The organism is uncultured Sphingomonas sp. (assembly GCF_964243315.1).
Classification (GTDB): Bacteria; Pseudomonadota; Alphaproteobacteria; order Sphingomonadales; family Sphingomonadaceae; genus Sphingomonas.
The window spans coordinates 1-84,266 of the sequence record NZ_CAXTEM010000008.1 but is presented as its reverse complement, the minus strand read 5'-3'; the positions used below and the strand labels follow the sequence as shown (position 1 = coordinate 84,266).

Here is an 84,266-nt window from a genome sequence, read left to right as displayed (position 1 = left end):
TCGAGCCACTTGACCCCGAACTTGCCGAGCACGCGGCCGATCAGCGTCTCGGTCGCGGCATAGAGCGGGCCCGAATGGACGATGGTGTCGCCGGGTTTGACCATCGCCAGGAACAGGGTCGCAATCGCGGACATGCCGCTGGAAAACGCGAGCGCATCCTCCGCCTCTTCCCATACGCCGAGCCGATCCTCGAGGATCTCCTGGTTCGGGCCGTTGAAGCGCGAATAGACCAGCCCCTCGGCGCCGCCCGGGCGCTTCCCGGTGACGCCCTCGAAATGCCGCTTGCCCGCCGCCGCATTGGGGAAGACGAAGGTCGAGGTCAGGAAGATCGGCGGCTTCAGCGATCCTTCCGACAGCGCGGGGTCATAGCCATGCCCCATCATCAGCGTCGACGGCTTCAGCTTGCGCCCGCCGATTTCGTCGACCGCGTGCTTGGGGGAGACCCGCGCTTCCACGCCGCTCATCTCGGCTTCGCTCGGGGCAGTCGGTTCGGCCATCATGCTCTCCATTATTGGATGCCGATGATATCCCGATTTGGTCTCAATGGAAACTATTGCCTGCCGATGATCGCGATCTGCCGGCCGTACGAGGTTTCGCCGCGGTGGCTTGCACGGCGATAGCTGTAGAAGCGATCCGGGTCGGCATAGGTGTCGAGCCCGAGCGCCTCGACCCGGACGACGCCCGCGTTCGCCAGCCGGTGCGCGACATAGGCTTCGAGGTCGAATCGGTGATGATCCTCGCGGCCCTCGGCGAAGAAGCGCTCGTTCTCGGGATCGGCCGCGGCGAAGCGTCGGGCGAAGGCGGCGTCGACCTCGTAGCTGGCGCGCGCGATGCACGGGCCGATCGCGGCGACGATACGGTCGCGGCGGGCGCCGAGCGTCTCCATCGCCACGATCGCGGCGTCTGTGACTCCGCCGAGCGCACCCTTCCACCCCGCATGCGCCGCGCCGACCACGCCCGCGGCTTCGTCGGCCAGCAGAACCGGCGCACAATCCGCGGTGAGGATGCCGAGCGCGAAGCCCGGCCGGTCGGTGACCAGCGCATCGGCATGCGGTCGCAACGCGTCGTCATAGGGCGCCAGCACCGTGACCGCGTCGGCCGAATGCACCTGGTAGAGCGTGCACAGCCGCGCGCCCGGCAGGACCGCGTCGGTCGCGCGCCGGCGGTTCTCGGCGACCGCAACAGGATCGTCGTCCGATCCGAGGCCGACGTTCAGCCCCGCCATGATCCCGGTCGACACCCCGCCACGTCGCCCGAGAAACCCGTGCGCGACACCGGTCAGCGCTCGCGCGCGGATCACCTCGACGCCGCTCACAGCGTCAATCTCATCACCTCGTCGCGATCGATCTGCGTGCCCGTGTGGAACGCGTAATCGCCGACATGGACGAAGCCGTAGCGATCGTAGAAGCGCCGTGCGCGAGGATTGTGTTCGAATACGGTGAGGAACAGCGCCGGGGCGCCGCGGCCGCGTGCGGTGTCGATCGTCCAGTCCATCAGCGCCTGCGCGATGCCGTGGCCGTGGCGGTCGGCGACGACGTAGAGCTGGCTGAGTTGCAGCGCATGCGGTTGGCTCGCCGCCTCGACGACCCAGGGCCGGGACAGCTTCGCATAGCCCACGATCCGGCCATCCTCGACCGCGAGGCGGAAGTGGATCGCGGGATCATGCAGGTCGCGGAGCAGCGCGCCGTCGGGGCCATAGGCGGTGGCGACATAGGCCGCGATATCGGCGGCGGGTGCGGTGTGTTCGAAGGTTTCGATCCAGATCGCGCGCGCCATCGCGTCGAGTGCGGGACCGTCGTCGGGCCGTGCGTCGCGATAGTCGATCATGCGAATGCCGCCGGGGCCGGCCAGCTCGGCGCCGTGAGCGCCAGCGCCCGGAACAGCTCGCCCATGTCCTCCATCAGCCGCCGCCGGTCGGCGAGCAGCGCGTCGGCGCGATCGGGTGCGGTCCGCGCGAGCGCCGCGGTCCGCGCGTCGATCCCCAATTGCCCGAGCAGGTCGCGCTGCGCGATCGGCCCCCACGCGACCGCGCCCTCCGCCTGCCCCGCCGCGGCGAGCGTCGCGAAATCGACATGCGCGCTCAGATCCTGCGCGCCCGGGTCCGCGAACGGATTGGCTGCGGCATGACCGCGTACCGCCTGCAACGTCTCGCCCAATGCCGGTCCTTCATAGCCATAGTCGATTGCGAGCAACGCCCCGCCTTGCGCCGCGATCCGTCGCGCGAGCACGCGGGCGATCGCCACCGCATCCGGGCTCGCCTCGATGATCGATCCCGGCGGTGCGTCGCGAAACGGTGCGGGTACAATCTCAGCCGGGATCGGCTTGCCCGCGATCGGCAGGAACAGCGTGTCCTGGCACGCGACCAGCCGCTCGTGCCACTGGTCGCGCTTGATGAGCTGGCGGATCGGCATTGCGTCGAAGAATTCGTTGGCGACGACGATCAGCGCGACATCGGCCGGCAGCGTGTCGACCGCGTCGTGCCAGGTCGCCCCCGGCACCCGCTCCGCCTGTGCGCGGCGCAACACCGGGCTGGTCTCGACCAGATGGATCGCGGGGGTCAGCCCCGCCTTGGCCATCGCGCGCATCGCATCTGCCGCTAGAGTACCGCGTCCCGGACCGAGCTCCACCCACGCGATCTCGGGCCGCCCCGCCCGGTCCCACAGATCCGCGCACCACAGCCCGATCAACTCGCCGAACATCTGGCTGATCTCGGGCGCGGTGACGAAATCGCCCGCCGATCCCAGCGGGTCGCGAGTGCCGTAATAATGCGCGTTGGCCGCGGCCATGAACTGCGCGACCGACATCGGCCCCGCGACCGTCATCGCACTGGCGAGCCGCTCGGCGAGGGGGAGGGTGGGGGAGATCGTGGGGGAGAGAGCGTCGTTCATCTAATTCCACCACCCCGGCGAAGGCCGGGGCCCAGTTGGGAGGGTCGATGTAACGCAGTGCTGCCCCTCACCACAATCGTCTCCCACCTAGGCCCCGGCCTCCGCCGGGGTGGCGAAAGGGGAGCAGGGCTAGTCGCTGCGCTACGCCACGCTCTCCTGCCCGGCGATCGATTCCACCCGCACCCGCCGCCGCGCCGACGTCGCGATCAGGTACACACCGCCCACGATCATCGGCACGCACAGCCACTGGCCCATGTGCAACCCGGTCCGCTCCGCGAACGCGCGCAATTGCGAATCCGGTTCGCGGAAGAACTCCACCACGAACCGCGCGATGCCGTAGCCAAGCACGAACAGCCCCACCAGCTTGCCCGGATCGTACCGCGCCTTGGTCCGCCAGAACGCGAACCACAGCACCGCGAACAGCACCAGCCCCTCCAGCCCCGCCTCGTAGAGCTGGCTCGGGTGCCGCGCGGGTTCGACCATTCCGAACGGCACGGTGCGATCGAATACGATGCCCCAGGCCGCGGTGGTCGGCTTGCCCCACAGCTCGCCGTTCACGAAATTGGCGAGCCGCCCGAAGAACAGCCCGAACGGCACGCAGCACGCGATGTAATCATGCACCCGCAGCCAGTTGAGCTGGTGTTTGCGCGCGAACAGGATCAGCCCGATCGAGGTGCCGATCACCCCGCCATGGAACGACATCCCGCCGTCCCACAGCCGCAGCACCCGCAGCGGATGGAGCAGCATGTCGGGCGCATAAAACAGCACGTAACCGAACCGGCCGCCGAGGATGATCCCCAGCGTCGCGTAGAATACCAGGTCGTCGGCATGACGCCGCGCCATCGGGGCGCCGGGCTGCGCGATCAGCTTCAGCAGATACCACCAACCGAGCAAAATGCCCGCGATATAGGCGAGGCTGTACCAGCGCAGCGTGAAGAACCCGATCGAGAACACCTCCGGCCTGAGCCCGAGATCGGCGAAGCGGATGGGGTCGCCGGATGCGGCGGCGAGTATCGACAGGATCAAGGCTTCCCCCTTAGCTTTGCGGCCTGCATAAAGCTGCAAAGGCACAAGACCAAGCGGAGAGAGCGATGCGGACCGAACTCGACCGGCGCATGGATGCGACGATGGCGGCGCTCACGGGCGAGGGCGGCATGCTCGCGCTCGGATCGGCGGAGCGGTTCGGTGTCTCGCTGCCGACGATCGCCGCCGCACCGCCGTCGCTCCCCGCCTATTTCGCCCATTACTGCGCACAGCATGCCGAGGCGACCTTTCTGGTCGCCGGCGAGGAGCGGCTGACCTTTGCCGAGGTCTTCGCAGCGGCACAGCAGGTCGCCCGCGCGCTGGTCGGCACCCACGGCATCGCGATCGGCGACCGCGTCGGCATCGCGATGCGCAACTCGCCGTCTTGGATCGCGCTCTACATGGGCATCCTGATGGCGGGCGGGATCGCGACGCTGCTCAACGGCTGGTGGCAGTCGGAAGAACTCGCGACCGCGATCGGCGAGGTCGATTGCACGCTGGTGTTCGCCGATCCGCCCCGCGCCCGGCGGCTGGGGGAGATCGAGTCGCTGAAGGCCGCCGTGGTGGTGATCGACAACGCGCAGTCGCTCGCCGCCGCGCTCGCGCCGCTGGTCGCCGGCGATCTCAACGCGATCGAGCTGCCCTCGGTCGGCCCGCTCGATCGTGCGACGATCCTGTTCACCTCGGGCTCGACGGGTCAATCGAAGGGGGCGCTCGCCGATCATCGCGGAATCGTCCAGGCGATCTTCAACTATCTCGCGCAGGCGATGATGATGGTCGGGCTGGCGACGCAGGACGGCAACCTGCCGGAGGGGCAGCCCTCGACCCTGCTGACCGTGCCGCTGTTTCACGTCACCGCCGAGGTGCCGGTGTTCCTGCAAAGCTTCGCGATGGGCCGCAAGCTGGTGCTGATGCCGAAATGGGATGCCGAGGAAGCGATGCGCCTGATCGAGGCGGAGGGCATCACCTATTTCGTCGGCGTGCCGCTGATGAGCTTCGAGATCCTCACTCATCCCCACCGCGCCAAGTACGATCTGTCGACGGTCACCGACTTCGCTGCGGGCGGCGCGCCGCGTCCGGAGGAGCATGTCCGCCGCATCGAATCCGAACTCGGCACGCCGGAGGGCAAGGGCGCGCCGCTGATCGGCTACGGCCTGACCGAGACCAACGGCGTCGGCACCGGCAATTGGCGGAGCAACTACCTCGCCAAGCCCAATTCCGCGGGACGGCCGTCGGCGCCGCTGGTCGACCTCGCGATCCTAGACGACGACGGCCGCCCGGTGCCGACCGGCGAGCGCGGCGAGGTCTGCCTGCGGACGATCTGCAACTTCGTCGAATACTGGAACCGGCCCGACGCCACCGCCGCCGCCTACACCGCCGACGGCTATTTCCGCACCGGCGACATCGGCTATCTCGACGACGACGGCTATATGTTCATCGTCGATCGCAAGAAGGACATCATCATCCGCGGCGGCGAGAATATCAGCTGCCTGGAGGTCGAAGCCGCGCTGTACGAACATCCCGCGGTCGCCGAGGCGGCGGTGTTCGGGCTCGCCGACGAGCGTTTCGGCGAGGTGCCCGGCGCGGTGGTCCACCTGCGCGATGGCGAGGCGATCGACGAGGACGCACTCTGCGCGTTCCTCGAAGCGCATATCGCGGCGTTCAAGGTGCCGCGCCGGATCTGGATCTCGGCAGTGCCGCTGCCGCGTCTCGGCACCGAGAAGATCGACAAGGTCAGCCTCAAGAACACCTACCGCGCCTTGGCGGCACGGGCCGCCGCTTAATTGGCGCCGGCCTGCGCGGCGGCCTGATCGATCGCGATCGGATAGATCCAGCGCGCCAGCGCGACCGCCAGCCCGAGCACCAGATAGGTGGCGATCACCACGCCCGGGTTCCACAACACCGCGACGCCCAACAGGACGCGCAGGAAGTTGGCGTTGAAGCCGAGATCCTGGCCTAGACCTTCGCATACACCGAAGAAGGTGTCGGGGCGGTCAAACAACGGTGATGGCGATGCGGGCATGGTCTGGTCCTCAAGTGCGCCGAGCGTCGGCGCTGATGATCCAGGGATCGCAAGCTATGTGCCAGTTCTAAAAAACCTAACAGTGCAACGGCTTACGTGCGTCGCGCCGCGAGGCATCGGCGCAATGCCACAGATCGCTCGCCACAATCTGGCGATTCTCGCCACCGATTCGCTTCCGCCGAGAAGTCGTGACCACCGTCCCGCGTCGGCACAGGAAACTACAACCTACGTATCATACCGGAGTAGTTTATCCTATATTATCGGATAGTGAATCGATCACTGCTCTGACACATGGTGGGAATGGCAATGGACAGCATGACGAAACAACTGGTAGTCGACGAAGAAGCCGAGCTGGATACCGTGACCAAGCCGACGGCGCAGCCGTTCCGCTTCGGTTTCCTCGTGCACGACGTGTCACGGATGCGGCGGACGCTGTTCGACGACCGGATGAAGCCGCTGGGCGTCACCCGGTCGCAATGGTCGGTGCTCGCCTATCTGTCGCGCGAATCGAACAACGGCACGATGCAGGTCGACCTCGCGCGCGACATGGACGTCGGCAAGGTCACGATCGGCGGGCTGATCGATCGGCTCGAATCGAGCGGCCATGTCGAGCGCCGCCTCGACGCCCGCGATCGCCGCGCCCGCCGGATCTTCATCACCGAAAAGGGTTTCGAGACGATCCGCCAGATGCAGACCGTGGGCGCCGAGCTCAACGACCACGTGCTGGAAGGCGTATCGGAGCGCGACCTGAAGATCACCGAGAAGACGCTGGCACGGGTGAAGGAAAACATCCGCAGCCTTTTGCACGCGAGTAGTGCAAACGTTTGAGCGGATCTGAGGGCAAGTGGCGGGCGGTGCATTATTGTACACGCCCGCCGCTTCGTGCGAGCATTCACCCAAGACCCCGGGATTGAGGGTCATGGGAGAGAGCGATGTGCGAATCCGGCTGGTGGACTATGGGCGCACTCGCGCTGGTCGCGGCCTGCGGCACGGCGGATCGCGGTCCGATCGGCGCCGCGTCGACGGTTACTACAAGGACTGCCATCGCCGCCGTCGACGCGAAGGCGCTGACCGGTCTGGGCGACGGCCGCGACTGGGCCGCGGTCGGCTATAATTACGACGAGCAACGCTTCAGCCCGCTGACCCAGGTCAACGCCGCCAACGTCGCGCAACTCGGCCTCGCCTGGTCCGCCGACCTGCCCGACGCGCGCGGGCAGGAAGCCACCCCGATCGTCATCGACGGCAAGATGTTCGTCACCGGCCCCTGGTCGAAGGTGTTCGCCTATGATGCACTGACCGGCGCGAGATTGTGGGATTTCGACCCCGGCGTGAACAAGGCGAAGGGCGCGCAGGCATGCTGCGACGTCGTCAATCGCGGCGTCGCAGCGTGGAAGGGACGGCTCTATGTCGGCACGATCGACGGCCGGCTGATCGCGCTCGATGCGGCGACCGGCAAGCCCGCCTGGTCGGTCCAGACCACCGACGACAGCAAGCCCTATACGATCACCGGCGCGCCGCGGGTGGTGAAGGACATGGTGATCATCGGCAATGGCGGCGCCGAATTCGGCGTGCGCGGCTACGTCACCGCCTACGACGCGACCACCGGCACGAAGAAGTGGCGCTTCTACACCGTTCCCAACCCGACCGGTGCCGCCGATGGTGAGGCGTCCGACGCGGTGCTGAAGGCGAAGGCGGGCGCGACCTGGTCGAAGAACGGCCAGTGGAAACAATCGGGCGGCGGCGGTACGGTATGGGACGCGATCGTCTACGACGCCGAACTCGACCAGCTCTATCTAGGGGTCGGCAATGGCTCGCCGTGGAATCATGGGCTGCGATCGGAGGGCGAGGGCGACAATCTGTTCGTCTCGTCCGTCGTCGCGCTGAAGCCCGATACGGGCGCCTATCTATGGCATTACCAGGAGACCCCGGGCGAAACCTGGGACTTCACCGCGACCCAGCCGATCATCCTCGCGACGCTGCCGATCGGCGGCGTCCAGCGCAAGGTGCTGATGCAGGCGCCCAAGAACGGCTTCTTCTTCGTGGTCGATCGCACCGACGGCAAGCTGGTCAATGCGGGCAAGTTCGTGAAGGCGGTGAACTGGGCGGAGCGTTACGACCTCGCCACCGGCCGCCCGGTCGAGAACCCCGCAGCACGCTATTACAAGACCGGCAAGCCGTTCCTCGCGGTGCCGTCGGCGCTCGCGGCGCACAACTGGCAACCGATGAGCTTCTCGCCGCGCACCGGGCTGGTCTACATCCCCGCGCAGGAACAGGTCGGCATGGCCTACATCCCGCCATCTACAGATGCGGAAAAGGCGCCCAGCCCGATCGGCTTCAACGTCGGTCTCGACACCGGCAATTCGATGTACCCGCGCGACGTCGCCACGGTGAAGACGATCACCACCGGCGCCTCGGGCGCGCTGGTCGCGTGGGACCCGGTCGCGAACCGCGAGCGCTGGCGGGTGGCGTACCCGACGCCGTGGAACGGCGGCACGATGGCTACCGCGGGCAATCTCGTGTTCCAGGGCACCGCGCTCGGGGAATTCCGCGCCTATGCCGCCGACAGCGGCAAGCAGCTCTTCGCCTATCCGGTCGGCTCGGGGATCATGGCGGGCGCGAGCACCTACATGATCGGCGACACCCAATATGTCGCGGTCTTGACCGGGCGCGGTGGCGCGCTGCCGCTCGCGATCGGCTATGCGATCGGGCAGGCGCGCGATGTCCCCAACGTCCCGCGGCTGCTGGTCTTCAAGCTCGGCGGGCGCGCCCGGCTTCCAACGCCGTCCGCACCCGATCGTACCGCCTTCGTGCCACCCGCTGCCATCGGCACGCCGGCGCAGGTCGCGCAGGGGCAGGCGCTGTTCGGCCGTTATTGCCAGGTCTGCCACGGCGCCAGCGCGGGCACCGGCGGCGTACTGCCCAATCTCCAGCGCTCGGCGACGCTCGCGGACAAGGAAGCGTGGAAGTCCATCCTGATCGACGGCGTCCTCGCCGACAACGGCATGATCGGGTTCGCCAAGGTGATGACGCCCGCTCAAGCCGAGCTGGTGCGCTACTACGTCGTCGACGAGGCACGCTGGGCAGGCAAGAATTTGTCGGCCGATCGGGGGCAATGATTGGGGGCGGTCGGTGGGGACCCGGTCTTTGACCTCACCCCTTTTCACCACCCCGGCGAAGGCCGGGGCCCAGTTGGGAGCAGCTCGTAACTTAGGATGGGCGTCGTCACGTTCCGTCTCCACCTGGGCCCCGGCCTTCGCCGGGGTGGTGAACTCTAGCGCGCGATGACAGGATGATCGTCGCCCAGAGACGCGGAGAACGCCGAGAAGCTGCGGCTGCCGCGCCAGCGGTCCTCCGCCTGATCGGCAGTGACAAGAGGCACCTAGGGTGGAGTCGTGTAGCTGCCGCGAGCGCACCACCTCGGCGTCCTCCGCGTCCCTGCGCGCATCTAGCTCTTACTCGGCGACACCCGCGCTATCCTCCTGGAAGAGGCGGCCCCGGTAAGGTGAAGACCCGGCGGCGGTCCCTCCGCACCACGGAATAACCCACTGGCGATCCCCCGCGCCCGGGTCTAGGCGGCTCCGGCATGCGTTCGGCGTCCTCCCTGCCAGTGCCGGACTTCCGACAGGCGTCGGTCAGGCGGCGTGCCGCATCGATGGCGCTGACGGTGGCGGCGCATCTGCTGATCGTGTGGCTGCTGCTCCGGCTCGCGCCACCCCCGCCCGCCCCGCGCGTGATCGAGAAGCGCCCGACCGAATTCACGCTGCTTCCCGATCGCGCGGATACGCCGACGCCCTTGCCGCGCGACCGCACCGTCGCCAAGGTCAAGACGCCGAGCGGCGGCGCCGCGCCCCGGGCGCGCAAGGATCCGTCGCCTCCCGCCGCGACCACGCCGCCCTCCTCGCCAGCCCCGCCGCCGGTGTTGATGGCAGGCGGCATGGAGCTGTTCGACGCCGCCGATATCTCGAAGATCCCCGCCCGCCCCGGTGACGCCGACGATGCGGGCGGCGACGGCGAGGGTGCGGGCGCGGGCAAGAACAGCGGCTCGGCCTATGGCCCGGGCGAGGGACCCGGCGGTGCGCGGCTCTACAACGCGGAATGGTATACCGAGCCGACCTCGTCGCAGCTCGATTTCTACCTGCCACCGTCGCGACCGCCGGGCAGCTGGGCGCTGATCGCCTGCCAGACGATCGCCGACTATCATGTCGACAATTGTCGCTCGCTTGGCGAATCGCCGCCGGGATCGGGGCTGGCACGCGGGCTTCGGCAAGCTGCGTGGCAATTTCGCGTGCTGCCGCCGCGGATCGGCGGCAAGAAGATGGTCGGTGCCTGGGTCCGGATCCGCTTCGATTTCATCCGCGGCGAGATGAAGGTGAAGTGACCGCCCGTGCGACAGGAGAGACGTGAATGGCCGGCCGATATTACGACCAATGGACCGTCGGCGACCGGATCGTCCACGAGATCCGCCGTACCGTGACCGAGACCGACAATCTTCTGTTCTCGACGATGACCCACAATCCGCAGCCGCTGCATCTCGATGCAGAGGCGGCGAAGGCGAGCGAGTTCGGCCGCATCCTCGTCAACGGCACCTTCACCTTCGCGCTGATGGTCGGGCTTTCGGTCGGCGACACCACTCTCGGCACGCTGGTCGCCAATCTTGGCTACGACAGACTGGTGATGCCGCATCCGGTCTTCATCGGCGACACGATGCGCGCCGAGACCGAGGTCGTCGAGCTGCGCGACAGCAAGTCGCGGCCGACCGCCGGCCTGGTGACCTTCCGCCACGTGCTGACCAACCAGCGCGACGAGATCGTCTGCCAATGCCTGCGCACCGCGCTGCTGTCGCGGTCCCCGGCATGAGGCTCCGCTCGCTCCTGTTCGTCCCCGCCGACCGCCCCGAACGCTTCGCCAAGGCTGCAGCGAGCGGGGCCGACGCGATCATCCTCGACCTGGAGGATTCGGTGTCGGCGGCACGCAAACCGCTCGCGCGCGAGGCGGTGGCGGCCGCGCTGGCGACTTCCGAACCCGGCGTGCTGCGGCTGGTGCGGATCAACCCGATTGATGCCGGGATGCTCGCCGACGATGTCGCTGCCGCACGCGGCGCCGACGCACTGATGCTGCCGAAAGCCGAAAGCATCATTGCAATCACCGCGGTGCAGGAAGCCTGGGGCGCGGCATGCCCGCCGATCCTGCCGATCGCGACCGAAACGCCCGCGGCGATCTTCACGCTCGGCGACTATGGCCAGGTCGCGGGCGATCTCTGCGGGCTGACCTGGGGCGCGGAGGACCTGCCCGCCGCGATCGGTGCGGCGACCAGTCGCGAGGCGGACGGCAGCTACACCGCGCCCTACCAGATGGTGCGATCGCTCGCGCTCTTCGCCGCGCATGCCGCGGGCGTCGCGGCGATCGAGACGGTCTATCCCGCGCTCGACGATCTCGACGGCCTCGCCGCCTATGCCGGCCGCGGCGCTCGTGACGGGTTCACCGGCATGATGGCGATCCACCCCCGCCAGATCGCGACGATCAACGCCGCCTTCACGCCCGATGCAACGGCGATCGACGCCGCACGAAAGATCGTCGACGCCTTCGCAGCGCAGCCCGATCGCGGCGCTTTCCAGCTCGACGGCCGCATGATCGACGCGCCTCACCTGAAGCAGGCGCGTGCGATCCTGGCCCGCGCCGGGGCAGGGGGCGGGGCAGGCTGAACGACCGCGAAGCCGGAATCACCTTGCCGTTCGGCATCGAAGCGCCCATCTGGGCCGATCATGCCATTCTCGACTCTGCCCCCGCTTCTCGCCGAAGCGCTTTCCGCGCGCGGCTACACCACCATGACGCCCGTCCAGGCCTCGGTCATCGAGGAGGGCGCGCGCGGTCGCGACCTGCTGGTGTCCGCGCAGACCGGATCGGGCAAGACCGTCGCTTTCGGCCTCGCCATGGCCGACGAGCTGATGAGCGAAGGCGCGATGCCGCCGCCCGGCCTGCCGCTGGCGTTGATCGTCGCGCCGACCCGCGAACTCGCACTCCAGGTCAGTCGCGAGCTGATGTGGCTGTTCGGCAAGGCTGGCGCGCGGATCAGCACCTGCGTCGGCGGCATGGACGCATCGAAGGAACGCCGCTCGCTAGGCCACGGCACGCACATCGTCGTCGGCACGCCGGGCCGGTTGCGCGACCACCTCGAACGCGGCGCGCTCGATCTGTCGGCCACGCGGGTCGCGGTGCTCGACGAGGCCGACGAGATGCTCGACATGGGCTTCCGCGACGAACTCGAGGCATTGCTCGACGCCACGCCGAAGGAACGCCGGACCCTCTTGTTCTCGGCGACCATCCCGCGCCCGATCGCGGCCCTAGCCAAGGCATACCAGCGCGACGCGCTCCGCATCTCGACCGTCGGCGAAGACCGCGGCCATGGCGACATCACCTATCAGGCGATCGCGGTGTCCCCCTCGGATATCGAGAATGCGGTGATCAACCTGCTCCGCTTCCACGAGGCGGAGACCGCGATGCTGTTCTGCGCAACCCGCGACAATGTCCGCCACCTCCACGCCTCACTGGTCGAGCGCGGGTTCGGCGCTGTGGCGTTGTCGGGCGAGCATTCGCAGACCGAGCGCAATCAGGCGCTGCAAGCCCTGCGCGACCGCCGCGCCCGCGTCTGCGTCGCGACCGATGTCGCGGCGCGCGGGATCGACCTGCCGACGCTCAGCCTCGTCGTCCATGTCGAGCTCCCGCGTGATGCCGAGACGCTCCAGCATCGTTCGGGCCGCACCGGTCGCGCGGGCAAGAAGGGCACCGCGATCCTGATCGTGCCCTATCCGCGCCGCCGCCGTGTCGAAGGCATGCTGCGCGGCGCGCGGATCGCGTTCGAATGGGTGCCGGTGCCGAGCGCCGACGACATCCGCGCACAGGACAGCGAGCGCCTGCTCGAGACCCTGCTCGCGCCGATCGAGGCGGACGACGCCGATCGCGCGCTGGCACAGCGCCTGCTCGCCGAAAAGACGCCCGAGGAACTCGCGATCGCGCTGGTCCACCAGGCGCGCGGCGCGCTGCCCGAGCCCGAGGAGATGATCGACCGCGATACGCCGCACGCGGCCGCGGAGACCCGTACCGAAGGTCCGCGCCGCGGGTTCGAGGACACCGTGTGGTTCCGCCTCAACATCGGCCGCAGCCAGAACGCCGACCCGCGCTGGATCCTGCCGCTGATCTGCCGCCGCGGTCACATCACCAAGAACGAGGTCGGCGCGATCCGCATCGGCCCGAACGAGACCCAGTTCGAGATCCCGCGCGGCACCGCCAGCCGCTTCATGTCCGCCTTCGTGCGATCGGCGGACGAGGACGACGGCGTCGCGATCGAGCCGATCGCCGGCAACGGCCCCCCCGCGACCCCGCGCGGCGCACCGCGTGGCGGCCCGCGCCCGGGCGGCCCCGGCGGCCCGCGCCCGCATCGTCCGTCGAACGCGCAGGCCGGCCGGCGGCGGTAGAAACGAACGCCACCCCCTCCTCCCGTTCGTTTCGAGCGAAGTCGAGAAACCGGTTCCGCGCGCTCGGCACGAGTTTCTCGACTTCGCTCGAAACGAACGGAAGATTAGGTGATCGCCGCCACGATCTCCGCGGCAATCTCCGCCGGCGGGCGCATCGCACCCCCGCGGCCCGTAACCACGCGCTGCCACCGCCCCAGCAGATCGCCGTCGACGAGCGCGGCATAAGCCGCCCGCACCCCGCGCTGGAGCGCATCGTCCGCCTCATGCGCGTCATAGGTCTGGTCGGTGTATGACCGCTGGCGCTTCCGCGCGATCTGCGCCCGCGCAACGTCGAGCGGCGTGTCCAGATAGATCGACAGGTCCGGCGCCGGCATCGCGAACTGCCCGGTCTCCAGCGCGACGATCCAGCGCATCAGGTTCGGCGCTTCCTCGGCCGACACCTTCGCCGCCTGGTACGCCATGTTCGACGCGATGTAGCGGTCGAACACCACCACGTCGCACCGCGCCGCCGTCGCCAACACCAGATCCCGCGACTCGAATCGATCGAGCGCGTACAAGGTCGCGAGCGCCCGCGGCGACATCGCGTGCGGCAGCCGCCCCGCTAGAAAGTCGCCCAGCACATGCCCGCCGACGGTATCGGTATAGCGCGGAAACGAGATCACCTCCGCAGTCCGCCCCGCCCCGCGCAATGCGTCGACCACCGCCGCCGCCGCAGTCGCCTTGCCCGCGCCGTCCGCGCCCTCGATCGCGACCAGCACCGCCATGTCAGCCGCGCAGCTGCTGATGGTGGCGGATCACCTCGTCGATGATGAAGCGCAGGAACTTCTCGCTGAATTCGGGGTCCAGCTCGGCTTCCGCGGCCAGATTGCGCAGCCGCTGGATCTGGCGCTCCTCGCGCCCCGGATCGGCGGGCGGCAGGCCCGAGGTCGCCTTGTAGCGCCCCACCGCCTGGGTCACCTTGAACCGTTCGGCGAGCAGATGGACCAGCGCGGCATCGATATTGTCGATGCTCTTGCGATAACCCTGCAACACGTCGTCGACCATCAGCGTACACCCCCGCGGCCGCAGCCAAGCAATTCTCCCTAGGCGGCATTGCCGGGCGCGGGCAAGGCTTGCCTTTGCCGGCCCCAGGCGTCACAGCGGCGGCGCGATGAGCGCCACGATCCACCGTTTCGACAGCGCTTCGGGGCGCGAGCCTTCGCTGGAGCCGATGCTCCAACTCGTCGCGGGCGATCTCAACAGCGTCAACGCGGTGATCCTCGATCGCATGCAGTCGCAGATCCCGCTTATCCCCGAACTCGCGGGTCACCTGATCGCGGGCGGCGGCAAGCGAATGCGGCCGATGCTGACGCTCGCGAGCGCGCGGCTGATCGGCTATACCGGCGCCCGCCATCACCGCCTCGCCGCCGCGGTCGAATTCATCCATACCGCGACGCTGCTCCACGACGATGTCGTCGACGGATCGGACCTGCGCCGCGGCAAGCGCACCGCCAACATCATCTGGGGCAACCCCGCCAGCGTCCTGGTCGGCGACTTCCTGTTCAGCCGCAGCTTCGAACTGATGGTCGAGGACGGCAGCCTGAAGGTGCTGAAGATCCTGTCCAACGCCAGCGCGGTGATCGCGGAAGGCGAGGTCAACCAGCTCACCGCCGCGCGCCGCATCGATCTCGGCGAGGATCGCTATCTCGACATCATCAACGCCAAGACCGCCGCGTTGTTCGCCGCCGCGTGCCGGATCGCCGCGGTGGTCGCGGAACGACCCGAGGGCGAGGAGGCGGCGCTCGACGCCTATGGCCGCAACCTCGGCATCGCGTTCCAGCTGGTCGACGACGCGATCGACTATGTCTCGGACGCGGGGACGATGGGCAAGGACGCGGGCGACGATTTCCGCGAGGGCAAGATGACCCTGCCGGTGATCCTCGCCTATGCGCGTGGCGACGCCGACGATCGCAAGTTCTGGAAGGACGCGATCGAGGGCCGGCGCGACACGGACGACGACTTCGCGCACGCCATCGATCTGGTCCGCCGCAGCCGCGCCGTCGACGACACCCTCGCCCGCGCCCGCCACTACGGCCAGCGCGCGATCGACGCGATCGGCGGCTTCGCGAACAGCACCGCCAAGGACGCGATGGTCGAAGCCGTCGAATTCGCGGTGGCGCGGGCTTATTGAGGCGCGACGTAGGGCAGCCACTTCTTAAGACCGTCATCCCCGCGCAGGCGGGGATCCATACTGGCTAGCCTCTCACTTCAATCCGTAATGTTCGCCAGTCTGGATTCCCGCCCACGCGGGAATGACGGAAGAAGGTGTGCGCGATCGCCACGATATTAGGCCAGCTACTCACACCCGTCGCAAGCCGCCCCCGTCTCCACCTGCAAGGTCGCATGCCCGATCCCGAAGCGGCGGTGCAGCATTTCCCGCGCCTCCGCCAGGAATGCATCGCCCGGATGCCCCGCCGGGATCACCAGATGCGCGGTCAGAACGGGCTCGGTGGTCGACATCGGCCAGATATGCAGGTCGTGGCAGCGCTCGACCCCAGGCAGCGTTCGCAGCGCCATGGTCACCGCATCGAAATCGATCCCGCGCGGCACTGCGGCCAGCGACATCTCGACGGTCTCGCGCAACAGCGACCAGGTCTGCATGAACACGATCCCCGCGATCGCGAGACTGACGAGCGGATCGATCCAGCCGAACCCGGTCCACCAGATCAGGATACCCGCGATCACCACCCCCGCCGACACTGCAGCGTCGGACGCCATGTGCAGGTACGCGCCACGAATGTTGATGTCGCCGTGGCGTCCGCGCGCGAACAGCATCGCGGTGGCGCCGTTGATCAGGATGCCGATCGCCGCGACCGTCGCCACGGTCAGCCCCGCGACCGGCGGCGGTTCCGCGAACCGCTTGCCCGCCTCCAGCACGATCGCGCCGAGCGCGACCAGCAGCAGCAGCGCATTGGTCAGCGCGGCGAGGATCGTCGATCCCTTCAGCCCATAGGTGAAGCGTTTCGACGGTGGCGTCCGCGCGAGCGCCGCGCCGCCCCACGCGACCGCGAGCCCCAGCACGTCCGACAGATTATGCCCCGCATCCGCGAGCAGTGCGACCGATCCGGTCCACAGCCCGGCCCCCGCCTCAGCCGCGACATAGGCGATGTTGAGCCCGATCCCGATCGCGAAGGCGCGGTCGAAATTGGCGGGCGCATGATGATGCCCGTGCCCGCCATGTGCGTGCCCACCGTGGCCATGGCCGGCATGATCATGATCGCCGTCATGCGAATGGTTGTGATGATCGGCCAAGTCGGTCTCCGTGGACGCCAAGCATAGCCGAGGACCGGGCGACATCCACCCCCTCAGCCTCCGTCACCCCGGACTCGATCCGGGGTGACGAACGTGTTGGCGAACCCCGAAACTTTCGCAGAGTCCCGCCTTCGCGGGAGCACAAGCAGCGGCGAGGTGGCGAGCAGTAGAGGTCGCGCCCCTGTCCTACACGGCCCCGATCGTGCGATAGCCCCGGCATGCCCGCGTCAGCACCCGGTCCCGACGACATTACCGCGCTGTCCGCCCCCGGACACCCGGATCGCGTCATCAGTGACCCTCAACTTTGTCAACATTCGCCGTCCGCGCTGCCGGTCATGGCGGTCCTGCCGGCGCTGCTCGCGCACCTGCGCGACTCGCCCAATGCGGTGCTGGTCGCGCCGCCGGGCGCGGGCAAGACCACCGCGGTCGGGCCGGCGCTGCTCGACGAACCCTGGTGCACCGGGGAGATCCTGATCCTGTCGCCGCGCCGCCTCGCCGCGCGGGCCGCGGCGGAACGGATGGCGGCGAATGCGGGCGAGCCGGTCGGGCGGACCTTCGGCTATGCCACTCGGATGGACACGCGGCGATCCGCGGAGACCCGCGTTACCGTGATCACCGAGGGCATCTTCGTTGCCCGGATCCAAGCCGATCCCGAACTCGGCGGGGTATCCGCGGTGCTGTTAGACGAGGTGCACGAACGCAGCCTCGACGGCGATTTCGGGCTCGCGCTCGCGCTCGATGCGCAGGCGGGGTTCCGGCCCGATCTGCGGCTGATCGCGATGTCCGCGACGCTCGACGGCGCGCGGTTCGCCGCGGTGATGCACGACGCGCCGGTGATCGAGAGCGAAGGTCGCGCGTACCCGTTGACGCTGCATCATATCGGCCGCCGCGCAGAGGCGCGGATCGAGGACGAGGTCGCCAGCGCGGTGCGCCGCGCGCTCCGCGACGAGGTGGGTGGCGTGCTGGTGTTCCTGCCCGGTGTTGCGGAGATCGAGCGGGTCGCGGATCGGCTCGCGGGCCTGCCCGACGACATTGCGCTCCACCTGCTCCACGGCAGCATCGATCCGCCGCTGCAGCGCGCCGCGATCCAGGTCGAGCCCGGCGGCCGCCGCAAGCTCGTCCTCGCCACTTCGATCGCGGAAACCAGTCTGACGATCCCCGGGGTCCGCGTCGTCGTCGACTCGGGGCTCGCGCGCCGGCCGCGCTACGATCGCCAGGCGGGCATGACCCGGCTGGTGACCGAACGCGCCAGCCAGGCGGCGGTGGTGCAGCGTGCCGGCCGTGCGGCGCGGCAGGGGCCGGGGCCGGGGGTGGCCTACCGGCTATGGGAGGAGGCGGCGACCGCGGGGTTGCCGCGGTTCGATCCGCCCGAGATCCTCGAAGCCGATCTGTCGGGGTTGGTGCTGGCCGGCGCGATCTGGGGGGTCGGCGACCTGCGCGACCTGCGCTGGATCGATCCGCCGCCCGCCGCCGCAATCGCCGAGGCACGGCAGCGGCTGGAGGGGATCGGCGCGATCGACGCGGATGCGCGCCCGACCGATCATGGTCGTGCGATCGCGGCGCTGCCGATGCCGCCAAGGCTGGCGCACATGCTGCTGCGCGCGGCGTCGCTCGGGCTCGGCGGTGTTGCGGCTGAGGTTGCGGTGCTGTTGTCGGAGCGCGGGCTGGGGGGCAACGATGCCGACATCGAAGCGCGGTTGCGCCGGTGGCGCGGAGAACGCGGCAGCAAGGCGCAAGCCGCGCGGGGGCTGGCGACCCGCTGGGCGGCGAGCGTCGGCGGCGACGATCGGCGTGAGGATCATGGCGATCTCGCCGCGGGCATCCCGATCGCGCTCGGCTTTCCCGACCGGGTGTCGCGGCGCCGGGATGCGTCGGGTGAGGCGTGGGCGTCCGCGGGTGGCCGCGGCTTCCGCCTCGATCAGGCCGCCGGGCTGGCGCGACACGAATGGCTGGCGGTGGCGGATACCCAGGGCGCGGCGTCGGGCGCGCGCATCCTCGCCGCCGCGCCGCTCGACCTCGCGACGATCGAGGCGCTGTTCGCGGACACGATCGAGCATCGCCGCACCGTCGCCTTCGATCCCGCGACCGGCGGCGTCGTCACCTTGCGCGAGCGCCGGCTCGGCGCTCTGCGGCTATCGTCGGGACCCGATTCGGGCGCCGACCCCGATGCGATCGCGCGCGCGCTGCTCGATGGCGTGCGCGAACACGGCCTCGCGCTGCTGCCGTGGAGTGCCTCGGCGGAGACGCTGCGCGCACGGGCAGCCTATGCCGGGCTGCCGCTCGATGACGCGACGCTGATCGAGCGGCTCGACGAATGGCTGCCCGCCCTGTTGGCCGGGCGCCGCCGGCTCGACGCGATTCCTTCGGCTATGCTGACCGACGCGGTGCGAACGCTGATCGGATGGGAAGGCCTGCGCCAGATTGATCGGCTCGCGCCGCCCGACTTCACGAGCCCCGCCGGCAGCACGCACGCGATCGACTATGCCGCGGAGGGTGGTCCTAGGGTCGAGTTGCGGCCCCAATCGCTGTTCGGGCTGGCCGAGCATCCCGTAATCGGCGAGGCGCGGGTGCCGCTGGTGCTCAGCCTGACCTCGCCCGCGGGCCGGCCGATCCAGACCACGCGCGATCTGCCGGGCTTCTGGGCGGGCAGCTGGGCCGCGGTCGCGCGCGAGATGCGCGGGCGCTACCCCCGGCATCCCTGGCCCGACGATCCCGCCGCGGCCACCGCGACGCTGCGGACGAAAAATGCGGATGCACGCCGGCAGCAGAAAGGATAGAGGACGCGCATGCCCCACGCCCGTATCTTCCAGCGCCCCAAGAACGCGATGCAATCCGGCAACCACCGGACTGCCGCCTGGCAACTCGAATTCGAACCCGCCGAAGCCAAGCACGCCGATCCGCTGACCGGCTGGGCAGGCAGCGGCGACACCCGCGACCAGCTTCGCCTCGGCTTCGCCAGCGAGGCGGAGGCGATCGCCTACTGCACGCGCGAAGGATTCGACTATACGGTGGTGCCGACCCCGGTGAAGTCGCTGAAGCTGCAGGCGTATGCGGACAATTTCCGGTAGGACGCGGCTACAGCCCGGCGAGGATTCCCGCGCCGAGCACCAGCAGCATCTTCGCATCGACCGCCAGTCCCTCGCGGCGCTTCTGCGCGACGAACGTGCCCACCTCGGCGAGCGGCACCCGGTGGACGGTGATGTTCTCCCCCTCCTCGCCGCCGCCCTCGCCGACCCGGTCGAGCCCGCGGGCGACGACCAGCGAGAAGGTTTCGGAGGTCATGCCGGGGGACGAGCAGAACACGCCATGGTCCTCGATCGCGGTCGCGCGGTAGCCGGTCTCCTCCTCCAGCTCGCGCGCCGCTGCCGTCGTCACGCTCTCGCCCGCGCTGTCGTCGCCGACCAGCCCGGCGGGCAGTTCCAGGCAGTTGCGCCCGACCGGCACGCGGTACTGTTCGACCAGCAACAGACAGCCGTCGCGGTCGACCGCGACGATTACCGCGGCGGCGATGCCGTTGGCGCGCGCGGCATATTCCCACGTTCCGTCCTTGTGGACGCTGAGGAAACGGCCTTGCCACATCGTCTCGGTCATAGCTCGATCACCCGGTCGGGAAGTTCGTTGATGTCGTCGGCACGGCGCGGAAAATGCTCGGCGAGCACCACGCCGATGCGGGTCACCGCCTCGGCCATGCCGTCGCCGGCGCGGCCGTCGCGCACCGCCGCGATCAGCGCGATCATCGCATCGCCCCAGACTTCGGGCGCGACCCGCGAATGGATCGCCTGGTCGGCGACGATCTCGGCGCGATGTTCGGCGAGCGACAGGTAGAGCAGCACGCCGGTGCGCCCGCTGGTGCGCCGCTCGGCGCTCGCCCGGAACAGCGTAATCGCGCGGCGGCGGACACGCCGTGCCTTGGTCGTACGCGGGGTGAGTGCGAGCCGCAGCGGCCGCCATGCCAGCGCGACGCGGACCAGCAGGAACGCCAGCGTGACGAGCACCAACGCAGCGCCGAGCAGCGCGCTGGGAGGCATCGCCATGGTCCAGGGATCCGCGACCAGCGCATAGAGCGGGTCGACGAGGCTCGGCCAGGCGGACAGCAGCGCGAGGACGAGCAGCATCGCCAGCACCGCCCAATGCAGCGCGACGTCGTGATAGGCGTCCGATTCGGGCGCGACGATCGTGACGATCTCACCCGCGGTGCCGAGCTCGGCCGCAGCGACTGCGGCGCTGACGCTGGCGCGATCGTCGTCGAGCATCATCACCAATCCCCCGACGCGCCGCCGCCGCCGAACGACCCGCCGCCGCCGCCGGTGAAGCCACCGCCGCCCCAGCCGCCGCCCGACGAACCGCCACCGCCGCCCCAGCTGCCGCCACCGCCACCCGATCCGCGGCCGATCTCGTTGGCGATCGACCACAATACGATCGGCAGATTGCCGCCGCCGCCGCCTCGATACGCCCGCCCGCGTCCGCGGCCGCGCAGCATCGGCAGCACGACAAAGGCGAGGATGACGAACCAGAAGATCAGCGAGATCGGGAACCCGCCACCGCTGCTGGACTGGTTCTGCCGATGCGTGCGGTCGAATTCCGCGATCGCGGCGTCGGTGCGCGCCTTCGCCTCGTCCGGCGACGCACGCAGTTGAGCGATGATCGCGTCGGCGCCGGCGATCATCGCGCCCGAGACGTTCTCGGCTTTCAGTAGCGGCATCATCTTGGTGTTGATGATGACGCTGGACAGTGCGTCGGTAAGCACCGGCTCCAGGCCATAGCCGACCTCGATCCGCGGGCCGCGCTGCCCGGTGCCCTCGTTCGGTGCGATGAACAGGATCGCGCCGTTGTTGACGTCCTTCAGCCCGACCGACCATGCACGGCCGAGGCGATAGCCATAGTCGGCGATCGGGTAGCCTTGCAGGTCGGGGATCGTCGCCACGACCAGCTGGCGCTTGGTATCGCGTTGCAGCGCCGCGAGCTTGGCGGTCAGATCGGCCTCCGCTTCGGGCGTCAGGACGTTGGCGGCATCGACCACCAGCCCGGTGAAGGGCGGAAAAGTCTGTGCCGCCGCGACCGCGGGAGCCAGCATGGCGAGCAGCAACGCCAGCCAGGCGATCGACCGCACCGAAGAGATCGCGCGCATCGCCGCCTCCAGCCGCCGCCGCCCGCCGCCGCGGGTCAGCCGCCGTTCCCGAAGTTCACGGTCGGCGCGACTTCGGCATTGGCGCTCGTTGCCTGGAACGGCACCTTGGGCTTGGCGCCGTAGAAGATCTTGGCGCCGACCGCGTCGGGGAAGGTGCGGATCCGCGTGTTATATTCCTGCACCGCGGTGTTGTAGTCGCGGCGAGCGATGACGATGCGGTTCTCGGTGCCTTCCAGCTGGCTCATCAGCGTGGTGTAATTGCCCTGCGACTTCAGCTCGGGATACGCCTCCTGCATGCGCTGGAGCGACAGGCTTACATTGTTCTGTGCGCGTTCGTACTGGCGGACCTTGCTCGGATCGCTCAACTCCTCGGGCGACAGCGTCACCGCATTGGCGCCGGCACGGGCCTGGGTGACCTCGACGAGGATGCTCTTTTCCTGCGCGCCCGCGGCTTTCACGGTCGCGACGAGGTTGGGGATGAGATCGGCGCGGCGTTGATAGTCGTTCTGGACATCGGCCCAGCGCGCGTTGACCTTTTCCTCCGCGGTTGGGATCGAATTGATCCCGCACCCCGCGAGCGAAGCGGCCATGGCGGCGGCAGCGATGAAACGTAGCGTCATGAACACCCTCCTGGCTCTGTGCCATCGATATAGTACACGCTGCGGGCTTGGCGAATAGCCTATCGTGACCTAGCCTATGGGCACCATCATGATCGGGGCCTGCGCATGCTGAAAGAGTTCAAGACCTTCGTCATGCGCGGCAACGTGCTCGATCTGGCGGTGGCGGTGATCATCGGTGCCGCGTTCGGCAAGATCGTGACCTCGCTGACCGACGACGTGCTGATGCCGATCATCGGGCGGATATTCGGCGGGCTCGATTTCTCGAGCTACTTCGTGACACTCGGGCCGGTCCCGGCGGCGCTGGCCGGGTCGACCGATTATGGCGCGCTGAAGAAGGCGGGTGTGCCGTTGTTCGGCTATGGCGCGTTCATCACCGCCGCTGTCAACTTCCTGATCATCGCGTTCATCGTCTTCATGATCATCCGCGCGGTAAACCGGATGGTGCCGAAGGCGGAGGTCCCGCAGGTCGCCGAGCCTGCCGACATCACCCTGCTGCGCGAGATTCGCGACGAACTGCAGGCGCGTCCGCGGGTCTGACCGGGCCGCGGGCCGTTCAGGCCGCCGCCAGATCCTCGCTGTTCGCATCGGCGAGGCTGGTGCCGTCGAGGATACGCGCGGTTTCGTCGCGCACCCGGAGCATCGCGTGGCGGATCGCGCAGTCGGCTTCGCTACGACAATCCTTGCAGGCGCGGTAAGCGGTACGGCTGACGCAGGGGATGAGCGCCAGCGGACCTTCGATCACCCGAATGATCTCGCCCAGCGAGATCAGGTGCGACGGCCGCGACAGGCGATAGCCGCCCATCTTGCCGCGATGGCTGTGCAGGAAGCCGGCATCGCGCAAATCGGCGAGGATCAGTTCCAGGAACTTGCGCGGCACGTTCGCTTCGGCCGCGATCCGCGTCATCGGGATCGGCGGCCCACCAGGTGGCGCTTCGGCGAGGAACAGCATCGCGCGAAGGGCGTAGCGGGAACGCTGGGTCAACATGATCCGGTCGCTATGGTCCTTTATTGTGGCGAGCGAAAGGCGGGGTTTGCACGGCGCGGGGGGCGAGCCTATATCGGTCGCGTCGGCGGGCTTCGGCCAACCGACTATGGCGATAAAGGATTGCGTACAATAGGCGCAGCGGACCCGGGGGCAGTACCCGGCGACTCCACCACCGCCCTCCGGCAACGGGTGGCGATGACGGGGTCGAACCAGGATCGACGTGTGTTGAAAAGCGCTTTCTTTTGCTCGGAATGGGACCACCGTGACGGCCCATACACAAGTGCCAACGATAACGAAGCACTCGCGATTGCGGCGTAACTAAGGGCTTAACGGCCTGAAGTTACTCTAAAATAGCGCGGTTGGACCGCACCGGGCAACAGAAGCGGATTCCAGCGGTACGGGGAGCACCGGGCAACAGAAGCTCCCCACTCGGTCTGCGCGGCGGTGAGAATCGCTGTTCCTGATCCTCCTTCTCCTCGACTCTTGCCGTCACCCCGGACTTGATCCGGGGGCCCGATAAGTGCGTCACCGAGGCTCGGCTTGGATAGAGAGCGGGGCCCCGGATCAAGTCCGGGGTGACGGAGGTGGTAGACGAATGAACGGCGGCCCACTCCAAAACTCGCCCAGTTTCCACCTCCCGGTATGCTCTTCCATCTCGCGCCGTTGAGCAGGGCTCGCGAAACGGGTATGGTTGTCGGCAAACGACAATCGGAGAGAGACCCATGGCCACGCTCGCATCGATCGACTCGACCGCCGACAACCAGATGGCGCCGGGCGAGTGGGAGGCGCGGGTGGATCTCGCGGCGGCGTACCGGTTGGTGGCGCTCTACGGTTGGGACGACCTGATCTTCACGCATCTTTCGGCGCGGGTGCCGGGGCCCGAGCATCACTTCCTGATCAATCCGTACGACATGATGTTCGAGGAGATCACCGCGTCGAGCCTGGTCAAGATCGATGTCCACGGCCAGCCGGTCGGCAAGACCGATCACCCGGTCAACCCGGCGGGCTTCACCATCCATTCGGCCATCCACATGGCGCGCGACGATGCGGCGGCGGTGATGCACCTGCACACCCCGCACGGACAGGCGGTGTCGGCGATGGCGTTTGGGCTTCTGCCGCATACCCAGACGTCGATGATCGCGGGGCACGACGTCGCGTACCACGACTATGAGGGCATCGCGACCGACCTGGAGGAGCGCGAGCGGCTGGTCGCCGATATCGGCACCAAGAACGCGATGATCCTGCGCAACCACGGCACGCTCGCGGTCGGCGAGAGCGTCGGCGCCTGCTTCCTGCGGCTCTATTTCTTGGAGCGCGCGTGCGAGGCGCAGGTGCTGATGCTGTCGGCGGGGCGCGAGAACCTCAACAATCCGCCGCAGGGCGTGGACCACAAGGTCGCCAACCAGTCCAATCCCAAGGGGATGGGGATGCTGGCGGAACGACTCGCCTGGCCCGCCTTGCTGCGCAAGCTCGACCGGATCGATCCCGGCTTCAGGAACTGACGAAAGGTCTGCCGGACTGAGCTAGGGCACGCTGATCCTACCCCGGCCGTTCGTGCCGAGTAGAGATCGAGAAGCCCCGCACGGGCGTATCGAGAGCTCGTACCGAGGCACAGGTTCCAAGCGCCAACCTGTCCTTCGATATGCCATCTCGATACGCCTACCGGCTACTCGATGACTACTCGGGACGAACGGGCTGGGTCAGTCTGACGACATCATGTTCTAGGCCGCCTTCAGCTGGACCACGAACCGGTCGGTCGCCGCGAGCAGCTGCTGCGCGGTCGCGGATAGCCCGGTGGCGGCGCCAGCGACACAGTCGGACAGGCTGGCGGTCTTGCCCGCGACCTGCGCGACGCCGGTCATCTCGTCCGCGATCTTGTCCATCTGTTCGGCAGTGGTGCGCGCGATGCGTTCGATCGCGGTCGCGGTATGGTGGTGGTGACTGACCTCCGACCGGATCGTTTCCGCGGCGTTGGACAGTTGATCGATCGTGGCGGCGATATCGGCCAGCGCGCCGTTCGCGATCTGCGCGCCGGTCTCGACCGATCCCGCCAGCACGCCGATCTCGCCCGACGCCCCGCGCGTCTGTTCGGCCAGATTGCTGACCTCCGCCGCGACAATGCGAAAGCCGCGCCCGGCCTCGCCCGCGCGCACGGCCTCGATCGTCGCATTGAGCGCGAGCAGGCTGGTGTTGGCGGCGATCTCCTGGATCGAAGTGACGAAGCCATGGATCGTGGTGGTGCGCTTGGCGAGTTCGACCACCGCGGCGCTGCTCGCGCTCGATGGCCTCGCGCCGTTCGACCGCGATGCTCCGCGCCAACGCAGCCTCGAGTTCGCCCCGTGCGTCGATCGCAAGGCTGGCGAGCCGGTCGCTCTCGATGCGCGCCTTGTGCTGATGAGTCATCAGCGCCCGCAATTGCGCGGTGACGTAGCAAAGCACGACCGCCTGCAGTGTGAGCGCCAGCGCGTGGATCAGGATCTCCGCGTCCGGCCCATCGCCGCCGATCTGTCGGGCGCTGGCGGTGACGTGATGCGTGACGGTCAGAATGGTCGCGATCGCGATCGGGCGCCAGTCGCACAACACGATCAGCGAGGCGAGCGCCACGAACGAATACATGCTCGCATAGGCGCTCCACCCCTCGCCGTGCAGCAGGTACAGCGCAAGCGCGGGGTGGATCACCGCCATCGATCCGGTCAGCAGCCTGGCGACGCGGTCGTGCCGCTTGCGGAGCAGCAACAGCGTTGGCAGGACGGTGGTGGCGGCCGATAGCGCCACCACCGCGATCGTCATGACGTTGCCCGCCAGCCATCCCAGGATCGCCATCGCAGCGGTAGAGGCCCAGCCGATCAGGACCAGGATCCTCATCCCGCGATCGCGGAACAGGTCAAGCTCGTCGAGCACCATGCCATAACCGGTGCCGCGCCAGATGCGGAGCACGCGCTGGCGGGCCGCGATCAGCCACGCCGATGAGGTGGCCGTCATCGACCATGAACGCAGCATCTCCATGTCGCCACTATAGGAGATGAGCGTACCGGTTCGTGGCGGGGGCCGACATTTCGGGGGCACCGACGAAAAAGGGGCCCGGTTTCCCGAGCCCCCTTCGGATCGATCGCCGAGGCGAACCGATCAGTCGCGATCGTTGTTCAGGAACGCAGGTGCGAACTCGGGCGCGGGGGCGTCGTCGCCCGCACGCTCGGGCCGCGGGCCGCGCTCGCCGCCGCCGTCGCGACGCGGGCCACGGCCGCCGTCGCCATCGCGACGGGGGCCACGGTCGCCCCGACCTTCGCCACGGCCACCGCCGCCTTCGCCGCGCGGGCCACGACCACCGTCGCCGTCACGGCGCGGGCCGCGCGGACCACGGTCGCCGCCTTCACGCGGTTCGCGCGCCGGACGGGTGTCCTCCAGCTCGGCGCCAGTTTCCTGATCGACGACGCGCATCGACAGGCGAACCTTGCCGCGCGGATCGATCTCGAGGACCTTCACCTTCACCGGCTGCCCTTCGCTCAGCACGTCCGCGACCTTCTCGACCCGCTCGTTGCGGATCTCGGAGACGTGGACGAGACCGTCCTTGCCGCCCATGAAGTTCACGAAGGCGCCGAAATCGACCAGGTTGACGACCTTGCCGTCGTAGACCTTGCCGACTTCCGCTTCCTCGACGAGGCCCTTGATCCACTTGATCGCGGCTTCGATCTGCGACGTGTCGGACGACGACACCTTGATCACGCCCTCATCGTCGATGTCGACCTTCGCGCCGGTAGTGGCGACGATCTCACGGATCACCTTGCCGCCGGTGCCGATGACTTCACGGATCTTCGACTTGTCGATCGTGAAGGTCTCGATGCGCGGTGCGTGCGCCGACAGTTCCTCGCGGGTGTGGTCGAGCGCCTTGGCCATTTCCGCCAGGATGTGCGCGCGGCCTTCCTTCGCCTGATCGAGCGCGGCCTTCATGATCTCTTCGGTGATGCCCGCGATCTTGATGTCCATCTGCATCGTGGTGATGCCTTCGGACGTGCCCGCGACCTTGAAGTCCATGTCGCCGAGGTGATCCTCGTCGCCGAGGATGTCGCTAAGCACCGCGAAGTTCTTGCCTTCGAGGATCAGGCCCATTGCGATGCCCGACACCGGGCGCTTCAGCGGCACGCCGGCGTCCATCATCGACAGCGAACCGCCGCACACCGTCGCCATCGACGACGAGCCGTTCGACTCGGTGATGTCGGAGATGACGCGGAGCGGGTACGGGAAGTCTTGCTTCATGTGCATCACCGGGTGCAGCGCGCGCCAGGCGAGCTTGCCGTGGCCGACTTCGCGACGCCCGGGGGCGCCGAAGCGACCGACTTCGCCGACCGAATAGGGCGGGAAGTTATAGTGCAGCATGAAGTGCTGGTACGACAGGCCGTCGAGACCGTCGATCATCTGCTCGGCGTCGCGGGTGCCGAGCGTGGTGGTGCAGATCGCCTGCGTCTCGCCACGCGTGAACAGCGCCGAGCCATGCGTGCGCGGCAGGAAGTGCACCATCGACTCGATCGGACGGATCTGCGTGGTGGTGCGACCGTCGATGCGGGTGCCGTCCTTCAGGATGGCGCCGCGAACGATCTCCGCTTCCAGCTTCTTCATCAGCTTGCCGGCGGCCATCTGGTCCTGCGGCGCGGCATCGGCGAACGCCGCCTTGCCCTTCGCGCGCGCCTCGTTGAGAAGGTTCGAACGCTTGGACTTGTCGGTCACCTTGTAGGCAGCCGCGATGTCCTTGCCGACCAGCTTCTTCAGCTTGTCCTTGGCCGCGGAGAGATCGGCCTGCTCGGCCATTTCCCACGGATCCTTGGCGGCCTGCTCGGCCAGGTCGATGATCGCGTCGGCGGCCTCGCGGCAGGCGACGTGCGCGAACTGGACCGCGCCCAGCATGACCTCTTCCGAAAGCTCCTTGGCTTCGGATTCGACCATCATTACTGCATTGTGCGTGGCGGCGACGACGAGGTCAAGATCGCCTTCCTTGATCTGCTCGCTGGTCGGGTTGAGGATGTACTCGCCATCCACATAGCCGACGCGCGCTGCGCCGATCGGGCCCATGAACGGAACGCCGGAGATCGTCAGCGCCGCCGATGCCGCGACCATCGCGAGCATGTCGGGCTCGTTCTCGCCGTCATAGCTGAGAACCTGGCAGATCACGTTGATCTCGTTGTAGAAGCCTTCCGGGAACAGCGGCCGGATCGGGCGATCGATGAGACGGCTGGTCAGCGTCTCCTTCTCGGTCGCGCCGCGCTCGCGCTTGAAGAAGCCGCCGGGGATGCGACCCGAGGCCGAGAATTTTTCCTGATAGTGGACGGTGAGCGGGAAGAAATCCTGCCCTTCCTTGACCGTGCGCGCGGCGGTGACCGCACAGAGCACCACGGTCTCGCCCAACGTCGCGAGAACCGCGCCATTGGCCTGACGAGCGACGCGGCCGGTCTCGAGCGTGAGGGTCTTTCCGCCCCACTCGATGCTTACCTTCTTGGTATCGAACATGTATTTTCCTTCACTCCGCACGCCAGATGCGTGCGGGGCCTATCTGCGGGCTAAGCCGGCCCGCGGCGGTTCAGGGCCTTTCGTGGCCCCGCCAGTGTCGCCTTATTGCTAGCTGGCATGTGCCTCCGCATCGAAGCGGAGGTATCCTGGATGCAAGAACGGCGCCCGAGGGCGCCGTTCGCGGTTACTTGCGTAGGCCGAGCTTCGCGATCAGATCGAGATAGCGCTGGCCGTCGCGGTGACGGAGATAGTCGAGCAGCGTGCGCCGCTTGTTGACCATCATCAGCAGGCCACGGCGCGAATGATTGTCCTTCGCATGGCCCTTGAAATGTTCGGTCAGGTTGCGGATCCGTTCGGTCAGGATCGCGACCTGGACTTCGGGGGAACCGGTGTCGCCTTCGACGCGGCCATGTTCCTTGATGAGCGCGTCCTTGCGCTCGGCAGTGATCGTCATTCGTTTTCCTTCGACATCGCGAGATTGAAGCCGCGGACGACATGGACGTTTCCGTCACGGACCTCGACGAGCGCGACCGGAACATCGTCCATGCACGCGAAGCGGAGGCCATCATCGGCAGCGAACCCGGCCAGCACACGCCCCTGTCGGAGCGCTCCTGCCTGGTCGGGGTCGAGCGCGAGAGCCGGGATGTCGTCCAGCCCCGCCCTCAATGGCAGGAGTAATTGTTCCAGGCCGCGCGCCATACCGGCTTCCGCCAATTTGTCCAGCGATATCGCCGAGGAGAGGTCGAACGGCCCTGCCTTGATACGACGGAGCATGGTGACATGGCCGACCGTGCCGAGCGCGAGCGCGATGTCGCGCGCCAGGCTGCGGATATAGGTGCCCTTCGAGACATGCGCAGTGAGGGTGATCTCGCCCAATTCCTCCCCGGGACGGAGCGGCAGGTCGGATCGTCCCCCGGACGATCCTCGATCATGCGGGGCATGATCGACCTGCCGCTGGGGACCATCCGCAGGATGGTGGAGGGGGCGCTCCACGAGCGATCCCGCTTGTGGAGGGCCCCCTCCACCATTCGCTGGCGGGAACGGTCCCCCTCCCCGTAATGTGGAGGAATGAAGTGCGTGGACCGTTACGTCGCGGCTAGCGAGAACCACGTCTTCACCGGCTCGGGCCAGCGCGTAAGCGCGTTTGCCGTCGACCTTCAGCGCCGAATAGGACGGCGGCACCTGTGAAATCGGCCCGGTAAAGCGCGGCAGCACAGCCTCCAACGCTGCCAGCGTCGGCCTGACGTCGCTCTCCGCAACCACTGCACCCTCGAGGTCCAGCGTATCGCTCTGTACCCCGAACCTGATCGTGAAGTCGTACACCTTGTCGCTGTCGAGCATCCGCCCGGCGAGCTTGGTGGCCTCGCCGATCGCGATCGGCAGCACGCCGGTCGCGAGCGGATCGAGCGTCCCGCCATGCCCCACCTTCGCCTTGCCATAGCCGCCCTGGCGCAGCGCGCGCTTGACCGAGGACACGCCCTGGGTCGAGCCGAGCCCGAGCGGCTTGTCGAGGATCAGCCAGCCATCCACTGCGCGTTCCCGTTCAGGAGCCCCGATCAGGCGATCGCGCCGGCGAGCGACAGGAACATCCGCACCACCGCTTCGGCCGGCGGCACCACCAGCCGTGCGACCACATTCGCCTGGGGAAATGCCATCGGCAGCAACACCAGCAGGAAAATCATGATCAGGAGCCCGAACGGCACCAGCTTGGCGTATTGCGCCGCGAGCGGCCGCGGCAGCAGACCCTGCACGACATGCCCGCCATCGAAGGGCGGCAGCGGCATCAGGTTGAACAGCGCCAGGAAGACGTTGACGATCAAGAAGTTGACAAGGTTCGCGATCACGAACGCGCCCATGCTGCCGGGCTGACCGGTTCCGATCGCGTTGCCGAACAGACCCAGCAACACCGCCGCGATCGTTGCCAGCGCGAGGTTCATGCCCGGGCCGGCGAGCGCCACCGCCATCATCCCGAACCGCGGATTGCGCAGGCGTTCGGCAATTACCGGCACCGGCTTGGCCCAGCCGAACACCGGCGCATGCGCGATCGCCAGACCGAGCGGCAGGACGATGGTGCCGATCGGATCGACATGGCGCAGCGGGTTGAAGCTCAGCCGCTTGCGCTCGGCCGCGGTCGGATCGCCGAGCCACTTCGCAACCCAGCCGTGCGCGACTTCATGGAACACGATCGCGATCACCAGCGGAATGATCCAGACGGCGCTGCGGTAGACGATGTGATCGGGGCTCATGCCGAAGCATGTAGGGGGTGCAGTGGGCGGCGGCTAGTCGAGTGATGGCCGCGCTGGAACGCCGCTCCCGTGGCGTTCCGGCGCCGCCGTGAAACCACCCCGGCGAAGGCCGGGGCCCAGTTGGGAAGGCTCGAGTGATGTAGCGCCACCCTCCGTTACGATCGTCTCCCACCTGGGCCCCGGCCTTCGCCGGGGTGGTGGTTAGTCGGGAGGGGAGGCGATCAGCTCAGCAGCGCCTCGCCGAAATGCCGGCGGCACAGGGCGAGGTAGCGGTCGTTGCCGCCGATCTCGGTCTGCTTGCCCTCCGCGATCGGGTTGCCGGCTGCGTCGACCCGCAGGTTCATCGTCGCCTTGCGCCCGCAGACGCAGACCGATTTGATCTCGATCAGCGAGTCGGCGATCGCCAGCAGCCGCGCCGCGCCTTCGAACAACCGCCCTTGGAAATCGGTGCGCAGCCCATAGGCGAGCACCGGAATGCCCATCGAATCGCAGATCCGCGCGAGCTGCGCGACCTGGATGCCGGTGAGGAACTGTGCCTCGTCGACCAGCACGCAGGCGAGCGGATCGTCGGCATGCCGCGCGGCGACGCAGGCGGCCAGGTCGGTCCCGGTGTCGAACGGGGTGGCGGGCGCCTCCAGCCCGATCCGGGAGGTGATCGTGCCCGGCTTGAAGCGATCGTCGACCGCGGCGGTGAACAGCATCGTCGCCATCCCGCGTTCGCGATAGTTGAAGTCCGCCTGGAGCAGATTGGTCGATTTACCCGCGTTCATCGACGCGTAGTAGAAATAGAGCTTGGCCACGCCGTGCTCCTTCCACGCCGCGCGCTTGCGATCAATCGTCGAACAGCATCACCACCGCAGGGCGCTTGGCGACCCCGACCAGGCGTTCGCGCCTGAAGCCTGCGCGGGCATAGGCGCGGCGCGCACGGGTATTGCGGACATCGGGGTCGATCGCGACGATCGGCACCCCGCCGCGGCGGAGATGTTCGGCGAGCAGACGCAGATAGGCGGTGCCGTGGCCGCGCCCGATCAGCGCGGGGTTGCCGATGAAGGTGTCGATCGCGCGCGTGCCCCGCGGCAGATGCGCGAATTGCGGCTGCGGCCAGGCATGGACCGCATAATGCTGCGCGAAGGCGAACGGCCGCCCGTCGAGCGCGACGATCAGCATCGTCATCGCCGGCTCGTCGAAATCGGCGCGGATCAGGTCCGCCTCCCGGCGCGGATCGCCCCACCATTGGCGCGCGGCCGGCGTCGCCAGCCAGCGCCGCAGCATCGGCAGGTCGTCGTGCCGGACTCGCCGGAAATCGTAGCGCGGGCCCGTTTGGAAATCGCGCTCGGGGTCGGTGGTCGTATCTAGCATCAGGCCGGCGGGGGCATGAGCTTCAGCAGGCGCCCCTGCGAGCCGTCGTCACCGTCCTCGATCACCAGTATCGCGCCGTCCGCGGTCTGGTCGACGTCGCGGATGCGCGCACCCATCGCCCATTGGTCGCCCTTGCGCGCGCTGGTTCCGTCGAGATCGACCCGGACCAGCGCCTGCGACGACAGGCCACCGATGAACGCGTCGCCCTTCCACGCCGGGAACAGATCGCCCGAATAGATCATCAGTCCGCCCGGCGAGATCACCGGATTCCACCAGACCTTTGGCGCCTCATAGCCGTCGCCGGGTTTGTGATCAGGGATGTCGCGGCCGTCGTAGTGGCTGCCGTTCGACGCGTTGGGATAGCCGTAATTGGCCCCGGGCCGGATGAGGTTGACCTCGTCGCCGCCCTTCGGCCCCATCTCCTGCTCCCACAGATTGCCCTGCGCATCGAACGCGATGCCGAGCAGATTGCGATGGCCGTAGCTCCACACCTCGGGCGCGAAGCCTTGTGCCGCCAGCGGGTTGCCCGGCGCGGGCTTGCCGTCCAGCGTCAGGCGCAGGACCTTGCCGAGCGTCATCGACTTGTCCTGCGCGGGCGTGAACTTCTGCCGCTCGCCATTGGTGAAGAACAGATGTCGACCGTCAGGGGAGAAGGCGATCCGCCCTGAATAATGGCCATTCCCCTCGACGAAGGGCCGCGCGCTGAACAAGGTCTCGATCCCGCCCAGCCGCTCGGTGCCCGCCGCGCCTTCCAATCTGCCGCGTGCCAGCACCACGCCCTTGCCGCCCGGCCCAGCGGCAGAATAGCTGAAATAGACATGGCGGTTCTGCGCGAAGCCCGGCGCGAGTACGACGTCCATCAACCCGCCCTGGCCGGCCGAATCGACTGCGATGGTGGCGATGCTGCGGCGCTGCTTGCCATCCGCCGACAGCAGCAGCATCTGCCCCTGCTTTTCGGTCACCAGCATGCGCCCGTCGGGCAGCACCGCGATCGCCCAGGGCGCGTCGAGATTGGCGAGCACCGTCGTCCGGAACGGCAGCGCCGCAGCGGCGGCACCCGCCTGCGACTCGACGGGCGCGGCGCAAGCGGCGCTCGTGCTGAGCAAGGCGGTAGCGAACAGGGCGGATCGGATCATCACTGGCTCCTCATGGACGGGGCGGGTGCGGGACACGCCCCGCGCAACGCGGACGGGCGCACCCCGGTTGCGACGCTTGCCTAGTCCGTCGCGCCGGACTATATCGCAAGCACATTCTCTACATCGCTAGCGGTGAAGAGGCTGGAGCCACCCGGTTCCGGCGACGACGACGCATGTATTGGACCTGAGCCGCAATGGCCGACATCGCCCTGCTGACGACCCTGATCGAACCCGAGGCCAAGGCGCTCGGCTTCGATCTCGTGCGCATCAAGATGACCGGCGGCAAGTCCGACCCGACGCTCCAGATCATGGCCGAGCGCCCCGACACCCGCCAGCTCACGATCGACGATTGCGCCGAACTGTCGCGCCGGGTTTCCGATGTGCTCGACGAAAAGGACCCGATCGAGGAAGCGTACCGGCTCGAAGTGTCGTCGCCAGGCATCGACCGGCCGCTGACCCGCGCCAAGGACTATGCCGACTGGGCCGGGCACGAGGCGCGGCTGCGGCTGATCGAGGCGGTCGACGGGCGCAAGGTGCTGACCGGCGACTTGGTCGGCGTCGACGGCGACCGGGTGACGATCGACGTGCGCGGGCACCAGCCGATGACGGTCGGGCTCGACCAGATCGGCGAGGCCAAGCTGACGATCACCGATCGGCTGCTCGCCGCGACCGCGCCGCTGGTGAGCCTCGGTGCCGAAGAATTCGAAGACGATGAAGCGGCGTCCGACGACGACGCCGAGATGGAAGGACAGAATTGATGGCCAGCGTTGCCACCGCAAACCGTGCGGAGCTGATCGCGATCGCGAATTCGGTCGCGTCGGAAAAGATGATCGACAAGGGCATCGTCATCGAGGCGATGGAGGACGCGATCCAGCGCGCCGCCCGCGCGCGCTACGGCGCCGAGAACGACATCCGCGCCAAGCTCGACCCGCAGACCGGCGATCTCCGCCTGTGGCGCGTCGTCGAGGTGGTCGAGGCGGTCGACGATTACTTCAAGCAGGTCGACCTGAAGGGCGCCGAGAAGCTGCAGAAGGATGCGGTCGTCGGCGACTATATCGTCGATCCGCTGCCCCCGATCGAGTTCGGCCGGATCGCCGCGCAAGCCGCCAAGCAGGTGATCTTCCAGAAGGTCCGCGACGCCGAGCGCGAGCGTCAGTTCGAAGAGTTCAAGGATCGCCAGGGCGAGATCATCACCGGCGTCGTCAAGCGCGTCGAATTCGGCCACATCGTCGTCGATCTGGGCCGTGCCGAGGGCGTGATCCGTCGCGACGCGCAGATCCCGCGCGAGGTCGTCCGCGTCAACGACCGCATCCGCTCGCTGATCCTCAACGTCCGTCGCGAAAACCGTGGACCGCAGATCTTCCTCAGCCGCGCGCATCCCGATTTCATGAAGAAGCTGTTCGCGCAGGAAGTGCCCGAGATCTACGACGGCATCATCACGATCATGGCCGCCGCGCGCGATCCCGGTAGCCGCGCCAAGATCGGCGTGATCAGCCGCGATTCGTCGATCGACCCGGTCGGCGCCTGCGTCGGCATGAAGGGCAGCCGCGTCCAGGCCGTCGTGCAGGAGATGCAGGGCGAGAAGATCGACATCATCCCCTGGTCGCCCGACACCGCTACCTTCGTCGTCAACGCGCTGCAGCCCGCATCGGTCAGCCGCGTCGTGATCGACGAGGAAGAGGACCGGATCGAGGTGGTCGTTCCCGACGATCAGCTCAGCCTTGCGATCGGCCGCCGCGGCCAGAACGTCCGCCTCGCCAGCCAGCTGACCGGCAAGGCTATCGACATCCTGACCGAGCAGGACGCCAGCGAGAAGCGGCAGAAGGAATTCGTCGAGCGCTCGGAGATGTTCCAGAACGAACTCGACGTCGACGAGACGCTCGCGCAGCTGCTGGTCGCCGAGGGCTTCGGTGCGCTCGAAGAGGTCGCCTATGTCGATCTCGAGGAGATCGCATCGATCGAGGGCTTCGACGAGGATCTCGGCCAGGAGCTGCAGAGCCGCGCGCAGGAAGCGCTCGACCGCCGCGAGGCAGCCGCGCGTGAGGAGCGCAAGGCGCTGGGCGTCGACGACGCGCTCGCCGGCATGCCCTATATGACCGAGGCGATGCTGGTGACGCTCGGCAAGGCGGGCATCAAGACGCTCGACGATCTCGCCGATCTCGCGACCGACGAACTGGTCGAGAAGAAGCGCGTCGAACCGCGGCGCCGCAACGAGGACGCCCCCAAGCGCCCCGAGCCGAAGGGCGGCATTCTCAGCGACTATGGTCTCAGCGACGAACAGGGCAACGAGATCATCATGGCCGCCCGCGCGCACTGGTTCGACGACGAGCCGGCGGAAGCGGAAGCCGAAGACGCGCCCGGCGACGACTCGCCCGCCGAAGCGGCCGACGCCAAGGGAGCGGACGAAGCCTGATGCCGTTCGTTTCGATCCGTATCGCGGGCACCGCGGACCACGACCAGAAAGCGGGGATCGTCGCCGACGTCACCGCGTCCCTCGTCGCGCGCCTCGGTAAGAACCCGGCCGCGGTGCAGATCGTGATCGAGGAAGTCTCGACCGAGAATTACGGCGCGGGCGGTCAACTGATCGCCGACCGCGACGCGCCGCCGACAAAGGGAGACGCTCATGCGGACGTCTCCCGATGAGCAGCTAGAACGCGGCACCCGTAACGCATCCCACCATCCCGGCGAAGGCCGGGGCCGGGGTGGAGAGGCTCCCGTGATGACGGGCTGTCCATCGTCATCTGCCTTCCCCGACTGGGCTCCAGCCTCCGCCGGGGTGGTAGCGGACAAGATGGTAGTTGATGGGGAGGCGAGCGCATGACCGCCGCCGATCCGATCCGCAAATGCATCCTCTCGCAGGACCGCGACAGCCGCAATCACCTCGTGCGGCTTGCGCTCGCCCCCGATGGTACGATCCTACCCGACGTGCGCGCCAAGGCGCCGGGGCGGGGGGCATGGATCGGGGTGACCCGCGACACGCTGGAAACCGCGATCCGGAAGGGCAAGCTGAAGGGCGTGCTCGCCCGCGCGTTCAAGACCGCCGAGTTCACGATTCCCGCCGATCTGCCCGCGCTGATCGAGGCGGCGTTGCAGCGCAACGCGCTCGACCGGCTGGGGCTGGAGGCGAAGGGGGGCACCTTGCTGACCGGCAGCGACAAGATCGAAACCGCGGCGCGGCAGGGCCAGCTTCACGCGCTGTACCATGCCGCCGATGCGGGCACCGACGGCAACCGCAAGCTCGACCAGGCGTGGCGAGTCGGTTCCGATCGGGAGGGCAGCGATGTCAGGGGCTTGGCACTCCCGATGCCCCGCACCATATTGTCGTTGGCGCTAGGCCGCGAGAATGTGGTACATATCGGTCTGACCGACCGCGCTGCGGCGAAGCGGGTGAGCGATGCGCTCGCCCGCTGGCTGCATTTTATCGGACCCGAACCTTTACCCGCACCTTGCGAAACGGCCTCGCAAGGCGCAACGGCGTCCGGTTTTCCGGGCATGCTACCGGCCGTAGACAGCATCGAGGAATTTGAGTGAGCGAGACCGACAACGAAAAGCCGAAGCTCGGCATGCGCACGCCGCTGGGGCTGAAGCGCACCGTCGAGACCGGCCAGGTGAAGCAGAGCTTCAGCCACGGCCGCTCCAACACGGTGGTGGTCGAAGTGAAGCGCCGCCGGGTCCTCGGTGGTCGCCCGGGCGAGGCCGAAGCACCCGTCCAGGAGCAGGCCGCTCCCGAGCCGGCACCCGCCGCTGCGCCCGTTGCGCGCGCGCCGGAACCCGCCCGCGCGCCCGCCGCGCCGGCGAGCAACCTGTCCGCGCAGGAGCGCCAGGCCAAGCTGCTTCGCGAGGCCGAAGAACAGCGCATGAATTCGCTCGAGGACGCGCGCCGTCGCGCCGAGGCGGAGCGTGCCAAGACGGCAGAGGACGACAAGCGTCGCGCCGACGAGAAGCGCGTCGAAGCGGCTGCGCCTGCAGCGCCCGAGCCTGCTCCCGCGCCCGAGCCCGTGGCGGCCGCACCCGCGGCGGAACCCGTCGCCGCGCCTGCGCCTGTCGTTACCAAGGCACCTGAGCCCGCACCGGCGCCGGCCCCCGTCGCCGCTGCGCCTGCTCCGGCGCCCGTTCCCGCGCCTACTCCTGCACCACCGCCTGCGCCTGCCCCGACGTTGGAGCTGGGCCGCGATCCGTCGCTGCCTGCGCCGCGCCGGTTTTCGCCGGTGGCACGTCCCGAACGCCCTCCGCCGCGCCCCGTCGCCGCGCCTGCTCCCGCTGCGGAGGCCGCACCCGCGGCCCCGTCGGGTGCTGCCGCCGGTGGTGCATCGGCCCAGGGCAATCGTCCGCTCCCGAGCGGCGTCGCGACGCCGCGCAACTCGCCCGCCAGCCGGCCGCAGCAGCGCGACCGCAAGGGCGACGATCGCCGCACGTCGGGCAAGCTCACGGTCACCCGTGCGCTCGGCGACGGTGATGGCGCACGTGCCCGCAGTCTCGCAGCGCTGAAGCGCGCGCGTGAAAAGGAAAAGCGTCACTTCGGCGGCCCGCGCGAGGCGCAGGCCAAGCAGGTCCGCGACGTTCAGGTTCCCGAGGCGATCACCGTCCAGGAACTCGCCAACCGCATGGCCGAAAAGGGCGCGGATCTGGTGAAGGCGCTGTTCAAGATGGGCATGCCCGTCACCATGAACCAGACGATCGATCAGGACACTGCCGAGCTGCTCGTCACCGAATTCGGCCACAACCTGACCCGCGTGTCGGACGCCGATATCGATCTCGCGATCGACACCGTCGAGGATGCGGCGGAATCGCTGCAGCCGCGGCCGCCGGTGGTCACGATCATGGGCCATGTCGATCACGGCAAGACCTCGCTGCTCGACGCGCTGCGCGGCACCGATGTGGTGCGCGGCGAAGCGGGTGGCATCACCCAGCATATCGGCGCGTATCAGGTCACGCTGAAGGACAAGTCGAAGATCACCTTCCTCGACACGCCGGGCCATGAGGCGTTCACGCAGATGCGCGCGCGCGGTGCGGACATCACCGACATCGTCGTGCTGGTGGTCGCCGCCGACGACGGGTTGATGCCGCAGACGATCGAGGCGATCAACCACACCAAGGCGGCCGGCGTGCCGATGATTGTGGCGATCAACAAGATCGACAAGCACGAGGCCAATGCGCAGAAGGTGCGCGAGCGCCTGCTGAGCGAAGAGGTCGTGGTCGAGGAGATGGGCGGCGACGTCCAGGACGTCGAGGTGTCGGCACTGAAGAAGACCGGGCTCGACGAGCTGATCGAGAAGATCCAGCTCCAGGCCGAACTGCTCGAACTCGCCGCCAACCCGGATCGGCCGGCCGAAGGCACCGTGATCGAGGCCAAGCTCGACAAGGGCCGTGGCCCGGTCGCGACGGTGCTGGTCAATCGCGGGACGCTGAAGGTCGGCGACGTGTTCGTGATCGGTGCGGAAAGCGGCAAGGTCCGCGCGCTGGTCGACGACAAGGGTCGTCAGCTCAAGCAGGCTGGTCCGTCGATGCCGGTCGAGGTGCTCGGCCTGTCGGGCGTGCCGTCGGCGGGTGATCCGCTGCAGGTCGTCGAGAACGAGGCCCGCGCCCGCGAGGTCGCGGAGTATCGCGCGAGCGTGCTGACCCAGAAGCGGACGACGTCGACGCCCGCCAGCCTCGAGAGCATGTTCTCGGCGCTGAAGGACAAGCAGGCGATCGAATATCCGCTGGTCGTGAAGGCGGATACGCAGGGAACGGTCGAGGCGATCGTGGCGTCGATCAACAAGATCTCGACCGATCTGATCAAGGCACGCGTGCTGCATTCGGGCGTCGGCGGGATCACCGAGAGCGACGTGACGCTGGCGGGCGCATCGGGGGCGCCGATCATCGGCTTCAACGTCCGCGCCAATGCCAAGGCACGCGAGATCGCCGAGCGGCAGAAGGTGGCGTTGAAATATTACGACGTCATCTACGACCTGATCGACGAGATCCGCGCCGGCATGGCGGGCGAGCTCGGTCCCGAGGCGTTCGAGACGGTGGTCGGTCGTGCGGAGATCCGCGAGGTCTTCTCCGCGGGCAAGCATGGCCGCGCGGCGGGTCTGCTGGTCGTCGACGGCTATATCCGCAAGGCGTTGAAGGCGCGGATCACGCGCAACGACGTGATCGTCTACAACGGCCAGATCGCGTCGCTGCGCCGCTTCAAGGACGATGTCGCGGAGGTCCGTGCGGGTCTCGAATGCGGCGTCACCTTCGAAAGCCACACCGACATCAAGCCGGGTGACTTCCTCGAAACCTACGAAGTCGAAATGCGCGAGCGCACGCTCTGATCGAATGACGCCCTCTCCCGATTGTGGGAGGGGGCGTGGTTCGCGGCGGAGGGACGATGAAGCAGGATCAACCAGACAAATCGGTTCGCACGCTGCGCGTCGGCGAACAGATGCGCCACGTGCTGAGCGAGATCCTCCAGCGCGGCGACGTGCACGATCCGGTGCTCGCGAAGCATGTTGTTTCGATAACCGAGGTGCGGATGTCGCCCGACCTGCGCCACGCCACGGTGTTCGTGAAGCCGCTGCTCGGCCGTGACGAGGAGGCGGTGCTGAAGGCGCTACGCACCAACACCGCCTATCTGCAACGCGAGGTCGCCTCGCGGGTGCAGATGAAATACGCCGCCAAGCTGAAGTTCCTCGCCGACGAGAGCTTCGACGAAGGCAGCCACATCGACGCCCTCCTGCGCGCGCCGAAAGTGGCGCGGGACCTGGGCGAGGGCGGGGAGTAGGGGGAGGCAAGCCCTGCGCCCCCGTGTCTCCCGCGCAATCAAGACCTGCGGCATTGCGCGTTCGCCTACCTCAAGACCGTCTCCGGGGTGACGAATGAGTTTCAGGGAACCTAGAGCGGGATGACATTGCGTTGAACTATCCGGTCATCCCCGCGCAGACGGGGATCCATACTGGCTGATTTCATTACGTCAGCCGCAACGCTTGCCAGTCTGAATCCCGCCTGCGCGGGGATGACGAACGAGGTGGCTGGTTCTACTTGAAGTTATCTAGCTCTAGCGACGGTTGAAAAAGGGTAATGTGACCGCCTCGCCCAACCGCCCCCCCCTAGTCTCGCACGATCAGGTAGTTCATCCGCGCGCTCGCGATCGGCTTGGCGCGGTCGTCCTGCCAGGCGATCGCCTCCACATTCGCTACCCGCGTACCCAATCGCGTGACGATACCCTCGGCCCGCGTCGGCTTGTCGCGGCCGCCGCGCATGAAGTCGATCGTGACGTTGACCGGCTTGATTCGGCCGCCGCCTTCCCCCGCCAGCGCGTGCTGTAGCCCGACGATCGCTGCCATCTCGAGCAATCCGGAGATAGCGCCACCGTGGAGGAAACCCGGCCGGCCCAGCACATGATCGCCGAACGGCATCACCAGCACCGGCGCTGCATCGTCGCGCGGCTCGAGCGTCAGGCCGAGCACCGCTGCATAGGGCGGCAGCGTCATGCTGCGGCGTCCATCATCATGAAGGTGCCCGCGACATGGGCCAGCGGATCGTCGATCGCGTCGTCATAGGCGACGCCGCGGACGAACGCGATCGAGCGGGTCAGGCGCAGGCATTCGCCACGACCGATTACGGTCTTGCCGGGCGTCGCCGGGCGCAGGTAATCGACGCGGAGGTCGACCGTCGCCTGGGGCGCGAAGAAGCCGCGCTTGACCCACACCGCCAGGCTGGTCGCCATGTCCATCATCGTCACGATCGGCCCCGACGCGAGCACGCCGTTCGCGGGATCGCCGATCAGCCGCTCGTCATAAGGCAGCGCGAGCTCGACCCAGTCGGGCCCGTGCGCGTGATAGGCCAACCCAAGCGCTGCACCGTGGCCGCCGAAGCCATGCGCGACGAACCGCGCGAGATCGAAACTGCTCATGCCGCCCGTCGTACACGGAGCAACTCGTGGCGCAACGATTGCCGCGCCGCTGGCGCTCCGATAGCGTGGCGGCAACCAGGAGAGAGCCATGAACGACCGCGTTTCCACCACCGTCGAGGGCGGTGTCGCCGATGTCCGGCTGTCCCGCGCCGACAAGATGAATGCGCTGGATCCGGCGATGTTCGAGGGGATCGGCGCGGCGATCGACGCGCTCGCCACGCGGACCGACGTTCGCTGCGTCGTGCTGTCGGGCGAGGGGCGGGCGTTCTGCGCGGGGCTCGACATGGCGAGCATGCAGGCGGGCGGATCGGGCACCTCGCGCGACCGCAACGACCAGGGCTCGATCCTGCCGCAGCACGTCACCTGGGGCTGGCGCACCCTGCCGATGCCGGTGATCGCGGCGGTCCACGGCGTCGCGTTCGGCGGCGGCTTCCAGATCATGTCGGGTGCCGATATCCGCATTGCCGCGCCGACTGCGCGGTTCGCTATCCGCGAGAGCTATTGGGGGCTGGTCCCCGACATGGCCGGCTTCCCGATCTGGCGCGGGCTGGTGCGCGACGACGTGCTGCGCGAGCTGGTCTACACCGCGCGCGAGTTCGACGCGGCGGAGGCGCTGGCGCACGGCTTCGTCACCCGCATCGTCGAGGATCCGCACGCCGAGGCGATGACTCTGGCGCACACGATCGCGGCGCGCAACCCGCACGCGATCCGTGGTGCCAAGCGACTGTGCAACATGGCGCACGATGCCGATCCGCGGACGATGCTGGAGGCGGAGACCGACGAGCAGGTGAAGGTGATCGGCAAGCCCAACATGATGGAGGCGGTGGCGGCGCACATGGGCAAGCGAGAGCCGGTGTTTGTGGATTGAGGAGCGCGCGCGCCTCACCCCACGCTCTAACCACCCCGGCGGAGGCCGGGGCCCAGTCGCGAAGGTGGAGGTAAGGGAGGGAAGCACTCCGTTATCGGTGTTGCGTAACTGGGCCCCGGCCTTCGCCGAAGTGGTGTTTGGGATAGGGGCGCCGCCTAGCCCCCCGGCTTCACCATCCACTCGCCCAGGTCCGCCCGGAAATCATCCGGCAGCGCCTTCGCGCCCGTCTCGCCACTCATCACGATCGTGACGTCGCACGTGGCGAGCGGCCGGCCCTTCTGGAACGCCGCCGACAGGATCCGCCAGGATCGCGTGCCGACCTCGCCGATCCCGGTCGCGACCTCGACATCGTCCGGAAAATGCCCCTCAGCCAGATAGTTGATCTCGACGTTGGCGACCAGCCAGCGATGCCCGCGACGCCCCGCCAGCCCGATAGCGTGGTTGAACTTGACCCGGCCGGTCTCGAACAGCGCGGCCCAGGCCACGTTGTTGATGTGGCCGAGCACGTCGAGATCCTGGAACCGGGTCTGCACCGCGGCGTGATGCGGATAGCTGGCGGGATCGAGCCGCCAGGGATCGGGTCGGGCCATTCAGCGCGGTGCCATGCGGATCGCGCCGTCGAGGCGGACGTCCTCGCCGTTAAAATAGCTGTTCTCAATCATCGTCAGCGCGAGCGCCGCATATTCCGCGGGCCGGCCGAGCCGCTTGGGGAAGGGGACGCTGGCGGCGAGCGCGTCGCGTACCGGCTGCGGCGCGCCCTGCATCAGCGGCGTGTCGAAGATCCCCGGCAGGATGGTGTTGACGCGAATGCCCTCGCTCATCAGGTCGCGCGCGATCGGCAGGGTCATGCCGACGACGCCGCCCTTCGATGCCGAATAGGCGGCCTGGCCGATCTGGCCGTCCTCCGCGGCGACGCTCGCGGTCATCACGATCGCACCGCGATCGCCGTCGCTGCCGGGATCGAGCGTCAGCATCCCCGCCGCCGACTTGGCGACGCAGCGGAAGGTGCCGACGAGGTTGATCTGGATGAGCCAGTTGAACGCTTCGAGGCTGAAATGCTTGATGCTGCCGTCTTCCTTGGATCGGCTCGCGGTCTTCATCGCATTGCCGGTGCCCGCGCAGCAGACCAGCACGCTTTCCTGGCCATGCGCCGCGCGCGCCTTGACCAGCCCCGCGTCGACGCTCTCGTCGCTGGTGACGTTCACCTCGCAGAAGACGCCGCCGATATCCGCGGCGACCGCCTCGCCCTTGTCCTTCTGCAGGTCGAAGATCGCGACCTTGGCGCCCTTGGCGGCGAGCGCGCGCGCGGTGGCTTCGCCGAGCCCGGAAGCCCCGCCGGTGACGATCGCGGCGGTGTTGGAGTCGATGTTCATGGTCTCGGAATTCCTTACAGCCGCTCGATGATCGTGACGTTGGCGATGCCGCCGCCCTCGCACATGGTCTGGAGGCCATAGCGGCCGCCGCGCTTGTGCAGCGCGTGGACCAGGGTCGCCATCAGTTTGGTGCCGCTCGCGCCCAGGGGATGCCCAAGCGCGATCGCGCCACCATTGACGTTCAGCTTGGCATGATCGCCGCCGACATGCTTCAGCCACGCCATCGGCACCGGGGCGAACGCCTCGTTGACCTCGTACAGGTCGATGTCGTCGATCGACATGCCCGCGCGCTTCAACGCGCGATCGGTCGCGAACAGCGGCTCTTCGAGCATCACGATCGGGTCGCCCGCGGTGACGGTGAGGTTGTGGATGCGCGCGAGCGGTTTCAACCCATGGTCCTTCAGCGCGCGTTCGCTGACCACCAGCACCGCGCTGGCGCCGTCGCAGATCTGGCTGGCGTTGGCGGCGGAGACGATCCCGCCCTCCTTCAGCAACTTCACGGAGCCGATCGACTCCATCGTCGCGTCGTAGCGGATACCCTCGTCGCGATCGTGGCGGACCTCGCCCTCGGGCGTTTCGATCATTAGGGCGACGATCTCGTCGGCGAAATCGCCGCGCTCTGTCGCGGCGGCGGCGCGGCGATGGCTTTCGAGCGCAAAGGCATCGGCATCGTCGCGCGTGAAGCCGTATTTCTGCGCGATCATTTCCGCGCCCATGAACTGGCTGAACTGGATGCCGGGGTATTTCTCCTCCTGCCGCGGCGACTTGGCCTTGCCGAGCCCTGCCTGCGCGAACAGCATGCCGGTCGATCCCATCGGCACGCGCGTCATCGATTCGACACCCGCCGCCAACACCACGTCTTGCGTACCAGACATGACCGCCTGCGCGGCGAACTGGATCGCCTGCTGCGAGGAGCCGCATTGGCGGTCGATCGTCACCGCGGGCACGCTCTGCGGCAGCTTCGACGCGAGCACCGCGCCGCGACCAACCTGGAAGCCCTGTTCGCCGCCTTGGCTGACGCAACCCATGATCACGTCCTCTACCGCCGCTGGATCAATCCCTGACCGTCCGATCACCGCGTCGAGCGTCTCCGCCGCCATGTCCGCAGGGTGCCAGCTGGCGAGACGGCCGCCACGGCGACCACCAGCGGTCCGGACCGCCTCGACGATGTAGGCCTCGGCCATTTCCCTCTCTCCATAACAGATGTTATCCTCGTCGTTGTCGCGCAAAACCGGTGCGGCGGCAAGAGGAGCAGGCATGGAGTTGTGGCAAGCGATCGAAGCACGGCGATCGGTTCGCGGTTTCCTGGAGCGCCCCGTCGAGCGGGCGTTGCTGCGCGATCTGGCGGTAAAGGCGTCGCGTGCCGCGACCGGGGGCAATATCCAGCCCTGGCATGTCGACATCGTTCACGGCGCATCGATCGCCGAGTTGAAAGCGATCATGGCTGGCAAGCTGGAGCGCGGCGAGACCGAGACGCCGGGTTACGACATCTACCCGCGCGAGATGGCGGACCGATACAAGGGGCGGACTTTTGCGATCGGCGAGGCGATGTACGCGCATCTGGGCATCCCGCGCGAGGACAAGGCGGCGCGGCGGGCGTGGTTCGCGCGCAACTTCATGTTCTTCGGCGCGCCGGCTGCGTATTTCTGCACCGTCGACCGCCGGATGGGTCCGCCGCAATGGTCGGACCTCGGCATGTACCTGCAGAACTTGATGCTGCTGGCGGTGGACGCGGGGCTGGCGACGTGCCCGCAGGAATGCTGGGCGGTATACCCGGAAACGGTCGAGCGGTTCCTGGAGACGCCAGCGGAGCGGATGCTCTTCTGTGGCGTGGCGATCGGGTACGAGGACCCGGAGGCGGCGGCGAACCGGCTCAGAAGCGAGCGCGCGCCGGTAGAGGAATGGCTTACGGAACGAGGATAGAGTTCCTCCCCCGCGGAAGCGAGGGAGGAATAGGAGATCAGCGCGGGGCCGAGGTGCCCGTGCCGCGGCCGGGACCGCCGCGACCCTGGCCGCCACCGCTGCGGCCCTGACCGCCGCCGCCGCTGCGACCCTGGCCGCCGCCCTGGCCGCCACGGCCCTGACCGCCACCACCGCCGCCCTGACCGCCGCCGCGGCTCGCGCCGGCATAGCTGCGCCCGGTCGGGCTCGCTGCATGCGTGGCGCGCGGGCGCGGCAGTTGGCGCTGGCGCTCGACGCGAACCTCGGGATCGGCGCCGATCGCGTTGGTGCGGGTCTGCTTGATCTTGTTCGCCTGGGCGAGGAAATCCTCGGGCAGCGGGCGGACCGTGACCTTCTGGCGGGTCAGGCGCTCAATGTCGCGCAGGTAGGTCTTCTCGTCGTCGGCGCAGAACGCGACCGCGATGCCGCTGGCGCCGGCGCGCGCGGTGCGGCCGATGCGGTGGACATATTGCTCGGCGATGTTCGGCAGTTCGAAGTTGATGACGTGGCTGACGCCCGACACGTCGATACCGCGTGCCGCGATGTCGGTCGCGATCAGCACCTTCACCTTGCCCGCCTTGAACTCACCGAGCGCGCGCTCGCGCTGGCCCTGGCTCTTGTTGCCGTGGATCGCGTTCGACGCGATGCCGTTGCCCGCGAGCAGCTTCACAACGCGGTCGGCGCCGTGCTTGGTGCGGGTGAAGACCAGCGCGCGGTCGATCGAGGGATCGGCCAGCGTGATCGTCAGCAGCGCCTGCTTTTCCGACTGGTTGCAGAAGGTGACATACTGGTCGACCCGCTCGGCGGTGGTCGCCGCGGGCTTGACCGACACAGTCTTCGGCTCGTGCAGGAACTGGCCTGCGAGCTCGCGGATCGCGTTAGGCATGGTCGCCGAGAAGAACAGCGTCTGGCGCTTTTTCGGCAGCATGCGGACGATCTTGCGCAGCGCGTGGATGAAGCCGAGGTCCATCATCTGGTCGGCTTCGTCCAGGACGAGGATCTCGATCATCGACAGGTTGACGAAGCCCTGCTCGACCAGGTCGATCAAGCGGCCCGGCGTGGCGACGAGGATGTCGACGCCGCGGCTCATGTCCTGGCGGTTCTTGTTGATGCTGGTGCCGCCGAACACGGTCGTCACCGACATTTTGGAGAACTGGCCGTAACCGCGCGCACTGTCGGCGATCTGGCTGGCGAGTTCGCGGGTCGGCGCGAGCACGAGCATGCGGCAATGCGTCGGCAGGACGCGCTTCTGGTTTTCCACCAGGCGCTGGATCGACGGCAGCACGAATGCCGCGGTCTTGCCGGTGCCGGTCTGCGCGATGCCGAGCAGGTCGCCGCCTTCGAGGAGGATGGGGATCGACTGCGCCTGGATCGGCGTCGGGTCGGTATAACCCTTCGCCTGGAGCGCGCGGACGAGCGGATCGGCGAGGCCGAGATGTGCGAATGACATGAAATGTCGACTTTCAGATGTGCCGGGCTCGCGCGTCGAGGACGCGCGAGTGGCGGGGGAGATTGACACCCCGCGTGAAAAGGGAAGCCCGTTGAAAACGACCGAGGCGGAGCCTGGACCAGGATGTATCCCCTTGGCCCGATCACGCTGCATGACGCCTCGATGCGCGGCAGATGTGCGCAAAGTTGCGAAATGTCAAGATGCGCGCAGTTCGGCAAAGACCGCAGTCAACTCTATTCCGTCACCCCGGACTTGATCCGGGGTGACGCTCGATCATCAGCGGGATCCCGGATCAAGTCCGGGATGACGGGAAACTTGGCGAGGTTCGTCTCGCCTCGTGAGGGAGGGATTAGAGTGACCGCCCGATCAGCTCCTTCATGATCTCGCTGGTGCCGCCATAGATCCGGCTTACGCGCGCGGCGCGCCACATTCTCGCGATCGGATATTCGTTCATGTAACCCGCGCCGCCGTGGAGCTGGAGGCACTTGTCCATCACCTCCCATTGCAGCTCGGTGTGCCAAAGCTTGGCCGCGGCGCCTTCCTCGTTGGTCAGTTCGCCCTTCAGATGCCGCGCGATCGCCCAGTCGAGATGGGCCCATCCGACCTGCAGCTTGGTCTTCAGGTCGGCGAGCACGAAGCGGGTGTTCTGGAAATCGAACACCATGCCCGCGAACGCCTTGCGGTCCTTGGTGAACGCGACGGTGTCGTCGAACGCGCGCTGCGCCGATGCCTGCGTCCCGACCGCGATCGTCAGCCGTTCCTGCGGCAGCTGGCTCATCAGGTAGATGAAGCCCTTGCCTTCCTCGCCCAGGCAATTGGTGATCGGCACGCGGACGTCGTCGAAGAACAGCTCGCTGGTATCGGCGGCGTCCTGCCCAATCTTGTCGAGCTTGCGGCCCTTGCGAAAACCCTCGCGGTCGCTTTCGACGAGGATGATCGACATGCCGCGCCAGGCGGGCTTGGCGTCGGGATCGGTCTTGCAGACGACCAGGGTCAGGTCGGTATTCTGGCCGTTGGTGATATAGGTCTTGCTGCCGTTGACGACATAATGGTTGCCGTCCTTGCGCGCGGTGGTGCGGATCGCCTGGAGGTCGCTGCCGGTGCCGGGTTCCGTCATCGCGATCGCGGTGATCACGTCGCCCGACACCATCCGGGGCAGCCATTCGTGCTTCTGCTCCTCGGAGCCGTAATGCTCCATATAGCCCGCGACGATGTCCGACTGGAGCGAGAAGCCCGCGGGCACGCCCTGATAGCTCATCTCCTCGTCGACGATCGCGTTGTAGCCGAAGTCGAGCCCAAGCCCGCCATAAGCCTCCGGCACGGTCGGGCAGAGCATCCCGATCTCGCCCGCCTTGCGCCAGAACTCCTTCGGCACGAGCCGATCGGCCTCCCATTTGTCGACGTTCGGCACACCCTCCTTTCGGAGGAAGCTGCGCACCGTCTGGCGAAACGCCTCGTGATCCTCGGTGTACGCGAAGCGACCGGGCAGGGTGTCGAGCGACATGGCTTTCCTCTCATCCTTTGCCCGCAGCGTGCTGACGACGAGGACGCCGGTCAATAGCTAGGTAACAAAAGTTATGGTGCGTTGGGAAACCGGTGCGGCCCCCTACCCGTGGGCGCCGGGCCCCGATAGAAGGGATGCAAACAACGCTAGGAGACCGCATGAAACTCGCCAGCCTCAAGCACGGTCGCGATGGCAAGCTCGTCGTCGTGTCAGCGGATCTCGCCTGGTACGCCGATGCCGGGCACATCGCCCCCACCCTGCAAGCCGCGCTCGACGACTGGGACCGGGTCGCGCCCGATCTCGCCAACCTCGCAACCGATCTCGCGCATGAGATGATCCCGATGCGTCGGTTCCACGAACACGACGCGGCGTCGCCGCTGCCGCGCGCCTATCAATGGGCGGACGGCTCGGCCTATGTGAATCATGTCGCGTTGGTCCGGCAGGCGCGCGCGGCGGAGATGCCCGACAGCTTCTGGCACGATCCGCTGATGTACCAGGGCGGATCGGACGGCTTCCTCGGCCCGCGCGATCCGATCCCGCTCGCCGACGAGAGCTGGGGCTGCGATCTCGAGGCCGAGGTGGTCGTGGTAACCGGCGACGTGCCGCAGGGCGCTGGCCGCGACGAGGCGCTGGCGGCGGTGCGGCTGGTTGGGCTCACCAACGATGTCAGCCTGCGCAACCTGATCCCCGCGGAGATCGGCAAGGGCTTCGGCTTCTTCCAGTCCAAGCCCGCCAGCGCCTTCTCGCCGGTGTTCGTCACCCCCGACGAACTCGGCGACTGGTGGCAGGGCGGCAAGCTTCACCGCAAGCTCATGGTCGATCTCAACGGCGAACCACTCGGCCGCGCCGATGCGGGTGAGGACATGACCTTCGATTTCGGCACGCTGATCGCGCACGCAGCGAAGACGCGGAAGCTCGGCGCGGGCACGATCGTCGGATCGGGCACGGTGTCGAACCGCGACGCGGACGGTGGACCGGGCAAGCCGATCGCCGCGGGCGGGGTGGGGTATAGCTGCCTCGCCGAAGTGCGCACGGTCGAGACGATTCAAGGCGGCGAGGCGAAGACGCCGTTCCTGAAGAAGGGCGATGTCGTGCGTATCTGGGCGGAGGACGACCGCCACCATCCGATCTTCGGCGTGATCGAACAGACGGTGGAGTGACATTCCTCCCCGGCACGGGGAGGGGGACCGCTCGCTTAGCGAGTAGTGGAGGGGGAGTGCCGCGTGCGAGGGTGCCCGAGTTGCCCCCCCGGTCAGCGCTCGGCGCTGCCACCTTCCTTGGCGGGGATAGAGGAACTGATCGATCTCGCTTGAAATTTAATTACAAAGGTCCGAGAGGCGCTGGCGAGCGTTTGGCCACCTAGGCGCCGACGCCGAGTGGAGAAGAGAGTGGCTGGCGATACCCCGCGCGCCAATTTGCGGCCCTTGTCGCTGCACGTGCCCGAGCCGAAGTTCCGACCCGGCGACGAGGTCGATTTCGCGGCGGTCGAGGTGCCTCCCGCGGGCGCGCAACGCCGCCCCGATACCGCCGACGCGGCGAGCAGTTTCACCGAACTCGCCTACACGCTGGTGCGGGTGCTCGACGACGAGAACCAGGCGGTCGGCCCGTGGAATCCCCGGCTGTCGCCCGATATGCTGCGCAAGATGTTGCGCAGCATGGCGCTGCTCCGCGCATTCGACGAGCGCATGTTCCGCGCTCAGCGCCAGGGCAAGACCAGCTTCTACATGAAGTCGCTTGGCGAGGAGGCGGTGTCGGTCGCGGCGGCGCTGGCGCTCGATTATGACGACATGTGCTTCCCCAGCTACCGCCAGCAGGGGCTGTTGATCGCGCGGGGCTGGAGCCTCGTCGACATGATGAACCAGATCTATTCGAACAAGGGCGACCGGCTGCAGGGCAAGCAGCTGCCGATCATGTATTCGGTGAAGGAAGCCGGATTCTTCTCGATCTCCGGCAACCTCGCGACGCAGTATCCCCAGGCGGTCGGCTGGGCGATGGCGTCGGCGGCGCAAGGCGACACGCGGATCGCGGCGGTGTGGTGCGGCGAGGGATCGACCGCGGAAGGCGACTTCCACTCGGCCTGCACCTTCGCGAGCGTCTACCGCGCGCCCGTCATCATGAACGTCGTCAACAACCAATGGGCGATCTCCAGCTTCTCGGGATTCGCGGGCGCGGAGGCGACGACGTTCGCGGCGCGCGCGGTCGGTTACGGCATCGCTGGGCTCCGGATCGACGGCAACGACGCACTCGCGGTCTATGCCGCGACCCAGTGGGCGGCGGAGCGTGCGCGAACCAACCAGGGACCGACGCTGATCGAGCATTTCACCTACCGCGCCGAGGGTCACTCCACCTCCGACGATCCGGGGCAGTATCGGTCCGCGGGCGAGCCCAATGCGTGGCCGCTCGGCGATCCGGTTAAGCGGCTGAAGGATCACCTGATCGCGATCGGCGAATGGGACGAGGACCGTCACGCTGCGCAGGACAAGGAAGTCGCCGAACAGGTGAAAACCGCGCAGAAGGAGGCCGAGAAGAATGGCATCCTCGGCCACGGCCTGCACCAGCCGCTCGACACGCTGTTCGATGGCGTGTTCGAGGAGATGCCCTGGCACTTGAAGGAGCAGCGCCAGCAGATGCTCGACGAGGAAACCGCCTCGGGCCGTCCCTGGGACCGCAAGTCATGAGCGACGACAGCAAGGCCGCGACCGGCACCGTCCGGATGAACATGATCCAGGCGATCAATTCGGCGATGGACGTCATGCTCGATCGCGATCCGACCGTGATCGTGATGGGTGAGGATGTCGGGTATTTCGGCGGCGTGTTCCGCGCCACCGCAGGCTTGCAGGCCAAGCACGGCAAGACCCGGGTGTTCGACACTCCGATCAGCGAGATCGGCATCATGGGCGTCGCGGTTGGAATGGGCGCGTACGGTCTGCGCCCGGTGCCCGAGATCCAGTTCGCCGATTACATCTATCCCGCGCTCGATCAGCTGGTCTCGGAGGCGGCGCGGCTGCGCTACCGGTCCGCGGGCGAATTCACCTCGCCGATTACGATCCGCTCGCCGTTCGGTGGCGGCATCTTCGGCGGCCAGACCCACAGCCAGTCGCCCGAGGGCATCTTCACCCATGTCTCGGGGGTGAAGACGGTGATCCCGTCGACGCCGTACGATGCGAAGGGGCTGCTGATTGCCGCGATCGAGGACAATGATCCGGTGCTCTTCTTCGAACCCAAGCGCATCTATAACGGCCCGTTCAACGGCTATTGGGATCGCCCCGCGGAGAACTGGTCCAAACACCCCGACGGCGCGGTGCCGACCGGCTATTTCCGCGTCGAACTCGGCAAGGCGCGGGTGGTGCGCGAGGGCGAGGCGCTGACGATCCTCGCCTATGGCACGATGGTGCATGTGTGCGCCGCGGTGATCGCAGAGGCGGGCATCGATGCCGAGATCATCGACCTGCGCACGCTGGTGCCGCTCGACATCGAGACGATCGAAGCGTCGGTGAAGAAGACCGGCCGCTGCATGATCGTCCACGAAGCGACGCGGACCAGCGGCTTCGGCGCGGAACTGTCGGCGCTGGTGCAGGAACGCTGCTTCTACCACCTCGAAGCGCCGATCGAGCGCGTGACCGGATTCGACACGCCGTATCCGCACAGCCTCGAATGGGCCTATTTCCCCGGCCCGGTGCGGATCGGCGAGGCGCTCAAGAAGATCATGAAGGACTGACGATGGCACGCTTCACCTTCAAATTGCCGGACATCGGCGAAGGCATCTCGGAGGCAGAGATCGTCGCGTGGCACGTCGCGGTCGGCGATCGGGTCGAGGAAGACCAGCAGGTCGCCGACATGATGACCGACAAGGCCACCGTCGAGATGGAGTCGCCGGTGTCGGGCGTGGTCGTCGAATTGGCGGGCGAGGTCGGCGACCAGGTCGCGATCGGCGCCGCATTGGTGGTGATCGAAACCGACGCGGTGGTCGACGACGATGTGGTTGTCGCCGCCCCGGCAACGCCCGCGCAGGTCGAGACGGCCGAGCAATACGAGGCGGAGAATCCAGGCGTAGAGGAAGTCCTCCCCGGCACGGGGAGGGGGACCGCCGGCGAAGCCGGTGGTGGAGGAGGAGAGCCGCAAGCGACTCGCTCTGTAGAATCCCCACAAGCCGTTGCGCCCGCGGCGACCCCCCACCACCCCCAGCCTACGGCTGGCGGTCCCCCTCCCCATGCTGGGGAGGACCATAAGACCCTCGCATCGCCCGCCGTCCGCGATCGCGCACGCGCGCTCGGCGTCGATCTCGCGCGGGTGAAGTCCGACACCGATCGCATTCGTCACGCCGATCTCGACGCGTTCCTGCGCTACGGAACGGGTCAGGGCTATCAGGCGCCCGGCGCCAGCCGCGCACGCGACGACGAGCAGGTTCGCGTCATCGGCATGCGCCGGCGCATCGCGGAGAACATGGCCGCATCGAAGCGCGCGATCCCGCATTTCACCTATGTCGACGAGATCGACGTGACCGCGCTGGAGGCGATGCGCGCCGATCTCAACGCCAATCGCGGCGGGCGGCCGAAGCTGACCATGCTGCCGTTGATGATCGTCGCGATCTGCCGCAGCCTGCCCGATTTCCCGATGCTCAACGCGCGTTACGACGACGAGGCGGGCGTGGTGACGCGTAGCGGCCGGGTGCATCTCGGCATGGCGACGCAGACCGACGCTGGCCTGACGGTCCCGGTGATCCGCGACGCGCAGGACAGGAACGTCTGGCAGCTCGCCACCGAGATCGGGCGGCTGGCGGAGGCGGCGCGTGCCAACAAGCTCGCGCCGAACGAGATGGGCGGGGGTACGATCACCGTCACCTCGCTCGGTCCCCTCGGCGGCATCGCGACCACGCCGGTGATCAACCGGCCCGAAGTCGCGATCATCGGGCCGAACAAGATCGTCGAAAAGCCGGTGTTCCGCGGCGACGACATCGTCCGCGCCAAGTGCATGAACCTGTCGATCAGCTGTGACCACCGCGTCGTCGACGGCTGGGACGCGGCAAGCTACGTCCAGGCGCTGAAGCGGTATCTGGAAACGCCGGTGCTGCTGTTCGCGGATTGAGGCGGGGCATGTTTAGAGGAAAGGACGTGCTTCCCACCCGTTCGTGCTGAGTAGAGACCGAGTAGCTCCCGCAAGGGAGCGTATCGAGGGCTCGTATCGAAGCACCGCCACGCGCGCCAACCTGTCCTTCGATACGGGCTCTCGATACGCCCTGCGGGCTACTCGATCCCTACTCAGGACGAACGGCGGCGGATGGAGGACGCGACGACCCCGCGTGCTCAGCAATCCTACCGCTCGCTCAGATAATACCGATCCGTCGCATTCAGCGCGTCGTCCAAATCGTAGACGATCGGCTGCCCGGTCGGGATCTCCAGCCCGGTGATCTCGTCGTCGGGGATGTTCGACAGATGCTTCACCAACGCACGGAGCGAGTTGCCGTGTGCCGAGATCAGGACCCGCTGGCCCTCCCGCAATGCCGGCGCGATCCGCTCCTCCCAATAAGGCAGCACGCGCGCGATCGTGTCCTTCAGGCTCTCGGTCGCGGGGACGGTGATCCCGGCATAGCGGCGGTCGCCCGATAGATCATAGGCGCTGCCCGCCTCGATTGGCGGCGGTGGGACGTCGAAGCTGCGGCGCCAGATATGGACCTGCTCGTCGCCATGCTTGGCGGCGGTCTCGGCTTTGTTGAGCCCGGTCAGCCCGCCATAATGACGCTCGTTGAGCCGCCAGTCCTTCTCGACCGGCAGCCACAGTCGGTTCATCTCCTCGAGCGCCAGGTTCAGCGTCTTGATTGCGCGGGTTTGGAGCGAGGTGAAGGTGTTGTCGAAGTCGAGACCCCTGGCCGCCATCAGCGCGCCTGCGGCCTTGGCCTCGGCGACACCCTGGTCGGTGACCTCCACATCCCACCAGCCGGTGAAGCGGTTCTCGAGGTTCCAGGCGGACTGGCCGTGGCGGATGAGGACGAGCTTTGGCATCTATGCTCCGAGGTCGAGGGTCATGAACCGGTTGTGCGGGCTCGCCGGATAGCCGCCGAACACCGGGCCGTCCACGAAACCGGCGGCTTCGTAGAGGCGATTGGCGGCAGCGAACGCCGGCGCGGTGCCGGTTTCCAGGCTGAGCCGCGTGTAGCCGCGGGCGCGTGCCTCCGCGACGATCCGCGCGAGGAGGGCGGCGGCGACGCCGCGACGCAGGTGCGTGGCCGCGGTACGCATCGACTTCACCTCGCCGTGGTCGGGCGCAATCTGCTTCAGCGCGCCGAAGCCCGCCAATTCGTCTCCGTCCCAGGCGCTCCACAGCGTTACCGACGCCGCCAGTCCGCCCGCATCCAGCACATGGGCGTTCTCGGCGGGGGTATGCGCCCGCGCATCCGCGACATGGATTGCCAGCAGTGCGGCGAGCGCGGGCGAAGCCGGATCATCGCGGCGAACCTCGATCACAGCTCGTCGATCATGCCGGCGAGGGTCTCCAGGCAGGCGACGCCAAGGCGCTTCGATCGTTCGGGCGACCAGCCGAATTCGGCATCCGGGTTGGTGTCGTGATCCTTGAACGGCATCTCCAGCGTCATCGACACCGCGCCGTAGCGTTCGGCGACCAGGTTGGTCGACATCGACAAATTGGCGCGGCCGGGTGCCGACTTCTCATAACCCTTCTCGATCTGGAAATCGGGGGTATGCGCCGCAAGCCGGCGGCCGAATTCGTAGAACTTCTCGCCGCGTTCGGCGGTCCAGCTCGGAATGCCTTCGAACCCGGCGATGAAGTTGGCGGGGATCGCCTCGTCCCCGTGCACGTCCATCGCGTAGACGACGCCGGTCTCGTCCATCGCGTCGCGCACGCACAACACTTCCGGGCTTCGCTCCAGCGTCGGTGCGTTCCATTCACGGTTGAGGTTCACCCCTGCCGCATTGGTACGAAGGTGGCCGCGGCGGGTGCCATCGGGGTTCATGTTCGGCACCACATGCACCGTCGCCTTGGCGAGCAGGGCGGCGGCGGCGGGGCTGGTCAGCCAGTCGAGCGCGCCCTCCATCCACCATTCGCACATCGATTCGCCGGGATGCTGGCGCGCATAGAGCCACACCGGCTTCGCCCCGCTCCCGACCCGCAGATAGTCGATCGGCTGCCCATCGAGCGAGGTGCCGAGCTGGCGGTGCGTGACCCCGGGGCGCAGCGCGATTCGTGCGATGAGCGCGTCGTGCATCGCCATCGTGTAGGGCGCGAAATAGGCGAACCAGGCAAGGTCGGTATCGCTGCTGTAATCAAACTCGAGCACGCCGTCGGCATAACGCGTGTCGATCATCCGCCAGTCGACCAGATCGGTGCTGGCCCGCGTCTTGTAGCCGGGCCATCCGAACGGATAGGCGGAGCCGCCGGCATTGACGATCCGGAAGGTCAACCGGCGTCCCCGCGCACCGGCCACCCTGAACGAGAACCATTGGTAGAATTCGGACAGGTGATCCTTGACGATCTCCAGGTCGATCCGGTCTCCGTCGATCGCCACCAGCCGGATATTGCCGCCGTCGAAGGCGGCGTTGATGCTGATGGCGGTTGAGGCGGGGGCAGGGGCGTGATTGGCGTCGGTCTCGGTCATTTGACCTCGATAGTGCGCCCCGACTCGCCGGGGAACCCCGTGAACAGCGCGGCGGCGAGCTTGCCGGCCTGCTGGTCCGCGCTCTTGATGTCGCTGACACCCTGCGCGCGACCTTCCCAGATCGGCGACTGATCGACCCGGCGCTTGATCGTCACCGCAAGCTCGGCAAGCAGCACGGTGCTGCCGCGGCCGCCGCCGATCGGGATGCCGACGCCGCCGCCGAGACCGACGCCGCCGTTACGTCCACCGCTGAACGATCCGCCGCCCAGGCCGATGCTGAACGCGGAACGCCGTGGCGGGCCTTCGGCCTCGCGCCGGGTGAAACCGACGGTGGCGACGAACTGGGGGGTCGCCCCGGCGGTTGGCAGCGTGTAGCCCGCCCTCAGCAACTCACCCTCCACCGCGGCGGCATAGGTCTTGAACTCGAGACTCGCGGGGACGCCGGGAGCGGTCGCCGGCTCGACCGAGACGGTGCCGCGCGCGATCGGGGCGCCAAGATGATAGCGCACCACGTTGGTCGGCGGCAGCGGACCGGCGGTGGTGCAGCCCGCGACAGTGGCAGCAGCGAGCCCGAGGGCGAGGAGATTGCGGGTGATCATGGCGCGACTTTCCGTCTTGTTGTGCCGGTATAACGTCCGGCGCGCCCCCGCGTTGCTTGACTATCCGGGGACGCATCTCTACGCGATCGCGCTTTCCACTGACACCCAGATTAGCAAAGCGAACGTGATCATGAAGATCCGCAATTCCCTGAAGTCGCTGAAGGATCGGCACCGCGACAACCGTGTCATCCGGCGCCGCGGCCGTACCTATGTGATCAACAAGACCAACCGCCGCTTTAAGGCGCGCCAGGGCTGAGCGACGCACTGCCCACGGCCGTCATCTTCGATGTCGGCCTGGTCCTGTACGACTGGAGCCCACGGTTCCTCTACGAGCGCCTGATCGACGATGATCGGGCGCTCGACGCGTTCCTGCGCGATGTCGTGACGCATGACTGGCACTTCCAGCACGACGCCGGCCGGCCGTTCGCGGAAACCTCCGCCGAACTGATCCGACAACACCCACACCACGAGGCGCTAATTTCTGCCTGGGGGCCACGCTTCCTGGAGAGCATCGGTGCGCCGATCGCGGGGATGCCGGGGCTGGTCGACGACCTGCACGCCGCCGCCGTGCCGCTATATGCGATCACCAACTTCTCGGGCGAGTTCTGGCCGCCGTTCCGCACGCGCGAATCGGCGATGTTCGACCGATTTCGCGACATCGTCGTGTCGGGGGACGAGAAGCTGGTGAAGCCCGATGCGGCGATGTACCGATTGGCGCTCGAGCGGTTCGGGCTGAGCGCCGAACACACCGTCTTCATCGACGATAATGAGGCCAACATCGCGGGGGCTGCTGCGGTCGGATTGATCGCGCTGCACTTCACCGACGAACCGACGCTGCGGCGGCATCTGGTCGACCTGGGGCTGCTTGGCTGACGGCAGATTTTCGTGTACACGGCGTACACGATTGGAGGTCGTCATGGAATTGTCCGTTCGCGAAGCTCGTGCTCAATTCGCCACCGCGCTTGCCGCAGCGGAACGTGGCGAGCGCGTCACCATCACCAAGAACGGCAAGGCCGTCGCCGAGATCGGGCCACCCACCGTCAAGAAGGGCGGTCTCGATTTCGCGCGCATGCAGCGTGTGCGCGAACAGATGGGCCTCAGCAAGCCGGACTACCCTTTGGACGAGGCTTGGCGCAAAAAGTTCGACGATCCGGCGTGGACACGCGAGATTTTTGGGCCCGAATATTACGATGACGAGCCCGACGCCTCGAAATGAGGATCCTTCTCGACACGCATTTCCTGATCTGGCTTGCGACCGACGATCAAGTGTTAAGTAGGGCGGAGCAACGCCTGCTGAAGGCTGCCGACACGACAATACTCCTGTCGACGATCTCCATTTGGGAACTGAGGGTGAAGGAAGCGGCACAGGCGCGACGGGGCAAAACGGAGCCGGCGCTCCTGGCGGGTGATGCGATCACTTTCGCGCGGCTCAACGAGCTTCCGATCCTCGCGCCGCATGTCGACGACTACGCCGCTCCCCTCGTCCCCCCAATCACGCATACCGATCCGTTCGACGAAATGCTGCTCGTCCACGCGCAGCAGCTCGGTGCGAAGCTGCTGACGCGTGACGATCGTCTGTCGGGTCACGCGTTAGCGGCGTCGCCGGTGTAGTTCTTCAGCTCGTCGCCGACGATGCCGACGACGTGGATGACGTTGGTCGAGCCGGGGGTACGGAACGGGACGCCGGCCATGACGACGACGCGGTCGCCGGCCTTGGCGATGCCCTGGCGTAGCGCGGTACGCTTTGCCTTGGCGACCATTTCTTCGAACGACTCTACGTCGCGCGTATGCACCGCATGTGTCCCCCAGAGCAGGCCGAGGCGACGCGCGGTCTCGAGCTTGGGGGTCAGCACCAGGATCGGCACAGATGGCCGCTCGCGCGCGATGCGGCGCGCGGTCGATCCCGAGGTGGTGAAGCAGATGATCGCGACCGCCGATACCGTCCGCGCGATCTGCTTGGCGGCTTCGGACAATGCGTCGGCGGTGGTCGGATCGGGGCGGGTGACGGTGAAGTGGATGCGGTCGCCGTGCATCGGGTCGCGCTCCACGGCATCGCCGATCGCGTTCATCATCGTCACCGATTCGACCGGCCAGTCGCCGGCGGCGCTTTCGGCCGACAGCATGATCGCGTCGGCGCCGTCATAAATCGCGGTAGCGACGTCGGAGACTTCAGCGCGCGTCGGCGACGGCGACTTGATCATCGATTCGAGCATCTGCGTCGCCACCACCACCGGACGGCCGAGCCGGCGCGAGGTCTCGACGATGCGCTTCTGCAGCGGCGGCACCGATTCAGGCGGCAGTTCGACGCCGAGATCGCCACGCGCGACCATGACGCCGTCGCACATCTCGACCAGTTCCTCGAGACGTTCGATCGCGGCGGGCTTCTCGATCTTGGCGAGCAAAGCGGCCTTGCCGCCGATCAGCTTGCGAGCTTCCGCGAGGTCTTCCGGGCGCTGCACGAACGACAGCGCGATCCAGTCGACGCCCTGTTCGATCGCGAAGGCGAGATCGCTGCGATCCTTCTCGGTCAGGGCGGCCATCGGCACGACGACGTCGGGAACGTTGAGCCCCTTATTGTCGGACAGCGGCCCGCCGACCTCGACTCGGGTCTCGATCCGATCGGGGCCGTGATCGGTGACGCGCAGGACCAGCTTGCCATCGTCGAGCAGCAATCGCGCGCCGGGCTCGATCGCAGCGAAGATCTCGCGATGCGGAAGTTCGACGCGACTGGAATCGCCAGGCGTGTTGTCGCGATCGAGAACGAAGCTGCTGCCGGTGACAAGTTCGGTGCGGCCACCGGCGAACTTGCCGACCCGTAGCTTCGGCCCTTGCAGATCCGCGAGGATCGTCGTCGGCCGGCCGAACTGCTTTTCGAGGCTGCGGATCGCCTTGATCACCGCGACCTTCGATGCCTGGTCGCCATGGCTCATGTTGACGCGAAACGCGTCCGCACCCGCCTGGAACAGGGTGGCGATCATTTCGGGGGTATTGCTCGCCGGCCCAAGGGTTGCGAGCACGCGCACTTTCCGCGAGCGGGGCGCGATAGCTGTCGTCATGTGATTGCGGCTCCTGGGGCTTTGCCGCGAGCACCTCTAGCTCCTATCTCATCCCGATCAACCTTCGAGGACGACATGACCGATAAACTCGACCAGCTCGACGATGCCATCGCGGCCAAGGCGTTCCGCCGGCTGGTGCTGCACCTGCGCCATCGCACCGATGCGCAGAACATCGACCTGATGGGATTGTCGGGCTTCTGCCGCAACTGCCTGTCGGACTGGATCGAAGAGGCGGGCGGGCTCGACAAGGCACAGGCGCGCGAGACGATCTACGGCATGCCCCAGGCGGAATGGAAGGCGCGCTACCAGGCCGAGGCGACGCCCGAGCAGATCGCACGGATGGACGAGAGCATGACGAAGAACGCGGCTTGAGCCGTCCCGGCTAACCGCCTAGACGCAGCCGCCTACCGGGGCGGGTCGACCGTCCGGTATTCCATTCGACAGACAGAAGGACCGCGGGCGCATGGCCGCGGGCGGGGGATTGGCATGGCTGAAGAACGACAAGAAGGCATGGGCGGCGGACACGTCGCGGCGGACGAACTGCGGCTGCTGATCGAGCGCGCCGAGCGGCTCGAAGAAGAAAAGAAGGGCATCGCCGACGACATCAAGGACGTGATGGCCGAGGCCAAGGGTCGCGGTTACGATCCGAAGGCGATCCGCAAGATCCTGTCGATCCGCAAGAAGAAGAAGGAAGAGTATCAGGAGGAGGAGGCGATCCTCGAGGTATACATGCAGGCCTTGGGGATGATCTGAGCGTGCGCCTTGTTCCTCCCCCGCTGAAGCGAGGGAGGATCTAGGTTCAGCCCATTTCCGCCAGATCGAACGCCATTACGCGCTGGCGTTGTTCGCCCAGGCCGGTCACGCCGAGGCGCATCTCGTCACCCGGCTTCAGGAAGATCGGGTGCGGCTTCTTGCCCTCGCCAACGCCCGGCGGGGTGCCGGTGATCAGCAGGTCACCGGGATGCAGCGTGATGAAGCGGCTGACATAGGCGATGCATTCAGCAACCGGGAAGATCATCGTCCGGGTGTTGCCGGTCTGCATCCGCGTGCCGTTGACGTCGAGGAACATGTCCAGCGCCTGGACGTCGCCGACCTCGTCGGGGGTGACCAGCCACGGTCCGCACGGGCCGAACGTGTCGCACCCCTTGCCCTTGTCCCACTGGCTGCCGAGTTCCTTCTGGAAGGCGCGTTCGGACACGTCGTTGACCAGAACATAGCCCGCGACATGATCGAGTGCGTCGGCTTGCTCGACATAGCGGCAGGTGGTGCCGATCACGATCCCGAGTTCGACCTCCCAATCGGTCTTCTGCGAGTCGCGGGGAATCATCACCTCGTCGTTCGGGCCGGTCAGACAGGAGATCGCCTTGGTGAAGAAGATCGGTTCGGGCGGCACCGGTAGATTTGATTCGGCGGCGTGATCGGCATAATTGAGGCCGACGGCGATAAACTTGCCGATGCCGGCGACGGGGATGCCGTAGCGGGGGCTGCCTTCGACGAGCGGCAGCGATGCCAGGTCGATCGCCTGCAACCGCGCGATCGCCGCAGGCGTGACAGCCGCGGGCGTGAGATCCGCGAGGTGCGCCGATAGATCGCGGATGCGGCCGTTGTCATCGACGACGCCGGGTTTCTCCTGACCGCGCGGGCCGTAGCGACAGAGTTTCATGCGGGGGTCCTCGATGCGAATAGGGTGGAGCTGGTCCGTTTCACCTGTAAACACGATTTCAGCGATCGGCTACGAGCTGCGGGGCGGGTGAACACGAATGCTTGTTAGGCACGGTACGATCACCCAATCCGGCACTACGCGGTGAAAGCGGCATCGACCCTCGATTACCGTGAGCTCGCGCGGCGGCGGTTGCCGCGTTTCCTCTTCGATTATTACGACGGTGGCTCCTATGCCGAGGTGACGCTGCGCCGGAACATCGCCGATCTGGAGGCGGTGGCGCTACGCCAGCGGGTGCTGTCCGACGTCTCCACGATCGACCTGTCGACGGAGCTGTTCGGGCGGCGCCTGGCGCTGCCCGTCGCACTCGCGCCGATCGGGCTGGCCGGTTTGGGCGCACGGCGCGGCGAAGTGCAGGCGGCGCGCGCGGCGGAGGCGGCGGGCATTCCCTTCTGCCTTTCCACCGTATCGGCCTGTTCGATCGCGGAGGTGGCGCAGGGCGTCACCAAGCCGTTCTGGTTCCAGCTCTACATGATCCGCGACCGCGGTTTCATGCGCGACCTGCTGCACCAGGCCCGCGACGCGGGTTGCGACGCGCTCGTCTTCACCGTCGACATGCCGGTGCCGGGATCGCGCTACCGCGATTACCGGTCGGGGCTGGCGGGCGCGCCGGGGTTCACGGGCGCGGTACGCCGGGCGTTCCAGGCGATGCAGCGCCCGCGCTGGGCCTGGGATGTCGGCATCCATGGCCGCCCGCATCATCTCGGCAATGTCGCGCCGGTGCTGGGCAAGGACAGCGGGCTGGAGGATTTCTTCGCCTGGATGCGCGGCAATTTCGACGCGGCGGTCGGCTGGCACGATCTCGACTTCATCCGCGCGGAATGGAGCGGGCCGGTGATCGTGAAGGGCATCCTCGACGTCGACGACGCGCGTGAAGCCGTGGCGCGCGGGGTCGACGGCATCATCGTCTCCAATCATGGCGGGCGCCAGCTCGACGGCGTGCCGTCCACCGCCGCGGCGCTGCCGCCGATCGCGGACGCGGTCGGCGACCTGCTGACGGTGATGGTCGACGGCGGGGTGCGATCGGGGCTCGACGTGGTGCGGATGCTGGCACTCGGCGCAAAAACCGTGCTGCTCGGCCGCGCCTGGGCGTTCGCGCTGGCAGGCGGCGGACAGGCGGGGGTCGCACACATGCTGCGGTTGATCGAGGCCGAGATGCGGGTGGCGATGGCGCTGACGGCGCGTACCAACATTGCGGCGATCGACCGGTCCGTGTTGGTCGGGTCTTAAGCCGCCTCGCTCGACGCGGTGGTCCAGCCAAGTCGGGGGATGGTGATCGATCGCTTGCCGGACAGGTCGGTGCGGCACACGAACAGGTCGCGCGCTTCGATATAGGTGATCAGCCGGCGGACGCGGCCGAGCGAGCTGGTACCGTAGGTGGCGGCGATCGCGGCGTCGGATGGGCACGGCTCGCCCTCGCGCGCCGCCCGCGCGACGAGCAGGAAGGCGCCGAGCATGTCGTCGGGAAGCGCGCCGGCAAGGGTCAGCGCATCGCGCCATTCCTCGTCGGCGACGTCGAAAATTCCGGCGCGTGCGCAGCTCAGCCGCTTGGCGAACGCAGGCAGATCGAGCGCCGGTCGGGCGAGCCCGGCCATCCGGCACCGCACCTGGAAATCCTGGAACAGCACCGCCGCAGGGCGCATCGCCGCCTCGGGATCCTCGACGATCGCGCGCATCACCGACGTGTAGATCGCCTCGATCTCTTCCGGTGACGTTTCCGGCGGCGGCTCGACCTCCGTCGCCGGCTTTGCGAGCTCGGCGATCAGGTCGTCCGCGGGCACGCGGCGGGGCACCGGATCGGTGAACGCGAAGGTCGGCGCGAGCGGCACGGGCGCGAAGACCAGTTCCTGCAGATCGGCTGGTGCGGCGCTCGGCAGCGGCACCAGCTTGGGGCTGCCGTTGCGTGCCGAGGTCTCGACCGCGCCGATCTTGACCGTCACCGGCCGACGCGAGACCGCGGGGCCGAGCGCGAGGAAGCTGCCGCGCGGCAGGTCGCGGATCGCCTCCGCCTGGCGCCGTTCCATGCCGAGCAGGTCGGCGGCGCGCGCCATGTCGATGTCGAGGAAGGTGCGCCCCATCAGGAAGTTGGAGGCTTCGGCGGCGACGTTCTTCGCGAGCTTCGCCAGCCGCTGCGTCGCGATCACCCCGGCTAGCCCGCGCTTGCGCCCGCGGCACATCAGGTTGGTCATCGCCGACAACGACGCGCGGCGTACCTCCTCGGCGACCTCACCGCCGGTAGTGGGCGCGAAAAGCTGCGCCTCGTCGACCACGACGAGCGCCGGATACCAATGGTCGCGCGGGGCATCGAACAGCGCCGACAGGAAGGCGGCGGCGCAGCGCATCTGCCCCTCCGCCTCCAAGCCCTCGAGGCTCAGTACCACCGACGCGCGGTGTTCGCGCAACCGCCCGGCGATCCGCGCGATCTCGGGCTGCGAATAGTCGCCCGCCTCGATCACGACATGGCCGTAGCGTGGGCCGAGCGTGACGAAGTCGCCCTCGGGATCGATCACTACCTGCTGAACCTGACCGGCGCAGCGTTCGAGCAGGCGGCGCAACAGATGCGACTTGCCCGAACCCGAATTGCCCTGGACGAGCAAGCGAGTGGCGAGCAGTTCTTCGAGATCCATGGTCACGGGCGCGCCGCGCTCGTCGCTGCCCATGTCTACGCTGACGGTCATCGTCGGCGCGTTTGGCCGATCCGGGGGGCTGGGGGCAAGCGCTTTGCGCTCGGTTGCCGGCGCCGGGACCTGGGCCTAGGGCACCGTCCGACCGCCCACTCCCCGAGGATGCAATCGATGGCCAAGCTCCCGCTCGCCGACCTCGCGCAGAACCTGCTGCACAAGCCAGCCCACGCGCTCGACGACGAAGAGCGGCGCGTGCTCGACAGCATCGACACCGGCTCGATCGTCAGCCGCGATGCCGCCGACGAATCGGACGCGCGATCCAGCCTCGGTGACCGACTGGCGGACAAGGTCGCGGCGATCGGCGGATCGTGGGGCTTCATCATCGCCTTTACGGTGGTGCTGTTCGGCTGGATGCTGCTCAACACCGACGTGCTCGCGCGGTTCGGCGCGGCGTTCGATCCCTATCCCTACATCTTCCTCAACCTGATGCTGTCGACGTTGGCCGCGGTACAGGCGCCGGTGATCATGATGAGCCAGAACCGACAGGCGTCGAAGGATCGGCTCGCCGCGAGCCTCGACTACGAGACCAATCTGCGCGCGGAGCTCGACATCCTGCGGCTCCACCACAAGATCGACGTGACGGTGCTGGAACGGCTCGCGGCGATGGAGGCGAAGATCGATGCGCTCGGCGCGCGCGGAATCGACGGGCTGGCGAACCGCGCGCCCGCCGCCTAAAGCCGGCCGATCATCGGGTAGAGGCAGTCATGGCAGGCCATTCCAAGTTCAAGAACATCATGCATCGCAAGGGTGCGCAGGATAAGAAGCGCAGCTCGCTATTTTCCAAGCTGAGCCGCGAAATTACCGTGGCGGCGAAGATGGGCCTGCCCGATCCTGACATGAACCCGCGGCTGCGTGCCGCCGTGGCGGCGGCGAAGGCGGCATCGCTGCCCAAGGACAATATTCAGCGGTCGATCGACAAGGCGAGCCGCGGCGATGCCGAGCTGTACGAGGAGATCCGGTACGAGGGATTCGGCCCCGGCGGCGTGAGCCTGATCATCGAGGCGCTGACCGACAACCGCAACCGCACCGCGACCAATGTGCGTACCGCGGTCGCCAAGAACGGCGGCAATCTCGGCGCGAGCGGATCGGTCAGCCACGCCTTCGACCGGATGGGGCTGATCTCGTACCCGGCGAGCGTCGGCAACGCGGATGCGGTGTTCGAAGCGGCGCTGGATGCGGGGGCGGAGGACGTCCAGTCGAGCGAGGACGGCCACGAGATCTGGACCGCGCAGGGCGACCTCCACGGCGTCGCCAAGGCGCTGGAGGCGGTGCTCGGCGAAGCGGAGGGCGCGAAGCTAGCCTGGCGGCCGCAGACCATGGTCTCGGTCGAGGAGGGCGATGCCGCGACCTTGTTCAAGCTGATCGACACGCTCGACGACGATGACGACGTTCAGACCGTCTGGGGCAATTACGAGGTGTCGGACGAGGTGATGGAAAAGCTTGGCTGAGGGAACGAAGCTGGCTTCGCACGCAGACGCCGCGGCGCGGAATAGAAGGAACGTGCGCGCAGAGCCGCGGAGGACGCAGAGCATGTTTCTCTCCGCGCAGCGGCTTCGATCATCGCAAGCCGGCCGGATTGACCTGTTTGCTAACGCGAACGACCGCTCTTCCTCTCTGCGTCCTCTGCGCCTCAGCGCGCTAAAACTCTTCTCCGCGCCTCCGCGCCTCCGCGTGAACACCATCTTCTCATGATCATCCTCGGTCTCGACCCAGGGCTGGGCACGACCGGTTGGGGCGTGATCCATGCCGATGGCAACCGGCTCAGCCATATCGCCAACGGCCAGATCAAGACCGACCCGTCGATGCCGCTTCCGCGCCGGCTGACGAACCTCCACGCCGCGCTGATCGACGTCATCCTCGCCGAACGCCCCGACGGGGCCGCGGTCGAGGAGGTGCTCGGCAATACCAACGCGCAGTCGACGCTGAAGCTCGGCCAGGCGCGCGGCGTCGTGCTGCTCGCCGCCGCTGGTGCGGGTCTGCACATCGGCGAATATCACCCGTCGACGGTGAAGAAGGCGGTGGTCGGCACCGGCGGCGCGGAAAAGCGGCAGATCCAGGCGATGATGGCGGTGCTGCTCCCCGGCGCCAAGCTGGCGGGCCCCGACGCGGCTGATGCGCTTGCGGTAGCGATCACCCACGCCCACCATCTGGCGAGCGCGCGCGCGATGGAGCGCCGCCGCGCCGCAGGTGCCTGATTATGGTACGCCTGCTGGCGGCGCGTTCAATTAGTGGGTGGCGTGGCGCTTGTTCCGGCCTTATTTCACCGTCGATGCTGCAGTGCGAAGGAAATGAGTGATGAGCTATGTTGAGCTGATCGACGAGCGGACCGGCTTCATGGCGCCGATGGGCGGCCAGACGCTCGGCACCGAGCTGACCGAGCGTTACAACGCCGCAGCGCCCTTCCCGCATGTGGTGATCGACGACTTCCTGCCGGCGCCGCTGCTGGAAAAGGTGCTCGAGCATTGCGACAAGCTCAAGATCGACGAAGAGGCCGCGACCTTCGATCGGCCGCAGGAGCGCTTCAAGACCAGCTATCAGCCCGATACGCTGGACGACGATCTCCGCGCATTATTTTATTCGTTCAATTCGAAGCCCTTCATCAAGCTGATGGAGAACATCACCGGCATCAAGGGCCTGATCCCCGACCCGTATTTCATGGGTGCGGGCATCCATGAGATCAAACAGGGCGGGCATCTGTCGGTTCATGCCGACTTCAACCATCACAAGCCGATGAACCTGGAACGCCGGATCAATGTCCTGATCTACCTGAACAAGGACTGGAAGAAGGACTATGGTGGCTCGCTGGAGCTGTGGGACGAGCAGATGACGACCCGGCACCAGGACATCGTGCCGTTGTTCAACCGCTGCGTGATCTTCAACACCACGTCGAACAGCCAGCATGGCAACCCCGATCCGATCAACCATCCCCAGGGAATATCGCGCAAGTCGATCGCGCTCTATTACTACACCTCCACCTGGGACGGCACGAAGCGGTCGCACACCACCCAGTTCCAGGTCCGCCCCGGGTCGGGCGATAAACGCGATTGGCAGGTCAAGTTGACCGAATTGAAGAACGAACTGCTGCCGCCGATCATCGCGCGCCGCATCCGCTTCTAGTTGCGCGCGGCACCGCCTCCTTTTGCAAGGTGACGGCGCCGTGCGGTTGCCGTAACCGGCGAGCGTGATTGCGCATCTGAAGGGCAGGCTCGACGCCACGGGTATCGACTATGCCGTCATCGACGTCGGCGGCGTCGGCTACATGGTCGGCGCATCCGCGCGGACGCTCGCGGCGATCGGGCCGGTGGGCGAGGCGTGCACGCTCCATACCGAAATGTTGGTGGCGGAGGACTTCATACGGCTGGTCGGATTCGCCCGCGTCGACGAGCGTGACTGGTTCCGGTTGCTGACCGGGGTGCAGGGCGTGGGCGCTCGGGTGGCGCTCGCGATCTTGTCGGCGTTCGAGCCCGTCGATCTCAGTCGGGCGATCGCGGCGCAGGACAAGGCGATGATCGCGCGGGCGAACGGAGTTGGTCCCAAGCTCGCCGAGCGCATCGTTCGCGAATTGAAGGACAAGGTCGGCGCGCTCGGGGTGGCTGTGGGAAGCGCGAGCGTGCCCGCGGCGACCGGGGCCGGTGCAGATGCGGTGTCGGCGCTGCTCAACCTAGGCTTTCGCCCCGCCGAAGCCGCCAATGCGGTGGCGCTCGCCGAAGAGGAACTCGGCGCGGGCGCGACGCTCGACGCTCTCGTCAGGCTGGCGCTGCGCAAGGCGGCGAGATAGCAGAGGTTCTGCCTCCGGGAGAAACGCAATGCATGTCACGGCCATTCTCAGTCACGCCGAAGAAGGCGGTTACGTGGCCTTCAACCCGGAGACCGGCACGACGACGCAGGGCGACACAATCGATCAAGCGCTGATCAACCTGCGCGAAGCCGTAGAGCTGTACTTGGAAGAATTCCCGATGAAGCTAGGCGCCGCGCCACTCGTCACCACGCTTGACATAGCGGTCCATGCCTAAGCTTCCGGTTCTGTCTGGAGCCGAGATCGTCAAGTTGCTGCAACTGCTCGGCTTCGTGCAGACGCGGCAGCGTGGCAGTGACGTCGTCCTGCGACGCGGCGACACCGGGTGCGTAGTTCCGCTGCACAAGGAGGTGAAAACGGGGACGTTGGCGGGACTGCTGCGGCAAGCAAATCTCACGATCGACGATCTCAAGGCTGCTGACGAATGACTGACGACCGCCTTATCGATGCAAGTCGTCGCCCCGAGGACATCGATGCCGCGCTTCGCCCGAAGTCGCTCGACGACTTCGTCGGGCAGCGGGCGGCGCGTGAAAATCTGCGGGTGTTCATTCAGGCGGCGCGCGCGCGCGGGGATGCGCTGGACCATGTGCTGTTCTTCGGGCCGCCGGGGCTCGGCAAGACCACGCTGGCGCAGATCGTCGCGCGGGAGATGGGCGTGGGATTCCGCGCCACGTCGGGACCGGTGATCGCCAAGTCGGGCGATCTTGCGGCGCTGCTGACCAATCTCGAAGATGGCGACGTGCTGTTCATCGACGAGATCCACCGCCTGCAACCGGCGGTGGAGGAGGTGCTCTACCCGGCCATGGAGGATCGTGCGCTCGACCTGATGATCGGCGAAGGGCCGTCGGCGCGATCGGTGCGCATCGATCTGCCGCGGTTCACGCTCGTCGGCGCAACGACGCGGCAGGGATTGCTGACGACACCGTTGCGCGACCGCTTCGGGATCCCGGTGCGATTGCAATTCTACACCGTCGACGAGTTGGAGCGCGTGGTCACGCGCGCGGCTGGGCTGCTCGGGCTGGCGATCGCACCCGACGGCGCGACCGAGATCGCGCGACGGGCGCGGGGAACGCCGCGGATCGCGGGGCGGCTGCTGCGCCGGGTACGCGATTTCGCGGACGTCGGGGGGCATGCGATCGTCGATCGCGCCGCGGCGGATTCGGCGCTCAACCGGCTCGAGGTCGACGCGCTGGGTCTCGATGCGATGGACCGGCGCTACCTGACGATGATCGCCGACATCTACCGCGGTGGTCCGGTCGGGGTGGAGACGCTCGCTGCGGGGCTGAGCGAACCGCGCGACACGATCGAGGAGGTGATCGAGCCGTATCTGATCCAGCTCGGGCTGGTCGCGCGAACGGCGCGGGGGCGGTGCCTGAATGCGGGGGGGTGGAAGCACCTCGGGCTGAATCCGCCGGCGGGGAGCCAGGACGGGTTGTTCGACGGCTGAGCTGTGGGGCTTCCGCGAACGGCACGTTCACTTGATAGATCATCCACGGTGCATCTCGGATGCGAAAGGAACTACAATGTTGCGTGGCACCCTGGTTCCGCATCTGTTAGCTCACGCGCATGCCCGTTTCGGCCGCCGCTTCCGCCCGTGAGATTCTGACGCGTCTTCACGACGTGATGGCGGGGCGTAATCCTGCCCAGGCCAAGCTCAACGCTGTCGTCGGGATCATCGCCGAGGCGATGGATAGCGAGGTCTGCTCGATCTACCTGTTGCGTGAAGGCGTGCTCGAATTGTTCGCGACGCGCGGGCTGGCGCAGGAGGCGGTTCACGTCACCAAGCTCGCGCTGGGCGAAGGGCTGGTCGGCACGATCGCAGAGGATGTCGAGGTGCTCAACCTCGACGAAGCGGCCTCGCACCCAGATTTCGCGTACAAGCCCGAAACCGGCGAGGAACGCTTTCACAGCTTCGCGGGCGTGCCGATCATCCGTCGCGAACGGTCGGTCGGCGTGCTCGCGGTGCAGCATTCGGAGCAGCGCAAGTATCAAGACGTCGAGATCGAGGCGCTCCAGACCGTCGCGATGGTGCTGTCCGAGCTGATCGCGAATGCCGGGCTGATCGACGGCGCCGCGGGCGGATCGAACCGCCCGCAATCGACCGCGGCGGTGCGAATCCCGGGGCAGAAGCTGGTCGAGGGCATGGGATCGGGGTTCGCGGTGTTCCACCAGCCGCGGATCAACATCGAACACACCGTTGCCGAGGACACCGACGCCGAGCGCCACCGCGTCTATGCGGCGTTCGACAAGATGCGCGAGGGCATCGACCGGATGACCCGCGACGCGGAGTTCGGGGTCGGCGGCGAGCATGTCGAGGTGCTCGCGACCTACAAGATGTTCGCCTATGACGAGGGCTGGTCGCGGCGGATCAACGAGGCGATCGACAGCGGCCTGACCGCGGAAGCCGCGATCGAGCGCGTCCAGCAACGCACCCGCCAGCGGATGCGGCAGATCGACGATCCGCTGCTCGCCGACCGGATGCACGATCTGGAGGATCTTTCGAACCGACTGCTGCGGATCGTGTCGGGGCAGATGGGCACCGCGGCGCAGTTGGGCTTGCGGCAGGATACGATCCTGATCGCGCGGAATCTCGGGCCCGCCGAACTGCTCGAATACGACAAGCGCCGGCTGAAGGGCGTCGTGCTCGAGGAAGGATCGCTGACCGCGCACGTCACCATCGTGGCGCGCGCGATGGGCGTGCCGGTGCTCGGCCGGGTGCGCGATGTTCGGCGATTGATCGCGGAGGGCGACCTGCTGCTGCTCGATGTCGTCGAGGGCAACGTCTTCGTGCGGCCGTCCGCTGCGATGGAGGAGGCGTTCGAGGCCAAGCTGCTGATGCGGCAGAAGCGCAAGGCGGCGTTCGCGGCACTGCGCGACGTGCCTCCGGTGACCAGCGATGGGCACCGCGTGACGCTGATGGTCAACGCCGGGCTGCGCGACGATGTCGCCGCGCTCGACATCACCGGCGCCGACGGGATCGGGCTGTTCCGCACCGAATTCCAGTTCCTCGTCTCGGCGACGCTGCCGCAGCGCGAGCGGCAGCAGCGGCTCTACAAGGAAGTGCTCGACGTCGCGGGCGATCGGCCGGTGATCTTCCGCACGGTCGACATCGGTGGCGACAAGGCGTTGCCTTATCTCAACAAGGCCGATGCCGAGGAAGAGAACCCGGCGATGGGCTGGCGCGCGCTCCGCCTGGCGCTGGAACGTGACGGGCTGATGAAGGCGCAAGCGCGCGCCTTGATCGAAGCAGCGGCTGGGCGGACGCTCAACGTGATGTTCCCGATGGTGTCGGAAGCATGGGAGTTCGACGAGGCCAAGGCACTGTTCGAGGCGCAGCGCGCGTGGCTGGCGGGCCGCGGGCGCAAGCTGCCGATCGAGATCCGCTACGGTGCGATGCTTGAGGTTCCTGCGCTCGCCGAGCAACTCGACCTGTTGCTGCCCAAGCTGCACTTCCTCTCGGTCGGCACCAACGACCTGACCCAGTTCCTGTTCGCCGCGGACCGCGCCAACCCGAAGCTCGCGGAACGGTACGACTGGCTCAGCCCGTCGATCCTGCGGTTCCTGGCGCGGGTGATCGGGCCGTGCCGCGACGCGGGGGTCGCGCTGGCGGTGTGCGGCGAGATGGGTGGGCGGCCGCTCGAGGCGATGGCGCTGATCGGGCTGGGGATCGACCGTCTGTCGATCACGCCGGCGGCGGTGGGGCCGATCAAGGCGATGGTCCGATCGCTCGATCGCGAAGCGGTGACCGCGTTCATGACGACGCTGCTCGCCGCACCGCCGCGCGATATGCGCGGTGCGTTGTCGGCATGGGCGACGCAGGCCGGCGTGGAACTGGCGTGACCGGGTGGTTTTCCACCGTGGGCTGCGTTGACAGGGGGTGGGCGCTCTGGAACATGTGAGAGCGAACGATAGACCGCAGGAGACGGGAATGGACGAGGTCGCACCCGGCCAGACGACCAGCACCGCTGCGCCTGCGAGCGCGGGTGAGACGCTGCGTACGGCGCGCGAGGCGCAGGGGCTGACGCTGGCCGACATCGTCGCCCGAACCCGTATACCGACCCGCCACCTGGAAGCGATCGAGATCGGCGACTATGGCAGCCTGCCTTCGTCGACTTATGCGGTCGGGTTCGCCAAGGGCTATGCGCGCGCGGTCGGCGCCGACGAGGTCGAGATCGCGGCGCAGGTTCGCGACGATGTCGGGCGGATGAGCCGCGCCGCGCATTACGTCCCCTACGAAACCGCGGATCCGTCGCGGGTGCCGTCGCGCGGCATCGCGATCGTCGGGCTGGGGGTCGCGCTCGCGGTGGTGATCCTCGCCGCATTGTGGTTCGGTACCGGCCTGTTCCGCGGCGGATCGACCGCGAACGAGCCGCTCGTCGCCGATAGCGCCACCACCGCTCCGATCGTGCCGAAGCCCGCTGCGGCGGCCCCGGCGCCGACCGGTGGCCAGGTGATCCTCGCCGCGACCGACGAGGTATGGCTCAGGGTCTATGATGCGGACGACAAGACGCTGTACATCGGCACGATGAAGCCGGGCGAACGCTTCGACGTGCCAGCGGGCGCGCGCGACCCGATGATCAATGTCGGACGACCCGACAAGCTGCAGGTGACGCTGAACGGCGCGGCGATGCCGTCGCTCGGTGACGGATCGCGCCCGATCAAGGATGTTCGGGTCAGCGGCGAGGCGGTGTCGGCGCAGCTGGCGGCAAGTGCGCCCGCGGCGGCGGGGGCGGTTCAGGCCACCCAACCGGTGCCGGCCGCGAGCGGGGTCGCAATCGGGAACGCAGTGGTGGCGGACTGATCGTCGGGTTGCCAGGTGCGACTTACGTTGAGTTCACTTCTTCGTCGCCCCCGGACCTGATTGGGGCCTGCTCATGGCGCGATCGCCGATGTTCGCTATGAACAGCGGGACCTCGGTTCCGGTTGGGATGACGCGCTTCGGCGATAGTTTGCAACGTATCGCTGCATGTCGGCCCTAGTACATGAGCGGTCGATGCCGTTAAGGTTGCCGGGTCAGTGCCGGTTCGGGATCGAGTAACCATGCGTAGAATAATCATCTTCCTTGCAGCGACGGCAGCGTTCCCCGCGGCAGTCGCGGCGCAAAGCAATGTCGAGGGCCGTGTCGGCAAGCTCGAGAGCGAGATGCGCGCGGTGCAGCGCAAGGTGTTTCCCGGCGGCGCGGCTCTGGTCCAGCCCGATATCCAGCCCGCGACGCCGGCCGCGCAGATCCCCGGGTCGCCCTCGGCGGGCGCGCTCGACGATCTGACGCAGCGGGTCGCCTCGCTCGAACAGCAGCTCGCCTCGCTGACCGGCCAGGTCGAGCAGAATGGGTATGCCACCCGGCAGCTCCAGACCGCGTTCGACGCGTACAAGAGCGCGACGGACGCGCGGCTGAAGGGGATCGAGCCGAGCACGGGCGCGCCCGCCGTCAATGGCCCTGGCGAGATGGGATCGTCGATCGGTGGGCCGGCAACGACCGCGCCCGCTCGTCCGAGCACGCGTCCCGAAGCAGCGGCGCGCCCCTCCACCACGCCCGACCGCGCGCGGCTCGTCGACGCGGTCGAACGCCCGTCGAGCGGCGATGCGCCGGAGGACGAGTATCTGTACGGCTTCCGGCTGTGGCAGGCGAAGCTCTACCCGGAAGCGGAGGCGCAGCTGAAGAAGATGGTCGCCGCCTACCCCAAGCATCGCCGTGCCAGCTTCGCGCAGAATCTGCTCGGACGCGCCTATCTCGACGAGGGGAAGCCGAGCCTGGCGTCGATGGCGTTCTACGACAATTACAAGAAGATGCCCGACGGCGAACGTGCGCCCGACAGCCTCTATTATCTCGCCCAGGCGCTGGTGAAGCTCAACAAGCCTGCGGACGCGTGCAAGGTGTATGGCGAACTCACCGACGTCTATGGCGCCAAGATCTCCGGAAGCATGAAGGCCGATGTCGAGAAGGGCCGTACCGCCGCCAAATGCCAGTGACCCGCTCGACGGCGTCGTCGCGCGGTTCGGGGAAGACCTGACCCGCGCTTGCGGTGACGCGCCTGCGGAACCGGTCTTGCTGGCGGTCTCGGGCGGGCCCGACAGCATGGCGATGCTGGTGCTCGCCCATGCCGCGATGCCCGGGCGGATCGCCGCGGCGACGGTCGATCACGGTCTGCGCGCGGAGGCGGCGGCGGAGGCGGCGCTAGTGGCGACATGGTGCGCCGCGCACCAAGTTCCCCACGCAACCCTGACGCCGACCGCGCCGATCGCGGGTGCCAGCATCCAGGCACAGGCACGCGGCGTCCGCTACGCCTTGCTCGCCGCGCAGGCCCGCGCGATCGGCGCCGCCTGCATCGTCACCGCGCATCACACCGACGACCAGGCGGAGACGTTCCTGATGCGCGCCGCGCGCGGATCGGGGCTGGCGGGACTGGCGGGGGTGCGGATGCGAACCGTGATCGAGGAGGTGCCGGTGGTGCGGCCGCTGCTCGACTGGCGCCGTGCCGAGCTTCGCGCGGTCGTCCGGCGGCTCGAGGTGCCGTTCGTCGACGATCCCGCCAATGCCGATCTGCGCCACGACCGGACGCGCTTTCGCCGGTTGCTCGACGCCAACGAGTGGCTCGATTCGCCCAATCTCGCCCGCGCCGCCGCCGCGCTTGCCGAGGTGGACGCCGACGTCCGTGCCGCGGTGGAGTGGCTGTGGGATGCGCACGCGGTGGTCGAAGGAGCAACCGTGCGGCTTCGCCTCGACGGGTTGCCGCGCGAGCTACGTCGGCGGCTGACGCGGCGTGCCATTGCCACAGTGCGCGCCGCCGCGAGCATCGATACGCCGACGTGGAGCGATGCGGCGAATATCGAGCCGTTGCTCGATTCGCTCGCCGACGGGCGACGTGCCACGCAGGCGGGGGTTTCGGTGCAGCCGGCGGGCGGCGAATGGCGTTTCAGGAGCGCACCGCCGCGGCGTTCACACTGATCGACGAAGAAGGTTCGCGATTCGCCGCGACTTGTTCCATTGCCATTAACCTGCCTGCGCTTATCTTGGCTTAGAAAGGTCTTGTGCATGAGCGATAACGACAAGCGGCCCGGTCAGGATGACAGCGGCGGCAACGGACCCAATCCGTGGATGAAGAGCCTGTTGATCTGGGTCGGCATCCTGCTGGCGTTGGCGCTGTTCGTCACGATGTTCGACGGGCGCCCTGCGGCAGGAGCGGGCAACACGATCGCCTATTCCACCTTCCTCGACAAGGTCGACGAAGGCACGGTGAAGGACGTGAACATTTCGCGCGACATCATCTCGGGGACGCTGTCTTCGGGTGAGAAGTTCCGCGCCTATCCGATCCAGGATCCGACGCTCGTCACCAAGCTGCGCGAAAAGAACGTGATGATCGCGGCGAAGCCCGAAGAGGGCACGTCGATGTGGATGGTGCTGCTGTACCAGTCGCTGCCGTTCCTGCTGTTCCTCGGCATCGCGTTCTTCGTGCTGAAGCAGATGCAGAAGAATTCGGGTGGCGGCGCGATGGGCTTCGGCAAGAGCCGCGCGCGGATGCTGACGCAGAAGGAAGGCAAGGTCACCTTCTCCGACGTTGCCGGCATCGACGAGGCGCGCGAGGAGCTGGAGGAGATCGTCGAGTTCCTGAAGGACCCGACCAAGTTCGCCCGCCTCGGCGGCAAGATCCCCAAGGGCGCTTTGCTGGTCGGTTCGCCCGGCACCGGCAAGACGCTGCTCGCCCGCGCGATCGCGGGTGAGGCGGGCGTGCCGTTCTTCACGATCTCGGGATCGGACTTCGTCGAGATGTTCGTCGGCGTCGGCGCGAGCCGCGTTCGCGACATGTTCGAACAAGCCAAGAAGTCGGCGCCGTGCATCGTCTTCATCGACGAGATCGACGCAGTCGGACGTCATCGCGGTGCCGGGCTTGGCAACGGCAACGACGAGCGCGAACAGACGCTCAACCAGCTGCTGGTCGAGATGGACGGGTTCGAGGCGAACGAAGGCATTATCATCATCGCGGCGACCAACCGCCCCGACGTGCTCGACCCCGCGCTGCTGCGTCCGGGCCGGTTCGATCGCCAGGTCGTCGTGCCGCGCCCGGACATCGAGGGCCGCATCAAGATTCTCGAAGTCCATATGAAGAAGACCCCGCTCGCGCCGGACGTCGATTCGCGCACGATCGCGCGCGGCACGCCGGGCTTCTCGGGCGCGGATCTCGCCAACCTCGTCAACGAAGCGGCACTGACCGCGGCGCGCAAGGGCAAGCGGCTGGTCGCGATGGCCGAGTTCGAGGAAGCCAAGGACAAGGTCATGATGGGCGCCGAGCGTCGGTCGATGGTCATGACTGAGGACGAGAAGCGGATGACTGCCTATCACGAGGCCGGGCATGCGATCGTCTCGATCCACGAGCCGGCATCGGATCCGATCCACAAGGCGACGATCATCCCGCGTGGCCGGGCGCTGGGCATGGTGATGCGGCTCCCCGAGCGGGACAGCTACAGCTATCACCGCGACAAGATGTACGCGAACCTCGCGGTGTCGATGGGCGGGCGCGTCGCCGAGGAAGTCATCTTCGGCTACGACAAGGTCTCGTCGGGCGCGTCGGGCGACATTCAGTACGCGACGGGTCTTGCCCGCGACATGGTCACCAAGTGGGGCATGTCGGACAAGGTCGGACCGGTCGAATACGCCCAGCCCGAAGGCGAGAGCTTCCTTGGCTATTCGTCGTCGCAGCCGGTGCGGATGTCGAACGCGACCGCGCAGCTGATCGACGACGAAATCAAGAACATCGTTGAGGGCGGGCTCGCGCGCGCCAAGCACGTGCTGTCGGAACATATCGACCAGCTGCATCTGCTCGCGGGTGCGCTGCTCGAATATGAGACGCTGTCGGGTGACGAGATCCTCAAGCTGGTCGCCGGCGAGGAGATCGGCCGCCCCGATCCGGGCGCGAAATCCTCGGTGCCGCGGGCAGGGACCTCCATCCCCAAGACGCGCCGGCCCTCGGGTCCGTTCGGCAGCCCGACGCCACTCGGTGCCTGAACGGTTCAGCGATCTGAAATGACGCGACATCTATCGGCGGTGCTCCCCTGGAGTGCCGCCGATGTTGCGTAGACTGCCCCTGATCCTCGCCGCCACCGCGCTGATCGCCGCGCCTGCCAGCGCAGCGATGAACGTTGCCACCTTTCTCGCCCGCGCCAACGCGCTGAAGGCGGAGGGCGTCGGCGCGATCATGTCACCCGACTTCCAGGTCCTTCGCGCCGAGGCTAAAAACGCCACGACGCAATTGAAGGAGGAACGCGCCGCCCGCCAAGCAGCCGGCAAGCCGCCGATCGCGTGCATTCCCGAGGGCGAATCGGTCGGGATCATGGCGATGCTCGACGGTCTTGCCGCCCTGTCGCCCGCCGAGAAGAAGCTGCCGTTGAAGGACGGTTACGCCAAGGTGCTGGCGAAACAATATCCGTGCCGGTGAGGCGATGCTGGCGGTAATCATCAACGGTTGATTGGACCAGCGCTTCGTCAACTCGCTTAGACCAAGGGGCCTGGCTCTTGCCTCATGAGGACCGGGGGCGAAAACGCCGCTACCCTGCCCATTCGCTGAGCAGCGTGTGCGCGATCGCATAGGACGGCGGGGCGATGAACGGGCCGTCTTCGCCCGCGAGGACCGCCTGAACGATCGCGCGGGGGACCCACATCGCGTCCTCCAACTCGTTGGTGTCGAGCGTGATCGCGTCGTCCTCGGCTTCGGCGACACACGCGATCATCAGCGACGACGGGAACGGCCAGGGCTGGCTGGCGACGTAGCGGACATTGCCGACACGGACGCCCGATTCCTCCGCGATCTCGCGCGCGACGGCTTCCTCGATCGACTCGCCGGGTTCGAGGAAGCCGGCAAGGGCGGAGTAACGGCCGGGGGGCCAGCCCTTGCCGCGGCCGAGCAGCGCGCGGCCGTCATGTTCGGCGATCATGATCACCACCGGATCGACCCGTGGAAAATGCTCGGTGGCGCAATGGCCGCATTTGCGGCCCCAGCCCGCGCGGAACGCCGCGGTCGCGGTGCCGCAATTGGCGCAAAAGCCGTGACGCGCATGCCAGTCGATCACGCTGCGCGCCGCTGCATAGGTCGCGGCCTCGCCGGGCGCGAGCGAGGCGAGTGCCGCCATCAATGCGGGGTTGCGCATCGCCGGGGCGTTGCCGACCCGCATGCCCGGCTGGAAGGCGGCGAAGTGCGCGCGGCCCTCGCCCAGGCCGAGCAGGATCAGCTCGGCGTCTTCGGGCGCATCGGCGAGGCTGGTCCAGCCGAGCCGGCCTTCGTCGGTGACCTCTGGCGCCAGATCGGTGAGCTTCAACAACCGCGCGCGCCAGTCCATCATTGCGGCGAGTGCATCCGCATCGTGGCGGAGCGCATCGGCGCGGTCGAGCTGCCCGCCGGTGAACCCCGGCACGAGGCGTGGTCGGGTCAACGCACGAACCGCGCGGCATCCTTGGCGAGCGCGGCGACGCTTTCGCTGCGGGTCGGCCACCGCTCGGACGGGAAATAATTGACCATGATCGTGCCGCGGATGCGCTTCACCGGATCGACATAGGCGATCGTGCCCGCCGCGCCGCCCCAGCCATAGGTGCCTTTGGACGGAATTCCGTACGGCCCGTCGGCGAGGTAGACCGACCCGCCCGCGCCATAGCCGAGCGGCGCCGCCGCGGTGGTCCCGCCGGTGCCGCCGCCGATCCCGCCGAAGGTGACGCCCGCAGGCAGCAGGTTCGACATCATCAATTGCGCAGTCTCGCGCTTCATCACCCGGACACCGTCGAGCGTGCCGTAATCCTGGAGCATGTGCAGGAAGCGATCATAGTCGCGCGCCGAACTGACCAGCCCTGCGCCGCCATAGGGGAAGCTCGGCGGCTGGAGATAGACCGACGTCGCCGCGGGATCGATCGGGGCGCGGGTGTCGCCGGTGAAGGTGTAGTTGGTCGCCAGGCGCCGCACCTCGCCACGCGGCACCGTCCAGTAGCTCGATCGCATGCGGAGCGGATCGAAGATGCGGCGCTGGACGAACCCGTCGAAGCTCTGCCCCGATGCGACCTCGATCACCCGGCCCATCACGTCGAGCCCGATCGAATAGCTCCATTTGGTGCCGGGCTGCGCGATAAGCGGCAGCGTCGCGACGCGGTTGGCGAAATCCTCCAGCGTCTTCGGCCGGACCGCGCGCATCTGCGCCTCGACCGCCATGTTGACCTCGGCGGGAAGGATGCCGAGGCGCTCATATTCCTTCAGCAGCGGGCCCTTGGCGATGATGTTGTAGCTCAGTCCCGCGGTGTGGGTCAGCAGGTGGCGGATCGTGATCGGCCTGGTCGCGGGCACCGAATCGAGGCTGGTGTCGGGGCTGGTCAGCACACGCATCTTGGCGAAGGCCGGAATGTATTTCGACAGCGGATCGTCGAGCCCGAGCTTGCCCTCCTCGATCAGGATCATCGCCGCGGCGGCGGTGACCGGCTTGGTCATCGAATAGATCCGCCACAGCGAATCGGGGCCTGCGAGGGCGGCACCCGCATCGTCCGCGATCCGGCCCGCGGCGGGGAACAGCGTCGGCGCATCACCGAAACCGTAGGCGGCGACGATCCCGGGCATCTTGCCGTCGCGTACATAGCCGTCGAACAGCGCCTGGGTATTGGGCATCGCGCGTGCGGCGGTCGTCGTCGCAGTCCCGGCCCCAGCAGAAGCCGGCGCCGGTCGCGGCGACACGGACACCGCCTGCGCGAACAGCGTGGCGGTGGTGGCGAGCAGGATCGGGACGGCAAGGGTGGCAAGCTTCATCATGCTCTCCGTATCGCGTCGGCGGCTTTGGCGAAGACCGTCGGCAATCCCGCCGAGGCGAGGTCGTCCGCCGGCCACCATTCGGCCTGTTGCGCGGCCTGATGCGCCGCCGCGTCGGCGACCGCAAGCGCCAGCGTCAGATCGAAATGCGTGAAGCCGTGGGTGACCGTGGCGTCCAGCATCCGCCACCCCGCCGCCGCGGGCGCCTTATCGAGCCCCGGTGCCGCGTCAGCCCATGGTCCGGTCGGCAGTGCTCGCATGCCCCCGAGCAGACCCTTGTCGGGGCGGCGGACGAGTAGCACGCGCCGGTCGTGTTCGAGCCAGAAGATCGTGCCGAACCGCTGCGGCTTGGCGGCCTTGCGCGGCTTGACCGGCAGGCCGGCGGGATCGCCTTCCGCGAACGCGGTACAGGCGTCGCGCAGGGGACAGAGGAGGCAGCGTGGCGTCCGCGTCGTGCAGATTGACGAGCCGAGATCCATCATCCCCTGCGCGAAGTCGCCGGCGCGATCGTCCGGGGTGATGGTGTCGGCGGCGGCACGGATCGCCGGCCGCGCCGCGGGCAACGGCGTGCGAATCGCGAACAGCCGTGCCACGACCCGCTCGACATTGGCGTCGACCACCACCGCGCGTTCGCCGAACGCGATCGCCGCGACCGCGGCGGCGGTATAGGCACCAAGGCCGGGCAGCGTCCGCAGTGCCGCTTCGCTCCGCGGAAACACGCCGCCATGATCCGCGACCACCGCCTTCGCCGCGGCGACGAGGTTGCGCGCGCGGGCATAATAGCCGAGCCCCGCCCAGGCGCTCATCACCTCGTCGTCCGCCGCAGCGGCGAGGCTGGGGAAATCGGGCCAGCGCGCCACCCACGCCTCGAACCGCGGGCGCACCGTCGCGACCGTAGTTTGCTGGAGCATCACCTCCGACAGCCATACCCGATACGGATCGGGCGTTTCGCCGGGCAGGGCACGCCACGGCAACGCGCGGCGGTGCACGTCGTACCAGGCGAGCAACCGCGGCGGGATCGATGAGCGCTTGGCGTCCACCCGGCGGCTATGGCATGGAGGACGAGATGAGCAAGCGCGTCCGCGCCCCCGAGCCCGAAGCCCCCCGCCAGAACCGCGCCCGCGCGGTCAGCGAGCTGTTGCCCGCGATCGGCGGCGCGGCGTTCAAGCGCTTCGGCTTCGTGCAATCGTCGATCGTCAGCCGCTGGAGCGAGATCGTCGGCGAGCGCTGGGCGGGCGCGTCTATGCCCGAGTCGATCCGCTTTCCGCCGGGCAAGAAGAGCGAAGGCGTGCTGACGCTCACGGTACGCGGTGCGCACGCGCCGATGATGCAGCATATCGCGCCCGAGATCGTCGAACGGGTCAACCGCTTCTTCGGCTATGCCGCGGTCGCGCGCATCCAGATCCGACAGGGCGAGGTCGCCAAGCCCGCGACCCGTTCGCCCCCCGTCGTCCGCGAGCCGGTGTCCGCGGAGATCGGCCAGGGATTGAAGGCGATCGCCGACCCCGAGCTGCGCGCGGTACTCGAATCGCTCGCGGCGGGGGTTCACGCTACCCACGCGCTGCCCAAGATTAGGTGACCATGATCGCGTCCTCGCTCCGCCTGCTCGCGCTGTTCTTCGTTGCCCTGATCGGCGCTGCCTTCCTGACCGCCGCCGGTCCGGTGCGCGACTGGTCGACGGTGACGCGGCTGCTGCCGAGCGGCGCGCATGTCACCGGCAACCCGGCGGCACCGCTGAAGATCGTCGAATATGGCAGCTACACCTGCTCGCACTGCGCCGACTTCGCGACCGAGAGCCGCGCAGTGCTTCACGACCGGATGATCAGGTCGGGCAAGGTCAGCCTGGAATATCGCCACCTGATCCGCGATCGGCTCGATCTCGGCGCGGCGATATTGGCGCGGTGCGCGGGGCCGGCGCGGTTCGATGCGGCTTCGCATGCGATCTTCGCCGCGCAACCGGTGTGGATCAAGCGCATCGTCGAGTGGCAGGCCGCGCATCCCGAGGTCGCGCAGCAGACGCCGGTCGAACAGCTCCGGGCCTATGTCCGGGCAGCGGGGCTCGACACGATGATGAAGGCACGCGGCCTGACCCAGGCACGGATCGACACGTGCCTCGCCGATCGCGCCTCGATCGACCGCATCGTCAAGATGACCGCCGACGCGCCCGCCGAGGTGCAGTCGACCCCCTTCTTCTTTCTCAACGGCGTCGCTCAGCCCAATGTGAACTGGGCGACGCTCGAACCCATCCTGCGCGCCAAGGGCGCCAAGTAACCCCTGCGAACCGGAGTCCAGCCGTTGATCAAATCCATCTGCACGATCGCGCTTGCCGCCCTGGCGCTCACCGCCTGTTCGGGCGACAGCAGCGGCAATGCCAGCGACAGTGCGGCGCCGAAGGTCGCCGCGATCCAGCCTCCCGCGGGCAAGACCTGGCAGGAGACGGTCGTGAAGACGCCCGAGGGCGGTTTCCGGATGGGCAACCCCGATGCGCCGATCAAGCTCGTCGAATATGGCTCGCGGCTGTGCCCGACCTGCGGCGCGTTCGGCCAGACCGCGATGAAACCGCTCGAGAACACCTATGTCGCGAGCGGCAAGGTGTCGTACGAGTTCCGCGAGTTCATGGTCCACGGTGCGCCAGATTTCGCGCCGGCGCTGCTCGGCCGCTGCGGCGGCGAGGGGCCGTTCTTCCCGATCCTCGAACAGATGATGGTCGCGCAGCCGCAGATCCTGCCGAAGATGGAATCGGCCGGCGAGTTCCAGCAGTCGCTCCAGGGCCGTCCGCCCGCGCAGGTCTTCACCGCCTGGGCCGAACGGCTCGGCTATATCGACTTCGTCAAGCAGCGCGGCATTCCCGAGGCGAAGGCGCGCGCATGCCTGACCGACACCAAACAGATCGACGCGCTGGCCGCGATGACCGAGAAGGCGGGCACCGATCTGAAGGTTAGCGGCACGCCGACCTTCTTCCTCAACGATGCGATGCTCGAAGGCCAGGTCACCTGGCCGCAGGTCGAACAGGCGCTGAAGGGCGCGGGCGCCTGATCCTCGCACCGCGCCGCGCCGGGTGAGGCGCGGCGGGTGTACCGACGCCGGTGCTGGGGGGCGCCGCGGACATGCAGATCAAGCGGCTGCGGATTGCCGGGTTCAAGAGCTTCGTCGACCCCGCCGACCTGCGGATCGAACCGGGGCTGACCGGGGTCGTCGGGCCGAACGGCTGCGGTAAATCGAACCTGCTCGAAGCGCTGCGCTGGACGATGGGCGAGAACAGCGCGAAGTCGCTGCGCGGCGGCGGCATGGACGACGTGATCTTCGCCGGGACCGCGACTCGCCCGCAGCGCGACTTCGCCGAAGTGTCGATCCTTGCCGAGATCGCGGGCGACGAACGCGAGGTGGTGCGCCGGATCGAACGCGGCGCGGGGAGTGCGTACCGGATCGACGGGCGCGACGTCCGGGCCCGCGACGTCGCCCTGCTGTTCGCCGACGCCGCGACCGGCGCGCACTCGCCCGCACTCGTCAGCCAGGGCCGGATCGGCGCGGTGATTGCGGCCAAGCCGGCCGACCGGCGCGCGATGCTGGAGGAGGCGGCGGGGATCGCCGGGCTCCATGTCCGCCGCAAGGATGCCGAGGCACGGTTGCGTGCGACTGAGGCCAATCTGGTGCGGCTCGACGCGGTGATCGCGGATCAGGACAGCCGCGCCGCGGCGCTCAGGCGCCAAGCGCGCGCCGCCGAGCGATATCGCGAGATATCCGACCGGATCCGCGTCGCCGAAGCGCGGATGATCTTCTCGCGCTGGCAGACCGCGGTGGCGGCGGCGGATGCGGCCAAGCTGGAGGCGGCTGCTGCGGACACAGCGGTGACCGAAGCCACCCTCGCCGAGCGCGATGCGGCGGCGGCACGCGAACTGGCGGTCGAGGCGGTCGCGAGCGCCCGCCGTGCCGCAATCGACGCGCGCGATCGTGCGAGCGACGCCGGGCACCGATTGGCGGCGCTGCGCAACGAGCGCGCTGCCGCCGAGCGTCGGGTCGCTGATCTCGCCGATGCGCGCCGCCGGATCGTCGCGGACCGCGCGCGCGAGGGTAGTCTCGCCGGTGACGCGGCCGACGCGCTGGCGCGGGTCGCGGTCGAGAAGGAGGAACTGGACTCGCGGATCGCGGACGCCGCGACGCAGGGTCCCAAGCTGGAGGCGGTACTCGTCGTTGCCGAGCGCGAGGCGCGCGATGCGGAGGTGGCGCTGGCGCAGGCGCTAGGCCGGCAGGCGAGCAAGGCGGCGGAGGCGCGGGTCGCCACCGCGGCGGTGGCGGCGGCGCAGTCGCGGGTCGATCGTGCTGCGCGCGACGCTGCCGACGTT

89 protein-coding genes and 1 other RNA gene are annotated in these 84,266 nt (G+C 67.7%); 51 read left to right on the top strand and 39 right to left on the bottom strand.

Annotation, left to right across the window (positions count from 1 at the left end):
• The 5 genes from ACFE77_RS04655 to lgt all read right to left on the bottom strand — a co-directional run.
• A partial coding sequence (locus ACFE77_RS04655; protein WP_375420461.1) for a PLP-dependent transferase occupies positions 1-497 on the bottom strand: 497 nt, incomplete at its 3' end.
• A gap of 53 nt (positions 498-550) precedes the next feature.
• Positions 551-1,315 (bottom strand): peptidoglycan editing factor PgeF, encoded by a 765-nt coding sequence (gene pgeF / locus ACFE77_RS04650; protein WP_375420460.1) that lies wholly within the window; start codon positions 1,313-1,315, stop codon positions 551-553.
• Positions 1,312-1,827, bottom strand: coding sequence for a GNAT family N-acetyltransferase (locus ACFE77_RS04645; RefSeq protein WP_375420459.1), 516 nt, complete (start codon positions 1,825-1,827; stop codon positions 1,312-1,314). Before ACFE77_RS04645 ends, pgeF begins: the two co-directional genes overlap by 4 nt.
• On the bottom strand, positions 1,824-2,888 hold the full coding sequence (locus tag ACFE77_RS04640; protein WP_375420458.1) for a class I SAM-dependent methyltransferase: 1,065 nt from the start codon (positions 2,886-2,888) through the stop codon (positions 1,824-1,826). Before ACFE77_RS04640 ends, ACFE77_RS04645 begins: the two co-directional genes overlap by 4 nt.
• Positions 2,889-3,029: 141 nt before the next feature.
• The gene (lgt, locus tag ACFE77_RS04635; protein ID WP_375420457.1) at positions 3,030-3,914 is read right to left on the bottom strand and encodes a prolipoprotein diacylglyceryl transferase; all 885 of its coding nucleotides are present in this window, start codon (positions 3,912-3,914) and stop codon (positions 3,030-3,032) included.
• A gap of 65 nt (positions 3,915-3,979) precedes the next feature.
• Here lgt and ACFE77_RS04630 point away from each other — a divergent pair, with 65 nt between their 5' ends.
• A complete protein-coding gene (locus tag ACFE77_RS04630) occupies positions 3,980-5,695 on the top strand; it encodes a class I adenylate-forming enzyme family protein (protein WP_375420456.1) in 1,716 nt (571 codons plus the stop codon).
• Here ACFE77_RS04630 and ACFE77_RS04625 read toward each other — a convergent pair.
• The gene (locus ACFE77_RS04625; protein WP_375420455.1) at positions 5,692-5,934 is read right to left on the bottom strand and encodes a PspC domain-containing protein; all 243 of its coding nucleotides are present in this window, start codon (positions 5,932-5,934) and stop codon (positions 5,692-5,694) included. The two genes, ACFE77_RS04630 and ACFE77_RS04625, sit on opposite strands and share 4 nt — an antisense overlap.
• A 315-nt stretch (positions 5,935-6,249) precedes the next feature.
• Here ACFE77_RS04625 and ACFE77_RS04620 point away from each other — a divergent pair, with 315 nt between their 5' ends.
• From ACFE77_RS04620 to ACFE77_RS04595, 6 genes are all read left to right on the top strand, one after another.
• A complete protein-coding gene (locus ACFE77_RS04620; RefSeq protein ID WP_375420454.1) occupies positions 6,250-6,762 on the top strand; it encodes a MarR family winged helix-turn-helix transcriptional regulator in 513 nt (170 codons plus the stop codon).
• 104 nt (positions 6,763-6,866) lie between these two features.
• Positions 6,867-9,050, top strand: coding sequence for a PQQ-dependent dehydrogenase, methanol/ethanol family (locus tag ACFE77_RS04615; RefSeq protein WP_375420453.1), 2,184 nt, complete (start codon positions 6,867-6,869; stop codon positions 9,048-9,050).
• A gap of 467 nt (positions 9,051-9,517) precedes the next feature.
• On the top strand, positions 9,518-10,312 hold the full coding sequence (locus tag ACFE77_RS04610) for a hypothetical protein (protein WP_375420452.1): 795 nt from the start codon (positions 9,518-9,520) through the stop codon (positions 10,310-10,312).
• 26 nt (positions 10,313-10,338) lie between these two features.
• A complete protein-coding gene (locus tag ACFE77_RS04605) occupies positions 10,339-10,791 on the top strand; it encodes a MaoC family dehydratase (RefSeq protein ID WP_375420451.1) in 453 nt (150 codons plus the stop codon).
• Positions 10,788-11,636, top strand: a complete 849-nt coding sequence (locus ACFE77_RS04600; protein ID WP_375420450.1) for an HpcH/HpaI aldolase/citrate lyase family protein — start codon at positions 10,788-10,790, stop codon at positions 11,634-11,636. The genes ACFE77_RS04605 and ACFE77_RS04600 overlap by 4 nt, the downstream gene beginning before the upstream one ends.
• Before the next feature lie 60 nt (positions 11,637-11,696).
• Positions 11,697-13,406, top strand: a complete 1,710-nt coding sequence (locus ACFE77_RS04595) for a DEAD/DEAH box helicase (protein ID WP_375420449.1) — start codon at positions 11,697-11,699, stop codon at positions 13,404-13,406.
• A 104-nt stretch (positions 13,407-13,510) separates the two neighbouring features.
• Here ACFE77_RS04595 and ACFE77_RS04590 read toward each other — a convergent pair whose 3' ends face one another.
• Positions 13,511-14,170: a thymidylate kinase gene (locus ACFE77_RS04590; protein WP_375420448.1), complete on the bottom strand. Its 660-nt coding sequence runs from the start codon at positions 14,168-14,170 to the stop codon at positions 13,511-13,513.
• A 1-nt stretch (position 14,171) separates the two neighbouring features.
• Entirely contained in the window at positions 14,172-14,450 is a 279-nt protein-coding gene (locus tag ACFE77_RS04585) for a chorismate mutase (RefSeq protein WP_375420447.1), read from the bottom strand.
• A gap of 106 nt (positions 14,451-14,556) precedes the next feature.
• On the opposite strand from ACFE77_RS04585, the gene ACFE77_RS04580 reads away from it, so the two are divergent.
• Positions 14,557-15,576, top strand: coding sequence for a polyprenyl synthetase family protein (locus ACFE77_RS04580; RefSeq protein ID WP_375420446.1), 1,020 nt, complete (start codon positions 14,557-14,559; stop codon positions 15,574-15,576).
• A gap of 164 nt (positions 15,577-15,740) precedes the next feature.
• Here ACFE77_RS04580 and ACFE77_RS04575 read toward each other — a convergent pair whose 3' ends face one another.
• Positions 15,741-16,742, bottom strand: a complete 1,002-nt coding sequence (locus tag ACFE77_RS04575) for a cation diffusion facilitator family transporter (RefSeq protein ID WP_375420445.1) — start codon at positions 16,740-16,742, stop codon at positions 15,741-15,743.
• Between the two features lie 290 nt (positions 16,743-17,032).
• On the opposite strand from ACFE77_RS04575, the gene hrpB reads away from it, so the two are divergent.
• Positions 17,033-19,474 (top strand): ATP-dependent helicase HrpB, encoded by a 2,442-nt coding sequence (hrpB, locus tag ACFE77_RS04570; protein WP_375420444.1) that lies wholly within the window; start codon positions 17,033-17,035, stop codon positions 19,472-19,474.
• 9 nt (positions 19,475-19,483) lie between these two features.
• Positions 19,484-19,765 (top strand): ETC complex I subunit, encoded by a 282-nt coding sequence (locus ACFE77_RS04565; protein ID WP_375420443.1) that lies wholly within the window; start codon positions 19,484-19,486, stop codon positions 19,763-19,765.
• A 7-nt stretch (positions 19,766-19,772) separates the two neighbouring features.
• On the opposite strand, the gene ACFE77_RS04560 is transcribed toward ACFE77_RS04565, so the two are convergent.
• The 4 genes from ACFE77_RS04560 to ACFE77_RS04545 are packed head-to-tail and all read right to left on the bottom strand — an operon-like array spanning position 19,773 to position 22,445.
• Positions 19,773-20,288 carry an NUDIX hydrolase gene (locus ACFE77_RS04560; protein ID WP_375420442.1) on the bottom strand — a complete coding sequence of 172 codons (516 nt, stop codon included), beginning with the start codon at positions 20,286-20,288 and terminating at the stop codon, positions 19,773-19,775.
• Positions 20,285-20,953: a TPM domain-containing protein gene (locus ACFE77_RS04555; RefSeq protein ID WP_375420441.1), complete on the bottom strand. Its 669-nt coding sequence runs from the start codon at positions 20,951-20,953 to the stop codon at positions 20,285-20,287. Before ACFE77_RS04555 ends, ACFE77_RS04560 begins: the two co-directional genes overlap by 4 nt.
• Complete coding sequence (locus ACFE77_RS04550) at positions 20,953-21,825, bottom strand: TPM domain-containing protein (protein WP_375420440.1); 873 nt, start codon at positions 21,823-21,825, stop codon at positions 20,953-20,955. The genes ACFE77_RS04555 and ACFE77_RS04550 overlap by 1 nt, the downstream gene beginning before the upstream one ends.
• 35 nt (positions 21,826-21,860) lie before the next feature.
• Complete coding sequence (locus ACFE77_RS04545) at positions 21,861-22,445, bottom strand: LemA family protein (RefSeq protein ID WP_375420439.1); 585 nt, start codon at positions 22,443-22,445, stop codon at positions 21,861-21,863.
• A 105-nt stretch (positions 22,446-22,550) separates the two neighbouring features.
• Between ACFE77_RS04545 and mscL the strand changes: the two genes are divergently transcribed.
• Complete coding sequence (gene mscL, locus ACFE77_RS04540) at positions 22,551-22,982, top strand: large conductance mechanosensitive channel protein MscL (protein ID WP_375420438.1); 432 nt, start codon at positions 22,551-22,553, stop codon at positions 22,980-22,982.
• 16 nt (positions 22,983-22,998) lie between these two features.
• On the opposite strand, the gene ACFE77_RS04535 is transcribed toward mscL, so the two are convergent.
• Entirely contained in the window at positions 22,999-23,430 is a 432-nt protein-coding gene (locus ACFE77_RS04535; protein ID WP_375420437.1) for an RrF2 family transcriptional regulator, read from the bottom strand.
• Between the two features lie 42 nt (positions 23,431-23,472).
• On the opposite strand from ACFE77_RS04535, the gene ssrA reads away from it, so the two are divergent.
• Positions 23,473-23,860: a transfer-messenger RNA gene (gene ssrA, locus ACFE77_RS04530) on the top strand.
• A gap of 292 nt (positions 23,861-24,152) precedes the next feature.
• Positions 24,153-24,932, top strand: a complete 780-nt coding sequence (locus ACFE77_RS04525) for a class II aldolase/adducin family protein (RefSeq protein ID WP_375420436.1) — start codon at positions 24,153-24,155, stop codon at positions 24,930-24,932.
• A 219-nt stretch (positions 24,933-25,151) separates the two neighbouring features.
• On the opposite strand, the gene ACFE77_RS04520 is transcribed toward ACFE77_RS04525, so the two are convergent.
• Positions 25,152-25,691 carry a methyl-accepting chemotaxis protein gene (locus tag ACFE77_RS04520; protein ID WP_375420435.1) on the bottom strand — a complete coding sequence of 180 codons (540 nt, stop codon included), beginning with the start codon at positions 25,689-25,691 and terminating at the stop codon, positions 25,152-25,154.
• On the opposite strand from ACFE77_RS04520, the gene ACFE77_RS04515 reads away from it, so the two are divergent.
• The gene (locus ACFE77_RS04515; RefSeq protein WP_375420434.1) at positions 25,675-26,199 is read left to right on the top strand and encodes a hypothetical protein; all 525 of its coding nucleotides are present in this window, start codon (positions 25,675-25,677) and stop codon (positions 26,197-26,199) included. The two genes, ACFE77_RS04520 and ACFE77_RS04515, sit on opposite strands and share 17 nt — an antisense overlap.
• 357 nt (positions 26,200-26,556) lie before the next feature.
• Here the strand turns inward: ACFE77_RS04515 and pnp are convergent, their stop codons facing one another.
• From pnp to ACFE77_RS04480, 7 genes are all read right to left on the bottom strand, one after another.
• Positions 26,557-28,929 carry a polyribonucleotide nucleotidyltransferase gene (pnp, locus tag ACFE77_RS04510; protein WP_375420433.1) on the bottom strand — a complete coding sequence of 791 codons (2,373 nt, stop codon included), beginning with the start codon at positions 28,927-28,929 and terminating at the stop codon, positions 26,557-26,559.
• Between the two features lie 184 nt (positions 28,930-29,113).
• A complete protein-coding gene (gene rpsO, locus ACFE77_RS04505) occupies positions 29,114-29,383 on the bottom strand; it encodes a 30S ribosomal protein S15 (RefSeq protein ID WP_375420432.1) in 270 nt (89 codons plus the stop codon).
• Positions 29,380-30,459: a tRNA pseudouridine(55) synthase TruB gene (gene truB / locus ACFE77_RS04500; RefSeq protein WP_375420431.1), complete on the bottom strand. Its 1,080-nt coding sequence runs from the start codon at positions 30,457-30,459 to the stop codon at positions 29,380-29,382. Before truB ends, rpsO begins: the two co-directional genes overlap by 4 nt.
• Positions 30,460-30,485: 26 nt before the next feature.
• Positions 30,486-31,175 carry a site-2 protease family protein gene (locus ACFE77_RS04495; protein WP_375420430.1) on the bottom strand — a complete coding sequence of 230 codons (690 nt, stop codon included), beginning with the start codon at positions 31,173-31,175 and terminating at the stop codon, positions 30,486-30,488.
• Positions 31,176-31,396: 221 nt separating this feature from the next.
• Positions 31,397-31,975, bottom strand: coding sequence for a thymidine kinase (locus ACFE77_RS04490; protein WP_375420429.1), 579 nt, complete (start codon positions 31,973-31,975; stop codon positions 31,397-31,399).
• 31 nt (positions 31,976-32,006) lie between these two features.
• Positions 32,007-32,534 (bottom strand): GNAT family N-acetyltransferase, encoded by a 528-nt coding sequence (locus tag ACFE77_RS04485; protein ID WP_375420428.1) that lies wholly within the window; start codon positions 32,532-32,534, stop codon positions 32,007-32,009.
• On the bottom strand, positions 32,534-33,670 hold the full coding sequence (locus ACFE77_RS04480; protein WP_375420427.1) for a PQQ-dependent sugar dehydrogenase: 1,137 nt from the start codon (positions 33,668-33,670) through the stop codon (positions 32,534-32,536). Before ACFE77_RS04480 ends, ACFE77_RS04485 begins: the two co-directional genes overlap by 1 nt.
• 194 nt (positions 33,671-33,864) lie before the next feature.
• Between ACFE77_RS04480 and rimP the strand changes: the two genes are divergently transcribed.
• The 6 genes from rimP (at position 33,865) to rbfA (ending at position 40,421) form a co-directional block, all read left to right on the top strand.
• Positions 33,865-34,428 carry a ribosome maturation protein RimP gene (gene rimP / locus ACFE77_RS04475; protein WP_375420426.1) on the top strand — a complete coding sequence of 188 codons (564 nt, stop codon included), beginning with the start codon at positions 33,865-33,867 and terminating at the stop codon, positions 34,426-34,428.
• Complete coding sequence (gene nusA, locus ACFE77_RS04470) at positions 34,428-36,083, top strand: transcription termination factor NusA (protein WP_375420425.1); 1,656 nt, start codon at positions 34,428-34,430, stop codon at positions 36,081-36,083. Before rimP ends, nusA begins: the two co-directional genes overlap by 1 nt.
• The gene (locus tag ACFE77_RS04465) at positions 36,083-36,313 is read left to right on the top strand and encodes a 4-oxalocrotonate tautomerase family protein (RefSeq protein WP_375420424.1); all 231 of its coding nucleotides are present in this window, start codon (positions 36,083-36,085) and stop codon (positions 36,311-36,313) included. The genes nusA and ACFE77_RS04465 overlap by 1 nt, the downstream gene beginning before the upstream one ends.
• A gap of 174 nt (positions 36,314-36,487) precedes the next feature.
• Entirely contained in the window at positions 36,488-37,201 is a 714-nt protein-coding gene (locus ACFE77_RS04460) for a DUF448 domain-containing protein (protein WP_375420423.1), read from the top strand.
• Positions 37,198-39,972 (top strand): translation initiation factor IF-2, encoded by a 2,775-nt coding sequence (gene infB, locus ACFE77_RS04455; RefSeq protein ID WP_375420422.1) that lies wholly within the window; start codon positions 37,198-37,200, stop codon positions 39,970-39,972. The genes ACFE77_RS04460 and infB overlap by 4 nt, the downstream gene beginning before the upstream one ends.
• Before the next feature lie 56 nt (positions 39,973-40,028).
• The gene (gene rbfA / locus ACFE77_RS04450) at positions 40,029-40,421 is read left to right on the top strand and encodes a 30S ribosome-binding factor RbfA (RefSeq protein ID WP_375420421.1); all 393 of its coding nucleotides are present in this window, start codon (positions 40,029-40,031) and stop codon (positions 40,419-40,421) included.
• Between the two features lie 325 nt (positions 40,422-40,746).
• Here the strand turns inward: rbfA and ACFE77_RS04445 are convergent, their stop codons facing one another.
• The gene (locus ACFE77_RS04445) at positions 40,747-41,130 is read right to left on the bottom strand and encodes a PaaI family thioesterase (protein ID WP_375420420.1); all 384 of its coding nucleotides are present in this window, start codon (positions 41,128-41,130) and stop codon (positions 40,747-40,749) included.
• Complete coding sequence (locus ACFE77_RS04440; RefSeq protein WP_375420419.1) at positions 41,127-41,552, bottom strand: PaaI family thioesterase; 426 nt, start codon at positions 41,550-41,552, stop codon at positions 41,127-41,129. Before ACFE77_RS04440 ends, ACFE77_RS04445 begins: the two co-directional genes overlap by 4 nt.
• Positions 41,553-41,640: 88 nt before the next feature.
• Between ACFE77_RS04440 and ACFE77_RS04435 the strand changes: the two genes are divergently transcribed.
• Positions 41,641-42,420 (top strand): crotonase/enoyl-CoA hydratase family protein, encoded by a 780-nt coding sequence (locus tag ACFE77_RS04435; protein WP_375420418.1) that lies wholly within the window; start codon positions 41,641-41,643, stop codon positions 42,418-42,420.
• 155 nt (positions 42,421-42,575) lie between these two features.
• On the opposite strand, the gene ACFE77_RS04430 is transcribed toward ACFE77_RS04435, so the two are convergent.
• From ACFE77_RS04430 to ACFE77_RS04420, 3 genes are read right to left on the bottom strand one after another with little or no spacing between them, the layout of a single operon-like run.
• Positions 42,576-43,010, bottom strand: coding sequence for an acyl-CoA thioesterase (locus ACFE77_RS04430; protein WP_375420417.1), 435 nt, complete (start codon positions 43,008-43,010; stop codon positions 42,576-42,578).
• A complete protein-coding gene (locus ACFE77_RS04425; protein ID WP_375420416.1) occupies positions 43,011-43,793 on the bottom strand; it encodes an SDR family NAD(P)-dependent oxidoreductase in 783 nt (260 codons plus the stop codon). It lies immediately after the preceding gene.
• A 14-nt stretch (positions 43,794-43,807) separates the two neighbouring features.
• Entirely contained in the window at positions 43,808-44,977 is a 1,170-nt protein-coding gene (locus ACFE77_RS04420; protein ID WP_375420415.1) for an acetyl-CoA C-acetyltransferase, read from the bottom strand.
• 73 nt (positions 44,978-45,050) lie between these two features.
• Between ACFE77_RS04420 and ACFE77_RS04415 the strand changes: the two genes are divergently transcribed.
• On the top strand, positions 45,051-45,716 hold the full coding sequence (locus ACFE77_RS04415; protein ID WP_375420414.1) for a nitroreductase: 666 nt from the start codon (positions 45,051-45,053) through the stop codon (positions 45,714-45,716).
• A gap of 37 nt (positions 45,717-45,753) precedes the next feature.
• Here the strand turns inward: ACFE77_RS04415 and ACFE77_RS04410 are convergent, their stop codons facing one another.
• Both ACFE77_RS04410 and ACFE77_RS04405 read right to left on the bottom strand, forming a co-directional pair.
• Positions 45,754-47,184, bottom strand: coding sequence for a DEAD/DEAH box helicase (locus tag ACFE77_RS04410; protein WP_375420413.1), 1,431 nt, complete (start codon positions 47,182-47,184; stop codon positions 45,754-45,756).
• A 349-nt stretch (positions 47,185-47,533) separates the two neighbouring features.
• A complete protein-coding gene (locus ACFE77_RS04405; RefSeq protein WP_375420412.1) occupies positions 47,534-48,688 on the bottom strand; it encodes an acyl-CoA dehydrogenase family protein in 1,155 nt (384 codons plus the stop codon).
• A 158-nt stretch (positions 48,689-48,846) separates the two neighbouring features.
• Here ACFE77_RS04405 and ACFE77_RS04400 point away from each other — a divergent pair, with 158 nt between their 5' ends.
• The 4 genes from ACFE77_RS04400 (at position 48,847) to ACFE77_RS04385 (ending at position 53,773) form a co-directional block, all read left to right on the top strand.
• Positions 48,847-49,848, top strand: coding sequence for a fumarylacetoacetate hydrolase family protein (locus ACFE77_RS04400; protein ID WP_375420411.1), 1,002 nt, complete (start codon positions 48,847-48,849; stop codon positions 49,846-49,848).
• A gap of 228 nt (positions 49,849-50,076) precedes the next feature.
• Entirely contained in the window at positions 50,077-51,366 is a 1,290-nt protein-coding gene (locus tag ACFE77_RS04395; RefSeq protein WP_375420410.1) for a 3-methyl-2-oxobutanoate dehydrogenase (2-methylpropanoyl-transferring) subunit alpha, read from the top strand.
• Between the two features lie 35 nt (positions 51,367-51,401).
• Positions 51,402-52,406 carry an alpha-ketoacid dehydrogenase subunit beta gene (locus ACFE77_RS04390; RefSeq protein ID WP_375420464.1) on the top strand — a complete coding sequence of 335 codons (1,005 nt, stop codon included), beginning with the start codon at positions 51,402-51,404 and terminating at the stop codon, positions 52,404-52,406.
• A 2-nt stretch (positions 52,407-52,408) separates the two neighbouring features.
• Complete coding sequence (locus ACFE77_RS04385) at positions 52,409-53,773, top strand: dihydrolipoamide acetyltransferase family protein (protein ID WP_375420409.1); 1,365 nt, start codon at positions 52,409-52,411, stop codon at positions 53,771-53,773.
• Positions 53,774-54,000: 227 nt separating this feature from the next.
• On the opposite strand, the gene gpmA is transcribed toward ACFE77_RS04385, so the two are convergent.
• Genes gpmA through ACFE77_RS04365 form a run of 4 tightly spaced genes read right to left on the bottom strand, consistent with a single transcriptional unit; the run spans position 54,001 to position 56,896 of the window.
• On the bottom strand, positions 54,001-54,687 hold the full coding sequence (gene gpmA / locus ACFE77_RS04380; protein ID WP_375420408.1) for a 2,3-diphosphoglycerate-dependent phosphoglycerate mutase: 687 nt from the start codon (positions 54,685-54,687) through the stop codon (positions 54,001-54,003).
• Positions 54,688-55,149, bottom strand: coding sequence for a GNAT family N-acetyltransferase (locus ACFE77_RS04375; RefSeq protein WP_375420407.1), 462 nt, complete (start codon positions 55,147-55,149; stop codon positions 54,688-54,690).
• Entirely contained in the window at positions 55,146-56,297 is a 1,152-nt protein-coding gene (locus ACFE77_RS04370; protein WP_375420406.1) for a M14-type cytosolic carboxypeptidase, read from the bottom strand. The genes ACFE77_RS04375 and ACFE77_RS04370 overlap by 4 nt, the downstream gene beginning before the upstream one ends.
• Complete coding sequence (locus tag ACFE77_RS04365; protein ID WP_375420405.1) at positions 56,294-56,896, bottom strand: DUF4136 domain-containing protein; 603 nt, start codon at positions 56,894-56,896, stop codon at positions 56,294-56,296. Before ACFE77_RS04365 ends, ACFE77_RS04370 begins: the two co-directional genes overlap by 4 nt.
• 130 nt (positions 56,897-57,026) lie before the next feature.
• Here ACFE77_RS04365 and ykgO point away from each other — a divergent pair, with 130 nt between their 5' ends.
• Genes ykgO through ACFE77_RS04345 form a run of 4 tightly spaced genes read left to right on the top strand, consistent with a single transcriptional unit; the run spans position 57,027 to position 58,507 of the window.
• Positions 57,027-57,152 carry a type B 50S ribosomal protein L36 gene (gene ykgO / locus ACFE77_RS04360; RefSeq protein ID WP_003046794.1) on the top strand — a complete coding sequence of 42 codons (126 nt, stop codon included), beginning with the start codon at positions 57,027-57,029 and terminating at the stop codon, positions 57,150-57,152.
• An 8-nt stretch (positions 57,153-57,160) separates the two neighbouring features.
• Entirely contained in the window at positions 57,161-57,769 is a 609-nt protein-coding gene (locus ACFE77_RS04355) for an HAD family hydrolase (RefSeq protein ID WP_375420463.1), read from the top strand.
• Positions 57,770-57,800: 31 nt separating this feature from the next.
• A complete protein-coding gene (locus ACFE77_RS04350) occupies positions 57,801-58,112 on the top strand; it encodes a type II toxin-antitoxin system Phd/YefM family antitoxin (protein ID WP_375420404.1) in 312 nt (103 codons plus the stop codon).
• On the top strand, positions 58,109-58,507 hold the full coding sequence (locus ACFE77_RS04345) for a type II toxin-antitoxin system VapC family toxin (protein ID WP_375420403.1): 399 nt from the start codon (positions 58,109-58,111) through the stop codon (positions 58,505-58,507). Before ACFE77_RS04350 ends, ACFE77_RS04345 begins: the two co-directional genes overlap by 4 nt.
• Here ACFE77_RS04345 and pyk read toward each other — a convergent pair.
• A complete protein-coding gene (gene pyk / locus ACFE77_RS04340) occupies positions 58,480-59,952 on the bottom strand; it encodes a pyruvate kinase (protein WP_375420402.1) in 1,473 nt (490 codons plus the stop codon). The two genes, ACFE77_RS04345 and pyk, sit on opposite strands and share 28 nt — an antisense overlap.
• Before the next feature lie 75 nt (positions 59,953-60,027).
• Here pyk and ACFE77_RS04335 point away from each other — a divergent pair, with 75 nt between their 5' ends.
• Complete coding sequence (locus tag ACFE77_RS04335; protein WP_375420401.1) at positions 60,028-60,324, top strand: DUF1244 domain-containing protein; 297 nt, start codon at positions 60,028-60,030, stop codon at positions 60,322-60,324.
• A 114-nt stretch (positions 60,325-60,438) separates the two neighbouring features.
• Positions 60,439-60,705, top strand: coding sequence for a DUF2312 domain-containing protein (locus tag ACFE77_RS04330; protein ID WP_375420400.1), 267 nt, complete (start codon positions 60,439-60,441; stop codon positions 60,703-60,705).
• Positions 60,706-60,751: 46 nt separating this feature from the next.
• Here ACFE77_RS04330 and ACFE77_RS04325 read toward each other — a convergent pair whose 3' ends face one another.
• Positions 60,752-61,615 (bottom strand): fumarylacetoacetate hydrolase family protein, encoded by an 864-nt coding sequence (locus ACFE77_RS04325; RefSeq protein ID WP_375420399.1) that lies wholly within the window; start codon positions 61,613-61,615, stop codon positions 60,752-60,754.
• Positions 61,616-61,756: 141 nt separating this feature from the next.
• Between ACFE77_RS04325 and lldD the strand changes: the two genes are divergently transcribed.
• A complete protein-coding gene (gene lldD, locus ACFE77_RS04320) occupies positions 61,757-62,902 on the top strand; it encodes an FMN-dependent L-lactate dehydrogenase LldD (protein ID WP_375420398.1) in 1,146 nt (381 codons plus the stop codon).
• Here the strand turns inward: lldD and ACFE77_RS04315 are convergent.
• Positions 62,899-64,350 (bottom strand): ATP-binding protein, encoded by a 1,452-nt coding sequence (locus ACFE77_RS04315; RefSeq protein ID WP_375420397.1) that lies wholly within the window; start codon positions 64,348-64,350, stop codon positions 62,899-62,901. The genes lldD and ACFE77_RS04315 overlap by 4 nt on opposite strands.
• Positions 64,351-64,467: 117 nt before the next feature.
• Here ACFE77_RS04315 and ACFE77_RS04310 point away from each other — a divergent pair, with 117 nt between their 5' ends.
• The 14 genes from ACFE77_RS04310 (at position 64,468) to ACFE77_RS04245 (ending at position 77,583) form a co-directional block, all read left to right on the top strand.
• Complete coding sequence (locus ACFE77_RS04310) at positions 64,468-65,031, top strand: DUF1003 domain-containing protein (protein WP_375420396.1); 564 nt, start codon at positions 64,468-64,470, stop codon at positions 65,029-65,031.
• Positions 65,032-65,060: 29 nt separating this feature from the next.
• Positions 65,061-65,804 (top strand): YebC/PmpR family DNA-binding transcriptional regulator, encoded by a 744-nt coding sequence (locus ACFE77_RS04305; RefSeq protein WP_375420395.1) that lies wholly within the window; start codon positions 65,061-65,063, stop codon positions 65,802-65,804.
• A gap of 240 nt (positions 65,805-66,044) precedes the next feature.
• Complete coding sequence (ruvC, locus tag ACFE77_RS04300; RefSeq protein WP_375420394.1) at positions 66,045-66,551, top strand: crossover junction endodeoxyribonuclease RuvC; 507 nt, start codon at positions 66,045-66,047, stop codon at positions 66,549-66,551.
• Between the two features lie 100 nt (positions 66,552-66,651).
• Positions 66,652-67,473, top strand: coding sequence for a 2OG-Fe(II) oxygenase (locus tag ACFE77_RS04295; RefSeq protein ID WP_375420393.1), 822 nt, complete (start codon positions 66,652-66,654; stop codon positions 67,471-67,473).
• A gap of 64 nt (positions 67,474-67,537) precedes the next feature.
• Positions 67,538-68,134 (top strand): Holliday junction branch migration protein RuvA, encoded by a 597-nt coding sequence (gene ruvA, locus ACFE77_RS04290; protein ID WP_375420392.1) that lies wholly within the window; start codon positions 67,538-67,540, stop codon positions 68,132-68,134.
• 28 nt (positions 68,135-68,162) lie between these two features.
• Positions 68,163-68,369, top strand: a complete 207-nt coding sequence (locus ACFE77_RS04285; protein WP_375420391.1) for a type II toxin-antitoxin system HicB family antitoxin — start codon at positions 68,163-68,165, stop codon at positions 68,367-68,369.
• Positions 68,362-68,580, top strand: coding sequence for a type II toxin-antitoxin system HicA family toxin (locus ACFE77_RS04280; protein ID WP_375420390.1), 219 nt, complete (start codon positions 68,362-68,364; stop codon positions 68,578-68,580). Before ACFE77_RS04285 ends, ACFE77_RS04280 begins: the two co-directional genes overlap by 8 nt.
• The gene (gene ruvB / locus ACFE77_RS04275) at positions 68,577-69,599 is read left to right on the top strand and encodes a Holliday junction branch migration DNA helicase RuvB (RefSeq protein WP_375420389.1); all 1,023 of its coding nucleotides are present in this window, start codon (positions 68,577-68,579) and stop codon (positions 69,597-69,599) included. The genes ACFE77_RS04280 and ruvB overlap by 4 nt, the downstream gene beginning before the upstream one ends.
• Before the next feature lie 119 nt (positions 69,600-69,718).
• Positions 69,719-71,992 carry a phosphoenolpyruvate--protein phosphotransferase gene (ptsP, locus tag ACFE77_RS04270; RefSeq protein WP_375420388.1) on the top strand — a complete coding sequence of 758 codons (2,274 nt, stop codon included), beginning with the start codon at positions 69,719-69,721 and terminating at the stop codon, positions 71,990-71,992.
• A gap of 88 nt (positions 71,993-72,080) precedes the next feature.
• Complete coding sequence (locus ACFE77_RS04265; protein ID WP_375420387.1) at positions 72,081-72,953, top strand: helix-turn-helix domain-containing protein; 873 nt, start codon at positions 72,081-72,083, stop codon at positions 72,951-72,953.
• Positions 72,954-73,192: 239 nt separating this feature from the next.
• The gene (locus ACFE77_RS04260; RefSeq protein WP_375420386.1) at positions 73,193-74,122 is read left to right on the top strand and encodes a hypothetical protein; all 930 of its coding nucleotides are present in this window, start codon (positions 73,193-73,195) and stop codon (positions 74,120-74,122) included.
• On the top strand, positions 74,085-75,098 hold the full coding sequence (gene tilS, locus ACFE77_RS04255; RefSeq protein ID WP_375420385.1) for a tRNA lysidine(34) synthetase TilS: 1,014 nt from the start codon (positions 74,085-74,087) through the stop codon (positions 75,096-75,098). Before ACFE77_RS04260 ends, tilS begins: the two co-directional genes overlap by 38 nt.
• A gap of 87 nt (positions 75,099-75,185) precedes the next feature.
• Positions 75,186-77,153 carry an ATP-dependent zinc metalloprotease FtsH gene (gene ftsH / locus ACFE77_RS04250; protein WP_375420384.1) on the top strand — a complete coding sequence of 656 codons (1,968 nt, stop codon included), beginning with the start codon at positions 75,186-75,188 and terminating at the stop codon, positions 77,151-77,153.
• Positions 77,154-77,214: 61 nt separating this feature from the next.
• A complete protein-coding gene (locus ACFE77_RS04245) occupies positions 77,215-77,583 on the top strand; it encodes a hypothetical protein (protein ID WP_375420383.1) in 369 nt (122 codons plus the stop codon).
• 109 nt (positions 77,584-77,692) lie between these two features.
• Here ACFE77_RS04245 and nudC read toward each other — a convergent pair whose 3' ends face one another.
• Genes nudC through ACFE77_RS04230 form a run of 3 tightly spaced genes read right to left on the bottom strand, consistent with a single transcriptional unit; the run spans position 77,693 to position 80,963 of the window.
• Positions 77,693-78,574 (bottom strand): NAD(+) diphosphatase, encoded by an 882-nt coding sequence (nudC, locus tag ACFE77_RS04240; RefSeq protein ID WP_375420382.1) that lies wholly within the window; start codon positions 78,572-78,574, stop codon positions 77,693-77,695.
• Entirely contained in the window at positions 78,571-79,923 is a 1,353-nt protein-coding gene (locus tag ACFE77_RS04235) for a serine hydrolase domain-containing protein (RefSeq protein WP_375420381.1), read from the bottom strand. The genes nudC and ACFE77_RS04235 overlap by 4 nt, the downstream gene beginning before the upstream one ends.
• Entirely contained in the window at positions 79,923-80,963 is a 1,041-nt protein-coding gene (locus tag ACFE77_RS04230) for an A/G-specific adenine glycosylase (RefSeq protein ID WP_375420380.1), read from the bottom strand. The genes ACFE77_RS04235 and ACFE77_RS04230 overlap by 1 nt, the downstream gene beginning before the upstream one ends.
• A gap of 26 nt (positions 80,964-80,989) precedes the next feature.
• Here ACFE77_RS04230 and ACFE77_RS04225 point away from each other — a divergent pair, with 26 nt between their 5' ends.
• The 4 genes from ACFE77_RS04225 to ACFE77_RS04210 form a co-directional block, all read left to right on the top strand.
• The gene (locus ACFE77_RS04225) at positions 80,990-81,502 is read left to right on the top strand and encodes a DUF721 domain-containing protein (RefSeq protein WP_375420379.1); all 513 of its coding nucleotides are present in this window, start codon (positions 80,990-80,992) and stop codon (positions 81,500-81,502) included.
• A 2-nt stretch (positions 81,503-81,504) separates the two neighbouring features.
• Positions 81,505-82,194 carry a DsbA family protein gene (locus ACFE77_RS04220; RefSeq protein ID WP_375420462.1) on the top strand — a complete coding sequence of 230 codons (690 nt, stop codon included), beginning with the start codon at positions 81,505-81,507 and terminating at the stop codon, positions 82,192-82,194.
• A gap of 24 nt (positions 82,195-82,218) precedes the next feature.
• The gene (locus ACFE77_RS04215) at positions 82,219-82,959 is read left to right on the top strand and encodes a DsbA family protein (protein WP_375420378.1); all 741 of its coding nucleotides are present in this window, start codon (positions 82,219-82,221) and stop codon (positions 82,957-82,959) included.
• 71 nt (positions 82,960-83,030) lie between these two features.
• A partial coding sequence (locus tag ACFE77_RS04210) for an AAA family ATPase (RefSeq protein WP_375420377.1) occupies positions 83,031-84,266 on the top strand: 1,236 nt, incomplete at its 3' end.

Excerpts from the sequence above, each read along its gene's own strand:
- ACFE77_RS04645 (WP_375420459.1), bottom strand. The coding sequence starts at position 1,827 with ATGATCGACTATCGCGACGCACGGCCCGACGACGGTCCCGCACTCGAC.
- ACFE77_RS04640 (WP_375420458.1), bottom strand. The coding sequence starts at position 2,888 with ATGAACGACGCTCTCTCCCCCACGATCTCCCCCACCCTCCCCCTCGCC.
- ACFE77_RS04630 (WP_375420456.1), top strand. The coding sequence starts at position 3,980 with ATGCGGACCGAACTCGACCGGCGCATGGATGCGACGATGGCGGCGCTC.
- ACFE77_RS04625 (WP_375420455.1), bottom strand. The coding sequence starts at position 5,934 with ATGCCCGCATCGCCATCACCGTTGTTTGACCGCCCCGACACCTTCTTC.
- ACFE77_RS04620 (WP_375420454.1), top strand. The coding sequence starts at position 6,250 with ATGACGAAACAACTGGTAGTCGACGAAGAAGCCGAGCTGGATACCGTG.
- ACFE77_RS04615 (WP_375420453.1), top strand. The coding sequence starts at position 6,867 with ATGTGCGAATCCGGCTGGTGGACTATGGGCGCACTCGCGCTGGTCGCG.
- ACFE77_RS04610 (WP_375420452.1), top strand. The coding sequence starts at position 9,518 with ATGCGTTCGGCGTCCTCCCTGCCAGTGCCGGACTTCCGACAGGCGTCG.
- ACFE77_RS04605 (WP_375420451.1), top strand. The coding sequence starts at position 10,339 with ATGGCCGGCCGATATTACGACCAATGGACCGTCGGCGACCGGATCGTC.
- ACFE77_RS04600 (WP_375420450.1), top strand. The coding sequence starts at position 10,788 with ATGAGGCTCCGCTCGCTCCTGTTCGTCCCCGCCGACCGCCCCGAACGC.
- ACFE77_RS04595 (WP_375420449.1), top strand. The coding sequence starts at position 11,697 with ATGCCATTCTCGACTCTGCCCCCGCTTCTCGCCGAAGCGCTTTCCGCG.
- ACFE77_RS04590 (WP_375420448.1), bottom strand. The coding sequence starts at position 14,170 with ATGGCGGTGCTGGTCGCGATCGAGGGCGCGGACGGCGCGGGCAAGGCG.
- ACFE77_RS04585 (WP_375420447.1), bottom strand. The coding sequence starts at position 14,450 with ATGGTCGACGACGTGTTGCAGGGTTATCGCAAGAGCATCGACAATATC.
- ACFE77_RS04580 (WP_375420446.1), top strand. The coding sequence starts at position 14,557 with ATGAGCGCCACGATCCACCGTTTCGACAGCGCTTCGGGGCGCGAGCCT.
- ACFE77_RS04575 (WP_375420445.1), bottom strand. The coding sequence starts at position 16,742 with ATGTCGCCCGGTCCTCGGCTATGCTTGGCGTCCACGGAGACCGACTTG.
- hrpB (WP_375420444.1), top strand. The coding sequence starts at position 17,033 with ATGGCGGTCCTGCCGGCGCTGCTCGCGCACCTGCGCGACTCGCCCAAT.
- ACFE77_RS04565 (WP_375420443.1), top strand. The coding sequence starts at position 19,484 with ATGCCCCACGCCCGTATCTTCCAGCGCCCCAAGAACGCGATGCAATCC.
- ACFE77_RS04560 (WP_375420442.1), bottom strand. The coding sequence starts at position 20,288 with ATGACCGAGACGATGTGGCAAGGCCGTTTCCTCAGCGTCCACAAGGAC.
- ACFE77_RS04555 (WP_375420441.1), bottom strand. The coding sequence starts at position 20,953 with ATGATGCTCGACGACGATCGCGCCAGCGTCAGCGCCGCAGTCGCTGCG.
- ACFE77_RS04550 (WP_375420440.1), bottom strand. The coding sequence starts at position 21,825 with ATGCGCGCGATCTCTTCGGTGCGGTCGATCGCCTGGCTGGCGTTGCTG.
- ACFE77_RS04545 (WP_375420439.1), bottom strand. The coding sequence starts at position 22,445 with ATGACGCTACGTTTCATCGCTGCCGCCGCCATGGCCGCTTCGCTCGCG.
- mscL (WP_375420438.1), top strand. The coding sequence starts at position 22,551 with ATGCTGAAAGAGTTCAAGACCTTCGTCATGCGCGGCAACGTGCTCGAT.
- ACFE77_RS04535 (WP_375420437.1), bottom strand. The coding sequence starts at position 23,430 with ATGTTGACCCAGCGTTCCCGCTACGCCCTTCGCGCGATGCTGTTCCTC.
- ACFE77_RS04525 (WP_375420436.1), top strand. The coding sequence starts at position 24,153 with ATGGCCACGCTCGCATCGATCGACTCGACCGCCGACAACCAGATGGCG.
- pnp (WP_375420433.1), bottom strand. The coding sequence starts at position 28,929 with ATGTTCGATACCAAGAAGGTAAGCATCGAGTGGGGCGGAAAGACCCTC.
- rpsO (WP_375420432.1), bottom strand. The coding sequence starts at position 29,383 with ATGACGATCACTGCCGAGCGCAAGGACGCGCTCATCAAGGAACATGGC.
- ACFE77_RS04495 (WP_375420430.1), bottom strand. The coding sequence starts at position 31,175 with ATGAGCCCCGATCACATCGTCTACCGCAGCGCCGTCTGGATCATTCCG.
- ACFE77_RS04485 (WP_375420428.1), bottom strand. The coding sequence starts at position 32,534 with ATGCTAGATACGACCACCGACCCCGAGCGCGATTTCCAAACGGGCCCG.
- ACFE77_RS04480 (WP_375420427.1), bottom strand. The coding sequence starts at position 33,670 with ATGATCCGATCCGCCCTGTTCGCTACCGCCTTGCTCAGCACGAGCGCC.
- rimP (WP_375420426.1), top strand. The coding sequence starts at position 33,865 with ATGGCCGACATCGCCCTGCTGACGACCCTGATCGAACCCGAGGCCAAG.
- nusA (WP_375420425.1), top strand. The coding sequence starts at position 34,428 with ATGGCCAGCGTTGCCACCGCAAACCGTGCGGAGCTGATCGCGATCGCG.
- ACFE77_RS04465 (WP_375420424.1), top strand. The coding sequence starts at position 36,083 with ATGCCGTTCGTTTCGATCCGTATCGCGGGCACCGCGGACCACGACCAG.
- ACFE77_RS04460 (WP_375420423.1), top strand. The coding sequence starts at position 36,488 with ATGACCGCCGCCGATCCGATCCGCAAATGCATCCTCTCGCAGGACCGC.
- rbfA (WP_375420421.1), top strand. The coding sequence starts at position 40,029 with ATGAAGCAGGATCAACCAGACAAATCGGTTCGCACGCTGCGCGTCGGC.
- ACFE77_RS04445 (WP_375420420.1), bottom strand. The coding sequence starts at position 41,130 with ATGACGCTGCCGCCCTATGCAGCGGTGCTCGGCCTGACGCTCGAGCCG.
- ACFE77_RS04440 (WP_375420419.1), bottom strand. The coding sequence starts at position 41,552 with ATGAGCAGTTTCGATCTCGCGCGGTTCGTCGCGCATGGCTTCGGCGGC.
- ACFE77_RS04435 (WP_375420418.1), top strand. The coding sequence starts at position 41,641 with ATGAACGACCGCGTTTCCACCACCGTCGAGGGCGGTGTCGCCGATGTC.
- ACFE77_RS04430 (WP_375420417.1), bottom strand. The coding sequence starts at position 43,010 with ATGGCCCGACCCGATCCCTGGCGGCTCGATCCCGCCAGCTATCCGCAT.
- ACFE77_RS04425 (WP_375420416.1), bottom strand. The coding sequence starts at position 43,793 with ATGAACATCGACTCCAACACCGCCGCGATCGTCACCGGCGGGGCTTCC.
- ACFE77_RS04420 (WP_375420415.1), bottom strand. The coding sequence starts at position 44,977 with ATGGCCGAGGCCTACATCGTCGAGGCGGTCCGGACCGCTGGTGGTCGC.
- ACFE77_RS04415 (WP_375420414.1), top strand. The coding sequence starts at position 45,051 with ATGGAGTTGTGGCAAGCGATCGAAGCACGGCGATCGGTTCGCGGTTTC.
- ACFE77_RS04410 (WP_375420413.1), bottom strand. The coding sequence starts at position 47,184 with ATGTCATTCGCACATCTCGGCCTCGCCGATCCGCTCGTCCGCGCGCTC.
- ACFE77_RS04405 (WP_375420412.1), bottom strand. The coding sequence starts at position 48,688 with ATGTCGCTCGACACCCTGCCCGGTCGCTTCGCGTACACCGAGGATCAC.
- ACFE77_RS04400 (WP_375420411.1), top strand. The coding sequence starts at position 48,847 with ATGAAACTCGCCAGCCTCAAGCACGGTCGCGATGGCAAGCTCGTCGTC.
- ACFE77_RS04390 (WP_375420464.1), top strand. The coding sequence starts at position 51,402 with ATGAACATGATCCAGGCGATCAATTCGGCGATGGACGTCATGCTCGAT.
- ACFE77_RS04385 (WP_375420409.1), top strand. The coding sequence starts at position 52,409 with ATGGCACGCTTCACCTTCAAATTGCCGGACATCGGCGAAGGCATCTCG.
- gpmA (WP_375420408.1), bottom strand. The coding sequence starts at position 54,687 with ATGCCAAAGCTCGTCCTCATCCGCCACGGCCAGTCCGCCTGGAACCTC.
- ACFE77_RS04370 (WP_375420406.1), bottom strand. The coding sequence starts at position 56,297 with ATGACCGAGACCGACGCCAATCACGCCCCTGCCCCCGCCTCAACCGCC.
- ACFE77_RS04365 (WP_375420405.1), bottom strand. The coding sequence starts at position 56,896 with ATGATCACCCGCAATCTCCTCGCCCTCGGGCTCGCTGCTGCCACTGTC.
- ykgO (WP_003046794.1), top strand. The coding sequence starts at position 57,027 with ATGAAGATCCGCAATTCCCTGAAGTCGCTGAAGGATCGGCACCGCGAC.
- ACFE77_RS04345 (WP_375420403.1), top strand. The coding sequence starts at position 58,109 with ATGAGGATCCTTCTCGACACGCATTTCCTGATCTGGCTTGCGACCGAC.
- pyk (WP_375420402.1), bottom strand. The coding sequence starts at position 59,952 with ATGACGACAGCTATCGCGCCCCGCTCGCGGAAAGTGCGCGTGCTCGCA.
- ACFE77_RS04335 (WP_375420401.1), top strand. The coding sequence starts at position 60,028 with ATGACCGATAAACTCGACCAGCTCGACGATGCCATCGCGGCCAAGGCG.
- ACFE77_RS04330 (WP_375420400.1), top strand. The coding sequence starts at position 60,439 with ATGGCTGAAGAACGACAAGAAGGCATGGGCGGCGGACACGTCGCGGCG.
- ACFE77_RS04325 (WP_375420399.1), bottom strand. The coding sequence starts at position 61,615 with ATGAAACTCTGTCGCTACGGCCCGCGCGGTCAGGAGAAACCCGGCGTC.
- ACFE77_RS04315 (WP_375420397.1), bottom strand. The coding sequence starts at position 64,350 with ATGACCGTCAGCGTAGACATGGGCAGCGACGAGCGCGGCGCGCCCGTG.
- ACFE77_RS04310 (WP_375420396.1), top strand. The coding sequence starts at position 64,468 with ATGGCCAAGCTCCCGCTCGCCGACCTCGCGCAGAACCTGCTGCACAAG.
- ACFE77_RS04305 (WP_375420395.1), top strand. The coding sequence starts at position 65,061 with ATGGCAGGCCATTCCAAGTTCAAGAACATCATGCATCGCAAGGGTGCG.
- ruvC (WP_375420394.1), top strand. The coding sequence starts at position 66,045 with ATGATCATCCTCGGTCTCGACCCAGGGCTGGGCACGACCGGTTGGGGC.
- ACFE77_RS04295 (WP_375420393.1), top strand. The coding sequence starts at position 66,652 with ATGAGCTATGTTGAGCTGATCGACGAGCGGACCGGCTTCATGGCGCCG.
- ACFE77_RS04285 (WP_375420391.1), top strand. The coding sequence starts at position 68,163 with ATGCATGTCACGGCCATTCTCAGTCACGCCGAAGAAGGCGGTTACGTG.
- ACFE77_RS04280 (WP_375420390.1), top strand. The coding sequence starts at position 68,362 with ATGCCTAAGCTTCCGGTTCTGTCTGGAGCCGAGATCGTCAAGTTGCTG.
- ruvB (WP_375420389.1), top strand. The coding sequence starts at position 68,577 with ATGACTGACGACCGCCTTATCGATGCAAGTCGTCGCCCCGAGGACATC.
- ptsP (WP_375420388.1), top strand. The coding sequence starts at position 69,719 with ATGCCCGTTTCGGCCGCCGCTTCCGCCCGTGAGATTCTGACGCGTCTT.
- ACFE77_RS04265 (WP_375420387.1), top strand. The coding sequence starts at position 72,081 with ATGGACGAGGTCGCACCCGGCCAGACGACCAGCACCGCTGCGCCTGCG.
- ACFE77_RS04260 (WP_375420386.1), top strand. The coding sequence starts at position 73,193 with ATGCGTAGAATAATCATCTTCCTTGCAGCGACGGCAGCGTTCCCCGCG.
- tilS (WP_375420385.1), top strand. The coding sequence starts at position 74,085 with ATGTCGAGAAGGGCCGTACCGCCGCCAAATGCCAGTGACCCGCTCGAC.
- ftsH (WP_375420384.1), top strand. The coding sequence starts at position 75,186 with ATGAGCGATAACGACAAGCGGCCCGGTCAGGATGACAGCGGCGGCAAC.
- ACFE77_RS04245 (WP_375420383.1), top strand. The coding sequence starts at position 77,215 with ATGTTGCGTAGACTGCCCCTGATCCTCGCCGCCACCGCGCTGATCGCC.
- ACFE77_RS04235 (WP_375420381.1), bottom strand. The coding sequence starts at position 79,923 with ATGAAGCTTGCCACCCTTGCCGTCCCGATCCTGCTCGCCACCACCGCC.
- ACFE77_RS04225 (WP_375420379.1), top strand. The coding sequence starts at position 80,990 with ATGAGCAAGCGCGTCCGCGCCCCCGAGCCCGAAGCCCCCCGCCAGAAC.
- ACFE77_RS04220 (WP_375420462.1), top strand. The coding sequence starts at position 81,505 with ATGATCGCGTCCTCGCTCCGCCTGCTCGCGCTGTTCTTCGTTGCCCTG.